The 113,923-nt window shown below is 44.6% G+C and carries 121 protein-coding genes and 2 pseudogenes (1 of these 123 cut by a window edge); 110 read left to right on the forward strand and 13 right to left on the reverse strand.

Going from position 1 to position 113,923, the window contains the following annotated elements:
• Positions 1–73 precede the first annotated feature (73 nt).
• On the reverse strand, positions 74–1,258 hold the full coding sequence (locus tag QVP40_RS04750) for an MFS transporter (protein WP_022067340.1): 1,185 nt from the start codon (positions 1,256–1,258) through the stop codon (positions 74–76).
• A 144-nt stretch (positions 1,259–1,402) separates the two neighbouring features.
• Between QVP40_RS04750 and QVP40_RS04755 the strand changes: the two genes are divergently transcribed.
• The 4 genes from QVP40_RS04755 (at position 1,403) to QVP40_RS04770 (ending at position 4,591) form a co-directional block, all read left to right on the forward strand.
• Positions 1,403–2,305 (forward strand): AraC family transcriptional regulator, encoded by a 903-nt coding sequence (locus tag QVP40_RS04755; RefSeq protein WP_022067341.1) that lies wholly within the window; start codon positions 1,403–1,405, stop codon positions 2,303–2,305.
• Positions 2,306–2,359: 54 nt separating this feature from the next.
• Positions 2,360–3,271, forward strand: coding sequence for a helix-turn-helix transcriptional regulator (locus tag QVP40_RS04760; protein ID WP_022067342.1), 912 nt, complete (start codon positions 2,360–2,362; stop codon positions 3,269–3,271).
• Between the two features lie 2 nt (positions 3,272–3,273).
• On the forward strand, positions 3,274–3,918 hold the full coding sequence (locus QVP40_RS04765) for a GyrI-like domain-containing protein (protein ID WP_022067343.1): 645 nt from the start codon (positions 3,274–3,276) through the stop codon (positions 3,916–3,918).
• A 211-nt stretch (positions 3,919–4,129) separates the two neighbouring features.
• Positions 4,130–4,591, forward strand: a complete 462-nt coding sequence (locus QVP40_RS04770; RefSeq protein WP_022067344.1) for a helix-turn-helix transcriptional regulator — start codon at positions 4,130–4,132, stop codon at positions 4,589–4,591.
• A gap of 308 nt (positions 4,592–4,899) precedes the next feature.
• Here QVP40_RS04770 and QVP40_RS04775 read toward each other — a convergent pair.
• Positions 4,900–6,059, reverse strand: a pseudogene (locus tag QVP40_RS04775) (IS91 family transposase).
• Complete coding sequence (locus QVP40_RS04780; RefSeq protein ID WP_022067347.1) at positions 6,052–6,927, reverse strand: tyrosine-type recombinase/integrase; 876 nt, start codon at positions 6,925–6,927, stop codon at positions 6,052–6,054. Before QVP40_RS04780 ends, QVP40_RS04775 begins: the two are co-directional and overlap by 8 nt.
• A 339-nt stretch (positions 6,928–7,266) precedes the next feature.
• Here QVP40_RS04780 and QVP40_RS04785 point away from each other — a divergent pair, with 339 nt between their 5' ends.
• From QVP40_RS04785 to QVP40_RS04810, 6 genes are all read left to right on the forward strand, one after another.
• Positions 7,267–7,560, forward strand: a complete 294-nt coding sequence (locus QVP40_RS04785) for a nucleotidyltransferase family protein (protein WP_022067348.1) — start codon at positions 7,267–7,269, stop codon at positions 7,558–7,560.
• Entirely contained in the window at positions 7,547–7,951 is a 405-nt protein-coding gene (locus QVP40_RS04790) for an HI0074 family nucleotidyltransferase substrate-binding subunit (protein WP_022067349.1), read from the forward strand. Before QVP40_RS04785 ends, QVP40_RS04790 begins: the two co-directional genes overlap by 14 nt.
• A gap of 35 nt (positions 7,952–7,986) precedes the next feature.
• Positions 7,987–8,568, forward strand: coding sequence for a GNAT family N-acetyltransferase (locus QVP40_RS04795; protein ID WP_022067350.1), 582 nt, complete (start codon positions 7,987–7,989; stop codon positions 8,566–8,568).
• A 54-nt stretch (positions 8,569–8,622) separates the two neighbouring features.
• Positions 8,623–11,850 (forward strand): UvrD-helicase domain-containing protein, encoded by a 3,228-nt coding sequence (locus QVP40_RS04800; protein WP_022067351.1) that lies wholly within the window; start codon positions 8,623–8,625, stop codon positions 11,848–11,850.
• Positions 11,851–11,898: 48 nt separating this feature from the next.
• A complete protein-coding gene (gene larE / locus QVP40_RS04805; RefSeq protein ID WP_022067352.1) occupies positions 11,899–12,651 on the forward strand; it encodes an ATP-dependent sacrificial sulfur transferase LarE in 753 nt (250 codons plus the stop codon).
• A gap of 121 nt (positions 12,652–12,772) precedes the next feature.
• A complete protein-coding gene (locus QVP40_RS04810) occupies positions 12,773–13,303 on the forward strand; it encodes a nitroreductase (protein ID WP_022067353.1) in 531 nt (176 codons plus the stop codon).
• 34 nt (positions 13,304–13,337) lie between these two features.
• Here the strand turns inward: QVP40_RS04810 and QVP40_RS04815 are convergent, their stop codons facing one another.
• Positions 13,338–13,643 (reverse strand): hypothetical protein, encoded by a 306-nt coding sequence (locus QVP40_RS04815; RefSeq protein ID WP_022067354.1) that lies wholly within the window; start codon positions 13,641–13,643, stop codon positions 13,338–13,340.
• A 358-nt stretch (positions 13,644–14,001) separates the two neighbouring features.
• Between QVP40_RS04815 and QVP40_RS04820 the strand changes: the two genes are divergently transcribed.
• Positions 14,002–14,970, forward strand: coding sequence for an AraC family transcriptional regulator (locus QVP40_RS04820; RefSeq protein WP_022067355.1), 969 nt, complete (start codon positions 14,002–14,004; stop codon positions 14,968–14,970).
• Between the two features lie 54 nt (positions 14,971–15,024).
• Here QVP40_RS04820 and QVP40_RS04825 read toward each other — a convergent pair whose 3' ends face one another.
• The gene (locus QVP40_RS04825) at positions 15,025–16,779 is read right to left on the reverse strand and encodes an Rqc2 family fibronectin-binding protein (protein WP_022067356.1); all 1,755 of its coding nucleotides are present in this window, start codon (positions 16,777–16,779) and stop codon (positions 15,025–15,027) included.
• 315 nt (positions 16,780–17,094) lie between these two features.
• On the opposite strand from QVP40_RS04825, the gene QVP40_RS04830 reads away from it, so the two are divergent.
• The 7 genes from QVP40_RS04830 to QVP40_RS04860 all read left to right on the forward strand — a co-directional run bounded on the left by QVP40_RS04830 (position 17,095) and on the right by QVP40_RS04860 (position 22,489).
• A complete protein-coding gene (locus QVP40_RS04830; protein WP_022067357.1) occupies positions 17,095–17,973 on the forward strand; it encodes a YicC/YloC family endoribonuclease in 879 nt (292 codons plus the stop codon).
• A gap of 15 nt (positions 17,974–17,988) precedes the next feature.
• Positions 17,989–18,261: a DUF370 domain-containing protein gene (locus QVP40_RS04835; RefSeq protein ID WP_022067358.1), complete on the forward strand. Its 273-nt coding sequence runs from the start codon at positions 17,989–17,991 to the stop codon at positions 18,259–18,261.
• Positions 18,254–18,886, forward strand: a complete 633-nt coding sequence (gene gmk, locus QVP40_RS04840) for a guanylate kinase (RefSeq protein WP_022067359.1) — start codon at positions 18,254–18,256, stop codon at positions 18,884–18,886. Before QVP40_RS04835 ends, gmk begins: the two co-directional genes overlap by 8 nt.
• Before the next feature lies 1 nt (position 18,887).
• On the forward strand, positions 18,888–19,211 hold the full coding sequence (gene rpoZ / locus QVP40_RS04845) for a DNA-directed RNA polymerase subunit omega (RefSeq protein ID WP_022067360.1): 324 nt from the start codon (positions 18,888–18,890) through the stop codon (positions 19,209–19,211).
• 101 nt (positions 19,212–19,312) lie between these two features.
• Positions 19,313–20,650, forward strand: a complete 1,338-nt coding sequence (gene rimO, locus QVP40_RS04850) for a 30S ribosomal protein S12 methylthiotransferase RimO (protein WP_022067361.1) — start codon at positions 19,313–19,315, stop codon at positions 20,648–20,650.
• Positions 20,634–21,173, forward strand: coding sequence for a CDP-diacylglycerol--glycerol-3-phosphate 3-phosphatidyltransferase (gene pgsA / locus QVP40_RS04855; protein ID WP_022067362.1), 540 nt, complete (start codon positions 20,634–20,636; stop codon positions 21,171–21,173). The genes rimO and pgsA overlap by 17 nt, the downstream gene beginning before the upstream one ends.
• Before the next feature lie 47 nt (positions 21,174–21,220).
• Positions 21,221–22,489: a competence/damage-inducible protein A gene (locus QVP40_RS04860; RefSeq protein ID WP_022067363.1), complete on the forward strand. Its 1,269-nt coding sequence runs from the start codon at positions 21,221–21,223 to the stop codon at positions 22,487–22,489.
• 4 nt (positions 22,490–22,493) lie between these two features.
• Here the strand turns inward: QVP40_RS04860 and QVP40_RS04865 are convergent, their stop codons facing one another.
• Positions 22,494–22,766 carry a hypothetical protein gene (locus tag QVP40_RS04865; RefSeq protein WP_022067364.1) on the reverse strand — a complete coding sequence of 91 codons (273 nt, stop codon included), beginning with the start codon at positions 22,764–22,766 and terminating at the stop codon, positions 22,494–22,496.
• An 18-nt stretch (positions 22,767–22,784) separates the two neighbouring features.
• On the reverse strand, positions 22,785–23,111 hold the full coding sequence (locus QVP40_RS04870; protein WP_022067365.1) for a hypothetical protein: 327 nt from the start codon (positions 23,109–23,111) through the stop codon (positions 22,785–22,787).
• Between the two features lie 134 nt (positions 23,112–23,245).
• On the opposite strand from QVP40_RS04870, the gene QVP40_RS04875 reads away from it, so the two are divergent.
• Entirely contained in the window at positions 23,246–23,383 is a 138-nt protein-coding gene (locus QVP40_RS04875; protein ID WP_171026597.1) for a hypothetical protein, read from the forward strand.
• Positions 23,384–23,409: 26 nt separating this feature from the next.
• On the opposite strand, the gene QVP40_RS04880 is transcribed toward QVP40_RS04875, so the two are convergent.
• On the reverse strand, positions 23,410–23,709 hold the full coding sequence (locus QVP40_RS04880) for a hypothetical protein (RefSeq protein ID WP_022067366.1): 300 nt from the start codon (positions 23,707–23,709) through the stop codon (positions 23,410–23,412).
• A gap of 130 nt (positions 23,710–23,839) precedes the next feature.
• Here QVP40_RS04880 and QVP40_RS04885 point away from each other — a divergent pair, with 130 nt between their 5' ends.
• The 23 genes from QVP40_RS04885 to rpsA all read left to right on the forward strand — a co-directional run bounded on the left by QVP40_RS04885 (position 23,840) and on the right by rpsA (position 49,332).
• Positions 23,840–25,579 carry a MutS-related protein gene (locus QVP40_RS04885; RefSeq protein WP_022067367.1) on the forward strand — a complete coding sequence of 580 codons (1,740 nt, stop codon included), beginning with the start codon at positions 23,840–23,842 and terminating at the stop codon, positions 25,577–25,579.
• Between the two features lie 16 nt (positions 25,580–25,595).
• The gene (locus tag QVP40_RS04890; protein ID WP_022067368.1) at positions 25,596–26,354 is read left to right on the forward strand and encodes a CpsB/CapC family capsule biosynthesis tyrosine phosphatase; all 759 of its coding nucleotides are present in this window, start codon (positions 25,596–25,598) and stop codon (positions 26,352–26,354) included.
• A gap of 15 nt (positions 26,355–26,369) precedes the next feature.
• Positions 26,370–26,849: a ribonuclease HI gene (rnhA, locus tag QVP40_RS04895; RefSeq protein ID WP_022067369.1), complete on the forward strand. Its 480-nt coding sequence runs from the start codon at positions 26,370–26,372 to the stop codon at positions 26,847–26,849.
• 382 nt (positions 26,850–27,231) lie between these two features.
• Positions 27,232–28,458 carry a tyrosine--tRNA ligase gene (tyrS, locus tag QVP40_RS04900; RefSeq protein WP_022067370.1) on the forward strand — a complete coding sequence of 409 codons (1,227 nt, stop codon included), beginning with the start codon at positions 27,232–27,234 and terminating at the stop codon, positions 28,456–28,458.
• Between the two features lie 14 nt (positions 28,459–28,472).
• The gene (gene alaS, locus QVP40_RS04905; protein WP_022067371.1) at positions 28,473–31,112 is read left to right on the forward strand and encodes an alanine--tRNA ligase; all 2,640 of its coding nucleotides are present in this window, start codon (positions 28,473–28,475) and stop codon (positions 31,110–31,112) included.
• Positions 31,113–31,293: 181 nt separating this feature from the next.
• Positions 31,294–31,470, forward strand: a complete 177-nt coding sequence (rpsU, locus tag QVP40_RS04910; RefSeq protein WP_004222305.1) for a 30S ribosomal protein S21 — start codon at positions 31,294–31,296, stop codon at positions 31,468–31,470.
• Positions 31,471–31,565: 95 nt separating this feature from the next.
• The gene (gene cls, locus QVP40_RS04915; protein WP_022067372.1) at positions 31,566–33,128 is read left to right on the forward strand and encodes a cardiolipin synthase; all 1,563 of its coding nucleotides are present in this window, start codon (positions 31,566–31,568) and stop codon (positions 33,126–33,128) included.
• 74 nt (positions 33,129–33,202) lie between these two features.
• A complete protein-coding gene (locus QVP40_RS04920) occupies positions 33,203–34,384 on the forward strand; it encodes a D-alanyl-D-alanine carboxypeptidase family protein (protein ID WP_022067373.1) in 1,182 nt (393 codons plus the stop codon).
• 103 nt (positions 34,385–34,487) lie between these two features.
• Positions 34,488–35,516, forward strand: coding sequence for a molybdopterin-binding protein (locus tag QVP40_RS04925; RefSeq protein WP_022067374.1), 1,029 nt, complete (start codon positions 34,488–34,490; stop codon positions 35,514–35,516).
• Between the two features lie 19 nt (positions 35,517–35,535).
• Positions 35,536–36,378: a metallophosphoesterase gene (locus QVP40_RS04930; RefSeq protein WP_022067375.1), complete on the forward strand. Its 843-nt coding sequence runs from the start codon at positions 35,536–35,538 to the stop codon at positions 36,376–36,378.
• Position 36,379: 1 nt separating this feature from the next.
• Positions 36,380–37,165, forward strand: a complete 786-nt coding sequence (locus QVP40_RS04935) for a segregation and condensation protein A (RefSeq protein WP_022067376.1) — start codon at positions 36,380–36,382, stop codon at positions 37,163–37,165.
• A gap of 16 nt (positions 37,166–37,181) precedes the next feature.
• Positions 37,182–37,751: an SMC-Scp complex subunit ScpB gene (gene scpB, locus QVP40_RS04940; RefSeq protein ID WP_022067377.1), complete on the forward strand. Its 570-nt coding sequence runs from the start codon at positions 37,182–37,184 to the stop codon at positions 37,749–37,751.
• 14 nt (positions 37,752–37,765) lie between these two features.
• On the forward strand, positions 37,766–38,560 hold the full coding sequence (locus QVP40_RS04945; RefSeq protein WP_022067378.1) for a zinc dependent phospholipase C family protein: 795 nt from the start codon (positions 37,766–37,768) through the stop codon (positions 38,558–38,560).
• 116 nt (positions 38,561–38,676) lie between these two features.
• Positions 38,677–39,906 (forward strand): D-alanyl-D-alanine carboxypeptidase family protein, encoded by a 1,230-nt coding sequence (locus tag QVP40_RS04950; RefSeq protein ID WP_022067379.1) that lies wholly within the window; start codon positions 38,677–38,679, stop codon positions 39,904–39,906.
• A 217-nt stretch (positions 39,907–40,123) separates the two neighbouring features.
• Positions 40,124–41,560: an acyl-CoA carboxylase subunit beta gene (locus QVP40_RS04955; RefSeq protein ID WP_022067380.1), complete on the forward strand. Its 1,437-nt coding sequence runs from the start codon at positions 40,124–40,126 to the stop codon at positions 41,558–41,560.
• Positions 41,561–41,573: 13 nt separating this feature from the next.
• On the forward strand, positions 41,574–42,320 hold the full coding sequence (locus QVP40_RS04960) for an OadG family protein (protein WP_022067381.1): 747 nt from the start codon (positions 41,574–41,576) through the stop codon (positions 42,318–42,320).
• Positions 42,321–42,343: 23 nt separating this feature from the next.
• Entirely contained in the window at positions 42,344–42,724 is a 381-nt protein-coding gene (locus QVP40_RS04965) for a biotin/lipoyl-binding carrier protein (protein ID WP_022067382.1), read from the forward strand.
• Positions 42,725–42,740: 16 nt separating this feature from the next.
• A complete protein-coding gene (locus QVP40_RS04970) occupies positions 42,741–43,889 on the forward strand; it encodes a sodium ion-translocating decarboxylase subunit beta (protein ID WP_022067383.1) in 1,149 nt (382 codons plus the stop codon).
• A gap of 79 nt (positions 43,890–43,968) precedes the next feature.
• Positions 43,969–45,381 carry an oxaloacetate decarboxylase subunit alpha gene (locus QVP40_RS04975; RefSeq protein WP_022067384.1) on the forward strand — a complete coding sequence of 471 codons (1,413 nt, stop codon included), beginning with the start codon at positions 43,969–43,971 and terminating at the stop codon, positions 45,379–45,381.
• A gap of 74 nt (positions 45,382–45,455) precedes the next feature.
• Positions 45,456–46,697, forward strand: a complete 1,242-nt coding sequence (locus QVP40_RS04980) for an NAD(P)/FAD-dependent oxidoreductase (protein WP_288200330.1) — start codon at positions 45,456–45,458, stop codon at positions 46,695–46,697.
• Positions 46,698–46,711: 14 nt separating this feature from the next.
• On the forward strand, positions 46,712–47,395 hold the full coding sequence (gene cmk / locus QVP40_RS04985; RefSeq protein ID WP_022067386.1) for a (d)CMP kinase: 684 nt from the start codon (positions 46,712–46,714) through the stop codon (positions 47,393–47,395).
• A gap of 4 nt (positions 47,396–47,399) precedes the next feature.
• Entirely contained in the window at positions 47,400–48,266 is an 867-nt protein-coding gene (gene ispH, locus QVP40_RS04990; RefSeq protein ID WP_022067387.1) for a 4-hydroxy-3-methylbut-2-enyl diphosphate reductase, read from the forward strand.
• Positions 48,247–49,332, forward strand: a complete 1,086-nt coding sequence (rpsA, locus tag QVP40_RS04995) for a 30S ribosomal protein S1 (RefSeq protein ID WP_022067388.1) — start codon at positions 48,247–48,249, stop codon at positions 49,330–49,332. The genes ispH and rpsA overlap by 20 nt, the downstream gene beginning before the upstream one ends.
• 106 nt (positions 49,333–49,438) lie before the next feature.
• On the opposite strand, the gene QVP40_RS05000 is transcribed toward rpsA, so the two are convergent.
• On the reverse strand, positions 49,439–50,452 hold the full coding sequence (locus QVP40_RS05000) for a ribonuclease H-like domain-containing protein (protein ID WP_022067389.1): 1,014 nt from the start codon (positions 50,450–50,452) through the stop codon (positions 49,439–49,441).
• 258 nt (positions 50,453–50,710) lie between these two features.
• Between QVP40_RS05000 and QVP40_RS05005 the strand changes: the two genes are divergently transcribed.
• From QVP40_RS05005 to QVP40_RS05090, 18 genes are all read left to right on the forward strand, one after another.
• Positions 50,711–51,565, forward strand: a complete 855-nt coding sequence (locus QVP40_RS05005) for a putative ABC transporter permease (RefSeq protein ID WP_288200331.1) — start codon at positions 50,711–50,713, stop codon at positions 51,563–51,565.
• A 22-nt stretch (positions 51,566–51,587) separates the two neighbouring features.
• Positions 51,588–52,910: an electron transport complex subunit RsxC gene (gene rsxC / locus QVP40_RS05010; RefSeq protein ID WP_022067391.1), complete on the forward strand. Its 1,323-nt coding sequence runs from the start codon at positions 51,588–51,590 to the stop codon at positions 52,908–52,910.
• 13 nt (positions 52,911–52,923) lie between these two features.
• Positions 52,924–53,904: an RnfABCDGE type electron transport complex subunit D gene (locus QVP40_RS05015; RefSeq protein WP_022067392.1), complete on the forward strand. Its 981-nt coding sequence runs from the start codon at positions 52,924–52,926 to the stop codon at positions 53,902–53,904.
• Positions 53,901–54,509: an RnfABCDGE type electron transport complex subunit G gene (locus tag QVP40_RS05020; RefSeq protein ID WP_022067393.1), complete on the forward strand. Its 609-nt coding sequence runs from the start codon at positions 53,901–53,903 to the stop codon at positions 54,507–54,509. The genes QVP40_RS05015 and QVP40_RS05020 overlap by 4 nt, the downstream gene beginning before the upstream one ends.
• A complete protein-coding gene (rsxE, locus tag QVP40_RS05025) occupies positions 54,506–55,219 on the forward strand; it encodes an electron transport complex subunit RsxE (protein WP_022067394.1) in 714 nt (237 codons plus the stop codon). Before QVP40_RS05020 ends, rsxE begins: the two co-directional genes overlap by 4 nt.
• Positions 55,219–55,794 (forward strand): electron transport complex subunit RsxA, encoded by a 576-nt coding sequence (rsxA, locus tag QVP40_RS05030; protein ID WP_022067395.1) that lies wholly within the window; start codon positions 55,219–55,221, stop codon positions 55,792–55,794. Before rsxE ends, rsxA begins: the two co-directional genes overlap by 1 nt.
• 12 nt (positions 55,795–55,806) lie before the next feature.
• Positions 55,807–56,598 (forward strand): RnfABCDGE type electron transport complex subunit B, encoded by a 792-nt coding sequence (locus QVP40_RS05035; protein WP_022067396.1) that lies wholly within the window; start codon positions 55,807–55,809, stop codon positions 56,596–56,598.
• A gap of 214 nt (positions 56,599–56,812) precedes the next feature.
• The gene (gene ruvA / locus QVP40_RS05040) at positions 56,813–57,424 is read left to right on the forward strand and encodes a Holliday junction branch migration protein RuvA (protein WP_022067397.1); all 612 of its coding nucleotides are present in this window, start codon (positions 56,813–56,815) and stop codon (positions 57,422–57,424) included.
• An 8-nt stretch (positions 57,425–57,432) separates the two neighbouring features.
• Entirely contained in the window at positions 57,433–58,431 is a 999-nt protein-coding gene (ruvB, locus tag QVP40_RS05045; protein WP_022067398.1) for a Holliday junction branch migration DNA helicase RuvB, read from the forward strand.
• Positions 58,432–58,576: 145 nt separating this feature from the next.
• Entirely contained in the window at positions 58,577–58,984 is a 408-nt protein-coding gene (locus QVP40_RS05050; RefSeq protein ID WP_022067399.1) for a cell division protein ZapA, read from the forward strand.
• A 94-nt stretch (positions 58,985–59,078) separates the two neighbouring features.
• Positions 59,079–61,250: a U32 family peptidase gene (locus QVP40_RS05055; RefSeq protein WP_022067400.1), complete on the forward strand. Its 2,172-nt coding sequence runs from the start codon at positions 59,079–59,081 to the stop codon at positions 61,248–61,250.
• Positions 61,251–61,255: 5 nt separating this feature from the next.
• A complete protein-coding gene (locus QVP40_RS05060) occupies positions 61,256–62,626 on the forward strand; it encodes an FtsW/RodA/SpoVE family cell cycle protein (protein WP_022067401.1) in 1,371 nt (456 codons plus the stop codon).
• Positions 62,553–64,031 (forward strand): peptidoglycan D,D-transpeptidase FtsI family protein, encoded by a 1,479-nt coding sequence (locus tag QVP40_RS05065; RefSeq protein WP_173752104.1) that lies wholly within the window; start codon positions 62,553–62,555, stop codon positions 64,029–64,031. Before QVP40_RS05060 ends, QVP40_RS05065 begins: the two co-directional genes overlap by 74 nt.
• Positions 64,032–64,122: 91 nt before the next feature.
• Positions 64,123–64,566 (forward strand): NUDIX hydrolase, encoded by a 444-nt coding sequence (locus tag QVP40_RS05070; RefSeq protein ID WP_022067403.1) that lies wholly within the window; start codon positions 64,123–64,125, stop codon positions 64,564–64,566.
• A 58-nt stretch (positions 64,567–64,624) separates the two neighbouring features.
• Positions 64,625–64,936, forward strand: a complete 312-nt coding sequence (locus QVP40_RS05075; RefSeq protein WP_022067404.1) for a hypothetical protein — start codon at positions 64,625–64,627, stop codon at positions 64,934–64,936.
• A 4-nt stretch (positions 64,937–64,940) separates the two neighbouring features.
• Positions 64,941–65,813 carry a DUF2953 domain-containing protein gene (locus tag QVP40_RS05080; RefSeq protein ID WP_022067405.1) on the forward strand — a complete coding sequence of 291 codons (873 nt, stop codon included), beginning with the start codon at positions 64,941–64,943 and terminating at the stop codon, positions 65,811–65,813.
• A gap of 2 nt (positions 65,814–65,815) precedes the next feature.
• Complete coding sequence (locus QVP40_RS05085) at positions 65,816–66,184, forward strand: GerW family sporulation protein (protein WP_022067406.1); 369 nt, start codon at positions 65,816–65,818, stop codon at positions 66,182–66,184.
• 77 nt (positions 66,185–66,261) lie between these two features.
• The gene (locus QVP40_RS05090; protein ID WP_022067407.1) at positions 66,262–66,399 is read left to right on the forward strand and encodes a hypothetical protein; all 138 of its coding nucleotides are present in this window, start codon (positions 66,262–66,264) and stop codon (positions 66,397–66,399) included.
• Positions 66,400–66,443: 44 nt separating this feature from the next.
• On the opposite strand, the gene rpmB is transcribed toward QVP40_RS05090, so the two are convergent.
• Complete coding sequence (rpmB, locus tag QVP40_RS05095; RefSeq protein ID WP_022067408.1) at positions 66,444–66,632, reverse strand: 50S ribosomal protein L28; 189 nt, start codon at positions 66,630–66,632, stop codon at positions 66,444–66,446.
• 155 nt (positions 66,633–66,787) lie between these two features.
• Here rpmB and QVP40_RS05100 point away from each other — a divergent pair, with 155 nt between their 5' ends.
• From QVP40_RS05100 to QVP40_RS05115, 4 genes are all read left to right on the forward strand, one after another.
• Complete coding sequence (locus QVP40_RS05100) at positions 66,788–67,147, forward strand: Asp23/Gls24 family envelope stress response protein (RefSeq protein WP_022067409.1); 360 nt, start codon at positions 66,788–66,790, stop codon at positions 67,145–67,147.
• Positions 67,148–67,207: 60 nt separating this feature from the next.
• Positions 67,208–68,821, forward strand: coding sequence for a DAK2 domain-containing protein (locus tag QVP40_RS05105; protein ID WP_207732827.1), 1,614 nt, complete (start codon positions 67,208–67,210; stop codon positions 68,819–68,821).
• A gap of 1 nt (position 68,822) precedes the next feature.
• Positions 68,823–70,874: an ATP-dependent DNA helicase RecG gene (recG, locus tag QVP40_RS05110; protein WP_022067411.1), complete on the forward strand. Its 2,052-nt coding sequence runs from the start codon at positions 68,823–68,825 to the stop codon at positions 70,872–70,874.
• 112 nt (positions 70,875–70,986) lie between these two features.
• On the forward strand, positions 70,987–71,439 hold the full coding sequence (locus QVP40_RS05115; protein ID WP_022067412.1) for a DUF6465 family protein: 453 nt from the start codon (positions 70,987–70,989) through the stop codon (positions 71,437–71,439).
• A 58-nt stretch (positions 71,440–71,497) separates the two neighbouring features.
• Here the strand turns inward: QVP40_RS05115 and QVP40_RS05120 are convergent, their stop codons facing one another.
• A complete protein-coding gene (locus QVP40_RS05120) occupies positions 71,498–71,725 on the reverse strand; it encodes an alpha/beta-type small acid-soluble spore protein (RefSeq protein ID WP_022067413.1) in 228 nt (75 codons plus the stop codon).
• Between the two features lie 250 nt (positions 71,726–71,975).
• On the opposite strand from QVP40_RS05120, the gene QVP40_RS05125 reads away from it, so the two are divergent.
• From QVP40_RS05125 to QVP40_RS05140, 4 genes are read left to right on the forward strand one after another with little or no spacing between them, the layout of a single operon-like run.
• Positions 71,976–72,371 (forward strand): methylglyoxal synthase, encoded by a 396-nt coding sequence (locus tag QVP40_RS05125; RefSeq protein ID WP_022067414.1) that lies wholly within the window; start codon positions 71,976–71,978, stop codon positions 72,369–72,371.
• Positions 72,368–72,922, forward strand: a complete 555-nt coding sequence (rsmD, locus tag QVP40_RS05130) for a 16S rRNA (guanine(966)-N(2))-methyltransferase RsmD (protein ID WP_022067415.1) — start codon at positions 72,368–72,370, stop codon at positions 72,920–72,922. Before QVP40_RS05125 ends, rsmD begins: the two co-directional genes overlap by 4 nt.
• 8 nt (positions 72,923–72,930) lie before the next feature.
• The gene (gene coaD / locus QVP40_RS05135; protein WP_022067416.1) at positions 72,931–73,425 is read left to right on the forward strand and encodes a pantetheine-phosphate adenylyltransferase; all 495 of its coding nucleotides are present in this window, start codon (positions 72,931–72,933) and stop codon (positions 73,423–73,425) included.
• A gap of 12 nt (positions 73,426–73,437) precedes the next feature.
• Positions 73,438–74,067: a hypothetical protein gene (locus tag QVP40_RS05140; protein WP_022067417.1), complete on the forward strand. Its 630-nt coding sequence runs from the start codon at positions 73,438–73,440 to the stop codon at positions 74,065–74,067.
• On the opposite strand, the gene QVP40_RS05145 is transcribed toward QVP40_RS05140, so the two are convergent.
• A complete protein-coding gene (locus QVP40_RS05145) occupies positions 74,044–74,985 on the reverse strand; it encodes a nucleoside recognition domain-containing protein (protein ID WP_022067418.1) in 942 nt (313 codons plus the stop codon). The two genes, QVP40_RS05140 and QVP40_RS05145, sit on opposite strands and share 24 nt — an antisense overlap.
• 88 nt (positions 74,986–75,073) lie before the next feature.
• Here QVP40_RS05145 and QVP40_RS05150 point away from each other — a divergent pair, with 88 nt between their 5' ends.
• The 39 genes and pseudogenes from QVP40_RS05150 (at position 75,074) to rsfS (ending at position 110,581) form a co-directional block, all read left to right on the forward strand.
• Entirely contained in the window at positions 75,074–76,519 is a 1,446-nt protein-coding gene (locus QVP40_RS05150; protein ID WP_022067419.1) for an aminoacyl-histidine dipeptidase, read from the forward strand.
• Complete coding sequence (locus tag QVP40_RS05155; RefSeq protein WP_022067420.1) at positions 76,516–76,845, forward strand: TIGR04076 family protein; 330 nt, start codon at positions 76,516–76,518, stop codon at positions 76,843–76,845. The genes QVP40_RS05150 and QVP40_RS05155 overlap by 4 nt, the downstream gene beginning before the upstream one ends.
• Before the next feature lie 104 nt (positions 76,846–76,949).
• A complete protein-coding gene (locus tag QVP40_RS05160) occupies positions 76,950–77,762 on the forward strand; it encodes a M23 family metallopeptidase (RefSeq protein ID WP_022067421.1) in 813 nt (270 codons plus the stop codon).
• A gap of 83 nt (positions 77,763–77,845) precedes the next feature.
• On the forward strand, positions 77,846–78,652 hold the full coding sequence (locus QVP40_RS05165) for a GTP pyrophosphokinase (protein WP_022067422.1): 807 nt from the start codon (positions 77,846–77,848) through the stop codon (positions 78,650–78,652).
• A 10-nt stretch (positions 78,653–78,662) separates the two neighbouring features.
• Positions 78,663–80,657: a YgiQ family radical SAM protein gene (locus QVP40_RS05170; RefSeq protein ID WP_022067423.1), complete on the forward strand. Its 1,995-nt coding sequence runs from the start codon at positions 78,663–78,665 to the stop codon at positions 80,655–80,657.
• 16 nt (positions 80,658–80,673) lie between these two features.
• Positions 80,674–81,297 (forward strand): hypothetical protein, encoded by a 624-nt coding sequence (locus QVP40_RS05175; protein ID WP_022067424.1) that lies wholly within the window; start codon positions 80,674–80,676, stop codon positions 81,295–81,297.
• A gap of 7 nt (positions 81,298–81,304) precedes the next feature.
• Entirely contained in the window at positions 81,305–82,297 is a 993-nt protein-coding gene (locus QVP40_RS05180) for an RluA family pseudouridine synthase (RefSeq protein ID WP_022067425.1), read from the forward strand.
• On the forward strand, positions 82,281–82,838 hold the full coding sequence (gene lepB, locus QVP40_RS05185) for a signal peptidase I (RefSeq protein ID WP_022067426.1): 558 nt from the start codon (positions 82,281–82,283) through the stop codon (positions 82,836–82,838). The genes QVP40_RS05180 and lepB overlap by 17 nt, the downstream gene beginning before the upstream one ends.
• Before the next feature lie 7 nt (positions 82,839–82,845).
• On the forward strand, positions 82,846–83,379 hold the full coding sequence (locus QVP40_RS05190) for a Holliday junction resolvase RecU (protein WP_138270235.1): 534 nt from the start codon (positions 82,846–82,848) through the stop codon (positions 83,377–83,379).
• An 85-nt stretch (positions 83,380–83,464) separates the two neighbouring features.
• Positions 83,465–84,583: an ATP phosphoribosyltransferase regulatory subunit gene (gene hisZ, locus QVP40_RS05195; protein ID WP_022067428.1), complete on the forward strand. Its 1,119-nt coding sequence runs from the start codon at positions 83,465–83,467 to the stop codon at positions 84,581–84,583.
• A 1-nt stretch (position 84,584) separates the two neighbouring features.
• Positions 84,585–85,226 (forward strand): ATP phosphoribosyltransferase, encoded by a 642-nt coding sequence (gene hisG / locus QVP40_RS05200; protein WP_022067429.1) that lies wholly within the window; start codon positions 84,585–84,587, stop codon positions 85,224–85,226.
• Positions 85,227–85,265: 39 nt separating this feature from the next.
• Positions 85,266–86,564: a histidinol dehydrogenase gene (hisD, locus tag QVP40_RS05205; protein ID WP_022067430.1), complete on the forward strand. Its 1,299-nt coding sequence runs from the start codon at positions 85,266–85,268 to the stop codon at positions 86,562–86,564.
• 9 nt (positions 86,565–86,573) lie between these two features.
• Positions 86,574–87,161 (forward strand): imidazoleglycerol-phosphate dehydratase HisB, encoded by a 588-nt coding sequence (gene hisB, locus QVP40_RS05210; RefSeq protein ID WP_022067431.1) that lies wholly within the window; start codon positions 86,574–86,576, stop codon positions 87,159–87,161.
• 24 nt (positions 87,162–87,185) lie between these two features.
• A complete protein-coding gene (hisIE, locus tag QVP40_RS05215) occupies positions 87,186–88,469 on the forward strand; it encodes a bifunctional phosphoribosyl-AMP cyclohydrolase/phosphoribosyl-ATP diphosphatase HisIE (protein WP_022067432.1) in 1,284 nt (427 codons plus the stop codon).
• A 55-nt stretch (positions 88,470–88,524) separates the two neighbouring features.
• Positions 88,525–90,486, forward strand: coding sequence for an outer membrane protein assembly factor BamB family protein (locus QVP40_RS05220; protein WP_022067433.1), 1,962 nt, complete (start codon positions 88,525–88,527; stop codon positions 90,484–90,486).
• Positions 90,487–90,812: 326 nt separating this feature from the next.
• Positions 90,813–91,592 carry a hypothetical protein gene (locus tag QVP40_RS05225; protein WP_022067434.1) on the forward strand — a complete coding sequence of 260 codons (780 nt, stop codon included), beginning with the start codon at positions 90,813–90,815 and terminating at the stop codon, positions 91,590–91,592.
• Positions 91,593–91,720: 128 nt separating this feature from the next.
• Positions 91,721–92,065, forward strand: coding sequence for a hypothetical protein (locus QVP40_RS05230; RefSeq protein WP_138270240.1), 345 nt, complete (start codon positions 91,721–91,723; stop codon positions 92,063–92,065).
• Positions 92,066–92,229: 164 nt separating this feature from the next.
• Positions 92,230–92,829 (forward strand): alpha/beta hydrolase, encoded by a 600-nt coding sequence (locus QVP40_RS05235; RefSeq protein ID WP_022067436.1) that lies wholly within the window; start codon positions 92,230–92,232, stop codon positions 92,827–92,829.
• Between the two features lie 78 nt (positions 92,830–92,907).
• Complete coding sequence (locus tag QVP40_RS05240) at positions 92,908–93,459, forward strand: hypothetical protein (RefSeq protein ID WP_022067437.1); 552 nt, start codon at positions 92,908–92,910, stop codon at positions 93,457–93,459.
• Positions 93,460–93,540: 81 nt separating this feature from the next.
• Positions 93,541–93,690: pseudogene (locus QVP40_RS13860) on the forward strand (ABC transporter permease); the annotation flags it as partial.
• A 565-nt stretch (positions 93,691–94,255) separates the two neighbouring features.
• Positions 94,256–95,722, forward strand: coding sequence for an anthranilate synthase component I (gene trpE / locus QVP40_RS05250; protein ID WP_022067439.1), 1,467 nt, complete (start codon positions 94,256–94,258; stop codon positions 95,720–95,722).
• A complete protein-coding gene (locus QVP40_RS05255) occupies positions 95,719–96,294 on the forward strand; it encodes an anthranilate synthase component II (protein ID WP_022067440.1) in 576 nt (191 codons plus the stop codon). The genes trpE and QVP40_RS05255 overlap by 4 nt, the downstream gene beginning before the upstream one ends.
• Positions 96,291–97,322, forward strand: a complete 1,032-nt coding sequence (trpD, locus tag QVP40_RS05260) for an anthranilate phosphoribosyltransferase (RefSeq protein ID WP_022067441.1) — start codon at positions 96,291–96,293, stop codon at positions 97,320–97,322. The genes QVP40_RS05255 and trpD overlap by 4 nt, the downstream gene beginning before the upstream one ends.
• Positions 97,319–98,101 (forward strand): indole-3-glycerol phosphate synthase TrpC, encoded by a 783-nt coding sequence (gene trpC / locus QVP40_RS05265; RefSeq protein ID WP_022067442.1) that lies wholly within the window; start codon positions 97,319–97,321, stop codon positions 98,099–98,101. The genes trpD and trpC overlap by 4 nt, the downstream gene beginning before the upstream one ends.
• Positions 98,098–98,703 carry a phosphoribosylanthranilate isomerase gene (locus tag QVP40_RS05270; RefSeq protein WP_022067443.1) on the forward strand — a complete coding sequence of 202 codons (606 nt, stop codon included), beginning with the start codon at positions 98,098–98,100 and terminating at the stop codon, positions 98,701–98,703. Before trpC ends, QVP40_RS05270 begins: the two co-directional genes overlap by 4 nt.
• Before the next feature lie 6 nt (positions 98,704–98,709).
• Positions 98,710–99,900 carry a tryptophan synthase subunit beta gene (gene trpB / locus QVP40_RS05275; RefSeq protein WP_022067444.1) on the forward strand — a complete coding sequence of 397 codons (1,191 nt, stop codon included), beginning with the start codon at positions 98,710–98,712 and terminating at the stop codon, positions 99,898–99,900.
• Positions 99,893–100,660: a tryptophan synthase subunit alpha gene (gene trpA, locus QVP40_RS05280; RefSeq protein ID WP_022067445.1), complete on the forward strand. Its 768-nt coding sequence runs from the start codon at positions 99,893–99,895 to the stop codon at positions 100,658–100,660. The genes trpB and trpA overlap by 8 nt, the downstream gene beginning before the upstream one ends.
• Positions 100,661–101,263: 603 nt before the next feature.
• The gene (locus QVP40_RS05285) at positions 101,264–103,132 is read left to right on the forward strand and encodes a TIGR03960 family B12-binding radical SAM protein (protein WP_022067446.1); all 1,869 of its coding nucleotides are present in this window, start codon (positions 101,264–101,266) and stop codon (positions 103,130–103,132) included.
• Complete coding sequence (locus QVP40_RS05290; protein ID WP_022067447.1) at positions 103,116–103,823, forward strand: TIGR03936 family radical SAM-associated protein; 708 nt, start codon at positions 103,116–103,118, stop codon at positions 103,821–103,823. The genes QVP40_RS05285 and QVP40_RS05290 overlap by 17 nt, the downstream gene beginning before the upstream one ends.
• Positions 103,816–105,042: a ribonuclease E/G gene (locus QVP40_RS05295; protein WP_022067448.1), complete on the forward strand. Its 1,227-nt coding sequence runs from the start codon at positions 103,816–103,818 to the stop codon at positions 105,040–105,042. Before QVP40_RS05290 ends, QVP40_RS05295 begins: the two co-directional genes overlap by 8 nt.
• Before the next feature lie 58 nt (positions 105,043–105,100).
• Complete coding sequence (locus QVP40_RS05300; RefSeq protein ID WP_022067449.1) at positions 105,101–106,165, forward strand: hypothetical protein; 1,065 nt, start codon at positions 105,101–105,103, stop codon at positions 106,163–106,165.
• 163 nt (positions 106,166–106,328) lie between these two features.
• A complete protein-coding gene (gene rplU, locus QVP40_RS05305) occupies positions 106,329–106,634 on the forward strand; it encodes a 50S ribosomal protein L21 (RefSeq protein WP_022067450.1) in 306 nt (101 codons plus the stop codon).
• A 12-nt stretch (positions 106,635–106,646) separates the two neighbouring features.
• Positions 106,647–106,967, forward strand: coding sequence for a ribosomal-processing cysteine protease Prp (locus QVP40_RS05310; protein ID WP_022067451.1), 321 nt, complete (start codon positions 106,647–106,649; stop codon positions 106,965–106,967).
• Between the two features lie 4 nt (positions 106,968–106,971).
• Positions 106,972–107,259 carry a 50S ribosomal protein L27 gene (gene rpmA, locus QVP40_RS05315; RefSeq protein ID WP_022067452.1) on the forward strand — a complete coding sequence of 96 codons (288 nt, stop codon included), beginning with the start codon at positions 106,972–106,974 and terminating at the stop codon, positions 107,257–107,259.
• Positions 107,260–107,330: 71 nt separating this feature from the next.
• Complete coding sequence (gene obgE / locus QVP40_RS05320) at positions 107,331–108,623, forward strand: GTPase ObgE (RefSeq protein WP_022067453.1); 1,293 nt, start codon at positions 107,331–107,333, stop codon at positions 108,621–108,623.
• Positions 108,624–108,652: 29 nt separating this feature from the next.
• Positions 108,653–108,943: a ribosome assembly RNA-binding protein YhbY gene (gene yhbY / locus QVP40_RS05325; RefSeq protein WP_022067454.1), complete on the forward strand. Its 291-nt coding sequence runs from the start codon at positions 108,653–108,655 to the stop codon at positions 108,941–108,943.
• A gap of 16 nt (positions 108,944–108,959) precedes the next feature.
• Positions 108,960–109,607 (forward strand): nicotinate-nucleotide adenylyltransferase, encoded by a 648-nt coding sequence (gene nadD, locus QVP40_RS05330; RefSeq protein WP_022067455.1) that lies wholly within the window; start codon positions 108,960–108,962, stop codon positions 109,605–109,607.
• Positions 109,600–110,193, forward strand: a complete 594-nt coding sequence (yqeK, locus tag QVP40_RS05335) for a bis(5'-nucleosyl)-tetraphosphatase (symmetrical) YqeK (RefSeq protein ID WP_022067456.1) — start codon at positions 109,600–109,602, stop codon at positions 110,191–110,193. Before nadD ends, yqeK begins: the two co-directional genes overlap by 8 nt.
• A gap of 28 nt (positions 110,194–110,221) precedes the next feature.
• A complete protein-coding gene (rsfS, locus tag QVP40_RS05340; protein WP_022067457.1) occupies positions 110,222–110,581 on the forward strand; it encodes a ribosome silencing factor in 360 nt (119 codons plus the stop codon).
• Positions 110,582–110,781: 200 nt separating this feature from the next.
• Here rsfS and lexA read toward each other — a convergent pair whose 3' ends face one another.
• Complete coding sequence (lexA, locus tag QVP40_RS05345; RefSeq protein WP_022067458.1) at positions 110,782–111,402, reverse strand: transcriptional repressor LexA; 621 nt, start codon at positions 111,400–111,402, stop codon at positions 110,782–110,784.
• A 226-nt stretch (positions 111,403–111,628) separates the two neighbouring features.
• Between lexA and QVP40_RS05350 the strand changes: the two genes are divergently transcribed.
• The 3 genes in view from QVP40_RS05350 to QVP40_RS05360 are tightly spaced (at most 29 nt apart) and all read left to right on the forward strand, a layout consistent with a single transcriptional unit that may run on beyond the window.
• Entirely contained in the window at positions 111,629–113,029 is a 1,401-nt protein-coding gene (locus tag QVP40_RS05350) for an HlyD family efflux transporter periplasmic adaptor subunit (RefSeq protein WP_022067459.1), read from the forward strand.
• A gap of 17 nt (positions 113,030–113,046) precedes the next feature.
• Positions 113,047–113,739 carry a YggS family pyridoxal phosphate-dependent enzyme gene (locus QVP40_RS05355; RefSeq protein WP_022067460.1) on the forward strand — a complete coding sequence of 231 codons (693 nt, stop codon included), beginning with the start codon at positions 113,047–113,049 and terminating at the stop codon, positions 113,737–113,739.
• Between the two features lie 29 nt (positions 113,740–113,768).
• Positions 113,769–113,923, forward strand: the 5' portion of a protein-coding gene (locus QVP40_RS05360; RefSeq protein WP_022067461.1) for a cell division protein SepF. 484 nt of this gene lie beyond the right edge of the window; 155 of the gene's 639 nt are visible here — the first part of the coding sequence; its start codon is at positions 113,769–113,771; the stop codon falls past the right edge of the window.

A 113,923-nucleotide genomic window follows, 5' to 3' on the forward strand; every position in this document is an offset into this window, starting at 1 on the left:
AGCCTCTGCAATTGCTTCAATCGGCACCTGCTCTTCAAGAACAGAAACATTTTCAACGCTTTTATAGAATTTTTTAATGCAATTTCTGTTTTTTTGTCCTGCTGAAGATAAAGAGCATGATCAATAAGGCTGTTGGAAAAATAAGACCAATACCCATGCCTGCGCGGATATTGTTTCCTGTATTTTGTGTTACACGCCCCACGATTGCCGGTCCGATGCTGCCGCCCAGATCGCCTGCCATGGCAAGCAGCGCAAACATGGCAGTTCCTCCCGTGGGGAATTTTTGTGAGGAAATGCTGATGGTTCCGGGCCACATAATTCCAACAGAAAAACCACAGATAATGCAGCCCACAAGTCCTGTAAATGGTGAGGAGGACATGGAAGTGAGAAGGTAGCAGATCACGCACAGAATACCAGATCCTATCATAAATTTCATAAGATCTATCTTATCTCCATATTTTCCAAAAATGATACGGCTGATGCCCATTGTAACCGCAAACATGCAGGGACCTGCCAGATCTCCGGCTGCTTTTGACAATCCCAAAGCAGCTTCTGCGTAAGCGGAAGCCCACTGTGCCATGGCAAGTTCTGAAGCGCCGGAGCAGATCATCAGACAAACTGCAATCCAGAATATAGGCTTTTGGAACAGTTTTTTTATTCCCATTCCTCCCCCTTCCTCTACCAGATGTTCGATAGGGCAGGTGGCAAAATTATAGATATTGACAGCAGGGATAAGGGCCCATAATACGGCCAGCCATTTCCAGTTATCCATTCCAAATACCATAAAAAACAAGGTGGAAATTAATATTGTCCCAACAGACCCCCAGCAATAAAAGGAGTGCAGCAGGCTCATGGTAGCTTCTTTGTTTTCAAAGGGACAGGCTTCCACAATAGGACTGCAGAGCACTTCGATAAGACCGCTTCCAATTGCGTATATGATCACGCTGCACATGATTCCAATAAAGGGATTGGGCAGGAGGTCCGGCAGAAATGCCAGCCCTACAAGTCCGGCAGCAGCGCATATTTCAGAGGTTACAATACAGGTACGATATCCGATTCTGTCTACATATTTTGCGCAGAATGCATCTACCAGAAGCTGAGTAAAGAAAAAGCATGTAGAGATCAGGGCGATATTTCCAAGAGAAATATCATAGTCATGGTGGAATTTTAAGAACAACAACGGAGCAAAATTAGCAGTAATTGCCTGTGTGATAAAGCCCAGATAACAGGCAAGCTTTGTCTTTTGATAGTTTGGCATAGCAGCTTCCTTCCTTTTCCTGAATGTTGCATCAAATTTTTCTGCATTTTGGATTATATAATACAAAAGCAGGGGTTTCATTGATTTATATCTGATATTTATTGTATAATATCGTAAAACAGATCATGGAGGAATGATGATAGTATGGCATCTGATCAGCCTTTCAGCAAGATTGTCACAGATGAAAATTTAATGGAAACTGCTCAGCATGGCAGCAGAAATTATCCCTTTGCTTTTTATTATGAGGATTTATCTTTATTTGACTTTAACTGCGTGGAATGGCACTGGCACATGGAATTAGAATTTGTGTATATGGAGTCCGGGACCATGACTTTCTGGATTGGAGAAAAACAGTTTATTTTGTCCCAAGGAGACGGATTATTTATTAACTCCAAAATCCTGCACCGCTTTTATTCATCTGACGGCGCAGTGATTCCGAATTTTTTGTGTATGCCTTCTTTTATTGCTGTGCAGGACAGTCTTATTTATAATAAATATATTTTGCCTGTGATTTCATCTTCTCTGGAATTTCAGATTTTTAAAAGAGAGATTGACTGGCAGGCCAAAGCTCTAGAGATCATAAAACAGATCACTGCAGTTCAGGAAGATAAAGCCTTCTGTGAGCTTGCAACATCGTCCCTGGTTCAAAAGCTCTGGCTGGAGATATATGAAAATGCAGATATGAATAATGAAAAAGACAAGGTAAACGCTGCCGTTTCTTTTCAGGCGAGACTGCAGATCATGATGCAGTATATCCATGAAAATTATACTCATGATATCTCACTGGATGATATTGCCTGTTATGCAGGAATCAGTAAAAGCACAGTATTAAATCTTTTTCGTAAATATCTGCATATTACCCCCATTGATTATCTGATTCATTACCGGCTGAAGGAGGCTGCGCTTCTGCTTGTGAAAACCGAGAAAAAAATCGCTACGATATCAGATGAAGCAGGATTCCATAACGTGGATTATTTTTGCAGATTATTTAAAAAGCATTACTGTCTGACGCCGACACAATACCGGAAAAAGAAAGCCTTATTTTAAATATGACATACCGGTGTCATGTTTGGAGTGCTATATTAAAGGAGAGGGCAGAATATGAAGATTGAACGGCTCATTGGAATTTTGTCTGTTTTACTGCAGAAGGACATGGTGACTGCGGCTGATCTGGCTGATATGTTTGAGGTATCCAGGCGGACGATCCAAAGGGATATTGAAGATCTGTGCAGGGCAGGAATTCCCTTAATGACCAGACAGGGAACAGGCGGCGGTATTTCTATTATGGAAAATTACCGAATGGATCGGACTGTTTTTACAGCAAAAGAGTTGAAGGATATTCTGACTGGTATTCACAGTCTTGACAGCATTCACAGAACAAACAAATACGGACAATTGATGGAAAAAGTCTGTGCAGGTTCTTCGGATTTTGTGACAGGAGATCAGAATATCCTTATTGATTTGTCTTCCTGGCATAAAAAGTCTTTGATCCCTAAAATTGAAATTTTACGTACAGCAATTGAACAATGCAGAATCGTGAAATTCTTGTATTTTTCTCCGGAAAAAAGAACCAGAAGAAGGATTGAACCTTATTATCTGATTTTTCGCTGGTCCAGCTGGTATGTGTGGGGCTGGTGCTGTAAATGTAATGAAAGCCGGCTTTTTAAGCTGAACAGAATGGAAGAACTGGAATTAACAGAAAATATTTTTGAAAAGCGTAAGGTATCTTTACCTGATTTTGATTATGAAAACATGTTCCCCGGAAAATTTCCAATAAAGGCAGTTTTTTCAGGGAAATGCAGATGGAGACTGGCAGAAGAGTATGGAAAGGACAGTTTTCAGGAGCAGAAGGATGGAACGCTTTTGTTTTACTGGACATTTTCAGATAAAAATCATCTGATCAGCTGGCTTCTGACCTTTGGAGCCGATGTAAAAGTTCTGGAACCCTCAGAAATCAAAGAAGAGATTAAAACAGTAGTGGAACAAATAAGGAGAAATTATCAGGAGGAATAGAAATGGCATTTGATTATAAAAAAGAGTATAAAGAGTTTTATCTTCCACCAAAAAATCCGGGAATCGTTGAAATACCGGAAATGAATTATGTGGCAGTTCGGGGAACCGGGGATCCTAATGAGGAAAATGGAGAATACAAAAAAGCAATAGGACTTCTTTATGGAATTTCTTTTACGATTAAGATGAGTTACAAAGGTCCTTACAGCATTGAAGGATATTTTTCCTATGTTGTACCGCCACTGGAAGGACTCTGGTGGCAGGAGGGCAGCCGGGAATGTATTGACTATGGGCACAAGGATGCCTTTCAGTGGATTGCCATGATACGTCTCCCGGATTTTGTAAAAAAAGGTGATTTTGAGTGGGCAGTAAAGGAGGCATCTGCTAAAAAGAAAATGGATTTTTCCAAAGTGGAATTTTTTACTTATGAAGAGGGAATCTGTGTACAGTGTATGCACACGGGCAGCTACGATAGTGAAATGGAAACCATTCAGAAAATGAAAAAATATGCCAGTGATCAGGGGTATGAACCAGATTATTCCCACCGTTTCCATCATGAAATTTACCTGAGCGATCCCCGCCGGACAGCAGTGGAAAAACTGCGTACAGTTATCCGAAATCCGGTCAGAAAAATAAATGACAGAAGATAAAAATAATCGTTTCAGAATGGTACAACAGGCTACAGGAGAAAGAGGAATGGATCAGCCAAAAAAAGAATGTAATATTTACCACCAGGGTAATGATATATACTGGATGGGAAAATTACAGCCTGTTACCAGATTGGAAACATGAAAAATCCATACAAATACTTTCCTTTTTCTGGCTAATGCTATAGTATACAGAAAAAAAGAGGAGTACAGCATGGCATTAAGTGAAAATATTAAGAAATTACGGGAAGAGAAGAAATTTACGCAGCAGCAGCTTGCAGACAGGCTTTACGTGTCGAGGCAGACAGTTTGCAGATGGGAAAATGGTTCCAGATGTCCGGATCTGATTACTGCAAAGCAGCTGGCTACGGAACTGGATGTAAGTCTGGATGAACTGATTTCTGATGAAGAGGTAAAGGATTACCAGAAAAATTATGGAATATGGAAATCGGAGAAAGTAAAATCCAGGAGGAAGCTTCAGGAGCTTCGGAAGAAAACATTATCTTTTATAGAAATTATGGGGGCGTTATTTCTGACAGCGACAATATTTTTTCGTGTTCAGATGCATCAAAAAGTACCGGCATGGTGTACGATTGTTTGTTTTTGTGTTGTACTGGGGGCTGTTGTGTTGAATGTTGTGATTTCTCGGAAACTGAGAAAGATAGAAGACCTTTGAGGATTGTAATTCCTGAGACAGATGATATAATTCATTAGGAAAGTATCAGATTCAGAGTTGACAAAAAGAGCAGTTCTGCAATAAATCGGAACTGCTCTGAATGTGATTCTTTCATATTGTACCCAGTCGCGGTATTTTAGCCAGTTCTTATATGGGGATTGTATTGTTCCCAGATGGCCAAAATCGTCGAAGATGATGAGAAATCAGCTGAAAACACGCTGATTTTTGTGATGTAAAACATTGCAGGACATACTTTCAAAGCCTCCCGTTGGCAGGCTTTTTCAAAACAATATAAGAAGTCAGGATAATCAGGATGGTGCATAACACCTTCCCAGCTGTTTCATGGAACTATGTCCACAATCCGGGCAGATAGAAATATCAAAGTCCCACACAGCCTTTAAAAGCTCAGACATGGACATCTCTGTAAACCGTCTTTTAAAACGCTGGTGTCCCTGCAGAGTAAAAATGAGTTTCAGATTTTTTCTCTTCATCCGGTTGGGTTGTTCAGGAAACCATAATAACGGATCTTCTGAAAACCGGATGGAAGCACATGCATCAGGTATCTCCGAATGAATTCTGTATGCTCCAGAGTGATCTGGCGCCTGGACTCGCCGGGCTTTTTTCCCCTGGCGGAGAATGTGACTTCCTTTTCCGTGACGGAAAGGATACGGTTGTTGGAGATGGCGATTTTATGGGTATACCGTCCAAGGTATTCGAGCGCATTGCCAAATCCGTTAAAAGTTTCTTTTATGTAAGGGCACCAGTCTTTGCCGTAAAGATTATTTTTGAACTCCTTCCACTCATAGGAATTCCGGAGTTTTTCACAGGAAGAAGAGAGAACGATCTGTCCTTTCCGGTACATGGAATCAAGCTGGGAAAGATATTTCCCTTTAAATTTATCCCGGAGTACCCCGACAGGAATGAAAAACTTGTTTTTTGACCTGCGTATCTTCTTGTCATATGTGAGGCCGCCACCAGAAACAATACAGTGCATATGTACATGGTAGCCGATCTCCTGGTTCCATGTATGGAGCACCTGTATGATGCCAGGTGTCGCACCGAGATACTTCTTATCGTAAGATAATTCAAGAAGTGTTTCGGCACAGCATCTGTGAAAAAGCCCGTACAGAAGCTTCTGGTTACAATAAATAAGCGGGTTTAACTCATGGGGCAGGGTGAAGACCACATGAAAATACGGTGCATCAATGACTTCCTCCCGGCGTTTATCCACCCATATTTCTTTTAAGACAGCCTGGCAGTTTGGGCAGTTCCGGTTACGGCAGGAATTATTGTGGAATTCCGTATGGCCGCACTCGGTACATTGGCAGGCATTGGCTCCGAGAGCGCCGGATTTACAACGCATGACAGCGTGGGAGACTTTTTTCTGGATGTCAGAAACAGGGTGCCCAGAAGAAAGAAAAGAGTCAAAAGAACACTGCCAGATCTTCTGGATTTTGAGATCACTCATAAAACCCACCTGCCATTCTGTCAAAAGGATTGGAAGAAGCCATCAGAGCATTTGATGCCAGATGTACGTATATAACCGTGGAAGAAACAGACCGGTGTCCCATGAGCGCTTTCAAAGTGAGCAGGTCGGTTCCGTCTTCATAATGGTAGGTGGCAAAAGCATGGCGGAATGTGTGACAGGTAAAACGGTGCTCCCATCCGAGTTCTTTTTCGTGTGCAAGGATAAAGCTGGGGATACGCTGGTGATCGATGGGTCTGTCCGGTTTTTTCTTCTGTGGAAAGAGCCAGTCTTTCGGCCGGGAACCAGCCGGAAATGAATACCAGTACCGGAGGATGAGTTCCCAGACGTTATCAGAAAGAGGCACGTAACGGTCAGAGCGGTTCTTGGAAGCACGTATATGAATACGTTTTCTGGAATGTTCAATGTCAGAGCATTTCAGATGACGTACCTCGCCCACCCGCAGCCCGGAAGAAAACATAAGGCAGAGTATGGCCTTAAACTTTATGTCAGAAATGGAAAACAGGAATGTTTTCATTTCTTCACGTGAAGGGATAAAAGGGGTATAAGAGTCAAATTTTCTGAAAGGGAGCTGATAGGGGTCCCAGGGCTTATGGAGGACATAAAGTGTAAAAAATCTCAGCTGTGAGATGCAGGCATTTATCGTACGGTCAGAAAGATTTCTTGTGTTCTGGACCCAAAAGATAAAGTCCCGCATCTGCTGCCATGATGCATCTTCCGGTGCAGTGGGGCCGTTGTCGGAAAGGTACTGCAGATAAGCGGAGATATAGGTAGAATACGAAGCAATGGTGTGGTCAGTAAGACCGCGCAGGGAGACCATCTCCCTGAAAGAAGATAAATATTTGTCCATAAGGAACCTCCTGTAAATGAAATAAGATTGATTTAGAGTCAGGATATTTCAAAACAGGCGGTGGACGGATAAAAAAGTAAAATATGTACTTGTTGAGTTTAAAAATCCATGATAACATAAGCATAGCAGTTTTTTTGTATTGTTTTAGGTTGTCTTGTGGTGATTCAACAATAAAACATATATAAAAAAACTGCTACTTTTATTTTGAGGAAAACTGATTTCTTTGAAAAAAGTAATAGAACCACGTACTTAGGACTAGCCGTCGCGCTAGCGACTTGGTACAATAAAAAAAGAAAGTTTCAGGGAAGAGATAGAGAAATAATTGATATGGAGAATTATATGCAGACAACGGGAATTAAACAGACAGTGATACAGGAAATCCAGGAGTTAGCAGTGAAACATGGTGTTTCCAGAGTGATTTTGTTTGGTTCAAGAGCAAGAGGTACTTTTAGAGAGAAAAGCGACATTGATCTTGCTGTGGAAGGTGGAGATTTTATAAGGTTTTCACTGGATGTAGATGAAAATACCTCAACTTTATTGAAATATGATTTCATCAATCTGGATGAGCCTATCCAGGAGGAACTTCGCGCATCGATTCAAAAAGAGGGGAAGCTGTTGTATGAAAAAATTTGATCATTTTAAATCAAATCTTAAAATATTGGAGAAGGCAGATAAAGAAGATTTGACAAATGAATTTATTTTAGGTGGAATTATTGATAAATTTTTTATTCAGTTTGAATTGGGATGGAAAGTTTTAAAAGAATTATTAACGTATGAGGGACAAGCTGTTGCTGCAAGTGGCTCTCCAAGAATGATTCTAAAAGCAGCCTTTACAATTTATGATTTTTTGGAGGAAGAGCTTTGGTTGAATATGTTAAAAGCGAGAAATGATATGACACATATTTACGATTTTTCAGCAGCAAAAAGAATGGTAGAAATTATATTAAAAGATTATATTCCAGCTTTTCAGAGGATGAAAGAAGAAATAGAAGATATTTATGGAAATGAGCTTGATAAAATGTAAAAATATTGTCATATAGCTGCAAAAAGGAGAAATCTATGATTATTGATATCATTGAATATCAGCTTAAGGATGGAAGAACCGCACGAATCCGCAGTCCAAAAGATGAAGATATTCAGGAGATGCTGGATTTTCTGTATGTTTCAGCTGGAGAGACAGACTTTCTTATGCGTTGTCCGGAGGAATGCGGCAGATACACACCAGAAAGTGAAAAACAGCGTTTTGACAGGGTAAATAAAGCGGACAATGAAACCATGCTCCTTTGTTTTGTGGAGGGTAAGCTTGCCGGAAGCGGACAGACTATGTGGAGCAAACGGGTAAAAATCAGGCATCGGGCCAGTATAGCTGTTACCGTGCTGCGTCAATTCTGGAGTCAGGGAATTGCAGCAAGGCTGATGCAGGAACTGATAAAAATTGCAGAGAAAAATCCGGATATTCTGCAGACAGAACTGGAATTTGTAGAGGGGAATACCCGGGCCAGAGCCTTATATGAAAAAATGGGATTTCGAATTACCGGGGTCAAGCCGGATGCAATCCGGCTGAAAGATGGAGCTTTATTAAATGAATATTCAATGGTGCGGAAAATAAAAAGGCAGCCTTCTGCTTTATCGAAAACCTGATTTTTTGAAGAGAACTGTGCTGTAATTAAAATAAAAAAGAAAGCAGGTGGGGTTTTGAAGGGAATTGCAGATCTGCACATCCATTCCCGGTATTCCCGGGCGACAAGTAAGCAGGGAACGCCGGAGTATCTGGATCTGTGGGCAAGAAAGAAAGGAATCTCCATAGTTGGAACAGGAGACTTTACCCATCCGGAATGGCGGAAAGAGCTGGAAGAAAAGCTTGTTCCGGCAGAGGATGGGTTCTATTGTTTAAAAGAGGATTCTGTTCTGGAAGAGAGCAGAGAGTATGAAGGAGAGGCTCCCAGATTTGTACTTTCCGGTGAGATCAGCTCTATTTATAAAAAGAACGGAAAAGTCCGAAAAGTACATAATGTAATTCTTCTGCCGGGTCTTGAGGACGCAGAAAAGCTTTCGAAAAAGCTGGAAACCATAGGAAATATCCATTCGGACGGCAGACCGATCCTGGGCCTTGACAGCCATGATCTTCTGGAAATTATGCTGGAAATCTGTCCGGATGGAATTCTGATCCCGGCTCATATCTGGACGCCTCACTTTTCGCTTTTTGGCGCATTTTCCGGATTTGATACGATGGAAGAATGTTTTGAGGATCTGACCCCTTATATACATGCGGTGGAAACCGGTCTGTCCTCTGACCCGCCGATGAACTGGCGGCTTTCGGCGCTGGATCGCTTTCAGCTTATTTCCAATTCAGATGCTCATTCTCCGTCAAAGCTTGGAAGAGAGGCGAATCTTCTTGATATTGAAATGAGCTATCAGGGACTTTATAAAGCGATTCAGAAGGGCGAAGGCCTGGAAGGAACCATTGAATTTTTTCCTGAGGAAGGAAAGTATCATTTTGACGGGCACAGGAAATGCCATCTCTGCCTTACTCCGAAGGAGGCTGAGGCTTATGGTGGAATCTGCCCTGTCTGTGGAAAAAAGATCACCATTGGAGTGGATCACAGAGTGATGCAGCTTTCAGACAGGGAAGATGGAGAAGCCCGGAAAAATAAAAAGCCTTATGAAAATCTTGTGCCTTTGCCGGAAGTGATCGCAGCATCCACAGGCAAATCCTCCGGCAGCAAAAGGGTGCAGGAACAGTATGAAAATATGCTGAAAAAGCTTGGATCTGAGTTTGATATTCTGAGGAAGATTCCGGTGGAAGAAATCAGGAAAGAGGAGGGCTATCTTGTCTCTGAGGGTATCCGGAGATTAAGAACCGGACAGGTGAAAAGAAGCCCCGGATTTGACGGGGAATATGGTACCATCAGTCTTTTTGATCCGGAAGAAATCGAAAATCCCAATGGACAGATGTCGTTTTTTAATGAGTGGGAAAGAGAAAAGGAACCAGGCATTCAGGCAGTGGATTCCTGTATCTCAGGAGGATTGACTCAGAAAAAAACGGAAGAGCTTTCCGGGCTGTCTGTGGAAGACAGAGAAGAGAGCGTTGCTGAGAAACAGAAGGAAACCATTCAGCAGTTAAATGAAAAGCAGAAACAGGCGGTCGAAACAATCGCTCGCAGAATTGCTGTTGCAGCAGGCCCGGGAACCGGAAAAACAAAGACGCTGATTTCGCGGATTCTGTATTTACTGGAAGAGAGAAAGGTAAGTCCGGGAGAGATTACAGCAGTAACTTTTACCAATCAGGCGGCAAGAGAACTGAAGGAACGACTGGAAAAACAGCTTGGTTCCAGACGGAGTGTAAATCGCATGCATATCGGAACATTTCATTCTCTTTGTCTGGATTTTCTGAAAAAACAGGGAAAAGAATTCTTTATAGCGGACCCTTCTGTGCTTTCAGAAACAGCCCGGGAGATATGTAAAGAGTATGGACTTTCCATAACGCCGTCGCAGTTTTTGAACAAAGTTTCTGTACACAAGACAGGAGCATTTTTTAATGAAGATCCGGAATTATGGGAAGAACTTCTGGAAGTATATCAGAAAAGATTAAAAGAAGAAAACTGCTGTGATTTCGATGATCTTCTGTTGGAAACGCTGAAGGCTTTTCGGGAAATACACAGTCCCGGAAACAGAAAAAAACAGCCCTGTGAGCGATGTTTTTCCTATCTGATGGTAGACGAATTTCAGGATATTAATCCTGTTCAGTATGACCTGATCCGTGAGTGGAATAAAAAGGGAAAAGAGCTTTTTGTGATCGGAGATCCGGATCAGTCTATTTACGGATTCCGTGGTTCCGATTCCGGATGTTTTCTTAAAATGAAAGAGGAATTTCCGGAAACCTGTATGATCTCTCTGGAAAATAATTATCGCAGTACCGGAAATATTCTCAATGGCGCCCTGGCTGTGATCCGGAATAATCCCGGCATGGAGCGCTGTCTGAAACCGTGGAAAGAGACCGGCTTACCTGTACAGATTGCAGAGGCTTCATCCAAAAGATCAGAAGCCATTTTTGTGGCAAAAGAGGTGAGTCGTCTGGTTGGCGGTATGGATATGCTGGAGGCTCAGGAGCATTTTTTAAAAGAAGGTATGACCGGAAAAAGAAGCTTTCGGGATATTGCGGTTTTATACCGGACCCATCATCAGGCGCGGATTCTGGAAAAATGTTTCCAACAGGAGGGCATTCCCTATATTGTCAGTGGCAGGGGAGAGTTTCTGGAGGATCCGCTGGTACAGGGCAGTATCAGTTTTTTCTGTTCTCTGGCAGAACCGGATAATCCTTATTATAAAAAGGATGCCTTGAAAAAGCTGTGGGATCTGGAAGAAAATGAGATCAGCGGAAGTATTTATGAAGAGTTAAAAGCCAAATATCAGGACAGATGGAAAAGGGAAAAGCCCAAAAAATTCATGCAGAGCTGGATAAAAGACCTGGAACAGGAGGGAAATCCAAAGCTTCAGAATCTGGCAGATATGGCTGTTTTTTATCCGGATATCAGAGCGTTTCTGGATGCGGTTCTTCTGGGAGAAGAGGGGGATCTGAAGCGCTGCGGAGGAAGAAGTATTTCAGGAGATGCGGTATCTTTGATGACCTTACACGCATCTAAGGGCCTTGAATTTCCTGTGGTGTTTATGTTTGGAATGGAAAAGGGAGAAATTCCTCTGGAAAGGGAGGAAAATCCCGCAGATATCCAGGAGGAACGGCGGCTGTTTTATGTTGGAATGACCCGTGCCAGAGAAGAACTGTTTCTTACCTGCGCTCAGGAACCGTCCTCATTTCTGGATGAAATTCCTGAAACATACACGCAGCGGAAAACAGTTGGAAAGCAGAAAAAGGCGCAGACCTATGAACAGCTCAGTCTGTTTGATATGGCGCCTGAGAAATAATATTTTTCAGAAAACAGATATGAGATTTTAGCTGAAAGGGAAAACAGAATGGATTTAAAAGAATTTTTTCAGCAGAATCCAAGGGCTGCTCTTGGGTTTTCCGGTGGAGTGGATTCTGCTTTTCTGCTTGCCATGGCAGTAAAATACAAAGCTCAGGTACAGCCTTATTTTATTAAAACAGCTTTTCAGCCGGAGTTTGAGCTGCATGATGCCAGAGAGCTTACCCGGCGTCTTGGTGTGGAGCTTACAGTGATTGAACACGATATTCTGAGCAGCCGGCAGGTGGCGGAAAACCCGGAGAACAGATGCTATTACTGCAAAAAAACACTGTTTGGACTTTTAAAGGAAAAAGCTTTGAAGGATGGTTATACCATGCTTCTGGATGGAACAAATGCTTCCGATGATTCTTCGGACCGGCCGGGAATGCAGGCGATCCGTGAGCTTGAGGTTCGTTCACCTCTTCGGGAATGCGGACTGACAAAAACAGAGATACGAAGGCTTTCCAGAGAGGAAGGGCTTTTTACCTGGAACAAGCCTTCCTATGCCTGCCTGGCAACAAGAATACCTGCGGGCACTGTGCTTACAGAACCGGGGCTTCAAAAAATCGAAAAGGCTGAAGATAAGCTGTTCTGCCTTGGATTTACGGATTTTCGCATCCGGCTTTTTCATGGGGCAGCGCGTATTCAGCTTCCGGCAGAGCAGATGGCAAAAATGACAGAAATGCGGGAAGAGATCTACAGGAAACTGAAGCCATACTTTAAGGCAGTTCTTCTGGATCTGGAAACACGGAAGTCGGTTTGAGAAAATAGATAAGGATCTATAAATGAGCAAATAAAAAATCGAGTAAAACAGTTTTTTATTTGCCGCTGCGTAATGTACATACACAGGGAAGAAATTAAACAGGATTAAGGAGGAGCAGAAAATGAGTCAGTTAAATGAAACGCTGGAGCTGATGCAGACAAGAAGAAGTGTTCGTGATTTTAAACCGGATATGGTTCCGGAGGACATTCTGGATAAAATTATAGAAGCGGGGCTTTGGGCAGCCAATGGAAGGAACCGCCAGTCTCCGATTATTATCAAGGTTACAGATAAGAGTGTCCGTGACAGATTGTCCCGGTTAAATGCGGAAATTATGGGAACGGATTCCGATCCCTTTTATGGCGCGCCGGCAGTGCTGATCGTCCTTGCAGATAAAAACGCCCCCACATATCTTTATGACGGAAGCCTTGTAATGGGCAACCTTATGCTGGCTGCCCATTCTCTTGGAATCGGAAGCTGCTGGATCCACCGGGCAAAAGAAGAATTCGATGGTCCGGTGGGAAAGGAGCTCCTCAAAGAACTGGGAATTGAGGGGGACTATGAGGGAATCGGTCATTGTGTGCTGGGATATGTAAATGGAGAATATCCGGAAACAAAAGCCCGGAAGGAGAACCGAGTGTATTTCATAGACTGAAATGACTGGTCCGGCTGACCGGTTTTGTGAGATTTTATTCAGTCCTCAGCTGATCTGCATAGGTATGCTCAGTCAGTTCAGAAAGTACTGCGATTTTTTTATTAATGATCGGGCGCATACAGTTTGGCACATGCTCCTGGTGCGCCCGGTGTATGGCAACGCATTCCTTGCAGTTGCCGTGATATCTGCAGGCTTTTGTGCAGGAGCAGTGATCCTTGTGGGCATACTCTGTGCGAAAAGCAGAGGCAAATTCTTCCTGGATTTTAAGGCCTTCTTTTCGATTGCCCAGATGAAATTCTTTCATAGCTCTTTTTTCTGTTTCATTATTGTCGATAATCATGATTTTCCTCCGTTTTTGTGAAGTTTTGTTTTACAGGCTTGAGATGAGTGTCAGGAAACGAATATTTTTGACCGGATGCTGTTTGCAGTGATATCGCAACTTGGTCAAAATCTGTTTCAAATCATCTTTGGTGACGGCGTTTTGCTCTGTATGTCCCGGGATTTGGACATTTCCGTGAGAACACCTTACAGGACGGTACTGTGTAAACAGTAACCCCCTGGCTGTTACAATGTCATAATATCACGATGTTTTATTGAAACATACCATAATAAAAGGTAAAATATATATGAAAATCACCAAACAATGAGAATATTGCCAGTGGAAATCGTAATATATTTTTTCTGTAAGGAGAAACGCCATGGAGACAATTAAGGATAATACCCCAATATATTCCCATAACCCCTATCACAGTACCAAATTCCCCCTTCTTGTACTTGACGTCAGCAAAAAAGTCTGCAAACCTTTTAACGAGGGATTTCAGATGCTGCACTGGCATGAGGAAATACAGTTTGTGGCAGTGCAAAAAGGCGTGGTACATTTTAAGATATGGGAAAAGGAATATGAGCTTTCAGAGGGAAGCTGTATGTTTATTAACTGCAATGTTCTGCATCATATTTCAGAAAAACAGGATTGCAGCTATCACAGCTTTCTTATCCCGCCTAAAATGCTGGGATTTTTTAAGGGAAGTGCCATGGAAGAGCAGGAGGTTGATACAATTATCAAAAATCCTGCGGTCACAAATATGATTTTTCTGGCACGGGAACAAAAAGACAAAAAGGTTCTTAAAGCCATGAATCAGCTGGATGACCTTTATTTTTGTAAAACCAGGCCTGCTCATTGGGAATATGCGCTATCTCTTTGTATCTGCAGGCTGTGGCTGGAAGCAACAGAGAGAATCATGGAGTTTTATGGCTGCGGAAAAGCCTTCGGATATGGTGACGGCGGAAACCCAAACAGAATACTTCCGGCAGTCCTTCAAAAAGATCATGAGCGTGTCCAGAAGCTTCTGAATTTTGTCCATGAAAATTACAGAAACGGGATTAATCTGGAAGAGATTTCCAGGGCGGGAAATGTCAGCATCACAGAATGTCTCAGATGCTTTAAAAGGTATACGGGAGAGTCTCCTTATCAGTATCTTCAGAAATACAGGCTTCAGGCGGGAGCTTCCCTTTTGGAAACAACCGGGGACAGTGTAACTGAAATTGCTCTTCGGGTGCATTTTCCATCGGCCAGCGCATTTATAGCTGCTTTTCGGAAAGCCTACGGCATTACGCCAAAAAAATTCAGGGAGAGTAAGCAGATAAAATCTCCTTCCCTCCCTGGCTGATAAAAATTTCCGGGCTTTTATGGTGTCCCGTAACGGTCTGGAATTGTTCTCAGCTTATTGCTGTGAAGCTTCTTTTATTTCCGAGATATCCGGCTGGGCCATAAGGGAATAGTTGGTGTAATAAACCACAAATCCCGGTTTGGCTCCTGCCGGTTTTTTTACATGCTTTTTCTGGATATAATCAATTTCCACCTTAGGGGCAGTGCGGCCTTTGGAGTAATAGGCAGCCAGACGTCCGGCTTCTTCAAACGTGCGGTCAGGCAGTTCTCCGTCAGGGGTTTTAACAATCACATGGGAGCCTGCCATTTTTTTTGCGTGGAACCACCAGTCATTTCCGGATGCCTGTTTAAAGGTCAGCTCATCATTCTGGAAATTGTTTTTTCCTACAAAGATATCAAAGCCGTCACTGGAAACATAGTGGAAGGGCTTTGATTTTTCCTGCATTTTTTTGCCTTTTTTGGAAGAATAATGTTTTTTGATAAAACCGTATTCTGTCAGCTCCTCCTTGATCTGACTGAGATCGCTTTCGGCCCGGGCAATGTCCAGGGCATTGGAGATGGACTCCAGATGTTCGATTTCAGATTCTGTTTCTGCAATCTGACCGGTAAGAGCTTCTTCCGTACGTTTCAGCTTGGTGTACCGGTCGAAGTATTTTTTTGCATTTTCTCCCGGAGTAAGGGTGGGATCAAGAGGGATGGTAACCTCTTCGTTTGTATAATAATTCAGGGCCTTAAAGGACTTGCAGCCTTCCTCCAGACCGTATCCGTAGGTATTGATCAGCTCGCCGTAGATCCTGTATTTTTCCTTTTTGGCAGTATCCTTCATCTGTTTTGTCTGAAGGGCATACTTCTTTCGGTTTCTTTCAAGGGCAGTCTGAACGATCCGGCGAAGGTCAGAAGATTTCTGGCGGATACGGTTCAGGGTATCTCTGGAAGAATAGTAGGTGGACAGCATGGAAGATACGGTTTCAAATTCCACGCTGTGATATTCCGGTCCGAACTGGGTCAGAGGAAGAACGGCATATTCTACCGGTTCATTTCCGCGATAAATGATATTTGGAGTAAAATCCCCTTCCTGTATCTGCTCCATCAGTCTTTTGAATGTATGATACAGATGGACGCAGGCGGTTTCATCCAGAGAGAGGGCAGGGTCATTGCCGTCAATGGATGCGCGATAACAGATTTCCTCTGCAATAAGAGGACTTAAACCCGTAAGGGAAGAATAGAGCGCCCTGGAAATATTGCAGGGTTTTTTGCATACTGCACTGATAAATTCTTCCTCGTTAATAGTAAGGGGATCTGTCTTTTCCTGAGTCTGGGGAAGAAAATACTGCCGGCCCGGAAGAACCTCTCTCACAGAGCTCATGTGAGAGGACACATGCTTGATGCTGTCAAGGACCATTCTGTTTTCATCGCAGAAAATAATGTTGCTGTGTTTGCCCATAAGCTCCATGATAAGAATTTTTTTACAGGGATCTCCCATTTCATTTAGATGCTCCAGCTCAAATTCCACCACTCGCTCCATTCCCGGCTGTTTTATAGAAGCGATTTTTGCGCTGCCGATATGTTTGCGCAGAAGCATGCAGAAATTGGGCGCAGTAAGGGGGCTGGGCTTGTTTTTATCAATAAAATAAATCAGCGGAAGAGAGGCGTTTGCAGATAAAAGCAGTCTGCACTGTCCCTGGCCGCCTTTTGCCGTGATCAGAAGCGCGTCTGATTCCGGCTGGGCGATCTTATTAAAACGTCCGCCGTCAAGATATTTATGTAATTCCTGAACCATTGCTGCAATGGTAATTCCGTCAAAAGCCATAATGAGTACTCCTTTTTTCTTTCTGGCTACAGTATAGCATGTCTGTGAGAATTCCGCAAAAGAATATGTATGGTAATTTGCCGGGCTGACAGTCGCAGAAGTTATTTTGTTACCGTTTACACGGTACTGTTCCGTAACCGGAATGAACAGGAACTTTTTGATCAGATACAGAAAAAACAGTTTGACTACCCTCTTTAGATGCTCTATAATAAATCTGTATGTAAACATATATTATGTCTACGTACATCATGCAGACATATATCATGCCTGCGTACATCATGCAAAAAGAAGTAACCTGCAAAGTGAGACAACATTATGATAAAAAGTATGACAGGCTTTGGCCGTGCCGAGGCCGTGACAAAAGAGTGGAAGATCACAGTTGAGCTGAAGTCGGTAAATCACAGATATCTGGATCTGAATATCAAGATGCCCAGAAAACTGAACCTTTTTGAGGGACAGGTCCGTAATCTGATGAAGACTTACATGCAGCGGGGCAAGGTAGATGTTTTTATTACCTATGAGGATTATACTGCCGGAAGTGTGGCTCTTAAGTACAATCGTGATCTTGCAGCAGAATATCTGGGATATTTTAAAGAGATGGAAGAGGAGTTCCGGTTGAAAAATGATATCGGTGTATCTGCACTTTCCAGATATCCTGAGGTTCTGACCATGGAAGAGCAGCCGGTCAATGAGGAAAAACTGTGGACCTGTCTTGAGGGGCCTCTTCATGAAGCGTGCAGACGCTTTGTAGATACAAGAGAGACTGAGGGCAGAAATTTAAAAAATGATCTTCTGACCAAGCTGGATGCGCTGGATGAAAAGGTCAGTGCAGTGGAAGCCCGTTCCCCTGAAGTGGTCCAGGCATACAGAGAAAAGCTGGAAGCAAAGGTTCATGAGCTTCTGGAGGATTCTCAGATTGACGATAACCGTATTGCCGCAGAGGTTGTAATCTATTCAGACAAGATCTGCAATGATGAGGAAACAGTACGGCTTCACAGCCATATCCGGGGCATGAAAAAAATTCTTACAGAAAAAGAAGGAATCGGCCGTAAGCTGGATTTTATGGCACAGGAAATGAACAGGGAAGCCAACACGATTCTGTCCAAGTCCAATGATATTGAAATTTCTGATATTGCCATTGATCTGAAGACTGAAATCGAAAAGATCCGTGAGCAGATTCAGAACATAGAGTAACGGAGGCGGAAATCGGTGGCAAAGCTGATCAATGTAGGTTTTGGAAATGTAGTAAATTCTCAGAAAATAGTTGCTGTGGTAAGCCCGGATGCGGCTCCTGTCAAGCGTATGGTTCAGAGTATCAAAGGAACCAGAGCGCTGGTAGACGCCACACAGGGGCGTAAGACAAAGGCAGTGATCGTTACTTCAGACGATTATGTGGTACTGTCGGCGCTGCAGCCGGAAACGATCGCAAGACGTTTTGCGGAAGCATACGATTATGAGGAGCGAGGAGAGGAACATGAGTAAAGGTGTTTTGGCAGTGGTATCCGGATTTTCCGGAGCCGGAAAAGGAACAGTCATGAAAAAGCTTCTGGAGAGCTTTGATGACTATGCGTTGTCGGTTTCTGTAACAACCAGAAAACCAAGACCGGGAGAGGTGGACGGAAAGGATTACTTTTTCCGCACAAAAGAAGAAGTGGAAGAAATGATCGCTCAGGATCAGCTTCTGGAATATGCCCGGTATGTAGACAATTATTACGGAACTCCCCGTTCTTATGTGGAGGAAAAGCTTTCTGAGGGCAAAAATGTGATCCTGGAAATTGAGATCCAGGGCGCGATGAAAATAAAAGAAAAGATACCGGAAGCGGTTCTTATTTTTGTAACGCCTCCTTCTGTGGACGAGCTGAGAAGACGCTTGGAAGGACGGGGTACTGAGACACAGGAAGTGATCGAATCCCGTCTCAGCCGCGCTGCTGAGGAAGCAGAAGGAATGGAAGATTATGATTATCTTCTGGTAAATGATGACCTGGAGGAGTGTGTAAATGAACTTCACCGGATCATTTCAAGTGAACGCTGCAAAACACAGCGGAATACAGAGTTTATTAACAGAATCCAGGAGGAATCCCGGGGATTAATGAAAGGAGATTTATAATATGATACATCCGTCATATTCAGAACTGATTCAGGCGATCAACAACAATGCAGAGGAAGACGACAACACTATGATGCTGAACAGCCGCTACTCTCTGGTACTGGCTACCAGCAAACGTGCCCGTCAGCTGATCGCAGGCGCTGAGCCTATGGTAAGAGGAGCAGCAGGGAAGAAACCTCTTTCCGTGGCCATTGATGAATTTTACCAGGGACAGGTGAAAATCGTGGCTGACAACACAGAGGAAGAAGAAACTTCAGAGCCGGCAGTGGAAACCGCAGAGGCTGAAGCAGAAAGCACTGTACAGACAGCAGAAACAGAAGAATAAAAATAAAAGGGGCGGTGTAAATCGAACTCCCGGCGGCATTTTTTGAGGATTCCGGCGGAAAGATGATTCTGCAGCGCTCCTTATATATATCAGGAGAACATATGAAAGTATTATTTATTTCACTTGGCTGCGACAAGAACCTGGCAGACTCTGAGGAAATGCTGGGGCTGCTTACGGGAAAGGGCCATGAGATCGTGGACTCTGAGGAAGAGGCAGAGGTAATTGTCATCAATACCTGCTGTTTTATCCATGATGCAAAAGAAGAGAGTGTTGAAAACATTCTGGAAATGGCAGAGTATAAAAAAGCAGGAACCTGTAAAGTCCTGATCGTAACAGGCTGTATGGCGCAGCGTTATAAAGAAGAGATCATTCAGGAGATCCCTGAGGTAGACGCAGTTCTGGGAACAACCTCTTATATGGATATTCTGAAAGCGATCGACGAGGCCTGCGAGGGAAGACATTTTCAGGAGTTTCGGGATATCAATGAACTTCCGGAAGATTCCGGAAGAAGAGTTCTGACTACAGGCGGCCATTATGGTTATCTGAAGATTGCCGAAGGCTGCGACAAACACTGTACTTACTGCATTATTCCTTCTCTCAGGGGAAGATTCCGCAGTGTTCCTCAGGAGCGGCTGATCGCTCAGGCAGAGCATATGGCGGAACAGGGGGTAAAAGAACTGATTCTCGTTGCTCAGGAAACTACCATGTACGGCACGGATCTTTACGGAAAAAAGACGCTTCATCTTCTTATGAAAGAGCTTTGTAAGATTAAGGGAATTCGCTGGATCCGTGTTCTTTACTGCTATCCGGAAGAAATTTATGATGAACTGATTCAGGTTATGAAGGAAGAAAAGAAAATCTGTCATTATCTTGACCTTCCCATTCAGCATGCCAGCGACCGGATCCTGAAAAGAATGGGCCGCCGCACAACCAGAGCCCAGCTGACTGCCATCATAGAAAAGCTCAGAAAAGAGATTCCGGATATTGTTTTAAGAACAACGCTGATCACAGGCTTTCCGGGAGAGACAGAAGCAGATCACCAGGAAGTGATGGAATTTGTGGACGAAATGGAATTTGACCGTCTGGGCGCCTTTACCTATTCTCCTGAAGAGGGAACGCCGGCAGAGACCATGGAAGGGCAGATTCCCGAGGAAGTAAAAGAAGAGAGACGGGATGAGATCATGGAGCTTCAGCAGGAGATCTCTCTGGAAAAAGGAAATGACCGGATCGGTCAGGAACTGCTGGTTATGATCGAGGGCAAGGTTTCCGGAGAAAGCGCTTATATTGCGAGAACCTATGGAGATGCCCCGAAGGTGGACGGATATATTTTTGTCCAGACAGGAGAACTGCTTATGACCGGAGATTTTGCAAAGGTCCGAGTGACAGGAGCTCTGGAATATGATTTGATAGGAGAATTGGCTGATGAATACACCGAATAAATTGACTGTTGGAAGAATGATACTTGTGCCCTTTATGGTTCTGTTTTTGCTGACGGATCTGGGCGGAGAGGCAAACCGTTATATTTCCCTTGTTATTTTTGCCGGAGCCAGCATTACAGACTGGTTCGACGGTTATCTGGCAAGAAAACATCATCTTGTGACCAATTTCGGGAAATTTATGGATCCGCTGGCAGATAAGCTTCTTGTGTGCTCTGCCATGATCTGTATGATCGAGCTTGGAAGACTTCCGGCATGGATCGTTATCATTATTATTGCAAGAGAATTTATTATCAGTGGATTCCGTCTGATCGCAGCAGAAAACGGAGTGGTGATCGCTGCAAATTACTGGGGAAAATTTAAAACAGTTTCCCAGATGATCATGATCATTCTTCTGATCCTTCATTTCGGAGGGATCTTTGCAGTACTGGAGCAGATCTTTATCTGGCTGTCTCTGGCGCTTACCGTTATTTCACTGATCACTTATATATGGCAGAACCGTTCTGTCCTGTCCATGCAGGAATAAAACGGCTGTTTCAGGATATCAGGGATACAAAAAGGAGGCTGTAAAAGATGATTACAGAACTGGTAGCAGTAGGAACTGAAATTTTACTTGGCAATATCGTAAATACAAACAGCGCATATCTGGCAGAAAAATGCGCTCAGCTTGGACTTTCCTTATATTATCAGACCGTTGTGGGAGATAATGAGCAGAGAATGAAGGACACCATCAAAACGGCTCTTGACCGTTCTGATGTTGTAATCCTTACCGGAGGTCTGGGACCTACTGAGGATGATCTGACTAAGGAGATCACAGCAGAGGTTATGGGGCTTCCTCTTGTAGAAGATGCGCACAGCAGAGAGCTTCTGGACGCGTATCTGAAGCAGTACGAAAAAAATGATGCCCAGCGCAGGATCACTTCCAATAATTATAAACAGGCAATGGTTCCTCAGGGGGCGCTTGTTCTGGATAACCATAATGGAACTGCTCCGGGTCTTATTATTGAAAAGAACGGAAAAACAGCAATCCTTCTTCCGGGACCTCCAAACGAACTGAAGCCTATGTTTGAGGAAGAGGTTTTTCCATATCTCCGTAAAAAACAGCCGGAGATCATTTATTCTCAGATGGTTAAAATCTGTTCCATTGGAGAAAGCCAGGTGGCAGAGGAGATCCAGGATCTGATCAGTCAGCAGTCCAATCCCACCATTGCTCCATATGCAAAGACCGGGGAAGTACATCTGAGGGTAACAGCCAAGGCGGAAAATGAAAAAGAGTGTAAAAAGCTGATCAAGCCGGTTGTGCGGGAACTGAAGAGCCGGTTTGGCAAAAATATTTTTGCAACAGAAGAAAAAAAGACTCTGGAAGAGGCAGTAGTGGATATGCTGAAGGATCAGAAGCTTACTCTTTCTCTTGCAGAGTCCTGCACAGGCGGCGCCATCGCCTCCAGAATTGTAAACGTTCCCGGCGCATCTGACGTATTTCTTCAGGGAATGGTAACTTACAGCAACCGTGCAAAGCGCAAAAGCCTTGGTGTGAAAAAAAACACATTAAAGACTTATGGAGCTGTCTCTGAGAAGTGCGCCAAAGAAATGGCAAAAGGCGGCTGCTTTGTTACGAAAACAGACATCTGTCTTTCTGTCACAGGAATTGCGGGACCGGACGGCGGTACAAAGGAAAAGCCGGTAGGTACTGTGTTTATGGGATGCTGTTATAATGGAAAGACGGTTGTCCGTGAATATCATTTTACAGGTAACCGTGCAAAAATCCGGGAACAGTCAACTGCCCACGCGCTTGCCTTTCTGAGAGAATGTATCATGGAAGGGGTCAGCAAAAAAGACTGATATCCTACCGGATCATCTGCATAAGATTTACGATGCGGTCAATTTTAGCAGCCTCCTGAGGTGATTTTCCCATTTTGAGAACTTCCAGAACAGCGGAGATTTCACCGGAGGAAAAATTAAGTCCATTACTTTTTCCGCGGGAGGCTGCATTCATCAGAAAAGGAAGCATATCTGAGGCATTTTTGCCGGTTCCCTGTTCTGCAAGATTCTGAAGCATTTCCAGTTTACTTTTATCCATATCTGCAAGTCTGGGGTCATTCTGCCAGTTTTTGTCCATAGGATCTCCTTTTTTAAATTATTCGTTTAAAATCTGAAGCATTTGTACCAGAATCAGCATGTTGGTAAGCTGATCTACTTTTTCCCGGCTTTTGCCATAACTGAATCTGCGGATATCCTGAAGCATTTCCACAGGATCGGCAGCAGTGTTTTCGCAGATCTGCATGTCAGCGCGTCCTGGAGAGAACAGCGCCATTGTGTTGGATAATTCCTCCAATTTCGTATAAAGAGAAATGATCTGCCGTGCAGAAGGCGGGAGATAAGGAACGGCTGCCTTGATAAGCTGTGTCTGGTCACTGCTTACCATCTGGTCAAGAGCGGTCTGAGAAATAAGTTCCTGATCCATAGTCAAGACTCCTTTTTTATTAATATATGATTCTTCTTAAAGAATATGTGACTGAATTTTCAGGCGGAAGGTGTGTACCTGAAAAATATCTGCTACATATAATATATAGAAAGCAGATCAGGAAGTGACAGAAATTGAATGAAAAAAAGCAGAAGCTGATTCTGGACGGCAATGCCTTTTATGAGATAGATCTGGAGTGTCTGAAACAGAAAAAAGAAAAAGAGCACAGAGAAAAACAAAGGGCTGAGCATCAGAAAAGGCAGAGGAAATAACCTCTGCCTTAAAAAGACCAGATAGATCAGCAGCAGCCGTTATTGCCGCCGCATCCGCCGCAAAGCAGAAGCAGGATAACGATGATCCAGCAGCAGTCGCCATTATTACCGCCGCATCCGCCTCCATTGCCGCCCCAGCTGTTGTTGCCGCAGAGGCACATGAGAATGATGATCCAGAGAATACAACTGCAGGAGCTGCCGCCCCACATATTGTTTATGGAAGAATTTCCACATCCGCAGCTGTTGCCGCAGCCACAACTGTTTTCGCATCCGCAGCCACATCTTTCTTCTCCGCATCCGCAGTTCGTAGCAGCTAAATCACTCATTATAAAATCCTCCGAAATTTGTTTTACACTTCATCTTATGTGAAGGGGATGTCCATTGTGACACTGTTTATTGACATAAAAAAATATTTTCAGTATACTCAATTTAAAATATCATGGAGATACAAACGAGATGTTTTTGAAGAAAGGGGAGTTTATGCATCCATATGTAACTGTGATTCTGCTCACTGTGGCAGCGATTCTGCTGCTGGTGACCTGGATCTTATATGAAAACAGAAAGCAGAAAAAAAGAGTGCTGAGAAAGATTCAGAGGATTTACGGTAAAGTACCGGAAAGAGAATATTCTGCCGGAGATCTGAAAAATATTTCTCATTACTTCCTCAGAAAAAAAGGGGATGATTTCTGGATTGATGACATTACCTGGAATGACCTTGATATGGACAGAATTTATATGCTGATCAATCAGACGGTTTCTTCGCCGGGAGAGGATGTCCTTTACGATATGCTGAGACGACCGGTTTTTTGCCAGGAGGATATTGACCGAAGGGAAAAACTGATCCGTTTTTTTGCTGAAAATAAGGAAAAACGGGAGCAGATGCAGATCCTTCTGTCAAATGTGGGAAAAACCTGGCATGGTTCACTGTCAGATACTATACTGGCTCTGGAGGATGCGCCTCAGGTAAAGACAGGTCTTCACTGGGTTATGTTTGCCCTGCTTATTGTAACGCTTGTGGGTGTTCTGCCCTTTTATCCGGCGCCTGGTTTTCTGCTCTTTGTGCTTTTAAGTACAGTGAATGTGATCTATTATTATGCAGGAAAAGACAGGCAGAGGATAGGTGCTTTTCTGGACTGTTTTTCCAGCTTTCTCTGTATGCTGGAATCCGCAGAGAGGATGGAGACTGCGGACTGGCCTGAGATCAGTGAACAGATGGAATATATCCGCAAAGGGAAAAAGGCTCTTTCTGGATTGAAAAAACGTGTATTTTTTCTCACAGGAAGAAACGATGCCTCAGGAAATCCGGCTCAGCTTTTTCTGGATTATATCAGAATGCTTTTTCATGTAGATATACTTATCTATAACGGAACTCTGAAAACTGTACAGGGAAAAACACAGGAGATCATGCTTCTTCTTGATAATATGGGAGAACTGGATGCAGTCATATCCATTGCTTCGTTTCGAGAGCTTCTTCCTCTCTGGTGCAGTCCCTGCTTCTGTGAAGAAAAAGGAAAGCATATCCGTCTTCTGGCAGAGGATCTTTATCATCCTCTTATACAGGAACCGGTAGCCAATACCATTGAGACAGAGGGGAGCGTTCTTGTGACAGGCTCCAATGCATCCGGTAAATCTACGTTTCTGAAGAATATTGCCATTAACAGTATTCTTGCCCAGACAGTTCTTACCTGTACCTGTTCTCATTATGAAGCGCCTTTTTTGAAGGTGATGACTTCCATGGCTCTTCGGGATGATCTTTCCGGAGGGGAAAGCTATTTTATTGTGGAGATCCGGTCACTGAAAAGGATCCTTGATGAAAGCAGAAAACAGGAACCGCTTCTGTGTATTATCGACGAGGTTTTAAGAGGAACCAATACCATTGAGCGTATTGCCGCTTCCTCCAGGATACTCAGCGCTCTGAACCGGGATTGGGTTCTTCCTTTTGCAGCCACGCATGACATTGAGCTGTCATATATTCTGGACAGGCAGTACCGGAACTATCATTTTGAGGAGGAGGTACAGGAGCATGAGGTTCTGTTCCATTATCTTCTGAAAAAAGGCAGGGCTACCAGCAGAAATGCCATAAAGCTGCTTTCCATGCTGGAGTACGATCCGGCCATTGTAAAAGGAGCAGAAGAGGCGGCGGCAGATTTTGAGCAGACAGGAGTATGGAAACCCTGTGTGAAAGAAGGAAGATAAAGGGGATGACAGTTTTATGCAAGAGCTGGGATTGTATGATATACATTGCCACATAGTTCCCGGTGTGGATGATGGGGCGGTAAACCTGGAGGAAGCTGTAAAAATGGTAGAAGCCCAGTATAAACAGGGGATTCGTACAATTATTGCAACGCCTCATTTTCGTAAGGGAATGTTTGAACCTTCTGCTTCAGAAGTAAAAAAACAGTTTCAGATTTTAAGAAAAACCGTATGGGAGATCAATAAGGATATGCGGCTTTATCTGGGAAGTGAATTGTATGCCAGTGAAAATATGATCTCTCAGATAAAGGATAAACGTGCGATGCCTATGGCCGGCTCTAATTATGTGCTGACAGAATTGTATGAAGCTATCACTGCTTCTCAGGTGCGGGCATATCTGGGAATACTGATTTCTAAAGGATATCGTCCTGTGATCGCTCATGCAGAACGATATGGATGTATGAGAAATGATATTAATTTTATAGAAGATATGATTGAAATGGGAGCATATATCCAGCTGAATGCTGACAGTGTGATCGGGAAAGAGGGATTTGCCTTAAAAAGATTTTGCAAAAAACTTTTGAAAAGCGGAAATGTCCATTTTGTAGGTTCAGACTGTCATGGAATAAAAAGAAGGCCGTCCAGAATCGGAGAGGCTTATGCTTATATCTGCAGGAAATTCGGACAAGAGTACGCAGATGAAATTTTTATTTATAATCCCCGCAGGATACTGGAGGACGCACGGCAAAAACGAGCGGGTACAAAGAAAATCGTATAGGATCAGGAGGCAGATATGCAGGTAAAAATTTATACAGACGGAGCGGCAAGAGGAAACCCGGACGGACCGGGAGGCTATGGAGCAATTCTCCATTATGTGGATACAAAAGGGCAGCTTCATGAAAGAGAGCTGTCCAGAGGCTATAAAAAAACAACAAACAACCGAATGGAGCTGATGGCGGCCATTGCGGCGCTGGAGGCTTTGACAAGGCCCTGTCAGGTGGAGCTTTATTCAGACTCCAAATATCTGGTGGATGCGTTTAATCAGCACTGGATCGACTCCTGGCTGAAAAAGAACTGGAAGCGGGGGAAAAACGAGGATGTAAAAAATGTGGATCTGTGGAAGCGTCTTCTGAAGGCAAAAGAGCTCCATCAGGTTACCTTTCACTGGGTAAAGGGACATGCGGATCATCCTCAGAATGAACGCTGCGATCAGCTTGCCACCTCTGCGGCAGACGGTACGGAGCTGTATGAAGATGAGGGACTGAAGGGGTGAAGCGGTAAGTTTTTTGCTTCCTTTATTACTTTAAGTTGATAAACTGGTCTCAATCCCTCTTGACAAATAAAAATGTGCTTTGTATACTTTTAGAAGTATATGAAACGGCTTGGAAGAGAACAAGTAGCTTCAGGGAAGCACACAGAGAGCTGCCGGAGGGTGAGAGGCGCGTGCGGAACTTTTGTGAATACATCTCGGAGCTCTGCACCGAACCGGACTGTTTGCGAACAGGCAAGTAGGCTGCAGCGGAGCGGCACACGTTATCGTGCTCAATGAGGCAGGAAAAATGCAATTTCCTGTGAATTTAGGTGGTAACACGGGACCCGGTTCTCGTCCTAAAAGGACAGGAACCGGGCTTTTTTATAACAGGAGGAAAAGAAATATGACAGTTTGGGAAGAACTGCAGGCAAGAGGACTGATTGCCCAGGTAACAAACGAAGATGAGATCAAAGAAATGGTAAATAATGGAAAAGCCACTTTTTATATTGGCTTTGACCCCACTGCAGACAGTCTTCATGTAGGACACTTTATGGCGCTTTGCCTGATGAAGCGTCTTCAGATGGCAGGAAACCGTCCCATCGCACTTCTTGGCGGCGGAACCGGAATGATCGGCGATCCTTCCGGAAGAACCGATATGCGTCAGATGATGACAAAGGAAACAATTCAGCATAATATCGACTGCTTCAAAAAACAGATGGAGCGTTTTATTGATTTTTCTGATGGAAAAGCTCTTATGGTCAATAATGCAGACTGGCTGATGGATCTGAACTACGTGGAACTTCTCCGTGAAGTGGGAGCTCATTTTTCCGTAAACCGCATGCTTACGGCAGAGTGCTATAAGCAGCGTATGGAAAGAGGCTTAAGCTTCCTGGAGTTTAACTACATGATCATGCAGAGCTATGACTTCTACATGCTGTTCCAGAAATACGGCTGCAACATGCAGTTTGGCGGAGACGATCAGTGGAGTAATATGCTTGGCGGAACAGAACTGATCAGAAGAAAGCTTGGCAAGGATGCACATGCTATGACCATTACTCTTCTTCTGAATTCAGAGGGCAAAAAAATGGGCAAGACTCAGTCCGGCGCTGTATGGCTTGATCCGAACAAGACTTCTCCTTTTGATTTTTATCAGTACTGGAGAAATGTGGATGATGCGGATGTGATCAAATGTATGCGCCTTCTTACCTTCCTTCCCATCGAGCAGATCGAGGAGATGGCAGCCTGGGAAGGAAGCCAGCTGAATCAGGCAAAAGAAATTCTTGCTTACGAGCTTACTAATCTGGTTCATGGCGAGGAAGAGGCGAAGAAAGCCCAGGAAGGCGCCAGAGCTCTTTTTGCAGGCGGAGCCAATACAGATAATATGCCGTCCACAGAGCTTACCGATGAAGATTTCCAGGAAGGAAGCATTGATCTGATCACCATGCTGGTAAAGACAGGTCTGGTTCCCACCCGTTCAGAGGGACGCCGTGCCATTGAGCAGGGAGGAGTATCTCTTGACGGTGAAAAAATTACAGATATCAAACACACAGTTTCCAAAGATGCTTTTGGAGAGGAAGGCCTTGTGCTGAAACGAGGCAAAAAGAAATTCCATAAGGTGTGTGTGAAATAGAGGAGGAAACGACAATGAAAAAATACGGAGTAAATGAACTTCGCCAGATGTTCCTGGATTTTATGGAAAGCAAGGGACATCTGGTTATGAAGAGCTTTTCTCTGGTTCCCCAGGGAGATAAGAGCCTTCTTCTGATCAATGCAGGTATGGCTCCTTTAAAGCCATATTTTACCGGAGCAGAGATTCCGCCCAGAACAAGAGTGGCAACCTGCCAGAAATGCATCCGTACCGGTGATATTGAAAACGTGGGAAAAACTGCCCGCCACGGCACTTTCTTTGAGATGCTCGGAAACTTTTCCTTTGGCGATTATTTTAAACATGAAGCCATTGCATGGTCCTGGGAGTTCCTGACAAAGGTTGTGGGACTTGATCCGGAGCGTCTGTATCCGTCTGTATATCTGGAGGATGACGAGGCTTTTGAGATCTGGAACAAAGAGATCGGTATTCCGGCTGAGCGTATTTTCCGTTTTGGCAAAGAGGATAACTTCTGGGAGCACGGCGCAGGCCCCTGCGGTCCATGCTCTGAGATTTATTATGACCGCGGTGAAAAATACGGCTGCGGCAAACCGGACTGTACCGTAGGCTGCGAGTGCGACCGTTATATTGAAGTGTGGAACAATGTATTTACCCAGTTTGAAAATGACGGAAACGGCAATTATGAAACACTTCAGAATAAAAATATTGATACAGGAATGGGACTTGAACGACTGGCGGTTGTTGTTCAGGATGTGGATTCCATTTTTGACGTAGATACCATCTGTTCTCTTCGTAATCTTGTATGCCAGATTGCCGGTAAGGAATATGGAAAAGATTATCAGACAGACGTTTCCATCCGTCTGATCACAGACCATATCCGTTCCGCTACTTTTATGATCTCTGACGGTATCATGCCTACCAATGAAGGCCGGGGCTACGTGCTTCGCCGTCTGATCCGCCGTGCAGCCCGCCACGGACGTCTTCTGGGTATTGAGGGAACCTTCCTTGCAAAATTAAGCGCAGAAGTGATTTCCGGTTCCAAAGACGGTTATCCGGAGCTTGAGGATAAAAAAGAATTTATCTTCAAGGTACTGACAAATGAAGAAAACCAGTTTAACAAAACCATCGACCAGGGACTTCGCATCCTTGCTGATATGGAAGAGGAGATGAAGGCAGCAGGAGCCAGAGAGCTTTCCGGCGAAAATGCATTCAAGCTTTATGATACTTACGGATTCCCTCTTGATCTGACAAAAGAGATTCTGGAAGAAAAGGGATACGGAATCGACGAGGATGGCTTCCAGGCGGCAATGGAAGAGCAGAGAGTCAAGGCTCGTACTGCCCGCGAAGTAACCAACTACATGGGTGCGGACGCTACGGTTTATGATGAGATCGATCCTTCTGTGACAACAGAATTTGTAGGCTATGAGCATCTGACTTTTGAATCTCAGGTTACTGTCCTGGCGGGAGAAAGCGAGATTGCCTCTTCTCTGGTAGAGGGACAGAAGGGAACTGTTTTTGTAAAAGAGACTCCGTTTTATGCTACCATGGGAGGCCAGGAAGGCGATACCGGTGTGATCGAGACTGCAAACGGTAAATTTGTGGTAGAAGATACCATCAAGCTCCGCGGAGGAAAATTCGGTCATGTGGGACATATGGAATCCGGTATGATCTCAGAGGGAGAGACTGTTTCTCTGAAGGTTGCAGAAAGCAGACGCCGCGATACAGAGAAGAACCACAGCGCAACCCATCTTCTGCAGAAAGCTTTAAAAACAGTACTGGGCTCTCATGTAGAACAGAAAGGTTCTCTTGTGACTCCGGACAGACTTCGTTTTGACTTTGCTCATTTCCAGGCAATGACAGAGGAAGAGCTTGAAAAAACAGAAGCTCTTGTAAATCAGGAGATTCAGGCAGCTCTTCCGGTAGAAACTGCTGTCATGGACATTGAGAAAGCAAAAAAATCAGGAGCTATGGCTCTGTTCGGCGAAAAGTACGATCAGAAGGTCCGTGTAGTTTCCATGGGAGATTTTTCAAAAGAACTCTGCGGCGGTACTCATGTAAAAAATACTTCCTCTATCATGCTCTTTAAGATTGTTTCTGAGGCAGGTGTTGCTGCAGGCGTACGCCGTATTGAGGCTCTTACCGGAAATGCAGTTGTGGATTATTATAAGAAGCAGGAAAATATGCTGAAGGAAGCTGCAAAAGCATTAAAAACACAGCCGGCTGAGGTGACAGAAAAGATCACTCATATGCAGGCGGAAATAAAAGCGCTTCACAGTGAAAATGAATCTCTGAAGAGCAAGCTTGCACAGGGATCACTTGGCGATGTTATGGATCAGGTTGCGGAAGTAAAAGGTGTGAAGCTTCTGGCAGCCAAAGTGGAGGGCGTTGACATGAACGGTCTCCGTGATCTGGGAGATCAGCTGAAAGAGAAGCTGGGCGAGGGTGTTGTTGTCCTGGCGGCAGTAAACGGCGCGAAGGTAAACTTCCTTGCCATGGCTACAGATGCAGCTCAGAAGGCAGGCGCTCATGCAGGAAATCTGATCAAGGGCGTTGCAGCTATCGCAGGCGGTGGCGGCGGCGGTCGTCCGAATATGGCTCAGGCCGGCGGAAAGAACCCGGAAAAGGCTCAGGAAGCCATTGACGCAGCTGCCGGAATCCTGGAGCAGCAGCTGGCTTAAGCTTCTGCGGTAAATCCCTGCAAAAATATTGCAAAATATTTGCAAAATATTTTGCAAAAATATCCAAAAGCTGTTGACGAACCTTAAGGCTATGATATATAATATAACTCGTGCAAGAAAAATACCCAGACAGTTGTATTTTAGCACAATCTACAACTGGAGGGAGGTTAGGTGTGAGTCTATGTCAAACGTTATCGTAAAAGAAAACGAGACTTTAGATAGCGCTCTTCGCAGATTCAAGAGAAGCTGTGCAAAAGCAGGTATCCAGCAGGAAATCCGCAAAAGAGAGCATTACGAGAAACCAAGCGTTCGTCGTAAGAAAAAATCTGAAGCCGCAAGAAAACGTAAATATAATTAATTGTGCGCAAAAATCCCTGGCTGTATAGTCAGGGATTTTTAAAAACTCTAATTGTTACTTTATTAACAACATTACAGAAAAAGTGAAGTGAAGCTATGAACCTGATTATCATGCCCCTGAAAAAAATTGCAAAGCTTTTATTTAACAGGATTTTTTATGTGGCGGTAGCCCTGCTTCTTCAGCTTGTATGGGTGTTTCTTTTTGTGTGGGAACTGGCAGGTTATTCTCAGTATATTTCCCTTGCCATTACAGTACTCAGTATTGTGATGGTGCTGTGGATCCTGAATAAAAGAATCAATCCTTCTTATAAGCTGGGCTGGACAATGCTGATCATGGCGTTTCCTGTTTTCGGACTGCTTTTATACCTGCTGTTCGGACATTCCAGGATCGCGGAGGAAATGCAGAAACGTTATACCCGGGTCCAGGAGGACAGTATTCCTTATCTTCAGTCAGATCCCCGGGTCTGCAGGAAAATACAGGAGGAGGATCCGTCTGCGGCAGTCCAGTCGGAATATATCTGCCGTCATTCCGTGTATCCTGTGTATGAACATACAAAGGCGGAATATTTTCAGGTAGGCGATGACATGTTTCCTGTGCTGGTGAAAGAACTGGAACAGGCAGAGCACTATATTTATATTGAATATTTTATTATTAATGACGGCGTTATGTGGAGGACGATTCTGGATATTCTGGAACAGAAAGCCGCTCAGGGAGTGGATGTACGCCTGATCTATGACGGATTTGGCTGTCTTACTACGCTGCCCTACAAATACGATAAATTCCTGCGGGAAAAAGGAATCCAGTGCAAAGTATTTAACCCTTTCCGCCCGGTGTTAAATATTATCCAGAATAACAGAGATCACAGAAAAATCTGTGTCATTGACGGAAAGACAGGCTTTACAGGAGGAATCAATCTGGCAGATGAATATATTAACCAGAAGGAACGCTTCGGCCACTGGAAGGATACGGCGGTAATGCTGAAAGGTGATGCCGTGTGGAGTATGACCATGATGTTTCTTCATATGTGGAATGTGGTAAACGGCATTCAGACACCTATTGATTACGCTGCCCATTCACCCCACGCCTATCATCCGGAAGAGTTTGAGGGAAGCGGATTTGTACAGCCCTTTACAGATACTCCTCTTGACGGGGAGACACTGGGAGAAAATGTTTATCTGAATATTATCAACCGGGCAAAGCGTTATGTGTATATCTGTACGCCTTATCTGATCATTGACAATGAAATGATGACAGCTCTCTGCCTTGCTGCAAAAAGCGGAGTAGATGTGCGTATCATGACTCCGGGAGTGCCGGATAAAAAAATGGTATTCCTTCTTACCCAGTCTTATTATGCGCAGCTGATAGAAGCCGGTGTAAAAATTTATGAATACCAGCCCGGATTCCTTCATGCCAAGTCTTTTGTCTGTGATGATGAAATTGCAGTGGTGGGAACCATTAATCTGGATTACCGAAGCCTTTATCTGCATTTTGAAGATGGTGTATGGATCTACAAAAACGATGTGATCCGGGATATTCTTGAGGATTTTCTGGAAACCATGCATTACTGTGATCCTATCAGTCTTGAATTCTGCAAAAACAGAAATATATTTGTGCGGGGATTTCAGAGTATTCTCCGTGTATTCGCGCCTCTTCTGTGATTTTTGAAGAAGCAGTCATATTTTCGGGTTTCTCCTTTTAGAATAGAATAAAACACCCAAACGGGAGGTTTTCTATGACTAAAAAACGGAGGAACCTTTTTTGTGCCCGGATACTTTGCGCAAGTATCCTTTTTTCGTTGGCAGCGCCGGTATCTGCGGAAGAAACTGCCTCTGCAGTTTCTGTGGAGGCTCCGGAATATGTGCTGATGGAGCCGGAAACAGGGACGGTGATCCTGGAAAAAGACAAAGACGTTCCAAGAAGTCCCGCCAGTGTTACAAAGGTTATGACTCTTCTTCTTATTTTTGAAGAAATAGAAAAAGGAAATCTGAAACTGGATGATACGGTTACAACAAGCGCTCATGCCAAATCTATGGGAGGCTCCCAGGTTTTTCTGGAGGAAGGAGAAACCCAGACGGTGGAGACCATGATCAAATGTATTGTGATCGCTTCCGGAAACGATGCCAGCGTGGCTATGGCAGAACATATTGCAGGCAGCGAACCGGAGTTTGTAAATGCAATGAATAAAAAGGCGCAGGCTCTGGGCATGAAAAACACGCATTTTGTGGACTGCTGCGGGCTGACAGATTCTGACGATCATTATACCACTGCCTACGATATTGCGCTGATGAGCAGAGAACTGATCCGTAAGTATCCGGAAATCCTGAACTATTCTTCCGTGTGGATGGATACGATCACACACAATACAAGGCAGGGCTCCAAGGAGTTCGGGCTGTCTAATACCAACAGGCTGATCCGTACATATGAAGGCTGTGTGGGACTGAAAACAGGCAGCACAAGCAAAGCAAAATTCTGTGTTTCTGCTGTGGCAAAAAGAAAAGGGATCACTCTGATCGCTGTAGTTATGGCTGCTCCGGATTCCAGGACAAGAGTGAAGGATGCCTCAATGCTTTTTGATTACGGATTTGCAAAATGCAGTCTTTATACAGACGAAAATCCGGGGAAGCTTCCAGATCTGAAAGTGATAAAAGGCATAAAAGAAAAAACAACTCTGACTTTTGGAAAAACCTTCCGCTGTCTGAGTACAGACGGAACAACTTTTGATAAAATAAAAAAGAAGCTGATTCTTCCAAATGAAGTAAAGGCGCCTGTAAAAAAGGGACAAAAAGCAGGAGAGCTTGTCTATTATCAGGAGAACAGAGAGCTTGGAAGGATTCCTGTGATCTATGCAGAAAACGTGAAAAAGGCCGGATATCTGGACCGGCTGAAACAGACGGCAAAGGAATTTTGTTTGTAAAAAGGCATCCGACAATTCTTTTGACAAGAAGGATGGCTGAGGGGTATAATAAATTCCAAATAGGTTACAGACTGAACAGAAATATGAGAGGAATAAAGATAAAATGAAAGAGATCAGGACTGAGGAAGCAGTAGGGCATGTGCTTTGCCATGATATTACCCAGATTATCAAAGACGAAAAAAAAGGCGTGCTATTTAAAAAGGGCCATGTAGTAAAAGAAGAGGATATACCGGCGCTTCTGTCAGTGGGAAAAGAGCATCTTTTTGTATGGGAAAAACAGGAGGGAATCCTTCACGAAAACGAAGGGGCTGAGATTCTGTATGAAATCTGCGCCGGCAGACATATGCACGGAACAGAGGTAAAAGAAGGCAAAATAGAAGTGATCGCTGACTGCGACGGGCTTCTGAAGATCAACAGAGCTGCTCTTCTTGGCGTAAACAGTCTCGGAGAGATGATGATCGCTTCCAGACACGGGGATTTTCCGGTAAAAAAGGGAGATAAAATCGCAGGAACAAGAATCATTCCTCTTGTGATCGAAAAGGAAAAAATGGACAGAGCCCGGGAGACTGCAGGCCGGGAACCGATTTTTAATATCCTGCCTTTCCGGGAAAAAAAGGTGGGAATCGTAACGACAGGAAGTGAAGTGAAAAAGGGACTGATCCAGGATACCTTTACTCCTGTTCTGAGAGAAAAGCTTGCAGAATATTCCTGCCAGGTTATGGGGCAGACAACGCCGGGAGATGAAAAGGATCAGATTACAGGGGATATCCTGAAGTTTATTGAAAATGGAGCGGATATGGTGATCTGCAGCGGCGGAATGAGCGTGGATCCGGATGACAGAACTCCGGGAGCCATCCGCGCTACCGGTGCGGAGGTCGTAACCTATGGAGCTCCGGTTCTTCCGGGAGCCATGCTTCTTCTTGCCTACTACAGAAAAGGGGAAAAAACTATCCCAATCCTGGGTCTTCCGGGCTGCGTGATGTATGCAAAAAGAACTGTGTTCGATCTGGTTCTGCCGAGAATCGTGGCAGACGATCCTGTCCGCAGAGAAGAAATTGCAGCCTATGGGGAGGGCGGACTTTGCCTGAACTGCAGCGTATGTACTTTCCCTAACTGTGGATTCGGAAAATAAAAGCAGTCAGAGGAGCAGAATGAAAACATTCATAACAAAAACCTATCAGATAAAAACAGAAAAGCTGAAAGGCGGTCATCCGGTACGTTTTGCTGTCCTGGCAGATCTTCACGGGCTTGTATTTGGAAATGAGAATCAGGATCTGTTTCATGCAATTGAAAAAAGCGGAGCCGATGCAGCGCTTGTTGTGGGAGACATGGTTGTGAGAGCGGATGTGTCTACGGTTTCGGCAGTTACCGGATTTTTGTGCAGACTGGCAAACAGAATCCCTGTTTTTTATGCTCTTGGAAACCATGAGTATAAAATGCTGCTGAATCCGGATACATCCACAGAATATCTTACTTATGAGCATGTGCTTACCAATGCCGGCGTGTGCTTTCTTCATAATGAGCATGTGTGCATGAATATCAGAGGAACAGAGTTTACCTTTTATGGACTGGAGCTTCCGGAAGAATATTATCGGAAGCCCTTTTCTCCATATCCTGACAGACAGGATCTGAAAGAATTGGTTGGAAAGCCTTCAGGAGACGGGATTTCTGTGCTTCTTGCCCATAATCCGAAATATGGAGATGTATATTTTGAGTGGGGAGCAGACTTTATTTTTTCCGGGCATTATCACGGGGGGATCTTGAGATTTAATGAACATCACGGACTTACCTGTCCCCAGTATCTTTTGTTTCCTCCATATTGCTGCGGGGATTTTCACAGACAGGAGCAGCATATGATCGTCAGTGCCGGTCTGGGAGAGCATACCATTCCTGTGCGTATTCATAATCCCAGAGAACTGATCCTTGCAGAGCTTGTTCCGGACGAAGGCGGGCCAGGCAGAAATACTGCGCAGAAAACAGGAGGGGACAGCTGAAATGGCCATACCCATAAAGATAAATGTATTTGAAGGACCGCTGGATCTTCTTCTTCATCTGATCGAAAAGAATAAAATTGATATTTATGATATTCCTATTGTGGAGATCACGGATCAGTACATGGAGTACATTCATGGAATGGAAACAGAGGATCTGGGCACTATGAGCGAATTCCTTGTAATGGCAGCTACGCTTCTGGATATCAAGTGTAAAATGCTGCTGCCCCGTCAGGTTAATGAAGAAGGGGAAGAGGAGGATCCCAGAGAGGAGCTTGTTCAGAAGCTTCTGGAATACAAGATGTACAAATATATGTCCTATGAACTGAAGGACAAAATGGATGGAGCGGCAGGCGTGTTTTTTAAAAAGCCCACCATACCGGATGAAGTGATGAAATACAGAGAACCGGTGGATCCTCAGGCGCTTCTGGCATCTCTGACGCTGGAAAAGCTGAATCAGATCTACAAATCCATTCTGAAAAAACAGGAATCGAAAATCGACCCCATCCGAAGTAAATTCGGTACCATTGAAAAAGAAGAGGTCAGCCTTTCTGATAAAATGCTGGAAATGAAAGCATATGCGGCAGAAAACAGACGTTTCAGCTTTCGGGGGCTTCTGGAAGGCCAGACCTCCAAAATCCAGGTGATCGTTACATTTCTGTCTATCCTGGAGCTGATGAAAATGGGATACGTTCATGTAAAACAGGAAGAGCTGTTTGACGACATCCAGGTGGAGGTAAAAGAGGATCCTGATACCTGGAAGAACCTGACAGAATTTGCGGACGAATAGGGGAATAAGGAGAAATATGGAAATAAAAAGAACAGAGGCAGCCATTGAGGCTATCCTTTTTGCCATGGGGGAATCTGTGGAGCTTTCCCGGATTGCCGCTGCGGTAGGGCAGGACAAGGATACTACCCGCAGGCTGCTGCATCACATGATGGACCGGTATCAGGAGGAGGACAGGGGGATCCAGATCATAGAGCTGGAACAGTCCTATCAGATGTGCACGAAAAAAGAGTATTATGAGAACCTGATCCAGATCGCCCTGCATCCCCAAAAGCCGGTTCTTACGGATGTTATGCTGGAAACACTTTCGATCATTGCCTATAAACAGCCTGTGACAAAGGCGGAAATAGAAAAGATCCGCGGAGTGAAATGCGACCATGCCATTAATAAGCTGATGGAATATGAGCTTGTCAGAGAGCTTGGAAGGCTGGACGCGCCGGGACGCCCGATTCTTCTTGGCACAACAGAAGAGTTTCTGCGTTCTTTCGGGGTGCAGGCTCTTGATGAGCTTCCGGTTATGGATCCGGTACAGCTGGAAGATTTCAAGGCGGAAGCAGAAGAGGAAATCCAGTTAAAGCTGGACGTATAAGGAGGAAGGGTGAAATGCCAACCACATACACACACGATTTATTTGGAAAAAAGGTTTACAGACAGCTTCCCAGGGAAATTCGAAAAGTGATACGGGAAAACGGAAATCTTTTTCGGATCGGCCTTCATGGACCGGACATTCTGTTTTATGACCTGTTCAATCAAAAGGTCTGCGGTCTGGGAACGGAAATGCACAAGATACCTGCAGCCTCGTTTTTTTTAAGAGGGATGAGCATTGTAAGAAGAACAGGAGACGAGAGGTTTCTGGCTTATCTTCTGGGATTTGCCTGTCACTATCTTCTGGACAGCTCCTGTCATCCTTTTGTGGATGAAACGGCTGAAAAGAAGATTCTTTCTCACACGCTTCTGGAAAAAGAATTTGACAGAACGCTGATGGTGGAAACAAACAGGAATCCTCATCATTATTATCCGTCAGACTGTATTGTGCCCAGGATGGATTATGCAAAAGTTATACACTGCATGTTTCCTGAGATTACAGCAAAGAATATTTTCTTTTCTCTGAAGATGATGAAATTTCTTACCAATGCAATGGTTTACAATAATTCCGGAAAACGGAGGCTTTTGGCGGCCATTGTCACAAGGATCGCAGGACGGAAGCGGTCTGCGGCTGTCCTTGAATATTTTATGGAAAAGGATCCGGTTCCGGGGTCAGAAGCTCCTGTAAAGGAACTGCATCAGTATTTTGACCAGGAGGTACGGGAAGCGCCTGCGTACATTGAGGAACTGTTCCGTTTATCCAGAGAGAAGAGAATGCTTTCAGAGAGATGGAACCGCACCTACAACGGATAGATGAAGGGGAAACACAGCCTGCTGGATAAACAGGGAGCTGAGACAGAGGAAATGCAGAATAAAGCGGACATGTATGCATAAACTTATCCTATAAGCATAAAAAGGCGGGGATGAATATGAGACATGCTGCAATACTTCTGCTGACATCTGTCTTTCTTTTTGGGGAGTTTGCTTTTGGTTCTCAGGCTGTTGCGGCTGAGACAGTCTGTGAAAATACAGAAAAGGAAGCGGCAGATTCTCCGGGCAGTCTTTACGCTCTTTCAGCTGTTCTGATGGATGGAGAGTCCGGGCGTATTCTTTATGAAAAAGACGGGGAAACACCCAGGCCCAATGCCAGTACAACAAAAGTAATGACCTGTATTCTGGCTCTGGAAAACGGGGCAGGCGACGATTACGTCATGGTGTCAGATAAGGCGGCGGCGCAGCCGGATGTACAGCTTGGCATGAGGGAGGGAGAGCAGTATTATCTGGAAGACCTTCTGTATTCTCTTATGCTGATGAGCCACAACGATACAGCGGTAGCCATAGCGGAACATATCGGGGGAAGCACGGAAGGTTTTGCCGGGATGATGAATGAAAAAGCAAAAGAGATCGGATGTACGGATACGTATTTTATTACGCCCAACGGTCTGGATGCAGAAGATGAAAAGGGAGTGCATCATACAACTGCCAGAGATCTGGCTTTGATCATGCGCTATGCCATCAGAAGCGAAACCTTTTTAAAGATCACCCAGACCCGGGAATATTCGTTTACAGATCTCGATGAAAAAAGAGAATTTTCTGTTCACAATACAAACGCTCTGCTGACTATGACTGACGGGGTTCTTTCCGGAAAAACAGGATTTACAGGGGATGCGGGATATTGTTATGTGTGCGCCTGCGAAAAAGATGAAAAGACTTTTGTGGTGTCCCTTCTGGGATGTGGCTGGCCAAACAACAAAGGATATAAGTGGAAGGATTCTGTGAAGCTTCTGGATTACGGGGAAGATAATTTTGATTATGAGAAGTTCTGGAAAGAACTGAAGTTTCCGGAAGTACCGGTGAAAGACGGAGTGGAAAAAAACAGTACCTTTGGGGACACGGCTGTTGTAAGCGGGATTCCGTCTGTTTCCGAAAAGGAAAAGAATAAAAAAATACTTATGAAAAAAGGTGAAAAGATCAGCTGCCGCCTGGAGATGCCGGAAAAGCTTCAGGCGCCGGTAAAAAAAGGAAACAGGATCGGAACTCTTATTTACAGCCTGGGAGAAGAGAAACTGGCTTCTTATCCGGTGCTGGCTGACCGGAATGTGGAAAAGGTTTCTTACGGCTGGTGTGTGGACCAGGTGTTTCATGATTTTTTTCACTGAATATCAGTTATAGGAATATCCGGAATTTTGCTGAAGGGGAAATTCCCGGCTTTGGTGCACCATGTACCACAGGCCGGGAGTTTTTTTGAGAGAAGAGGTTAAAATTTTAACAAAAACGTATTACCCTATTGAAAAATTTAGAAAAAAAGGTTACAATTATAATCGGCTGAAATTTTGGTTATACTTAAAATTCTTATAAAATGGAGGGCAAACGAGAATGAGTAACGCAACACCAAGTTTAGCAGGCACAAGAATCACTTCTTTGCTTGACGCGAACAGTTTTGTTGAAATCGGAAAAAGTGTTACAGCAAGATCCACAGATTTTAACATGACTGAAACAAAAGCACCTTCAGACGGTGTGATCACCGGCTCTGGTGTGATCGACGGAAATCTTGTATATGTTTACAGCCAGGACGCTTCTGTTCTGAACGGAACCGTTGGAGAAATGCATGCAAAGAAAATTTCCGCTCTGTATGACCTTGCAATGAAAACAGGAGCACCGGTGATCGGTCTTGTTGACTGTGCAGGTCTGAGACTCCAGGAGGCTACAGACGCTCTGGAAGCTTTTGGTTCCATTTACCTGAAGCAGACACTGGCATCCGGAATGATCCCGCAGATCACAGCGATTTTCGGCACCTGCGGCGGCGGTATGGCCGTTGTTCCGGCACTGACGGATTTTACTTTTATGGAAGCAAAAAAAGGTAAAATGTTTGTAAATACTCCAAATGCTCTGGAAGGCAATCATGTGGACAAATGCGATACAGCATCTGCTGATTTCCAGAGCCAGGAGACAGGTCTTATTGACGGTACAGGCACAGAGGAAGAGATCCTTGGTCAGATCCGTCAGCTTGTAAGCCTGCTTCCTTCCAACTTTGAGGACAATGATTCCTTTGTAGAATGTGCAGATGATCTGAACCGTACCTGTGATGATCTGGCTGCATGTGCAGGAGATACTTCCCTTGCACTTTCCAGAATCGCAGATGAGGGACTTTTCTTTGAAACAAAGAAAAATTACGGAAAAGATGTTGTTACAGGCTTCCTTCGTCTGAACGGAGCAACTGTAGGTGCTGTGGCAAACAGAACAGAGATCTACAACGAAGAAGGCGAAAAAACAGAAGAATTTGACGGCACCATTTCTGCAAGAGGCGCAAGAAAGGCAGCAGCCTTTGTAAAATTCTGCGACGCTTTTGATATCCCGGTTCTGACACTTACCAATGTGACCGGATTTAAGGCAACTCTCTGCAACGAAAAAATGATGGCAGCATCCATCGGTGAGATGGTTCATGCCTTTGCAGATGCAACTGTACCGAAGGTAAACGTAGTGATCGGTAAAGCTTACGGAACCGCATATGTTGCCATGAACAGCAAATCTGTAGGCGCAGATCTTGTGTATGCATGGGACAGCGCAGAAATCGGTATGATGGACGCTTCTCTGGCAGCTAAGATCATGTATCCGGGCGCAGATGCTGCTTCTCTTAATGAAAAGGCAGCAGAGTACAGAAACCTTCAGTCAGGTGTGGAATCTGCAGCGGCAAGAGGCTATGTAGATACTGTGATCGCTCCGGCTGATACCAGAAAATATGTGATCGGAGCTTTTGAAATGCTGTTCACAAAAAGAGAAGACCGTCCGGCTAAAAAGCACAGCGCAGTCTAAGTGAGGTGAGCATATGAATCAGATGTTAAAAAAAGCATCCTCTGTCTGCGCAGCAGCAGTGTGCGCCGCATCACTTATGTTTTCCGGCGCTTCCGTTGTAATGGCTGGCAGTGAGATCGACGAGGAAATCATGACTCAGATCACCATGACTGCAGAGGGACTGACTCAGACGATCATTCCGCTCAGTGATGAAGAGATTGAGGCATATCTGGAATCCGGTGACGAATTTACCGAGGGAGCCATGACCGCATGGGATGACGCCAGGGATGAAGTAGGTGAACTGAAAGAGGCCGGAAAGGCCGAGGTGGAGTTTTCCAATCATCAGTATACTGCCACAGTTCCGGTGGATTTTGAAAAGCTGGATGCAAAATTTGTATATGTATTTGAGGACGTGGAAGGTGTGCTGACACCTGTTTCTGCTTCTGTAGACGTTCAGTACCCGTTATCCACAACCATGAAAAATGCCGGATTGAATACAGTTATGGGACTTGGAACCGTATTTGTGATCCTGGTTCTTCTGATCTTTATTATTTCTCTTTTCAAATTTATTCCGGGTTCACCGGCAGCTGCAAAAAAAGAGAAAAAAGAAGAAGCTCCGGTACCGGCACCTGCCGCTGTTCCGGTTCAGGAAACAGTGCAGGCAGCTGATGATACAGAACTGATCGCAGTTATCGCAGCAGCGATCGCGGCCGCAGAGGGAACCACAACAGACGGATTTGTCGTGCGTTCTATCCGCAAAATCAACCGCCCAAGAAGATAATTGACAATTAGGAGGATTATAAAATGAAAAGTTATACAATTACTGTAAACGGAACTGCATATGAAGTAACTGTAGAGGAAACTGGAAGTGTTGCTGCACCGGCTCCGGCAGCAAGAGCAGCAGCTCCTGCAGCACCTAAGGCTGCACCGGCTCCGGCTCCGAAAGCAGCAGCTCCTGCAGCTGGCGCAGGCGCTGTAAAAGTGACAGCATCTGTACCGGGAAAAGTTCTTAAGATCGTTGCATCTGCTGGACAGGCAGTAAAAGCAGGCGACAGCATCGTGATCCTGGAGTCCATGAAAATGGAAATTCCTGTAGTTGCACCTCAGGACGGTACAGTTGCAAGCATTGATACAACAGAAGGTGCTTCCGTAGAGAACGGAGATACCCTGGCTACTATGAACTAAGACGGGAGGTATTCAGATGTCTTATGTAACAGAAACCCTGTCTAACCTGATTCATCAGACAGCCTTCTTTAATCTCACCTGGGGCAACTATCTGATGATCGCGGTGGCATGCGTATTCTTATTCCTTGCTATCAAGAAGGGATTTGAACCGCTTCTTCTTGTTCCTATCGCTTTTGGTATGCTTCTGGTAAATATTTATCCGGATATTATGGCTCGTCCGGAGGATATGTCAAACGGAGTAGGCGGACTTCTTCACTATTTCTACCTGCTTGATGAATGGAGTATTCTTCCGTCCCTGATCTTCATGGGCGTAGGAGCCATGACAGACTTCGGTCCGCTGATCGCAAACCCGAAGAGCTTCCTTCTCGGCGCTGCGGCTCAGCTTGGTATTTATGTTGCATACTTCCTTGCAATCTTCATGGGATTCAATGGAAAGGCAGCAGCAGCAATCTCCATTATCGGCGGTGCTGACGGCCCGACTTCTATCTTCCTTGCAGGAAAGCTTGGACAGACTGCCCTGATGGGACCGATTGCGGTGGCGGCATATTCCTATATGTCTCTTGTTCCCATCATTCAGCCTCCGATTATGAAGCTCTGTACAACAGAGAAAGAGCGTAAGATCAAAATGGATCAGCTTCGTCCGGTCAGCAAGCTGGAGAAAATCCTCTTCCCGATCGTGATCACTATCGTAGTATGCCTGATCCTTCCTACAACAGCTCCGCTGGTAGGTATGCTGATGCTTGGTAACCTGTTCCGTGAGTCCGGCGTTGTAAAACAGCTGACAGAGACAGCTTCCAATGCACTGATGTACATCGTAGTTATTCTTCTGGGTACTTCCGTAGGTGCTTCCACAAGCGCTGAGGCATTCCTGAACCTGGATACTCTGAAGATCGTAGCTCTTGGTCTTGTTGCCTTTGCTTTCGGTACCTTTGGCGGTGTTATGCTTGGAAAACTGATGTGCAAGCTTTCCGGCGGAAAGATCAATCCTCTGATCGGATCCGCAGGTGTATCCGCAGTTCCGATGGCAGCCCGTGTATCTCAGAAGGTTGGCGCTGAGGCAGATCCCACCAACTTCCTTCTGATGCATGCGATGGGACCAAACGTTGCCGGTGTTATCGGTACAGCCGTGGCAGCCGGAACCTTTATGGCTATTTTCGGTGTCTGATCTGTGGTGACAGACAGACGCCTGTAATCGTCAGATATATTGAATTTCCTTGCAAAAATTGATTAAAGGAGAATAAATAATGGCAGAATTAGAAAAAAAACCTGTTAAAATCGTGGAAACTGTTCTGCGTGATGCGCATCAGTCTCTGATCGCAACAAGACTCAGCACAGAGCAGATGCTTCCTATTGTTGATAAAATGGACAAAGTCGGCTACCATGCAGTAGAGTGCTGGGGCGGCGCTACTTTTGACGCTTCTCTTCGTTTCCTGAAGGAAGATCCATGGGAAAGACTTCGTAAATTCCGTGACGGCTTCAAAAACACAAAGCTTCAGATGCTGTTCCGCGGACAGAATATCCTTGGATACCGTCCTTACGCAGATGATGTGGTAGAGTATTTTGTACAGAAATCTGCAGCAAACGGAATTGATATCATCCGTATTTTTGACTGCCTCAACGACATGCGTAACCTGAAAACCGCAGTTAAGGCTGCAAACAAAGAAAAAGCTCATGCTCAGGTTGCTCTTTCCTATACTCTTGGCGATGCTTATACTCTGGAATACTGGACAAACATTGCAAAAGAGATCGAGGAAATGGGTGCAGATTCTATCTGCATCAAGGATATGGCAGGACTTCTTCTTCCGTATCAGGCTACAGAGCTTGTAGGCGCTCTGAAAGACGCAGTTAAGATTCCGATCGACCTGCATACACACTACACCTCCGGTGTTGCTTCCATGACTTATATGAAGGCAGTAGAGGCCGGCGTAGATATCATTGATACTGCAATCTCTCCGTTTGCTCTGGGTACTTCTCAGCCGGCAACAGAGGTTATGGTTGAGACCTTTAAGGGTACTCCTTATGATACAGGCTTTGATCAGCAGCTTCTTGCTGAGATCGCTGACTACTTCCGTCCGATCCGTGACGAGGCTCTGGACAGCGGCCTTCTGAATCCGAAGAACCTTGGCGTAAACATCAAGACTCTTCTGTATCAGGTACCGGGCGGTATGCTTTCCAACCTGACTTCCCAGCTGAAAGAGCAGCATGCGGAAGACAAGTTCTATGATGTTCTTGAAGAGGTTCCGAGAGTTCGTAAAGACCTTGGCGAGCCGCCTCTGGTTACTCCGTCTTCACAGATCGTTGGTACACAGGCTGTATTCAACGTTCTTATGGGCGAGAGATATAAGATGGTTACAAAAGAAACAAAGGATATCTTAAGCGGTAAATACGGCGCTACTGTAAAACCGTTTAACCCGGATGTTCAGAAAAAATGCATCGGAGATACTCAGCCGATCACCTGCCGTCCGGCAGATCTTCTGGACAATGAGCTTGATAAGCTGGAAGGCGAGATGGCACAGTACAAGAAACAGGATGAGGATGTACTTTCCTACGCACTGTTCCCGCAGGTTGCTACTGAGTTCTTCAAGTACCGTCAGGCACAGGAGACAAAGGTGGACGAGACAGCAGCGGACACCAAAAACGGAGCTTATCCGGTATAAAGTTTTTATAAAAGAAAAGTCAGGGGGCTGTGCAGGAAAAACTGTACAGCCCTTTGCCGCATGAAAGGATAAGTATGAAAAACAGAGTCATAATCGTTGGCGGAGGTGCAGCCGGAATGCTGGCATCGGTTTTTGCCGCAAAAAAAGGCTGTGAAGTCACACTTTTTGAAAAAAATGAAAAACTTGGCAAAAAGCTGTATATTACAGGGAAAGGGCGCTGCAATGTGACCAATAACTGTGAGCCGGAAGAGCTTTTAAACAGTGTTGTAACAAACGCCAAGTTCCTGTACAGCGCCTTTTATACCTTTACCAGTCAGGATATGATGGACTTTCTGGAGGAAGCCGGAGCCCCCCTTAAAACAGAGCGGGGGAACCGCGTGTTTCCCTGCTCCGATCACTCGTCTGACATTATCCGGGCGTTGGAACGTCAGATGAAAAAATATGGTGTGAGGATCCATCTGAAAAGCCAGGTGCAGAAGCTGATTCTGGAAGAGGGAAGGATCACAGGGATTTCTCTCACAGACGGCAGTGTTCACAGAGCCGAAGCGGTTATCGTGGCTACAGGAGGCCTTTCCTATCCTACAACCGGCTCTACAGGAGACGGATATCGCTTTGCCCGGGAGGCCGGACATACGGTGACTGATTTATCGCCCTCATTGGTTCCCCTTCACACAAAAGAAGATTATATTCCGGAAATGGCAGGTCTTTCTCTGAAAAACGTAGAGCTTACAGTGAAAAACGGAAAAAAAGTCCTTTACCGGGATTTTGGGGAAATGATGTTTACCCATTCCGGCATTACAGGCCCCCTGGTTCTTTCTGCAAGCGCCAGACTGGGCACAGCCCTCAGAAAATCAGGGGAGCTTTCGGCTTTTCTGGATCTGAAGCCTGCTCTTACACCGGAACAGCTGGATGCCAGAATCCTGCGGGAATTTGAATCAGGAAAAAACAGACAGTTTAAAAATGTGATCAGCGTTCTGTTTCCTTCATCTCTGACACCGGTAATGCTGAAAATCGGCGGGATTTCTCCGGAAAAGCCCATCCATGAGATTTCAAGAGAGGAACGCCTCCGGTTTGGCGCCCTTGTAAAAGCCTTTCCTTTTACCATCAATGGTTTCGGAGAATTTAAAGAGGCTGTGATCACCAGAGGAGGCGTTTCTGTAAAAGAGATCAATCCTGCAACCATGGAGTCAAAGAAAATACAGGATCTTTATTTTGTGGGAGAGGTGCTTGATCTGGATGCGGTGACAGGAGGCTATAATCTTCAGATCGCATGGTCAACAGCCTATCTTGCGGCCATGGCTGTGTGCGGAGAATAAAGGAGGATAATCACATGATCTATAATATTGCCATTGACGGTCCGGCAGGAGCCGGAAAAAGTACCATTGCAAAAAAAGTTGCCAGAGAGCTTTCCTGCGTGTATGTAGACACAGGCGCCATGTACAGGGCAATGGCCCTTTATCTTCTCCGCCGGGATGTGAACAGAGAAAACCCGGAGGAGATCGGAGAAGTCTGCCAGGGAGCAGAAATATCCATAGAGTATAAAAACGGAGAACAGATCGTTCTTTTAAACGGGGAGAACGTGAATCCGTTTCTCAGGAAAGAAGAGGTAGGCAATATGGCTTCTGTAAGCTCTGCAAATCCAAGGGTGAGGGAAAAGCTTCTTGACCTTCAGAGGAAGCTTGCCGCTTCCATGAACGTGGTTATGGATGGAAGAGATATCGGTACTACGATCCTTCCCAATGCAGAGGTGAAGATCTATCTGACTGCCAGCTCTTTTACAAGAGCAAAGCGCCGTTATCTGGAGCTCCAGGAAAAAGGCCTGTGCTGTGACCTGGAAGAGATCAGAAAAGATATTGAAGAGCGTGACAGTCGTGATATGAACAGGGAAATTTCTCCCCTTAAGCAGGCTGAGGATGCGGTTCTGGTAGATTCCTCTGAAATGACCATTGAGGAAGTGGTAAAACGTATTTTACAGATTTTTCATGAAAAAGTGATATTATCAGACGAGGTTTGAAAAAATGAAAGTTAAGACCGCAAAAACAGCCGGCTTCTGCTTTGGTGTAAAAAGAGCGGTGGACAAGGTGTACGAGCTTATTGAGAACGGAGTTTCGCCTATTTATACGCTGGGTCCGATCATCCATAATGAAGAGGTTGTCTCGGATTTTGAAAAAAAGGGCGTTACGGTGATCTCAGAAGAGGATATTCCGAAGCTTCGAGAAGGGACAGTTGTGATCCGTTCCCACGGTGTGGGCCGAAGGATCTATGATATGCTGAAAGATGCGGGGATTTCCTTCGTAGATGTAACCTGTCCCTTTGTTCTGAAGATTCACAGGATCGTGGAGCGGGAGAGCAAAGCCGGAAAACAGATTATCATATTCGGCGATCCGGATCATCCGGAGGTAAAAGGAATCTGCGGATGGTGCGAGGGGGCCTGTACAGTGCTCAGAAACAGAGAGGATGCGGAGAATTTTATCCCGGATCCGGAAAAGTCCCCCTGTATTGTTTCGCAGACGACATTTAATTACAACAAATTTAAAGAATTAGTTGAAATTCTCTGCAAAAAGAGGTATGATAATAATGTTTTAAATATTGACAATATTTTAAACACTATTTGTAATGCTACCGAAGAACGGCAGAAAGAAGCACAGTCCATAGCCGGAGAGGTAGACACTATGCTTGTCATTGGAGGCAGACATAGTTCCAATACTCAAAAGCTGTTTGAAATATGCAAAGAGGAATGTGGAAATACTTACTATATACAAACACCTGTAGACTTGGATTCTGAAATGTTCCATCACAGTAGTTATGTAGGTATTACAGCAGGGGCGTCCACCCCAAAGAAAATTATTGAGGAGGTTCAAGAACATGTCAGAATTAAGTTTTGAACAGATGCTGGAAGATTCCGTAAAAACTATCAGAAATGGAGAGATCGTGCAGGGTACCGTCATCGACGTAAAAGAGGATGAGATTATCCTGAATATCGGCTATAAAGCAGACGGTATTATCACCAGGAGCGAGTATTCCAACGACAGCTCCCTTGTACTTACAGACGCTGTACATGTAGGTGACACAATGGAAGCCAAGGTTCTTAAAGTGAACGACGGCGAAGGTCAGGTTATCCTGACATACAAGAGACTTGCCGCTGAAAAAGGCAACAAACGTCTGGAAGCTGCATTCGAGTCTCAGGAAGTCCTGAAAGCACCTGTAACTCAGGTACTGGACGGAGGACTTTGCGTAAACGTTGAGGAAGCAAGAGTATTTATTCCTGCAAGCCTTGTATCTGATACTTACGAAAGAGATCTGTCCAAATATGCAGATCAGGAGATTGAATTCGTTATTACAGAGTTCAACCCGAGAAGACGCCGCATTATCGGTAACCGCAAACAGCTTCTTCTTGCAGAAAAAGCTGAGAAGCAGAAAGAGCTTATGGAGAGAATCCATGCAGGCGATACTGTAACAGGCGTTGTTAAGAATGTAACAGATTTTGGTGCATTCATTGACCTTGGCGGAGCTGACGGCCTTCTTCATATTTCCGAGATGTCCTGGGGCAGAGTAGAAAATCCGAAGAAGGTATTTACTGTTGGTGAGGAAATTAAGGTTCTCATCAAAGAAATCAACGGAGATAAGATTGCTCTTTCTCTGAAATTCCCGGAAGAAAATCCGTGGCTGACTGCTGCTGAGAAATTTGCAGTAGGCAATGTAGTAGAAGGAAAAGTTGCACGTATGACAGATTTCGGCGCTTTCGTAGAGCTTGCGCCTGGAATTGATGCTCTGCTTCATGTTTCTCAGATTTCCAGAGAGCATGTTGCAAAACCGTCTGATGTACTTTCTATCGGCCAGGAAATTCAGGCGAAAGTTGTTGATTTCAACGGCGAAGACAAGAAGATCAGCCTCAGCATGAAAGCTCTGGAAGCTCCGGCTGCAGAGGAAGCAGAAGACGAAGAGGCATAAGAAGAACTGCTTTGTCAGTCTGAATACAGAAGATAAACTGAATTAACAAAAAGGATCATTACAGTTATGCGTATATGGCAGACTGAAATGATCCTTTTTTCTTTCTTTAAAAGCTGAGAAGGCATGGAAGGGTACTTTTTAGATACTGCGCCTGTTTTTCCGGATTGTTCAGGAAAGCTTCGCTGCAGGGAAACCAGGTATAACAGGTTTCCGGAGTGGCGGTAATCCTCAGACTTTTGTCCATGTACTGACTTAACTGTCTGGGCATGGCGGTATCTTCTCCGGGAATATAATCATAGGCTTTGTAATCTCTGTAGTACTGGCGTATTTTCTGATCTGTGGAAGTGACCAGAAGAGCTCCTTCCTGATCCCGGACAGTAATATAAAAATCTGTTCCCTTTTTGGAGACGGGTTTTGGCACAGGAGCCGGAAGCCGGAAAGAAAGGATCATCCGGTCTTCATCTGTTTCCGCTTTCAGAGGCTGATAATTGCCTTCCATCAGAACCCGGTATCCGAGCATGGAAAAAATGCTGCCAAGTCCCAGGAGATCCTCCTGATTGTGACCGAGGATGGTCTGTTCAGGCTCGGCCTTTGGATTTTTTATGTAGGATTTATAAAGACGAATGCACTGTCCGCCATCGCAGTGGAGGCGGGAGTCCAGTCCCAGGAATTCTTCCAGATCCGGCTGTTTCATTCGTTCCAGCTTCAGGAGATCTTTACAGGGCTTCAGTTCCTGATACAGATCCAGGGCAGGGAGATTTCCGAAGGGAGAGGGCAGATTGTGTTTTTTGTAACGCGCTTCCAGATACGGCTGATCGAATCGTCTGCCATTATATTGGATTGTGGAGCTTGCAGAAGTCAGAAAATTAAAAAATTCACAAAGAATTTCGGGTTCCTCATCCTCTTTTTCCGCCATCCACTGATAGAGAAACCATTTGTTATTTTCCTGCATTACCGCGCCAATCAAATATAAAAAAGTGGAATATCGTGATAGTCCGGTGGTTTCGATATCATAAAAAACAGGGGCGTTTCCACAGTCGAAAGAGACGGAATTCGACAATTTTTTAACAGTCTCGAAGTCCGGAAACCCTTGTAAAATAGGCATTTTTTTAACAATCATATTTTTTCATTCCTTTCGTGATTGTACTTAATTATACACAAAAAAATAAAAAAATAATAGTGAATTTTTTCATAAATTGAGTTATAGTATAAACATCGTTACTGTTCAGATAGGCATGCTTCCTCCGGGCATTTTGGCATATATATGCAAAGCTCCCGGGACATTCAGGGCAAAATGCCATCACCGAAGGTCAGATGGATTGTAACGGAACATCAGCAGATGTTTGTCTGAAACAGGAATTTAAAACAGAAAGACGGGATGATTATGTGGAATCTGACAATTAACGGAACAGATCTTTACCATATTTTAAACTGGTTTTTTATTTACAGCTTTTTGGGCTGGGTATGGGAAACCTTTTATGTTTCTACAAAGCATGGAGAGTTTGTGAACCGAGGCTTTGTCAGCGGGCCTTTTTGTACAATCTATGGCTTTGGGGCAATATCTGTTTATCTGATTCTGAAGCCGATAGAAAATCATGTGCTGCTTTTGTTCTTAGGGGGCATTGTGGTTGCCACAGTGCTGGAATATATTACGGCGGTTCTGATGGAGAGTATTTTTCATACCTCCTGGTGGGATTACAGCGACCAGAAGTTTAATTTTCAGGGACGTATCTGCCTGGGAGTTTCTCTGGGATGGGGAGTTCTGACAGTTCTTCTGTTCAGGGTTCTGCATCCGCTTGTAGAGAAACTGGTTGCTCTTTATCCGGTGTATGTCGGAAAAATCTCAGTATGCGTAATAGCAACGGGGTATCTGTGTGATTTCTGCCGTTCCGCATCTGCAGCCTTCCATTTGAAGGAGAGAATTCCTTACTGGGAGCAGGATCTGGAAAAGAAGCGGGTGGAGCTTATGCTGAGGCTAAATGTGAAACTGGAATCGCTGGAGCTTCCCAAAGGTGCTTCTCCTGAACTTCTCAGAGAAAAGCTGGAAGATTCAGAAGCTCTCAGGATTTTAAGCGAAAAGCGTCTTGCATTCCAGAAAGAATTCACAGAAGAGCTCCGGGCTTACAGAAAAACGCTGGTAAACAGAACAAAGGGAAATACCAGACGCTTCCTGAAGGCTTATCCTCATCTGAATCGTGGATACCGTATGCGCCATAAGAAAGATAAAAAATAACTTGCAAAAGGAGGAAATAGATATGGGAAAACTTACCTTTAAGGGTGGGATTCATCCCTATGAGGGCAAGGAACTGTCCAAAAACAGTCCGATTGAAAAGTATCTTCCAAAAGGAGAGATGGTTTATCCGCTGTCTCAGCATATTGGAGCTCCGTCTGTTCCCTGTGTGAACAAAGGTGACCGGGTCCTGGCAGGACAGAAGATCGCAGAAGCCAACGGATTTGTATCCGTACCTCTGCACGCTTCTGTTTCAGGAACCGTAAAGGGCTTTGAAAAAAGACTGACTGCTGCGGGAAGTATGGCGGATTCCATTATCATAGAAAACGACCAGCAGTATGAAGAGACAGCATTCCAGGCAGCAGAGCTTTCTGAATTGTCAAAAGAGGAGATCATAGCAAGGATCCGTGAAGGCGGCGTTGTAGGAATGGGAGGAGCCGGTTTCCCTACTCATGTGAAGCTGTCTCCGAAGGAGCCGGATAAGATTGAATATGTTCTGGTAAACGGGGCGGAGTGCGAACCTTATCTGACCAGTGATTACCGGAGAATGCTGGAAGAACCGGACAAGATCGTTGCGGGTCTTGAGGTAATGCTGAAGCTTTTTGATCATGCAAAAGGCTATATCTGCATTGAAGATAATAAGCCGGACTGTATTGCAAAGCTCCGTGAACTGGTAAAGGGACATTCCAGAATTGAAGTGAAAGAGGTTATGACAAAATATCCTCAGGGCGGCGAGCGGACTCTGATCTATGCCACCACCGGAAGAGAGATCAATTCCTCCATGCTTCCGGCAGATGCAGGCTGCGTGGTGGATAATGTAGATACAGTTGTGGCTGTTTATAAAGCGGTTATTCTGGGACGTCCGGTTATGAACAGGATTGTGACAGTGACAGGAGATGCCATTGCCAGTCCAAAAAACTTTACGGTTCTTACAGGAACAAATATGGAGGAGCTGATCGAAGCCGCAGGCGGACTGAAAACAGGCGCTGCAAAAGTAATCTCAGGCGGTCCTATGATGGGATTTGCCATGTTTGACCTTCATGTTCCATGTGTAAAAACAACATCTGCGTTCCTCTGTCTGGAAAAGGATGCTGTTTCAGAGGCACAGAAACAGATGACAGCCTGCATTAACTGCGGACGCTGTGTGCGCGTCTGTCCGGGACGTGTTCTCCCTGCCCGTCTTGCCACACTGGCAGAAAGAGGGGATATGGCAGGATTTGAAAAATTAAACGGAATGGAATGCTGTGAATGCGGCTGCTGCAGCTATGTATGCCCTGCAAAGAGACCGCTGACTCAGAGCATCAAATCCATGCGGAAAATGGTTCTTGCCAGCCGCAGAAAGAAATAGGGGAGGTAAACCAATGGAACAAAAGTATAATGTGTCATCCAATCCTCACGTAAGAGATGGTATGACAACAAGCAGAATCATGCAGCTGGTAGTGATCGCGCTTCTTCCTGCAACACTGTTCGGAATCTGGAATTTTGGTTTTCGTGCATTCCTTGTTGTTGCGGTAACAGTGGCATCCAGCGTTATTTTTGAATGGCTCTATGATCATTTTATGCACAAACCAAATACAGTAAAGGATTTCAGCGCAGTTGTTACAGGACTTCTTCTTGCTATGAACATGCCGGCGCAGATCCCGCTGTGGATGCCGGTTCTGGGAAGCGCATTTTCTATTATTGTAGTAAAACAGCTTTTTGGCGGACTGGGACAGAACTTTATGAACCCGGCTCTTGCAGGAAGGTGTTTCCTGATGATTTCCTTTGCAGGAAGAATGACAGACTTTGCAGTGTCAGATCATTTCCGGGGAGTTGTGGATACTGTCACAGGAGCCACTCCTCTGGCAGCTCTGAAAACCCAGGGATTTGTAGAAGGTACCTCTGTACCGGTACAGAATCTGTTTTTTGGAAATATCCAGGGAACCATCGGAGAGACTTCCGCTCTTGCGATCCTTATCGGCGCAGTGATCCTTCTTGTATTTAAGGTGATCGACCTGAAGATCCCGCTTACATATATCGGCAGTTTTTCTGTGTTTGTGATCATCTATATGCTGTGCACAGGAATGGGATTTGATGTAAATTATCTGTTAAGTCATCTGTTCGGCGGCGGTCTGATGCTTGGAGCATGGTTTATGGCAACCGATTATGTGACAACGCCCATTACCTTTAAGGGACAGCTTGTATACGGCTGCTGCCTTGGCGTGGTAACTGCAGTGTTCCGTCTGTTTGGCGGTTCTGCAGAAGGTGTTTCCTATGCGATCATTTTCTGCAACCTTCTGGTTCCGCTTATTGAAAAAGCAACCTATCCTGCTGCATTTGGAAAAGGAGGGAAAAAATCATGAGTATTGTAAAAGACACGATTTCCATTACTGTCATCACCCTCGTTGCAGGTCTGGCTCTGGGAGTGGTTCAGGATATTACTGCGGATCCTATTGCAGAGCAGAAGATGAAGGCAAAACAGGAAGCCTATAAATCTGTTTTTCCGGATGCAGACAGCTTTGGGGAAGTTGAACTGGGAGATAAGACACAGGAGCTGGCCGGCGTACTCAGTGACAGCGGCTACGGCGCGCAGACCATTGATGAAGTAATGACAGCCTTTGACGCTTCTGACAATGAGATCGGATATGCGTTTACTGTGACAACCTCAGAGGGCTATGGCGGAGACATTCAGTTCGCCATGGGCGTACAGAAAGACGGTACACTGAATGGAATCTCTATTTTGTCGATCAGTGAAACTGCAGGTCTTGGAATGAAGGCAGACACAGATGATTTTAAAAATCAATTCCGGGATAAAAAGGTGGAAAAATTCCAATACACCAAAACAGGAGCAGCATCAGAAGATGAAATTGATGCCATCAGCGGCGCGACAATCACCACCAATGCTGTAACCAACGGAGTAAACGCAGGCCTTGCCGCATTTCAGTACATGGAAGGAGGAGAACAATGAAAGCAAATACACCATCAGAACGTCTGATCAACGGTATTATTAAAGAAAATCCTACTTTTGTGCTGATGCTTGGTATGTGCCCTACACTGGCAGTTACCACTTCAGCAGTGAACGGCATCGGAATGGGACTGACCACCACAGCCGTTCTTGCAGCATCCAATCTACTGATTTCCCTGCTGCGCAAATTTATTCCGGACGGTGTGCGTATGCCCGCATTTATTGTTGTTGTGGCATCCTTTGTAACTATTGTACAGATGCTTCTGGAAGGCTTCCTTCCGGGTCTTTATGCATCTCTGGGATTATATATTCCTCTGATCGTTGTAAACTGTATCATTCTTGGCCGTGCGGAAGCATATGCATCCAAAAATCCTCCGATCCCATCGCTTTTTGACGGTATCGGAATGGGGCTTGGATTTACGTTAAGTATTACCTGTATCGGCGCAGTCAGAGAGCTGATCGGCGCAGGACAGCTTTTCGGTCAGCAGATTCTGCCGCTGGCAGATGCTGCAGCCGGAAAAATGGGATATGAGCCGGTTACGATCTTTATTCTGGCTCCGGGAGCATTTTTTGTTCTGGCTCTTCTGGCAGCTCTTCAGAACAAATTCAAGATCGGCGCGGCAAAGCGCGGGATTGATCCGAGTAATCCGGACAAGTGCGGCGGAGCCTGTGCTTCCTGCGGAAATACCATGTGCAAAGGAGGTAAACATTAATGAAAGAATTAATGCTTATCATTGTAGGTTCTGCACTTGTAAATAACGTGGTCCTCAGCCAGTTCCTGGGACTGTGTCCGTTCCTGGGCGTTTCCAAAAAAACAGAAACCGCAGCAGGCATGGGAGGAGCCGTAATCTTTGTTATTACGCTTTCTTCCTTTGTTACAAGTGTGATCTATCAGTTTATTCTGGTTCCCACTCATATGGAGTACCTGCAGACCATTGTGTTCATTCTGATTATTGCAGCCCTTGTTCAGTTTGTGGAAATGTTCCTGAAAAAGGCAATGCCTTCTCTTTATCAGGCTCTGGGAGTTTATCTTCCTCTGATCACTACAAACTGCGCTGTTCTGGGTGTGGCCCTTATCAATGTACAGAAGGACTACAATATCCTTCAGGGCACTGTAAACGGTTTTGCCACAGCAGTGGGCTTTACTCTGTCCATTATCGTAATGGCAGGTATCCGTGAAAAAATCGAGTACAATGACATTCCGGAATCCTTCCGCGGCTTTCCTATTGTTCTTATTACAGCAGGACTGATGGCAATCGCGTTTTTCGGATTTTCAGGACTGATCTAAGGAGGCGTAAATATGAATATCGGAGCAATTATCGTAGCAACTGTTGTAGTTGCGGCAGTGGGCCTCTTTATCGGCATTTTTCTTGGAGTTGCCGGAAAGAAATTTGCAGTGGAAACAGATGAAAAAGAGGTGGCTGTCCGTGAGGCCCTTCCGGGAAATAACTGTGGCGGATGCGGCTTCCCCGGCTGCGACGGCCTGGCTGCTGCGATCGCCAAAGGAGAGGCGCCGGTTAACGGCTGTCCGGTAGGCGGAGATGCAGTAGGAAAAGTGATCGCAGGGATCATGGGACAGGAGGTTGTGGAAACGGTCCGTCAGACTGCGTTTGTAAAATGTACCGGAACCTGTGAAAAAACAAAAAGCGATTTTGTATACACCGGTGTTGAGGACTGTGAGATGATGGCCTTTATCCCGGGCGGCGGTGCAAAAAGCTGTTCCTATGGCTGTATGGGATTCGGAAGCTGCGTAAAGGCCTGTCCCTTTGATGCCATCCACATTATCAACGGTGTGGCTGTGGCAGATAAGGAGAAGTGCAAGGCCTGCGGCAAATGTGTTGCCAAATGTCCGAATCATCTGATCGAGCTGGTTCCCTATACCCAGACCACCTTTGTGGGCTGCAGTTCTCATGATAAAGGAAAAGCTGTTACTTCTGCCTGTGAGGTGGGATGTATCGGCTGTAAAAAATGTGAGAAAACCTGTCCGAACGGCGCTATTACCGTAACAGATTTCTGTGCTCATATTGATTACGAAAAATGCACCAACTGCGGCGCATGTAAGGAAGTCTGCCCCAGAGGCGTGATCCTGTAAAAAATATAAGACTGTTGTACATACAGTAAGATCCCGGTTTACAGATAAAACTCTGCACCGGGATTTTGTATTACCGGGAGAGCAGCGCATTCTGTATGAACCTTTACGGACGCCGGAGGATGAGGGAGATTTCTCGAATAGATGTTTGCTTTTTTGCGATAACTGTGATATCATAAATCGATACAGGAAAAATCAAGCACAGGAGCGGCAGCTTATGATTTCATTTATATATGGCACAGTAGTGGATTCCACAGAAACCTCAGTGATCGTAGAGGCAGGCGGGATCGGCTATGAGATTTTTATGACAGGCTCTGCCATTGAACAGGCAGTCCGAAAAGAAGGACAGGTAAAGATACATACGCATTTCCATGTGAGAGAGGATGCCATGCAGCTTTTTGGCTTTTTAAGCAAGGATGATCTTCAGATGTTCCGGCTTCTTCTGGGCGTCAACGGAATCGGCCCAAAGGCGGCGCTTGGGGTTCTCGCAGGGCTTACGGCAGATGAACTGAGATTTGCTGTTTTATCGGATGATGCAAAAACCATTTCCAAAGCTCCGGGCATTGGAAAGAAGACGGCTCAGAAGCTGATCCTGGAACTGAAAGACAAGCTGAAGCTGGAGGATGCTTTTGAGAAGAAGCTTGCCCATGAGCAGGAGGCGGCAGCCATTTCAGGGACAAATATCCTGGATGGAAGCAAAGAGGCGGTGGAAGCACTGGTTGCGCTGGGCTACAGCAGTACGGATGCCCTGCGGGCAGTACGTAAAGTAACAGATGTGCCGCCGGATGATGTGGAAGCCATTCTGAAAGCAGCCCTCAAAAATCTGTAGGAGTTTATATGGAAAAAAGAATGATCACCACCGATGTAACAGAAGAGGACTTTCCTCTGGAGGGAAATTTAAGGCCTCAGACACTGGAAGAGTACATTGGTCAGGAAAAAACAAAAAAAACACTGAAAATTTATATAGAAGCAGCAAAACAGCGAAAGGATGCGCTGGATCACGTGCTTTTTTACGGCCCTCCCGGACTGGGAAAAACAACTTTGTCCGGAATCATTGCAAATGAGATGGGAGTGCATATGAAGGTTACTTCAGGACCTGCCATAGAAAAGCCGGGTGAAATGGCGGCGATCCTTAATAATCTTCAGGAGGGAGATATTCTTTTTGTGGATGAGATCCACAGACTGAACCGGCAGGTAGAGGAGGTTCTTTATCCTGCCATGGAGGATTTTGCCATTGACATTATGATCGGAAAGGGAGCGTCTGCCCGCTCTATCCGTCTGGATCTGCCCAAGTTCACACTGGTGGGAGCGACCACAAGAGCAGGGCTTTTATCTGCGCCTCTCCGTGACCGTTTCGGCGTGATGCATCATCTGGAATTTTATAATCATAAAGAGCTGGAAACGATTATTCTCCGTTCCGCGCAGGTGCTGGAAGTGGAGATCGACCAGAAGGGGGCGGCGGAGATCGCCAAAAGGTCAAGGGGAACGCCAAGACTTGCCAATCGGCTTTTAAAGCGTGTCCGGGATTTTGCTCAGGTAAAATATGACGGGAAGATCACCTATGAGGTGGCTGTTTTTGCCCTGGATCTTCTGGAAGTGGATCAGTACGGGCTTGACAAGATCGACAGACGGATCCTTAAAACTCTGATCGTAAACTTCAAAGGAGGCCCGGTGGGGCTGGAAACACTGGCTGCAGCTATTGGAGAAGATTCCGGTACACTGGAGGATGTCTATGAGCCATATCTTCTTCAGAACGGCTTTTTAAACCGCACGCCAAGAGGGCGTATGGCCTCGCCTCTTGCCTACAGTCATCTGGGCTATGAGAAGATTTCATAAAAAATTCTATACTTTTCGACAGGTTTCGGGTATAATAAAATATGAATGATTTTTTCTGTCTCCGGGAAACCGTGATTCTGAAGGAAAATGAGACAGGAACTTTAATGGAAAATCAGGGAAATTTTATATACACAGGAGGCTTTGTATGGCAGTCAAGAATACGGCACAGGTAGTGATCGGGGGAAAGATCATCACTCTGGGAGGCTATGAATCAGAGGAGTATTTTCAGAAGGTAGCGTCTTACATAAATAATAAAATTGCGGAGCTCAGTGAAATGCCGGGTTATTCCAGGCAGCCAATGGAGACAAAGCATACTTTGCTCAGCCTGAATATTACAGACGATTATTTTAAGGCAAAAAAGCAGGCGGAAATTTTTGAACAGGATCTTCAGCAGAAGGATCAGGAAATGTATGAGTTAAAGCATGAACTGATCGCCCTCCGTATGAAAATGGAGGAAACAGAAAAACACCAGCAGGAGTCAGAGCACCAGCGTATCCTGATGGAAGGGAAGATCAAAGAGCTGGAAGGCGAAATTGAGTCATTACTAAAGTAAAAGTCAGAGGGGGATTGCTTCGGTAGTCCCCTTTGTCTGTTTTCAGGGATTCTGAAAACAGTTTCTGTACAGCAGAAAAGAGAAGTGAGGGATTATGACAGATATGAATAAAACAGAGCTTCTGGCGCCTGCAGGTTCCTATGAAGCCTTTGAGGCAGCCCTGGGAGCAGGGGCAGACGCGGTGTATGTAGGCGGTCCCGATTTCGGCGCCAGGGCTTATGCGAAGAATTTTACCCAGGAGGAGCTGATCCGCGCTGTGCGTACAGCCCATCTTCATGGGAAAAAATTATATCTTACAGTAAACACATTGCTGAAAAACAGAGAGCTGAAGGAGCGGCTTTATGATTCCCTTCTTCCATCTTATCTGGAGGGACTGGATGCGGTGATCGTTCAGGATATGGGAGTTCTGCGCTTTATCAGGAGAAACTTTCCGGATCTGCCCATTCATGCAAGTACGCAGATGGCTGTTACCGGACCGAAGGGGATGCGGTTTCTGGAGCAGCAGGGAGTAACCCGTGTGGTTCCTGCCCGTGAACTGACGCTTGAGGAGCTTGCTTCCATGCACAGGGAAAGCCCTATTGAGATTGAGGCGTTTATACATGGGGCGCTCTGCTACAGTATATCCGGTCAGTGCCTTATGAGCAGTATGATCGGAGGAAGAAGCGGAAACAGGGGAAGATGTGCCCAGCCCTGCCGTCTTGCTTATCAGGTAAGGGAGCAGCAGGGAGGATTTAAAGGGAAAGAAACCTGTCCTCTGAGCCTGAAAGACATCTGTACCCTTGATATTCTTCCGGAAATCCTGGGTGCAGGAGTGATGTCCCTTAAAATCGAAGGAAGAATGAAGCAGCCGGAATATACGGCTGCAGTTACGGGAATTTACCGGAAGTATCTGGATATACTAAAGAAAAACCCGGATTCCTATCAGGTGGATGCTCAGGATCGGAAATATCTTCTGGAGGTATTTAACAGAGGCGGTTCCTGCTCCGGATATTATAAACAGCAGAACGGTCCTTCCATGGTGGCTTTTTCCAATCATAAAAAAACAGGAGATATCTCTGTGCCTCTGAAGCAGAAAAAGGAAAAAATAAACGGAACACTGATGCTGTATCCGGAAAGCCCTGCAGTGCTTCAGGTTTCTCTGAAGGATACAGAGACTGTTGTATCAGCGGGGGAGGTTCAGTATGCCAGAGAGCATCCCATGGAAGAAGCGCGGATCCGCCAGCAAATGGAAAAACTGGGAAACACAGAATTTGTCTGGGACAGTCTTGATATTCAGTCCGACGGAAATATTTTTGTGCCTGTAAAGGTTTTAAATGAACTGAGAAGAACTGCTCTTGCACAGCTGGAGCAGGAGTTTCTTGAAAAATACAAAAGAGAAGCTCCGGAAAAGATTCTCCGGGGGGAAGAAGCGAAGATACAGCCCGGAGTCAGATCAGAGGATCCACTGGGTATCTATGCCTCCTGCGAGAAACCGGAACAGGCAGAGGTCCTTATGAACAGTCCGGAGATCACAGGCCTTTATCTGCCTTTTGATGTGATGGAAACCTGTATGGAACAGGGACTTCAGAAGGAAAAAGAACTGTACCTTTCTCTTCCGCGGATCACCCGTGGGAAAATGCCGGAAGAGTATCGAAAAAAGGCTCTGACCTGGCTTTCCATGGGAATGAAAGGCTTTCTGGTGAGAAATCTGGAAGCCTATGGAATGCTGAGAGAAGAGGGGCTTCAGAAATATTGTGTGGCAGATGCGTCTCTTTATACCTGGAATGATGAAGCCTGCGCGTTCTGGAAAGACGAGGGGATTCTGAGAAATACTGTTCCTCTGGAATTAAATGAAAAGGAGCTGCGCCACAGAACAAACCGGGACAGTGAGTTTATTATTTATGGGTATATTCCTCTGATGCTGTCTGCCCAGTGTGTGCGCAAGAACACTTTTCAGTGTGACAGAAAAGAAGCGCATATGGTGTTAAAGGACAGATATGATAAGGAATTTCCATGCGCCTGCGTCTGCTATCCCTGGAAAACCGGAACTACAGACCAAAAAGAGTTCTGTTATAATATTATTTATAACAGCATCCCTTATGGACTTTTAAATGAAAGCCAAAAGGTAAAGGAACTTAAAACAGCATCTCTCAGACTTTCCTTTACTCTGGAATCTGCAAAGGAGACAAAGGAAATCGTCAGAGAGTTTCTGGACGTATATGTTTACGGAAAAAAAGCTTCTGCCCGTGAGTTTACAAAGGGACATTTTAAAAGAGGAGCCGAATAAGGCATATGATTAATGTAATTGTTGAATTATCAAAGTATCTGATCCTGACGCTGATGATCATTTATACCTTTCACTGTTTTTACACAGTGCGCCAGCAGGATGAGATTGAGAGAAACGAACTTCTGCGCCAGCAGATGGTACTGATCTTTTTTATGGATTTCACTGCATTTCTGGTGATCTATCTGAAAACCTTTAATTTTCAGGTGATTGTTTTTTATGTTGAAATGATGGTGTTTTTTGCAGCGGTGCAGATCCTGTACAGGATTTTTTACAAAAAGGCATCTCTGCTTCTTCTGAACAATATGTGTATGCTTTTAAGCGTGGGATTTATCATGCTTTGCAGACTGGATATCGCCACAGCCACGAAGCAGCTTGTGATCGCGGCGGCAGCCAGCGGAATCGCGCTGATCATTCCGGTTATGATCCGGAAAATGAAATTTCTCCGAAGGCTTACCTGGCTTTACGCAGGAGTGGGCATCATCCTGCTTGCGGCAGTTTTTCTTCTTGCAAGAACAAGCTACGGAGCAAAGCTGTCTCTGATGGGAATTCAGCCCTCTGAGGTTATTAAAATTACCTTTGTGTTTTTTACAGCCTCTCTGTTTTCCAGGGCAAACGATTTTCGCACGGTTGTGCAGGCAACTGTAGTAGCGGCTCTTCATGTGGGCATCCTGGTGCTTTCCAGAGATCTTGGAAGCGCGGTGATCTTTTTTGCCGCCTATCTTGTAATGCTCTATGTTTCCACAAAAAAGCCTCAGTATCTGGGACTTGGACTGGCAGGGGGAAGCCTTGGGGCAGTGGTGGCATACTTCCTTTTCGGTCATGTGCGCCAGAGAGTCAGCGCATGGAGAGATCCGATGGCTGTTTATCAGAACGAAGGCTATCAGATCGTCCAGTCACTGTTTGCCATCGGAACAGGCGGCTGGTTCGGCATGGGACTTTGCCAGGGTTCGCCGGAGTCTATCCCTGTTGTAAAAAATGACTTTATTTTCAGTGCTATCTGTGAGGAACTGGGCGGAATTTTTGCAATCTGTCTGATCCTGGTATGTATGAGCTTTTTCCTGATGATCGTAAATATTGCTCTCAGGATCAAAAATCCGTTTTACAAGCTGATTGCTCTGGGACTGGGAACAGAATATGCATTTCAGGTCATCCTCACTATTGGCGGAGCTACCAAGTTTATTCCTATGACAGGCGTTACCCTGCCGCTGGTAAGTTACGGAGGAAGCTCTGTAATGAGTACGATCCTGATGCTTGCCATTATCCAGGGACTGTATATTTTAAGAGAAGACGAGGACGAGGAATTTGAGAGACGCAGAAAAGAAGCAGCGCAGAGAATTCGAGCAAGAGAGGAAGCGCGCAGAGCGAGAGATATCTAAAAAAAGACGTGCCAGAAACAGAGAATATACATTTGTATCCTGGTTTTTTGTGGCTGTTTTTATGGCAATGATCGGATATCTTGTATATTTTAATGTGGTAAAAAGCGAAGACTTTATCAACAGTCCGTACAACACCAGACAGGACACCTTTTCGGACCGGGTGGTAAGAGGCCAGATTCTTTCTTCTGAGGGAGAAATTCTTGCCAGGACAGATGTTTATGATGACGGTACTGAGGACAGGATCTATCCCTATGCAAATGTGTTTGCCCATGTGATCGGATATGATTCCAACGGAAAAAGCGGCCTGGAGTCAGAGGCAAACTTTCAGCTTCTGACCTCTCATGAGTTTTTCCTGAACCAGATGAAAAATGAATTTCTGGGAAGAAAAAATATGGGAGATACCGTGATCTCCACTTTGAGCGCAAACCTGCAGACAACCGCCTATAATGCTCTGGGGGACAGAAGAGGGGCTGTGGTTGCCATGGAGCCTTCTACAGGAAAGATACTTGCCATGGTCAGCAAACCGGATTTTGATCCCAACTCCATTGAAGAAAACTGGGAATGGCTGGTCAGTGATGAGACAAACTCCAGTCTTTTAAATAGAGCCACCCAGGGACAGTATCCGCCGGGATCTACCTTCAAAGTGGTGACAGCTCTTGACTATTTCAGAAAACATGGAAGCTTTAACGGATATTCCTATGTCTGTGAGGGAAGTATTACAAAAGAAGATCATACCATTCAGTGCTATAACGGGACAGTCCACGGACAGGAGGATTTTTACTCGGCCTTTGCCAGCTCCTGCAACTGTGCATTTGCGCAGATGGGGCTGGATCTGGGAGGAGGATCTCTGCTGGAAACAAGCGAGGATCTGCTTTTTAATAAAAAGCTTCCCCTTGCCTCCTACAAAAAAAGTACCTTCAGCCTGAACGGAAAGTCAGGAATCCCTCTTACCATGCAGACCTCCATCGGTCAGGGAAACACCCTTGTTTCCCCTGCCCATATGGCAATGATCACCTGCGCTATTGCAAACAACGGAGTGCTTATGAAGCCGTATCTGATTGACAGAGTAGTAAACAATACAGGAGATCAGGTAGATGAAACTGCTCCGGAGGTGTATAAACGTCTCATGACAAAAAATGAGGCAGTGATGCTGGGAGAGCTGATGAAAGATGTTGTAGAATACGGAACCGCCTCTGCTCTTTCCGGACAGGGCTATACGGCGGCAGGAAAGACCGGTTCCGCCGAATATGATGAAAACGGCTCCAGTCATTCCTGGTTTATCGGATATTCCAATGTGGATGATCCGGATCTTGCGGTTGCAGTGATCGTTGAAGGAGGAGGTACCGGAAGCGAGGCTGCTGTGCCGATCGCCTCTCAGCTTTTTAACGCTTATTACTACAACTGACCGGAACAAACAGTTGCCAGCAGAGGCAAAAAGAGTTATACTATATCCAGTTTGAAATATCATTCACACGCATTACAGGAGGGACTTGCAGATGATAGAAGCAACGAGCTGTGGCGGTGTGGTAATTTATCGTGGAAAAATACTGGCTTTATACAAATCTTACAGAAACAGATATGAAGGCTGGGTATTGCCAAAGGGAACCGTTGAAAAGGGAGAGACCCATATCCAGACGGCGCTTAGGGAGGTCAAGGAGGAAGCAGATGTAAACGCTTCTATTGTAAAATATGTAGGCAAAAGTCATTACAATTTTACAGTTCCCGAGGATATGGTCACCAAGGAAGTTCACTGGTATCTGATGACGGCTGATAATTATCATAGCAGACCTCAGAGAGAGGAATTTTTTGTGGACTCCGGGTATTACAAGTTTCATGAAATTTATCATCTTCTCCGTTTTTCCAATGAAAAACAGATTGTGGAGAAGGCGTATCAGGAATATCTGGGAATGAGGAGTCAGGGACTCTGGGGCAAAAAATAAACAGGGTTGTGTTTTACGCAGCCCTGTTTAGATTTATCAAAAAGGGGGAATCCTTTAAATGCTGAAATGGCATGACCATTATTACGTAGGAGAAAGTGTACGTGATGAAAGCGCAGTCCGTGAGAAGCTGGATGCAGGAAAACCTGTGCCCGGAATTTATCTGGTGACTTTTTCGGACAACCCTCATAACATTCTGGAGATCATTCCGGCTGTGACCCTGTTCCAGAAAACTGCTGCCAGACTGTGCCCTGAGATCGTAGGCATGGCAAAGGGCATGGATGAAGCCATGGAACTGGTGCAGATGATCGTACAGACTGTGTATGAGGAGACAGGGGATGTCCTGGTGGAAAAATATTTAAAAAACAGGTGAAGGCATGTTACATATCTTATGGATGCTGATAAAATTGATATTGATCCTTCTGGGAACGGTTTTGGGACTGGCAGTGCTTGTTTTGCTGCTGCTTTTGTTCTGTCCTGTCAGATACAGCGCCGAGGCTTTAAAAGAAACGTCCTCTTTTAAGGAAACCGAAGCCGCAGTTCGTGTAAGCTGGCTGTTCGGAGGCATTTCCTTTACTTTCAGAAGAATACAGGGAAAAAATACTCAGAAACTTTGCGTTTTTGGGATTCCGGTTCTGAGCCTTCTCCAAAAACGGAAACAGAAAAAGAAACCGGATATTCCCTATGGTTCTGCCGAAGCAAAACAGAAAAAAGATCCGGAAACAGGCACTTCTGATCTCAGTGAATCAGACGAGAAGATCCGGACTGAAAACAAGAATAAAATATCAGCACTTCCGGACAAACTAAAAGAAATCATGGACAGGCTTGCGCAGCTTCCTTCCATGCTCAGCAAAATTCCGTTAACAATCCGGAGGATTTATGATAAGATAGACTGGTACAGACAGTTTTTTGAGTATCCTAGGACAAAGGAGGCAGTGAGTCTGGTTCTTGACCGGAGCAAAAAACTGATGCATCATATTTTCCCAAAAAAGATAAAGGGGAAGGTGACTTTTGGAAGCGAAGATCCTTCCATAACCGGAACCGCTCTTGCAGTTCTGGGAATGACAATGCCGTTCCACAAAAACAGAGTGGAGGTCGTTCCTGTTTTTGACAATCAGAACATTCTGGAGGGAAATATAAAAATAAAAGGCAGGATCTACGGCTTTGTACCGGTAAAAATACTGGTAGAGCTTTATTTCAATAAAAACATCAAATATATTATCAGCCGATGGAAGCATAAGGAGGTCTGAAAATGGCAAACGAAAATAATTTTAAGGATACGGTAAATTCCCTTTTTAAAGGACTGGACACATTTATTTCAGCAAAAACCGTTGTGGGTGAGGCAGTCCATGTAGGCGATACCATCATCCTTCCGCTGGTAGACGTTACCTTCGGCGTAGGCGCGGGAGCCTTTGAGGGGGATAAAAAAAGCAACGGCGGCGGTGGAATGACCGGAAAGATGACGCCGAGCGCTGTGCTGGTGATCCAGAACGGAACTACGAAGCTGGTAAATATTAAAAATCAGGACGGACTGACCAAGGTTCTTGATATGGTTCCGGATTTTGTGGACAGATTTGCCGCAGGAAAAAACAGCAGTGAAACAACCGGCACAGAAATCTGATTTTATCTTTTTATTTGTGTTCCCGGAAGTATTTGCCGCATAAGATAGTATAGACCAAAGAGAAGAGGTTGTGCGATGTGGGAAGACTTCTGGGACTGATGCTTTTTTGTATAGGGATTGGAATGGTGATCGGAATGCTGATCGCTGAAAGTGTGATTATTGTGATCGCAGCAGGTCTGTGTCTGCTTTGCGGATATCATATGTTTTGCCGATAAAAAATTCCCCACGCTTTTGCGAGGGGAATTTTTAAGTTTGAGTTTTATGCTCTTTCAACTTTTCCGGATCTCAGACAAGAAGTACATACATACATCTTTTTAGCTCCGCCTGTAGCAGTTTTAACTTTTACAGACTTTACGTTGGATTTCCACATTTTATTGGATCTTCTATGGGAATGACTTACATTATTTCCGAAGTGAGCACCTTTTTCACAGATTGCACATTTAGCCATGATAGCACCTCCTTGACGCTTTTTTTCAACAGATTTTATTTTAACAGATGAAAAAGGCTTTTGCAAGCAAAAAAAGGAAAAATATAAAAATAATATTCCTTTTTCCGGGAAAAAAGGTTATAATACATACATATTAAAAAAATGGAGGTACCTATATGAATGGACGTATAGATTCCGGACTCGGACAGATAGTGATTGACACCGATGTAATTGCAACCTATGCAGGCAGTGTGGCGGTGGAATGCTTCGGTATTATCGGAATGGCTGCAGTCAGCATGAAGGATGGTCTTGTCAAGCTGCTCCACAGGGACAGTCTGAAACATGGTATCAGTGTGATCATTACAGAAGATAACAAAATCCGTCTGAATTTCCACGTGATTGTGGCTTACGGTATCAATATCAGCACGATTGCGGACAACCTTGTCAGCAATGTCAAATATAAGGTAGAAGCTTTTACCGGCATGGAAATTGAAAAGATCAACATCTATGTGGAAGGCGTACGTGCAATAGACTAAGGTTATGAGGAGGAACTTGTGGTGAGTATAAAAACCATAGATGCAAAAACACTGGCCAGAATGTTTCTGGCAGGAGCCAGAAATCTGGAAGCAAAAAAAGAATGGATCAATGAACTGAATGTTTTCCCTGTACCGGATGGAGATACAGGAACCAATATGACCATGACGATCATGTCCGCAGCTTCTGAAGTAAGCTCTCTTGAAGAATTTGACATGGAAACTCTGGCAAAGGCTATTTCTTCCGGCTCCCTTCGCGGCGCAAGAGGAAACTCAGGCGTTATTCTTTCCCAGCTTTTAAGAGGATTTACAAAAAGTGTAAAAAAAGCGGAGCGTCTGGATGCCCTTGCACTTGCCGCAGCCATGGAGCGGGCAGTGGAAACTGCATACAAGGCTGTTATGAAGCCCAAGGAAGGAACCATTCTTACAGTGGCAAAGGAGGCAGCTCTGAAAGCTGCGGAGATCGCTCCTGAGGCAGACGAGCTTCAGCCGTTTTTTGAGGAGGTATTTGCCCATGCGGAGGCAACTCTTGCCAGAACGCCGGAAATGCTTCCTGTTCTGAAAGAGGCGGGGGTAGTGGATTCCGGCGGACAGGGGCTTCTGGAAGTTCTCAGAGGCGCCATGGACGGCTTTCTGGGCAAAGAGATTGACTATTCTGTTTTTGAAAAGAGCAGTTCTCCTTCTGTAACAAAGATCTCTCCTCAGGCAGAGGCAGATATTAAATTCGGCTATTGTACAGAGTTTATCATTCTTCTGGATAAAGCTGTTTCAGAGGAAGAGGAACATAAATTTAAAGAATTCCTTACTTCTATTGGCGATTCCATTGTTCTGGTTGCAGACGATGAGATCATTAAAGTACATGTGCATACCAATCATCCGGGACAGGCTATTGAACGTGCTCTGACCTACGGCGCTCTTTCCAGAATGAAGATTGACAATATGAGAGAAGAGCATCAGGAAAGACTGATCAAGGATGCGGAAAAGCTTGCAAAAGAGCAGGCAGAGGCAGAGCCGCCAAAGGAAAACGGCTTTATTGCAGTTTCTGCAGGCAGCGGACTTACAGAGATTTTCCGTGAGCTGGGTGTCGATTATCTTATTGAGGGCGGACAGACTATGAATCCAAGTACAGAGGACATACTGAATGCCATTGCAAAGGTAAATGCAGAAACCATTTATATTTTCCCGAATAATAAAAATATTATCCTTGCAGCAAACCAGGCCCGTGATCTTACAAAGGATAAAAAGATCATCGTTGTTCCCACCAAGACAGTTCCTCAGGGAATCACTGCCATGATCAGTTTTGTTCCGGAAAAATCAGCAGAGGAAAACGCTCAGGAAATGGAAGAGGCAGTTTCCAAGGTTCAGACAGGTCAGATCACTTATGCGGTCCGCGATACACGTCTGGATGACAAAGAGATCCATGAGGGAGACATCATGGGAATCGGAGATAAGGGAATTCTTGCTGTAGGTAAGGATAAGGAGCAGGTTGCTCAGGATACCATTGAAGCCATGATGACAGAGAATGCGGAAGTGATCAGTATTTATTACGGAGAAGACGCATCAGAGGAAAAGGCAGAAGAACTTGCTGCTGCTGTTGAAGAGCTTTATCCTGACTGTGAAGTAGAGCTTAACAGAGGCGGACAGCCGATTTATTATTACATTATTTCTGTAGAATAAAATGGGAGAAAGTTTAAGAACTCTGAAAGGAGTGGGAGAAAAAACGGAGAAGCTGTTTCAGAAAATAGGTATTTCTGACACGGAATCCCTTCTCCGGTATTATCCCAGGAATTATGATGAGTATGAAACGCCGGCAGATATTGCAGATCTTAAAGAGGGGACGGTAAAAGCCGTCTCTGCTGCAGTATGTTCCGGCGTTTATGTAAATCCGGTACGAGGAAAACAGGTCGTTTCTATTACTGCATGCGACAGTACAGGAAGGATCTCCATTACCTGGTTTAATGCTTCCTATCTGAAAAATACTCTGAAAAAGGGAAGTGTTTTTGTATTCAGAGGAAGAGTGATGAGACGGCAGGGCAAGCTTCAGATGGAGCATCCTGAAATTTTTACCCCTGCAGCCTACGAGGAGATTCTTCACAGCCTTCAGCCGGTCTACGGGCTTACGGCAGGACTTTCCAATAAAACCATTGTAAAGGTGCTTCACCAGCTTCTGAAACAGCAGTCACTGAAAAGTGAATATCTTCCGGAAGAGATCAGGGAAAAATATCAGCTTTCAGATATCAACTATGCGCTCCGCACCATCCATTTTCCCAAAAATATGGATGAGCTTCTTGTATCAAGAAAGCGCCTGGTATTTGATGAATTTCTGTTTTTTATTCTTTCTGTCCAGCTTCTGAAAGAAAAGACAGAAGAGGCGGTGAATCTGTTTCCCATGAAAAAAACATGGACAACAGAGCAGGTGATTGAAAATCTTCCCTACAGGCTTACCAGTGCCCAGCTGAATACCTGGCATGAAATTGAGCGGGATCTTTCCGGACAGTCTCTGATGTCCAGGCTGGTGCAGGGAGATGTGGGAAGCGGAAAGACGATCCTTGCCTTTCTTGCCATGATCCTGACCTTTGAAAACGGATACCAGTCTGCGCTTATGGTACCCACAGAGGTTCTTGCCCGCCAGCACTTTGAGGCGTTTCAGACACTTGTCCGGGAACAGGGGCTGGATATTCCGGCTGTTCTTCTTACCGGTTCTAATACGGCAAAGGAAAAAAGACTGATTTATGAAAAAATCAGGGAGGGAAAGACCTCTGTGATCATAGGAACCCATGCGCTGATCCAGGAGGCCGTGCAGTATCGGGATCTTGCCCTTGTGATCACAGATGAGCAGCATCGTTTTGGGGTAAAACAAAGAGAGGCTCTGGCAACCAGGGGAAATCCTCCGAATATTCTTGTTATGAGCGCAACCCCTATTCCGAGAACTCTTGCCATTATTCTGTACGGCGATCTGGATATTTCTGTGATCGACGAACTGCCGGCAAGAAGACTTCCTATAAAAAACTGTGTTGTAGATACTTCCTACCGCCCAAAAGCCTATCGTTTCATTGAACGTCAGATCCGGGAGGGCCGTCAGGCATATGTGATCTGTCCCATGGTAGAAGAAAGCGAGGGTATGGAAGCTGAAAATGTCCTGGATTATACAAAAAAATTAAAAGATGCTCTGCCGGAGGATATTTCCGTGGAGTTTCTTCATGGAAAAATGAAACCAAAGGAAAAAAACAGGATCATGGAAGAATTTGCAGCCGGAAGCATCCAGGTTCTTGTTTCCACAACTGTTGTGGAGGTAGGCGTCAATGTCCCGAATGCAACTGTGATGATGATCGAAAATGCGGAGCGCTTCGGCCTTGCCCAGCTTCATCAGCTCCGGGGACGGGTGGGCCGCGGAGAACATCAGTCTTACTGTATTTTTATTCAGGGCAGTCAGGAAAGCACCACCTCCAAACGTCTGGAGATCCTTGGGAAATCAAACGATGGTTTTTATATTGCGGCAGAAGATCTGAAGCTCCGGGGACCGGGAGATCTGTTCGGCATCCGTCAGAGCGGCCTGATGGAATTTCGTATTGGAGACATCTACAATGACGCAAATATTCTGAAAACAGCCAGTGAGGCTGCTGCACAGCTTCTTGCCCTTGATCCGGATCTTTCTCTGGAACAGAACCGGCTTCTTAAGGAACAGCTTGATTTCTGCAGGGAGGACGGGCCGGAAAATTTTGGACTTTAGGAGATACAATCCGCAATATCAGGACTTTAGTGAAATAAATTGTTGCAAAAAAACAAAAAACGTAGTATTCTAGTACCGTAATAATTTTATTTCACCTTGTAAGGAGGCTATTATGGCTACAAGAACAACAACAAAGAAAGCAGAACCTAAGACAACAACTGCAAAAACGGCTATCGAAAAAGAGGCTCCTGCAAAGACAGCTGCAGAAACTGAAAAAGCAGACGCAGCTACAGTTAAAAAAACCACAGAGAAAACAACTGCCAGAAAAACAGCAGCTGCAAAGAAAACTGCAGAAAAGCCTGCTGAGAAGAAGGCTGCTGTGAAAAAAACGGCTGTAAAAAGAACTGCAGCAAAGACAGCATCAGTAAATACAGAAGTATATGTACAGTTCTGGGGCAAAGAAGTATATGCGAAGGATGTAGTAGAAAGCGTTAAGAAGATATGGACTGACGAGATGGGCAAAAAAGAATCAGAGCTGAAAGACCTGAAGGTATACATTAAGCCGGAAGACAACGGAGCACATTATGTCATTAACGGTGACATCACAGGCTTCCTTGGTTTATAAGAAACAGAAAAAAGCTCAGGGGACAGTTGTCACCTGAGCTTTTCTTCTGGCTGTCTTGTTAGAACTGGCTGTTCTGAGCACCGCCGGACATCTGACGTTCCTGTTCAGCGATCATTTTACGGACCATTTCACCGCCTACAGATCCGTTCTGCTTGGATGTCAGGTTTCCGTTGTAACCATCAGTAAGCGGTACGCCAAGCTCATTGGCAACCTCAAATTTGAAACGGTTAAGAGCACCTTTTGCTTCTGGTACAGTTGCTTTGTTAGAAGAACTTGTGTTTGACATGATTCATTTCCTCCTTGGTTGTTTTTGTTATTTGGATGTTACACTGGTAGTATGTGAAATTTACGGAATAATACACTAGAATATACTGTCTGCGCTTCCAGAATTTTGAAATCATTAATTTTCTGTGAATTTTGTATATTCTATAAGATTTAATTGCGTTTTTTTTGGATATTTGTTATAATATCAAGGGAAATAAAGAAGAGAAGTAAAGAAACTATAAAATGTATTGGTGAGAATGGAGAGATGATCAATGAATTTAGGAATCATTGCACACAACAGTAAAAAAGTACTTATTGAAGATTTTTGTATTGCCTACAAGAATATTCTCGCTAAGCATGAAGTTTATGCTACGGGAACCACCGGAAGAAGAATCGAGGAGGCCACAAACCTGCATGTGCATAAATTTCTTGCAGGCAGCATAGGCGGTGACAAACAGTTTATGGAAATGATCGAGCGTCAGGATCTTGATATGGTGATCCTGTTTTACAATCCGGCAATGCTTGATCCCAAGGAGCCGGATATTGCGGCCATTACCATGCGCTGCGATCAGTATAATATACCGGTAGCTACCAATATAGCTACAGCAGAACTTCTGATCCTCGGACTTGCGCGAGGGGATCTGGATTGGAGACTTAATCTTAAATGAGAGTAATTGCAGGAAAAGCCCGCCGCCTTCCTCTGAAGACGCTGCCGGGATCAGATACAAGGCCCACAACGGACCGGATAAAAGAAACTTTATTTAACATACTTCAGCAGGAAATACCGGACTGCTCCTTCCTGGATCTTTTCAGCGGAAGTGGCGCCATTGGTATTGAGGCTTTAAGCAGAGGTGCTGCATCTGCTGTGTTTGTAGAAAAAAATCCAAAAGCCTGCTCCTGCATCAGAGAAAATCTGACATTTACAAAACTTGCGGAAAATGGTAAACTGTTAGCCATGGATGCATTGCAGGCGCTGCGTTCTCTGGAAGGACACCAGGCGTTTGACTGCATTTTTATGGATCCGCCCTATGAAAAAGGCCTGGAACGTCAGGTTCTGGAATATCTGGCGGACAGTACACTGGCAGATGAACATACGCTGATCATCACAGAGGCAGATCTTCATACGGATTTTTCCTATGCGGAGGAAATGGGATATCAGATCAGCCGCTCAAAGGAATATAAGACGAACAAGCATGTTTTTCTGTACAAAAGAAAGTGAGAACATACATGGTAACAGCAGTTTATCCGGGAAGCTTTGACCCGGCCACCTACGGTCATCTGGATGTGATCCGCAGGGCCAGCGTTTCCTTTGACAGAGTGGTAGTGGGAGTTTTGCATAATTCTGCAAAAAGTCCGTTGTTTTCTGTGGAAGAACGTGTTAATATATTAGAAAAGGCAACAAAGGACATCCCAAATGTTATTATAAAGCCATTTAACGGGCTTTCTGTTAATTTTGCAAAAGAAAATGAAGCCCAGGTTATTGTGCGCGGACTTCGTGCGGTTACAGATTTTGAATATGAGCTGCAGATGGCACAGACAAACCGCGTTCTGGCACCGGATGTAGATACCGTGTTCCTGACTACCAGTTTGGAATATGCATATGTCAGCTCTACGATCATGAAGGAAGTTGCCCGCTTTGGCGGTGATTTATCGAAATTCGCACCGCCTGAGATTATTCAGGCTCTGCATTCCAAGATGCAGGAACAAAATGAAGAGAAATAAGGAGAATGTACAATGAGCAGCAGAATTGAACAGATTATTGACGACATTGAGGAATTTATAGACAGCTGTAAATACCAGCCTTTGTCTAATACAAAGATTATTGTAAACAGAGATGAGATTGATGAACTTATAAAAGAGCTTCGCCTGAAAACTCCGGATGAGATCAGACGCTATCAGAAGATCATCAGCAATAAGGATGCGATTCTGGAGGATGCTCAGTCCAAGGCAGACGCGATCATTGCAGATGCTCAGGCAAAGGCTCAGGAGCTTGTTACTCAGCATGAGATCATGCAGAAAGCATACGCACAGGCAAATGATACCATTAATGCAGCCAACAAGCAGGCGCAGGAAATTCTTGATTCTGCCACACAGGATGCAAACAGCATTCGTCTCAGTGCGATCACTTATACAGACGATATGATGGCAAGCATCGGTTCTGTATTGAATCAGACACTTGAGGATGCAGGCGGCAAATATAAGAGCTTTATTGAAGCCCTTCAGACCTGCCTGGATGTTGTAAATCAGAACCGTCAGGAACTTGCTCCTCAGACTGCGCAGGCAGCAGCCATTACCGGAACCTATCACGACAGCGAGCCGGTCCCGGAGGATGATGAGCTGTTAGACGACCTTGAGGAAAACTAAAGCAGAGATTGCAGTAATTGCTGCGTTGAGGCATTTTGCAGAAATATATGGCAGTACAGAAAGCTCCTTATGAAGAAGGCTTTTTGTCTGCGCGAGAATACAGACTCCGCCAAAAGCAGCCATGGGCATGGAACAGAGATATCTGAGAACAGGAGAAAAGCCTGATCTTGCAAGCTGATGAAGTCCGGTTGTAAGTTCCAGGGCACCCAGAAACAGATATTCTGTCATTTCTCCTGCGTTCCAGTAATGCCTGACAAAGGCAGACAGGATAGAAAACAGGAGAATATAACCACCCAGCCGGGTGATTGTTTCAAAACCATTCATAATGGAGGCATCCAGCAGAGTTCCGGTTACGCCGGGCGCGGATGGCTCCTTGTTTTTTTCAGAAAAAAATGTATCAGGAGTTCTTGTTCGATTTCTGTAAACAAAAAAACGGAAAAAGATCATGGTGAGGCAGCTTGATAAAAGCAGAGGGCCGTATATAAGCCATGGATGAAACCTGTCATTAAGACAGATATGTATCAGGTATGTATAAATAAAAACAGGACTGGCATGATTGGTAAAGGTCAGCAGATATTCTGCTTCTCTCTTGCTGATCCTGCCGCAGCCATACAGATCCGAGGTGATTTTGGCCCCCATGGGATAGCCGCACAGAAGGCCCAGAAGCAGGGCATAGGCTCCTGACGGTGAAATGCCGAATATATGGCTCCAAACCGGTGACAAAGGCTTCAATAATTTTTCGACCATTCCTGTATGAATAAGGATTCCTGTAAGGATAATAAAGGGAAGAAGCGTGGGCAGCAGGGTATTCAGCCACAGATTCAGACCGTCCCTTGAAGCGCATAATGCCTCTTCCGGAAAACGCAGCAAAAACACAAGCAGCAGGAGGGTTCCTGCTGTATAAAAGATTCGCTTCATATACAACCATCGTTTTTTCTTTAATATATGGTTTGTATCAAATAAATATGAAGAATTTTCATAATCACATGAAATGGAGGAACAGAACATGAGAGCATTGGAAAACTGTGAACCAAAACGGGTATTTTATTATTTTGAGGAGCTTTGCAAGATTCCTCATGGTTCCGGAAACACAAAGCAGATCAGTGATTATCTGGTTAGCTTTGCAAAGGAACACGGACTTGAATATGTTCAGGACGAGATGAATAACGTTGTGATCTATAAACCTGCAACAGAAGGCTATGAGGATGCGCCGGCAGTGATCCTTCAGGGACATATGGACATGGTATGTGAAAAAAGACCGGATGTAGATCATGATTTTACAAAGGATCCTTTAAATATTTCTGTAAAGGACGGATATGTAACTGCAAACGGAACAACCTTAGGCGGTGACGACGGCATTGCTGTAGCTTACGGTCTTGCCCTTCTGGAAAGCACAGAGCTTGCACATCCGGCTCTGGAGGTTCTGATCACTGTGGATGAGGAAATCGGCCTTCTTGGAGCAGAAGGTTTTGACTGCAGCGCTTTAAAAGGAAAACGACTGATCAATCTGGATTCTGAGGCAGAAGGAAGTCTGTGGATCAGCTGTGCAGGCGGCCTTTCCGGTATCAGCACCATTCCTGTACAGAGAGTGGAGGCAGAAGGTCAGAAAGCAGCAGTAAAGATCACAGGACTTATGGGCGGACATTCCGGAGCGGAGATTGACAAAAAGCGCGCCAATGCCAATGTTCTGATGGGAAGATTTCTCTACACACTTCAGAAAGAAGCTGCTTATGAGATTATTTCTCTTGCAGGCGGACAGAAGGACAATGCTATTACAAGAGAGGCAGATGCAGAGCTTCTTGTTGAGGATGTAAATGCAGTAAAAGCCTGTGCGGAAAAAGTTCAGAAAGGATTCCGTGAAGAGTATGCAGGAACAGACGAAGGAATAACAATTGAGATTACAGATCTGGGAGCTTCCTCTGCAAGAGTTCTTCATCCTACAAGCAGAGAGAAAGTTCTGTTTTTCCTGATGGAAGTTCCTTTTGGTATCCAGAAGATGAGCGGAAGCATTGACGGTCTGGTGGAAACCTCTACCAATATCGGAATTGTGAAGCTTGGGGAGGACGAATTCCTGGGAAGCTCCAGTGTCAGAAGCTCTGTGGAGGCAGCTGGCGCAGCTCTTTCCGATAAGATCTGCTATCTGACAGAATTCCTCGGAGGAGACTACACGGTTCAGGGAGCTTATCCTGCATGGGAATACCGGAAGGATTCTCCGCTGAGAGATCAGATGGTTGAAGTGTATGAGGAAATGTATGGAGAAAAACCAAATGTTGTGGCAATCCATGCAGGACTTGAGTGTGGTCTGTTCTACAAAAAAATCGAAGGACTGGACTGCGTTTCCCTTGGACCGAACATGAAAGATATTCATACCTCTGAGGAAGTTCTTGACATTGCTTCCACAGAGCGCGTATGGAAGTACCTTGTAAAAGTTCTGGAATCCCTGAAAAAATGAAAAGAGTAAAAATTACCGTTCTGCGTAAAGAGTTTTATCCGGAGTACGCAGATGAATATCTGACACAGGGACAGTCTGTGGGGCCGTGTCCTTTACTTGAAGTTGGGGATGAATTTATTTTTGAGGGCAGTGCGAAAATGCCTGAAGGATTTTGCCCGTGGGCCTGGATTGATATTTACAGAAGTGTCAGTGCTATGTCATCCGGTTCCAGCAATAAACCGTGGGCGAAAAAGGATGGACAGACAATTGTATGCTGTACAGATGGCGTACGCCCGGTAGTGTTTTGCGTGGAAGCGTTCGGGGAAAACGATGAATCTGTGGAGTAAAATATAATACGGTATAAAAAGCGCCGCTGTGGAATGTATTTCTGCAGCGGCATTTTCATTTCTCTTCTGCATATATTAAACTGCAGGTTTAAGCTGGAGGATTTATGAAAAGAAAAAAGATATTGCTGATGATTGCAGGATTTTTTTACCTTGTGTTTCTTGCAGATTTGGAAGGTATGATACGGGGGCGAAGCCGCGCTTCGGTTTTATCCGGAGATGTTCTGAAAAGCGAAGAGTTCCGGGAGCAAAAACTGTCCGCTGATCTTTATAAGCAGCTGCACAAAGTTTCCGGTGATACCGAAGACTGGATTCCGTTACTGGCTGCTTCCATGGCAGAAGAAGACTTTTATCCTGAAAAAATTTCCAACAATCAGGAGCTTTACAGAAAATATAAACCGGAGGAATTTCAGCTTCTTGTGAACACTTACCGGGCAGTGTGGGAAGATGTAAAATATTTCCCGGTTGCATCCTCAGAAATTGCTTTTGAAAACACCTGGCAGGCACAGAGAGCTTATGGAGGAAAACGAACCCATGAAGGAACAGATCTGTTTGGAAAGGTTACGGAGTCCGGCTATTATCCTGTGATCAGCATGACTGACGGCATTGTGGAACAAAAAGGCTGGCTTCCTCTGGGCGGCTATCGGATTGGTATACGTTCTCCCCATGGAGGATATTTTTATTATGCGCATCTTTCCGGATATGAGACAGGTATCGAAAAAGGCCAGTCGGTTGCAGCCGGCGATATTCTGGGTTATATGGGAAACACCGGATACGGACCTGAGGGCACCAGAGGAAGGTTCCCGGTACATCTTCATCTGGGAATTTATATCGAGGTTCCCTTTCAGAAAGAGATGAGTGTAAATCCTTACTGGCTTCTGAAGATTTTTGAGAAAAAAATCAGAAACTATACATATTAAATTACATAATCTTTTAAAAGTATGCTATAATAGGCAGGAGTATCAAAGGATACTCCGGTATTTTCCTGCAAGGAGTGATTTATATGGAAATACAGTTATGGAGAAGTATTTTATGCCCCTATCAGCTTGCTGTCAGAGAGCTGACGGTTAAGTTTGAGCATATGATAGAGGAGCATAAAAAAAATGATCTTTACTCGCCTATTGAGCAGGTTCGCGGGCGTGTAAAAAGTGTTACCAGCATTCTGGAAAAAATGCAGCGCAAGCATATCCCCATGGAACGGATGGAAGAGGAAGTGGAGGACATTGCGGGAATCCGCATCATCTGTCAGTTTGAAGAGGATATTGACACAGTGGCAGCTCTGATCCAGAAGCGCAGTGACATGCAGATAAAAAGTGAAAAAAACTATCTGAAGCATATTAAGCAGAGCGGCTACCGCAGCTATCATCTGATTATTTATTATACAGTGGAAACCATTGAGGGACCCAAAACCATTCAGGCGGAAATCCAGATCCGTACTATGGCAATGAACTTCTGGGCAACCATTGAGCATTCTCTTCAGTACAAATATAAGGGGGAAATGCCCATGCATGTTGCAGAACGCCTCAGCAAGGCAGCAGACGCCATTATTGCGCTGGATCAGGAAATGTCTTCTGTGCGAAATGAGATTATGGATGCCCAGAACTCTTCCAGGATGCAGTCCAATCTTGTAAAGGATATTCTTTTAAGCATTGAGAATCTTTACAAGATTTCCAATAAACGCGAGGTGGAAAAGATCCAGGACGAATTTCTGAGAGTATTTCAGACAAAGGATCTTCAGCAGCTTGAACGTTTTCACAGACAGCTTGATATTATCGCAGAGGGCTATCGCGCCCAGTCAGTAGCAAATTAGGAGCAGATACATGCATAAATTTTTACCAGTAACAGCACAGGAAATGAAGGACCGGGGATGGGATCAGGTGGATTTTGTCTATCTGACAGGAGACGCCTATGTAGACCATTCTTCTTTTGGTAGCGCCATTATCAGCAGACTTCTGGAAAGTCATGGATACCGGGTGGGAATCATTCCTCAGCCTGACTGGCGGAAAAAAGAGAGTATCCAGGTGTTCGGAGAACCGCGCCTGGGTTTTCTTGTGACCGCCGGAAATATGGATTCCATGGTGAATCATTACACAGTGTCAAAAAAGCATCGTCAGAAGGATTCGTATTCTCCCGGAGGCAAAATGGGCCTAAGGCCGGACATGCCTACAGTGGTTTACAGCAACCTGATCCGTCAGACCTATAAGCACACGCCGATCATTCTGGGCGGTATCGAGGCAAGCTTAAGACGGCTGGCTCACTATGATTACTGGGAGGACCGGGTAAAAAGAAGTGTGCTTCTTGATTCCGGGGCGGATCTGATCTCTTACGGAATGGGAGAACATTCTATTATTGAAATCGCGGATGCGCTGAACAGCGGCATCCCGGTGGAAGAGATCACCTACATACCGGGAACTGTTTATAAAAGCAAAACCTGTGATACTGCCTACGATCCTGTATTTCTTCCGTCTTTTGAACAGGTCAGGGACAGTAAAACAGCCTATGGGGACAGCTTTGCCATCCAGTACAGAAATACAGATCCCTTTACGGCGAAACCTCTGGTGGAGGATTACGGCACAAGGGGATATGTGATCCAGAATCCGCCGGCCCTTCCTCTTGGCACCCAGGAAATGGATGACGTGTATGATCTTCCTTATATGGGAACCTGGCATCCCATGTACGACAGTCAGGGAGGGATTCCGGCTCTGGATGAGATCCGGTTCAGCCTTACCAGCAACCGGGGATGCTTTGGCGGCTGCAGCTTCTGCGCCCTTACCTTTCACCAGGGAAGGATTCTTCAGACAAGAAGCCATGAATCTATTTTAAAAGAAGCAGAAAAAATGACAGAGGATCCTGCATTTAAGGGATATATCCATGATGTAGGAGGCCCTACGGCAGATTTCCGGCAGCCTTCCTGTCAGAAACAGCTGACAAAGGGCGTATGCCAGAACCGGCAGTGCCTTTTTCCCACGCCCTGCAAAAATCTTACGGCAGATCACAGCGACTATGTGACGCTTCTTGGGAAGCTCCGGAAGCTTCCGGGTGTCAAAAAAGTATTTATCCGTTCAGGAGTACGGTTTGATTATGTAATGGCAGATAAAAATCCTGCGTTTCTTCAGGAACTGGTCCGCCATCACATCAGCGGTCAGCTTCGTGTAGCGCCGGAGCATGTGTCAGATCAGGTACTCTATTATATGGGAAAGCCTTCTCATAAGGTTTATCAGGATTTTCTGAAAGCCTATGAAAGGGAAAACAGAAAAACAGGGCAAAAGCAGTATGCAGTGCCGTATTTTATGTCCTCCCATCCGGGATGTACCATGAAGGAGGCGGTAAAGCTTGCGGAATACGTAAGGGATCTGGGCTTTACCCCGGAACAGGTGCAGGATTTTTACCCTACGCCGTCCACTCTTTCCACCTGTATGTATTATACGGGAATCCATCCTCTTACAAAGGAAAAGGTGTATGTTCCGAAAAATCCTCATGAAAAAGCTATTCAGAGAGCTCTGATGCAGTATAAAAATCCGGCAAACAGGTCATTGGTGCTAGAAGGACTGAAAATAGCAGACCGAATGGATCTTGTAGGCTTCGGACCGAAATGCCTGATCCGTCCGGAACGGAAAAACAATGACAGGTTGAAGGAAGGCAGAAAGGGAAGTCCGGGGGAGAAGAATCCTGCCGGCGTCAGAAAAGGAAGCTTCGGAGAAAAGGGCTTTAGCAGCAACAAAAAAGGAAACCCGCGGGAAGCATCCACAAAAAATCCTGCAAAAAGATCTGTGAAAAAAACAATCCGTAATACTCATAAGAAAAAAAACAGATAGAATAAAGGAGAATCACATGAGCAAAAAAAATGCCGGGAAACATGCCAAAAAGGGTGAATTCGGTTACGTTGCAGCAGAGAAAAAACGAAAATTTCTGATCACGGCAATTCTGTTTGCAGTGCCGCTTCTGATCTTTTTTACGGCAATGATGTATTTTAAAACAAGACTGACTATCTGGACTGTGATCGCTGTTGTGGGCTGTCTTCCTGCCTGTAAAATGCTGGTAAATCTTATTATGCTGTTCCGCTGTCCGTCCATGGATCCGGAAATCTACAGCCAGATCCAGAAGCATTGCAAAAGCCTGGTCATGTCCTATGAAATGTATATGACTTTTTATGAAAAAAGCGCGTTTATTGACGCCTTTGCCATCTGCGGAAATCTGGTGGTGGGGTACAGCAGCGATCCCAAAATAGACGCAGCCTTTATGGAAACAGAAGCTCAGAAGATCCTGAAAGGCAACGGATACCGGGCAAATGTAAAAATATTTAAGGATCTCAAGCCGTTTCTGGATCGTCTGGATTCCATGAACGAGCATAAAGAGTCTCTGGAGGAGGGAATCAAATTCCGGCCGGATGAGCGGTATCCGGAACTTTCCAGAAATGAACTGATCCGCCACACCATTCTGGCGATCTGTCTGTAGGTGACGTATGAAGCAGTTTACAATCAATGGAAACGAGGCGGGGCAGCGTTTTGACAAGTATCTTGCAAAGCTTTTAAGAGAGGCGCCCAAAAGTTTTGTATACAAAATGCTCCGCAAAAAAAATATTACCCTGAACGGAAAAAAGGCAACAGGAAATGAAAAGCTGAACCAGGGGGATGAGATCAGACTTTTTTTCAGTGATGAAACTTACCTGAAGTTCAGCGGAAAAGAGGCTGCGCCTAGGGCAAGCACAGAGCTGTCTGTTGTTTATGAAAACAGGGATATCCTTCTTATCAACAAGCCGGCAGGAATGCTTTCCCAGCCGGATGAAACAAAGGAGCCTTCCCTTGTGGAGTATGTGACGGGCTATCTTTTAGATACCGGTGCTGTGACAGAGGAAGAGCTTGTTACCTTCCGGCCTTCTGTGTGCAACCGTCTGGACAAAAATACCAGCGGTCTTGTGGCAGCAGGAAAAAGTCTGGCAGGGCTTCAGGCTCTCTCAGAGCTGTTCCATGACAGAACCATCCATAAGGATTATCTTTGCATTGTAAAAGGGGTATTAAAGGGACAGACACATATCCGGGGATATTTAAAAAAGGATTCCCGGTGCAACAAGGTCACTGTATATAAAAATAAAGTCCAGGATGCCCAGCCTGTGGAGACTGTATACACGCCTTTTGGCAGCAATGGAAGAACAACACTTCTGAAGGTACGGCTGGTAACAGGAAGAACCCATCAGATCAGGGCTCATCTTGCCTCCGAGGGATATCCGCTTATGGGAGACAGCAAGTACGGAGACAGAGCGTTTAATAAAAAATGCCGGGAGCATTACGGGCTGAAGCATCAGCTTCTTCACGCATTCAGCCTGACTTTCCCCCATCTGGAGGGATGCCTTGGGGAGGTTTCGGAAAAAACCTTCCGCGCAGAGCTGCCGGAGCTTTTTCAGCACATTATAAAAGAAGAACATTTAGAGGAGAGTTATCATGAAAATCTGGAATGAAATCTGGGATTATGTAAAAATGATCATAATCGTAGTGGTTGTGGTACTTTTTGTCAATAATTTTATTCTTATTAATGCAAAAATCCCTTCTGAGTCCATGGAAAATACCATTATGACCGGGGATCGCGTATTTGGATTTCGTCTTGCATATGGACTGAACGTGGATCTTTTCGGAAAGCATATTTCCAAAAAAGTAAAGGATCCGGAGCGTTTTGATATCATTATTTTTAAATATCCGGATGATGAAAGCCAGCTGTTTATCAAGCGTCTGATCGGTCTTCCGGGAGAAACCGTGGAGATCAGAGACGGAAAGGTTTATATTGACGGAGCCCAGGAGCCGCTGGATGACAGCTTTGTGCCTGAGGTGCCTACCGGAGACTACGGCCCCTATAAGGTTCCTGAAAACTCTTACTTTATGCTTGGAGACAACCGGGAAAATTCAAGAGATTCCAGATTCTGGGATAATACCTTTGTCACTTTTGACCAGATTGTGGGAAAGGCAGTGATCCGCTATTTCCCGTCCATCAAAATCCTGAAATAAGGAGAAGATTATGGCATGGGTAAGCAGAGGCCTCCGGGGTTCCACCCTGGAGGAGCTTGTCAATCGTACAAATGAACAATATGCAGAAAAAAAACTGGCACTGATACAGAAGATCCCTACTCCCATTACGCCTGTTCGTATGGACAAAGATCATCACCAGATCACTCTGGCGTATTTTGAGCAGCGCAGTACCGTAGATTATATCGGCGCTGTGCAGGGGATCCCTGTGTGCTTTGATGCAAAGGAATGCAGCACCGATACCTTTCCTTTAAGCAACATCCACTCACATCAGGTAGCCTTTATGAAAGCATTTGAAGAGCAGGGAGGAGTGGCATTCTTTTTGCTCTTTTTCAGCAGTGAGAACATTTTTTATTATCTGCCTTTGCGTCAGCTTCTTATATTCTGGGAGCGTATGGAAAAGGGCGGCAGAAAAAGCTTTCGAAGGGAGGAGCTGGAACAGCAGTTTTATCTTCCCAGACAGAGCGGATTTTTTGTTCCTTATCTGGAGGGGCTGAAAACAGATCTGAATTTACGGGATTGACAAGTGATTTTTCTTTGATTATAATTTTGTTGTTTAATATAGTATTATGGTAGCGAGATAAAGTGAAGGCAAGGAGGAAAGGATCATGCAGAGGATTTTTCATACACCGGAAGGCGTCCGGGATATATACGGCAGAGAATGCAGACAAAAGCATGAACTGAAGCAGAGGATCCGAAGTGTATTTCAGAAATATGGCTATGAAGAAATTGAGACGCCTACGTTTGAATATTTTGAAGTGTTTGGCCAGGAGGTGGGAACTGTTCCCTCCAGAGAGCTATATAAGTTTTTTGACAGAGACGGGAATACGCTTGTACTGAGACCGGATTTTACGCCCTCTGTTTCAAGAGCCTGCGCTTCTTATTTTTCCCCGGACAAAGAGCCGGTGACTTTGTTTTATACAGGGCAGACCTTTGTAAACAGCTCCAGTTATCAGGGCAGGCTGAAGGAGATCACTCAGATGGGAGTGGAACGAATCGGAGACGATTCTTCTGAGGCGGACGCAGAGCTTCTGGCAATGACGGTGGAGGCGCTTCTTTCTTCCGGCTTAAGAGAATTTCAGGTCAGTGTGGGACAGGTAGATTATTTTAAATCTCTTTTGAAGGAGGCAGGACTTGAAAAGGAAGCAGAAGAACATCTCAGGGCGCTTATTTCCGAAAAAAATTATTTTGGCGTGGAGGAGTTGGTAGAGGAACAGAAGCTTTCTCCCGGACTTGCAGCAGTATTTCAGGAGCTTCCTCATCTTTTTGGCTCTGTGGAGGTACTGAAAAAAGCCAGAGATCTTACAGATAATCAGTCAGCAGTTCAGGCAGTGGAGCGCCTGGAACGGATCTATGAGCTTATGAAGGTTTACGGATATGAAAAATATATCAGTTTTGATTTTGGTATGGTAAGCAGGATCCAGTATTATACAGGTATTATTTTTCAGGCCTATACCTATGGTACCGGAGAACCGCTGGTAAAGGGCGGACGCTACAATGAGCTTTTGAAGCATTTTGGCACACCTGCCGCTTCTGTGGGTTTTGTGATCATGGCAGACAGCCTCCTTACTGCGCTTTCCAGACAAAAAATAGAGATTCTTTCCCATGAAGATCCCTATGTTCTTACTTACACAGATGAAACACTGGAGGAAGCTGTGGTAAAGGCTCAGCGTTTAAGAAAAGAGGGACGCTTCGTGTCTCTGAGAAAAAAGAAGGAGGGCCTGTAATATGAGATATCTTACCATTGCACTGACAAAGGGCCGTCTTGCTCAGAAAACCCTGGATATTTTTGAAAAGGTGGGAATTACCTGTGAAGAGATCAGGGATAAAAACTCCCGGAAACTGATTTTTGTCAATGAAGAGCTGAAGCTTAAATTTTTTCTGGCAAAAGGCCCGGATGTACCTACATATGTAGAATATGGGGCGGCAGATATCGGCATCACAGGAAAAGACACCATTATGGAGGAAGGGCGTAAGCTTTACGAGGTTATGGATCTGGGATTCGGAGCCTGCCGCATGTGCGTGTGCGGACCGGAAAGCGCAAAGGAGCTTCTCCATACCAACCAGCTGATCCGGGTGGCAACCAAATATCCCAATATTGCCAAGGATTATTTTTATAATAAAAAGCATCAGACAGTTGAGATCATCAAGCTGAACGGCTCTATTGAGCTGGCTCCCATTGTAGGGCTTTCTGAGGTGATCGTGGACATTGTGGAAACCGGAAGCACTTTAAAAGAGAACGGGCTGAAGGTGCTGGAGCAGGTATGTCCTCTGTCAGCCAGAATGATCGTAAATCAGGTCAGCATGAAAATGGAGGATGAGAGAATCCGAAAGCTGATCATGGAGCTCCGTGATGTTGTCAGACAGTAATGCATTTATGACACAGGAAGATAAAAGGGGGAATCTGTTATGCGTATGGTAACGCTTACAAAACAAACAACAAAGGATATTCTGGAAAATCTTCTGAAAAGAAGTCCCGGCCAATACGGCAGCTATGAGGCGGCTGTAAAGGAAATTCTTGAAAAGGTAAGGGAAGAGGGAGACCGGGCTCTTTTTGCATACACAAAAAAATTTGACCGGGCGGAGATCACAGAACAGAATGTCCAGGTCACTGAGGAAGAAATCCGGGAAGCCTATGAGGCTGTGGATCCGGATCTTGTGGATGTGATCCGGAAGTCTCTGGTAAATATCAGAAGCTATCACGAAAAACAGAAGCAGAACAGCTGGTTTACTTCCTCGGAGGATGGAACCATGCTGGGTCAGAAGGTAACGCCTCTTGAAAAGGTGGGAGTTTATGTGCCGGGAGGAAAGGCAGTTTATCCCTCTTCCGTGCTTATGAACATTGTTCCTGCCAAAGTCGCAGGTGTGGACAGAATCATTATGACAACCCCTCCGGGACCGGATGGAAAGGTAAACCCTTCTACTCTTGTTGCGGCAAAGGAAGCCGGGGCAGATGAAATCTATAAGGCAGGAGGCGCTCAGGCAGTGGCAGCTCTTGCCTATGGAACTGAGAGTATTCCAAAGGTTGACAAGATTGTAGGGCCGGGAAATATTTTTGTTGCTCTTGCAAAAAAAGCAGTTTACGGACATGTGAGTATTGATTCCATTGCAGGCCCAAGCGAGATCCTTGTTCTTGCAGATGACAGTGCAAACCCGCGCTTTGTGGCAGCAGATCTTCTTTCCCAGGCAGAGCATGACGAGCTGGCATCCGCCATTCTGATCACCACAAGCAGAGAGCTGGCAGAAAAGGTCAGCAGTGAGGTGGATGAATTTGTAAAGAAACTTTCCAGAAAGGATATCATTCAGAAATCCCTGGATCAGTTCGGCTACATCCTTCTGGCAGAAACTATGGATCAGGCTGTGGAGGCTGCCAATGCCATTGCTTCTGAGCATATGGAAATCGTTACCAGAAATCCTTTTGAGGTTATGATGAAGGTCAGAAATGCCGGAGCCATTTTTATTGGGGAATACAGCTCAGAGCCTCTGGGAGATTATTTTGCAGGTCCCAACCATGTGCTTCCCACCAATGGAACTGCCAAGTTTTTTTCACCGCTGTCTGTGGATGACTTTATTAAAAAATCAAGTATTGTCTATTATTCCAGAAAAGCGCTGAAAAAGATCCATAAAGACGTGGAGCAGTTTGCAGCCTCTGAACAGCTTACTGCCCATGCCAATTCCATAGCGGTAAGATTTGAGGATGAGGAATAAGGAGGAGCTATGGCACGAGAAGCATCTATTGAACGAAATACAAAGGAAACGGAGATCAAACTGAAGCTGAATCTTGACGGAACCGGATATTCGGACATTATTACCGGCGTGGGATTTTTTGACCATATGCTGGAGGGCTTTACCAGACATGGTTTTTTTGACCTGTGTATTCGCGTTCACGGAGATCTGCAGGTGGACGACCATCATACCATAGAAGATACAGGAATTGTTCTGGGAACTGCCATTAAAGAGGCTGCAGCAGATAAAAAGGGAATACGCAGATTCGGAAGCTGTATTCTTCCCATGGATGAAGTGCTGGTTCTCTGCGCTGTGGATCTGTCCGGACGGGCTTATTATTCTTCAGACGCAGAATTTTCCTGCGAAAAGATCGGAGACATGTCTTCTGAGATGGTGAGAGAATTCTTTTATGCCGTTTCCATAAACAGTGGCATGAACCTTCATTTTAAGGTTCTTACAAACGGAAACAGTCATCATCTTGCAGAGGCTATGTTCAAAAGCTTTGCAAAAGCCCTTGATCAGGCGCTTTCCTGTGACGAGAGAATCACGGATGTGCTTTCTACAAAGGGAAGTTTGTAAACATCTGATAAAAGGAGAAAATCTATGACAAATAAACGATTGATTCCCTGCCTTTATCTGGAATCCGGCAGGGCGGTAACAGGATTCGGCCAGAGAAATCTTTTTGGAGACGGAGACGTAGAAGCTCTGGCAGGCTTTTACAGCGATAATGGCGCAGATGAACTTCTTGTTTTTGACTTTTCTTCCGGGGATGAGGAGCATGAAAAGGCCATTGCCCGGATCCGGGAGATCTGCGCCGTCTCAGAAATACCGGTTATGGCAGCAGGTAATATTAACCGGATGGAAGATGTAAAAAAACTGATCTATGCAGGCTGCGCCAAGGTTGCTCTGAATTTTTCCAAGCAGAGTAATATAGAACTCCTGGAAGAAATGTCCAAACGGTTTGGTCAGGAAAAAATGTATGTATGTATTTCTTCTCCTGAGGAATTTACAGAGAATAAAGAGCTGATCGAAAATTATGCAGGAGGTATCCTGGCTCTGGATGCGGTACAGAACGAGGTGGAAAAGGTTTCGTCCATGCAGGTGATCCTCCACACGGAGGAAAATCATAAAGAGACTCTGATGGAGCTTATGAAGCAAAAGGCTGTGGGCGGTTTAAGCGGAGCCTTTGTAAGCGCTTCTGACACAGATCTTACTGCATTTAAGGAGCTGTGCAGAAAAAACGGGATTCCCGTGAATATTTCTGAAAGCGCGATCTCATGGTCGGAATTTAAGCTGAACAGCGATGGTCTGATTCCGGTAGTGGTCCAGGATTATAAAACAGACGAGGTGCTGATGCTGGCTTATATGAACGAAGAAGCCTTTCAGACCACTCTTGACAGCGGAAAAATGACCTACTGGAGCAGAAGCCGTCAGGAACTGTGGACAAAGGGGCTGACTTCAGGGCATGTACAGTATGTAAAATCCCTTACTCTGGACTGCGATAATGATACGATTCTTGCAAAAGTAGCTCAGGTGGGCGCTGCCTGCCATACAGGAAACAAAACCTGTTTTTTTAAGCCGCTTATGAAAAAGGAATATGACGATACCAATCCTCTCAGGGTCTTTCAGGAGGTATATGATGTGATCCTTGACAGAAAGGAGCATCCAAAGGAAGGCTCTTATACCAATTATCTTTTTGATAAAGGCATTGATAAAATCCTGAAAAAAGTAGGAGAGGAATGCACAGAGATCGTCATTGCCGCCAAGAATCCGGACAAGGATGAAATGAAATACGAAATTTCAGATTTTCTTTATCATGTCATGGTACTGATGGCAGAAAGGGGCGTGACCTGGGAGGAGATCACCAGAGAGCTGGCAAGAAGATAAAGACATAGGAAAGGCCGGGCTTCTGGCCTTTTGTCATGTATAAAGGAGCAAACGTATGAAACAGAAAAAATATTCTCATGTAAGAAAAAGTAACTACCGTCCGCCTAAAAATCATTCCCCGCAAAAACATCCGGAAAAAAGAGTGCGGGAGGAGCGTGAGTATGTAAGGAGCGTATCCCGTTCCAGATCAGCTGCTGACAGAAAAACAGCCTCACGGAAACATGCCTCGTCTTATGGAAGTGTGCCGGAACGCAGAGATCCCCGGAAGCATTCCTCGCCTTCAAGACTGATCTTGTGGAAAAAAGCCGGAAAAATAAAAGCAGGTCTTCTGCTGCTGGTAATCTGTATCATAGGATGTTCAGCTATTTTTCTGGTGCGCAGTCTGGGAACCGGGGAAGCCGGAGATCATAAAAAGTCCGTGCAGACTGCAGCCAAAAAGAATGATGCCCAGGATCAGCCCCTTGATATGCAGAAAACAGAAGAGATCGCTTTTGCCCCCCGAAGTACGGAGGCGACCAGACCGGAGAAGCTGATCGAGTACACAGAGCTGGAAGTAGACGGAACTCTGATAGAGAATGTGGATGGCTACGCTGCGGATCAGGAAATTGCTTTTGGAATGGGAGACAAGTACACAAAAGCAGATGGGATTGTTACTTTCCGCGGAAATAATTTCCGGGATACGGCTGCGTTTGGAACAGCAGATATAAAAGAAAATACTCTGTCTAAAATCTGGTCAAAGGATACGGGCTCTCTTTCTTCAGGAGATACGGTGTGGACCGGAAGCGGATGGACCGGTCAGCCTCTGATGCAGAAGTGGCCAAAGGAGATCCGGTCCCATATGAATATGTACGACTGGGCGAAAGAAAAAGAAAATCTTGTGGAAGTGATCTACGCCTGCATGGACGGATATGTTTACTTTCTTGATCTGGAAACCGGAAAAGAAACAAGAGACGCTCTGTATCTTGGCTATACCTTCAAAGGTTCCGGAGCGCTGGATCCCAGAGGCTATCCGATCCTCTATGTGGGAGCAGGATACAACAGCGATGAGGGAACTGCCCGGGTCTTTGTGGTGAATCTTCTGGACTGCAGCACCATGTATACCTTTGGGGACAATGATGAATTTTCTCTGAGGGGAAGTCTGAGCTTTTTTGATTCCTCACCTTTAGTGGATACAGAAACAGATACTTTGATCTATCCCGGCGAAAACGGCATTCTTTATCTTATTAAGCTGAATACCCAATACGATCCGGAAGCGGGAAGTCTTTCGATATCTCCGGGAAAAACTGTGAAATGGCATTACTACGGCACCAGATCTTCAGAAGAAACCTTCTGGGTGGGAATGGAAGACAGCGCCGCCATATATAAAAATTATATTTTTATGGCAGATAACGGCGGAAATATGATGTGTCTTGATCTGAATACCATGAAGCTTGTATGGGTTCAGGACATTCTGGATGATTCCAATTCAACGCCGGTGCTTTCTGTAGAGAACGGGCATCTGTATCTTTATGTAAGCACCTCCTTCCGACTGGGATGGAGAAGCTATGATTCTGCCACCATTCCTGTCTGGAAGCTGGATGCGGAAACAGGTGAGATCGTCTGGCAGACGGATTATCAGTGCTATACCGATGACGGCGTTTCCGGCGGTGTCCAGTCCACCATTGCCTCAGGCAAAAATAATCTTTCGGATTATATTTATGTGACTGTATCCAAAACAGAGGACAATGCCTCCGGCGTGCTTCACTGCCTGGACAAAAAAACAGGAGAACTTGTGTGGGAGCATAAGTCAGGCTATGCCTGGTCCTCCCCGGTGTGCGTGTATGATAAAGAGGGAAACGGCAAAGTTCTCTACTGCAGCAGCGATGGAAATATGTATTTCCTTGACGGCAGGACCGGACAGGTATACGACACTCTTTCTCTCAGCGAAGGTGTGATTGAATCCTCCCCGGCCGTCTATGGAAGCACAGCGGTTGTGGGAACAAGAGACTGCAAGATCTGGGGTGTGGAGCTTCAGTAAAAAGTATATTCTGGTGATTTAAAAGGATGGTTTTCCGGAAAACGGAACGCTGTCCTTTTTTTGAGTTTTTCATCCCTGAGAAATCTTCAGACAAACAGAATAGGAGTTTTATCTGAAAATAAAACATATACAAAAAACATCTGGTAATATATAATGCTATTATAAATTACAGACAAAGAAAAGGATGCATAATAGGAAAAGAATCTGAACGGTAAATGAATCCCTGAAATGCTGTATTTTATTTCTGATATCATGCTGTAGGATATGGATAGCGATTGGAATGTTGATGATTCAGTATATGTAAAAAATGAGAAGGAGACAGGTTTATGGAACTGAAAAAGGTTTGGATGTCCCCGGAGACCGGGAAGAAAAGCCAATATGGGTATCGGACGGTTGGCGGTATTCTTGGAATTGTGTTGCTGATGACAGCGTTGCTTTTTACAGGAACGTTTCTGTCTCTTTCTTTTGGATTGCCTCAGCAAAGTTTTTCTATGATTCTGGTACTTTTTGCCACTGCCCTGAGTATTGCGCTGGCGGTACGTATGGGATATCGGGGAATGCAGGATGCCACAATTTTTTTTCTGACAGAAAATGACCGTTTATGGGTTATGGATGCCCGCGGGCTCTCCAGTCATGGAGATGGATTTCTGGGATTTGCTATCAGTTCCATGGAAACGCAGGCATTTTTACGCAGGCAGGGGAAACAGCCTTTTCTCCCAAAAGGAGCAGATGAAATCCTGAAGGTATTAAGTATTAAAGAAAACCGCAGTCATTATGCTTTCCGATGCCAGGCATGTCATTCTGCCAGACATGTGGTGCGGCGCACATATTTTCTGGTTAAGGGAATCCAGGACGAACAAATGCTGTTACAGGAGCTGGAGCGGAGAAAAACCTGGGAGAATGTGCTGGAGCCGGCTGAGAACAGAAATCCTCTGTATATTCTTCTCAGCGGAGCTGCCTTCATCTTCTGTGTTATCCTGTGTATTCTGAGCCATCCGTCTGTTGCCAGGATGTCCGGTGAGATTTATTTTCCCTGTATGGGAGCTTCTATGGTAACATTTTGTTTTTTGCTTTACTTTATTATCCGCCAGCACCGTGGCGAATAAGCAGGCCTGGTTCTGCAGATACACATTAATTTTACAGGAGATTCTGAAACAATGGATTTTCTGTCGGCTTTGGCGTGACAGACCTATGAGCGGCAGACAGCAGATGAGAATCATTGAGGTGATCTGAAATGAAAAAATGCAGATATTGTGGAAAAGATTTAAGAGGCAGTTATGATTTTTGCTGCAGTGAATGTGAACAGCATTACAGAAAGAGCAGTGAGAAGGATCAACATCAAATCAAATATTTTATTATGGGTATGATCATGGGATTTCTGATTATGTTTTATGGCGTCCTACGGAATCATACTTTCGCAGCAGGCACCGGAATCATACTAATGGGTATGGATGTTGTCATACTACCATTTACAACTCCTGAAACAGTTTCTTTCTTAGGTTATCAAAAATCTAAAATCGCTGGGAGAATCTTAGGAATAATGCTTGTAATAGTAGGGATATGGTTTGAATTTCTTTAATGATAAGCATCAGCCGCATTGTGAAAAAAGAGGATACAGAAAAAGAAAATTCTGAAAATTACTGTTGAGTTTGTGAAATTCCATAGTTACAGCTTCTTGAAGCATTGCATGGCAAAATCCAAAAGGACTATGAAATTTGAAATAACAAAAGAGAGGAAAAGGACTTGAAAAAAGCAATTATATATATCCATGGAAAAGGCGGGAATCATCGGGAAGCTGAACAATACAGGCAAAACTGTCCGGAGTGCAATATTTACGGGGTGGATTATGAAGATGATTTCCCCTGGCTTGTACGGGAAAAAATCCTGGATGTTTATATCCGGTTAAACAAAAAATATGACTGTATTTATGTGCTGGCAAACAGTATTGGCGCTTATTTTTCCATGCATACCCTGCAAAAAACTGATATTAAAAAAGCTTTTTTTATATCACCGATCCTTGATATGGAACGTCTGATTCTGGATATGATGAGATGGGCAGAGGTATCAGAGGATGAACTGGCTGAAAAAGAAGAGATTCCTACAGATTTTGGAGAAACCCTGTCATGGAAATATCTCTGTTATGTCAGAGAGCATCCTATATCATGGGAAATACCTACAGAGATTCTATATGGGGAAAATGATTCTATGACAACACTTCAGACAGTGAAAAAGTTTATGGATTCACATGAGGCACACCTTACGGTTATGAAAGGCGGAGAGCATTGGTTTCATACGAAGGAGCAACTTGCCTTTCTTAATGACTGGATGAGAAGTGTTATCTGACAGTCTGAGAAAAAAGATGTGATGGATACCAGACTGGCCAAAAAGGCTTTGAGATAGTAACATATGGGAGAAAAAATAATGAAAAGCGGCAGAAATAAAGAAAAAACAATTTATGATTTTTCTCTGACCGGGATATTTTTTTGGTCCGGAATTACAGTATTTGTTATTTTATTGATTGCCTGTATAGCCATAGGCGCTTTCGTGTTATGTTACAGGCATTCCGATTCTGAAGGAATTAAAATTATATTTTTTTGTTTTGCGATGGTTGTGCCGTGTTCCTACGGCATCCCTCTGATCAGTCTGGTTAAGGTATGGAAGCAGGAGCGCAGGCTCGGTATTTCCTGGAAGGAGAGAACAGATTATGACCGTTCGGAATGGGAACGAGACTGGTACCTGGACTGTGACCGGGGAGGATTTATTCTTTGTCACAGAGCTTATATCAAACGTATTATTGGTTCACGGGTGGAGACTGAGAATGGAGAGTATGCCAGGGGAAAAGTTTATTCTGTGCTGTATGAAGATATAGACGGGAAAAGACATAAACTGAAATTTTCCTGTGATACCTGGGCACAGAGATTCCGGATGTGGTTTGAAAAAAAGGCTTATGTGGAATCCGATGAAATCGACTGACGGCGTAGAAAGGAAATAATACATATGAAAATTCTCCTGATTGAAGATGATAAAGAAATAAGCAAAATGTTACGCAGCTATCTGTCCGCCTGCATTGTAAACGCTTACAAAAATAAAACCATGAATCTTATGTTTTTGTTTCCTATTAAGCGGCAGAAAATTCTTATTTCTCAAATGCTTGCGGTGTGGATTTTGGGCTTATGGTACTCTCCCTGCTTTTTGCATTCCTGTCGGTTTATCATGTGGAGACCAGGGATTTAAACTGAAAGCAGTAATTATAATGTCATATAAGGCTGATAAAAGATGTTAAAATATCTTTTATTTTAGACTACTACAAAAATCCCGAAAAAATATAAAAATTATCTTGACAGACAGAAACAGCAATGTTATACTGTGAAAAAATTTAATATATTAAACCGTTGAAGCGGAGATAACGTCAATGATGCCTTTACAGAGAGTCCGGGAAGCTGAGAGCCGGATGAGAAACAAATTGTCAAATGGACCGCTGAGGGTGCAGTCAAATGGGGATATTCCCAGAGTATTCTGCAACGTGTGGGCATACGTCAGTTGCCGGGGATATGCTGGTATCCTGCTAAGTGCACAGGTCATTCTGTGAATTCAAGGTGGCACCGCGGATAGTGTCGTACTTTTACTGATGTACGTAATTCGTCCTTGACAGAGATTTATTTCTGTCAGGGGCGTTTTTATTTTCCGGAATATCAGATAAATCCCGGACTGCTCTGGGCAGATTGCAGCGCTGAAAACATAATGAATTTTTAAAGTGGAGGTACAGATCATGAATATTTTACCGACTTTGGCAGATGTAAGGAAAATTGCTTCAGATGGAGCATACAAGGTAATACCGGTCAGCTGTGAGATTCTATCTGATTTTATAACGCCTGTGGAAGCAATAAAAATTTTGAAAAATGTATCTATGCATTGTTATATGCTGGAATCTGCGCGGGAAAATGAAAACTGGGGGCGGTACACATTTTTAGGTTTTGATCCAAAGCTGGAAATTACCTGCGCCCATGGGGAAATGAAAATCGGAGATATAAAACTGAAAACGGAACATCCCTCCGATTATCTCAGAAAAATTCTTGCAGAGTATAAAAGCCCCGGATTTGAATACCTTCCAGCCTTTACGGGAGGTCTTGTCGGATATTTTTCCTACGACTATATGGGATACTGTGAACCGACAGCAAAATGTACTGTGGAAGACACTGAAAATTTTCAGGATATGGATTTGATGCTGTTTGATAAAGTAATAGCATTTGATCATGTCAGACAAAAAATTATTCTTATTGTCAATATGTCTCTTCGGGATGTGGAGACCGGATATCACAAAGCAGTTATGGAGCTGAGGCAGCTTGCCGATCTGCTCAGAAATGGCAAAAAGACAAGGGAAACAGGTGGAAAGCTGCAGGGTGAAGTTACTGAACTGTTCAGTAAAGAACAGTTCTGCACTATGGTAGAACGGGCAAAGGAACACATCCATGAAGGAAATATTTTTCAGATTGTATTGTCAAACCGTTTATCTGTTCCTTTTGAAGGAAGCCTTCTGAATACGTATCGTATTCTCAGAACAATCAATCCTTCTCCGTATATGTTCTATTTTTCCGGAACAGATGTTGAAGTTGCAGGAGCTTCTCCGGAAACACTTGTAAAACTGGAAAATGGCACACTATATACCTTTCCTCTTGCAGGAACCCGTCCAAGAGGAAAAAACGGGGAGGAAGACAAAGCTCTGGAAAAAGAATTACTGGCAGATGAAAAAGAACTGGCAGAACATAATATGCTGGTGGATCTCGGAAGAAATGATCTTGGGAAAATCAGTCAGTTTGGTACTGTAAAGGTAGAAAAACTTCATTCCATAGAAAGATTCTCTCATGTTATGCATATCGGTTCTACCGTAAGTGGAAAAATCAGGGCAGAATGTGATGCGCTGGATGCCATTGAGGCAGTATTACCGGCCGGGACGCTGTCTGGTGCGCCAAAGATCAGGGCCTGCCAGATTATTGGACAGCTGGAAAATAATAGACGGGGAATTTACGGAGGCGCTGTTGGTTATATTGATTTTACCGGGAATATGGATACCTGCATAGCCATCCGTATTGTTTATAAGAAAAACGGAAAAGTGTTTGTTCGCAGCGGAGCAGGGATTGTGGCAGATTCTATACCTGAAAAAGAGTACGAAGAATGTTTGAATAAGGCAAAAGCTTCTCTGAAAGCTCTGCAGCTTGCACAGGAGGTGAAGGCATGATATTGATTATTGATAATTATGACAGTTTTTCTTACAACCTCTATCAGATGATTGGCGAAACAGGAACAGATCTGAAAGTGATCCGTAATGATGAAATGACGGTAGAGGAAATCAGGCAACTTATGCCGGAGTGCATAATTCTGTCACCTGGTCCCGGCAGACCGGAAGATGCAGGTGTTCTTATAGATCTTATAAAAACAATGGGAAAGAGAACCCCGATTCTTGGCGTATGCCTTGGACATCAGGCAATATGTGCGGCATATGGTTCAAAAATAACGTATGCAAAAGAGCAGATGCATGGGAAGCAGTCGAATGTAACTTTTGACCTGGATTGCCCGTTATTTACCGGCTGTCCCCGGACTGCTCCTGTTGCCCGGTATCATTCTCTTATAGCAGATAAGGATACGCTTGCTCATTGTCTGAAAATTACTGCTCTTACAGAAAAGGGAGAAGTAATGGCTGTTCAGCATAAAGAATATCCGGTTTATGGAGTACAATTTCATCCGGAATCTATTATGACACCCAATGGAAAGCAAATACTTGGAAATTTTATAAAGGAGGCCGGCTTATGATTAAAGAATCTATTGTAAAGCTCGTAAATAAAGAGGATCTTACATATGACGAGGCTTATGCTGTTATGAATGAGATCATGAGCGGTCAGACAACCGCTACGCAGAATGCGGCCTTTCTTGCAGCTTTGTCAACAAAAAGTACAAGAGCGGAAACGATTGATGAAATTGCCGGATGTGCGGCGGCAATGAGAGCGCATGCTACACAGGTGGAAACCGGAATGGATATTTTTGAAATCGTAGGAACCGGCGGCGATAATGCACACAGCTTTAATATATCTACAACATCAGCGCTGGTTGCCGCTGCCGGAGGTATGAAGGTTGCCAAACACGGAAATCGTGCTGCATCTTCACAATGCGGTACAGCAGACTGCCTGGAGGCTCTTGGCGTCAATATCCGTCAGAGTCCGAAAAGATGTCTGGAACTGCTGAACGAGGTGGGAATGTGTTTTTTCTTTGCACAGGAATACCATACCTCAATGAAATATGTGGGTGCAATACGTAAAGAACTGGGGTTCCGTACGGTATTTAATATTCTCGGACCACTTACGAATCCGGGAACGCCCTCCCTGCAGCTTCTTGGCGTATATGACGAGTATCTTGTAGAGCCATTGGCGCAGGTACTGATCAGCCTTGGAATCCGGCGTGGCATGGTGGTATATGGGCAGGACAGGCTGGATGAAATTTCCATGAGCGCTCCCACAACCGTGTGTGAGATTCGGGACGGATGGTTCCGGACTTCTGTGATCACGCCGGAGGAATTTGGTTTTACCCGTTGTACGAAAGAAGATATGAAAGGTGGTACACCAGAAGAAAACGCAGAAATTACACTTTCTGTTTTAAATGGAGAAAAGGGAGCAAAAAGAGACGCCGTATTATTGAATGCCGGCGCGGCACTTTATATCGGCGGAAAAGCGGAGAGCATAAAAGAAGGTATTATACTGGCTGCAGAAATAATTGACTCAGGGAAAGCATTAACTACATTACGCCGGCTGATTGAAGTCAGTAACCGTACGGAGGTATGTATATGACAATCTTAGAACAACTTGCGGATTATGCCAGAGAGCGTACAGAACAGGGAAAAAGGAAACGATCGCTGGAAGAACTGAAGAAGCAGGCACTCTCATTGCCAGATAAAAAATTTGAATTTGAAAATGCAATAAAAAGGCCGGGTCTTTCTTTTATTTGCGAGTGTAAAAAAGCTTCCCCTTCCAGAGGAATTATCGTTCACGACTTTCCGTACGTTCAGATTGCAAAAGAATACGAGGCGGCTGGTGCAGAATGTATCTCGGTGCTTACGGAACCGAAATGGTTTCTTGGAAGCAATGAATACCTGAAAAGGATTGCCGGCGCAGTTTCAGTTCCATGTTTGCGGAAGGATTTTACAGTGGATGAATACATGATCTATGAGGCAAGAGTGCTGGGGGCATCGGCAGTGCTTTTAATCTGTTCCATATTAAGTGAGAGACAGATTAATGAGTATATCAGCATATGTGATGAGATGGGGCTTTCTGCCTTGGTGGAGGCTCATGACGAACGGGAAGTGACAATGGCAGTACAGGCGGGGGCGCGTCTTATCGGGATCAATAATCGTAATCTGAAAGATTTTACTGTGGATACACACAATAGCTTCCGGTTCCGGGAGATGATTCCCGGAGATATTCTGTTTGTTTCGGAAAGTGGTATATCTACCGGTCATGATGTAAAAAAATTGCGGGAAATTGGCGCAGATGCCGTGCTGATCGGAGAAACTCTGATGAGAGCAGAGCATAAAGGAGCAAAACTTGCCGGGTTAAGAGGGGTTATATGACAAAAATAAAACTTTGTGGATTGTCTCGCCTGTGTGATATCGAGGCAGTAAATGAACTAAGACCGGAATATGTAGGGTTTGTGTTTGTAAATACAAGTAAAAGATATATTTCTCAGGAAAAAGCAAAAGAATTAAAAAAGCGGTTGGCCCCGGAGATTAAAACAGTTGGAGTTTTTGCAGATAAACATCCTGAACAGATTGCAGAGATCTGCAGAAAAGGGATCGTAGATATGGTTCAGCTTCATGGCGGGGAGGATGAGGCGTATATCAGACGATTAAAGTCTCTTATGGCACAGCCGGTTATCAGGGCTTTCTGTATAAGAACAGCCGAAGATGCTGATAAAGCGGAAAAGTGCTCTGCAGACTATATCTTGTTAGATTCCGGAGCCGGATCGGGAACGACCTTTGACTGGAAGCTGGTACAGAATGTAGAGAGACCGTATTTTCTTGCCGGAGGGCTTCATATCGGAAATATAAAAAAGGCAGTGGAGCAATTAAATCCATATGGGGTAGATGTCAGTTCCGGCGTTGAAACAGATGGATGGAAAGACAAAAGAAAAATGCAGGCATTGATTGCAGCAGTCAGAAAGAAAGAGGGATGAAAGATCATGACAAATAAAAAAGGCCGTTTTGGCATTCACGGCGGACAGTATATACCGGAAACATTGATGAATGCAGTGACTGAACTGGAAGAGGCGTATGACTATTATAAAAACGATCCGAAATTTAATCAGGAGCTTACAGAGCTTCTTAACGAATATGCCGGAAGACCGTCCAGACTGTATTATGCAGAAAAGATGACCAGAGATTTGGGTGGGGCAAAAATATATCTGAAACGTGAAGATCTTAATCATACAGGTGCCCATAAAATCAATAACGTACTGGGGCAGGCTCTGCTTGCAAAAAAAATGGGAAAGACGAGACTGATCGCTGAAACAGGAGCAGGTCAGCATGGAGTTGCAACAGCAACAGCAGCAGCTCTTATGGGAATGGAATGTGAGGTGTTTATGGGTGAAGAAGATACGATCCGTCAGGCGCTTAATGTGTATCGGATGCGATTGCTGGGAGCAGAGGTAATTCCGGTAAAAACAGGTACTGCAACGTTAAAGGATGCTGTTTCAGAGGCCATGCGTGAATGGACTTCACGTATGTCAGACACTCATTACTGTCTTGGATCCGTTATGGGGCCTCATCCGTTTCCGGTGATTGTTCGTGATTTTCAGTCAGTGATTTCCAGGGAGATCAAAGAGCAGATGATTCAGAAAGAAGGAAGACTGCCGGATGCGGTGGTAGCCTGCGTGGGGGGAGGTTCCAATGCAATCGGAAGTTTTTATCATTTTATTGAAGATAAACAGGTACGTCTGATTGGCTGTGAAGCCGCAGGAAGAGGAATTGATACTGCGGAAACAGCGGCTACGATCGCAACCGGAAAACCCGGGATTTTTCACGGAATGAAATCCTATTTCTGTCAGGATCAATACGGACAGATTGCTCCTGTTTACTCTATTTCTGCCGGACTTGATTATCCAGGAGTAGGACCGGAGCATTCTTATCTGCATGATATCGGGAGAGCTGAATATGTGCCGGTAACAGATGAGGAGGCAGTAGGCGCATTTGAATATCTTGCCAGGACAGAAGGAATTATTCCTGCAATCGAATCCGCACATGCAGTTGCTCACGGAATGAAAATTGCACCTGCAATGGAAACAGATAAAATTGTTGTGATTACCATTTCCGGCAGAGGCGACAAGGACTGCGCATCGATTGCCCGTTACAGAGGAGAGAATATTTATGAGTAAAATAAGTAAAGTATTTGAAAAAGGAAAGGTGTTTATTCCGTTTGTTACATGTGGTGATCCGGATCTGGAAACAACGGCAGAAGTTGTGCGTGCTGCTGTTGAAAACGGAGCAGATCTGGTTGAACTTGGAATTCCGTTTTCTGATCCCACTGCAGAAGGACCTGTTATTCAGGGAGCCAACTTAAGAGCATTAAATGCCGGAATCACTACAGACAAAATTTTTACATTTGTAAAAGAACTGCGAAAAGATGTAAAAGTACCATTGGTGTTTATGACCTATGCGAATGTCGTATTTTCATATGGTGTGGAAAGATTTGTATCTGAATGCCGGGAGTCTGAAATCGACGGACTGATCCTTCCGGATCTTCCCTTTGAGGAAAAAGAAGAATTTCATCCACTGTGTAAACAATATGGCATAGAATTGATTTCCATGGTGGCCCCTACTTCTGAAAAACGTATTGCCATGATTGCCAGAGAGGCAGAGGGCTTTATTTATATTGTGTCCAGTCTTGGCGTAACAGGAATGAGGCAGGAGATTAAGACAGATCTGGCTTCTATAGTCAAGGCTGTTCGTGAGAATACGAAAATTCCCTGTGCTGTTGGATTTGGCATCTCTACACCGCAGCAGGCAAAGAAAATGGCAGAGTATGCAGATGGCGTAATTGTAGGCTCTGCAATTATAAAGCTTTTAGAACAGTATGGGGAAAATGCTCCACAGCATATTGGCGCTTATGTCAGAGAAATAAAAAGCGCCCTTTAAAAACACAGAGAACACATGGTTTTTGTCCGGCAACTGGGAGGATGGTCAATTCAGTGATGAAGGATAGGGTTTTCCATTCTTGCCTGATTATTTGTGACGGGCATTTCTTCTTTATCTGCGCCCTATCATCAATGGAACCGGAAACTACTATGTGGAAGTTTGTGAAACAGAATACAGAGAACCGCCGGCAAAGGCGGTTTTCTTCTTTTAAAACAGCGGGGGAACATAATATAGAAAAACTGTTAAAACTATTTTGCGATTGTACCGATAGAATAAACCCTCTGGATATTTGCATCTGTCCAAAAGATTTGCTTGAACTCTCTTTATAATAAGGATATAATATTTTGGGTTTATGTGCCATTCCATCATCTGTTCTTCTGTTTCATAGCAAAAAGTATCAGATAGGTCAAAAGAGTTTCAGGTAGTTCAGAAAATGGAAGAACGCTGTAGATAATAATGCATAAAAATCCATGCTGTATGCTGTCAGATACTATAAGTTACAGGATGTATAATTATACATTGTGTTATGTAATGGAAAAAAGTAAACTACGAAAAAAAGAGTGACGTATTTTGTTGGCATTACACAAAAACGAAAGGAGATATATGAGAAAACTTGCATTAGATGATGAAATTTTAATGAGCATTGACAAGGCCGCCCGCTATATCGGAGGTGAGGTCAACTCAGTGATGAAGGATAAGGGTAAGGTGGACCTGAGATTCTGCATGGCGTTCCCAGATGTTTATGAGATCGGCATGTCCAATCTTGGAATGGCCATCCTTTATGATATGTTTAATAAAAGAGAGGACGTATGGTGTGAGCGTCTGTTTTCCCCGTGGACGGATCTGGATAAGATCATGCGGGAGAAGAAGATACCTCTTTTTGCTCTGGAATCCCAGGAACCGGTGCGTGACTTTGATTTTCTGGGCATTACTCTGGGCTATGAAATGTGTTACACCAATGTTCTGCAGCTTCTGGATCTTTCTCAGATTCCGTTTCTGGCCAAAGAACGCGGGGAGGAATTTCCTCTTGTGATCGGAGGAGGCGCCTGCGCCTATAATCCGGAGCCGCTGGCAGAGTTCTTTGATCTTTTCTATATCGGAGAGGGAGAAACTGCCTATGATGCGCTTTTTGATGCTTATATTGCAAACAAAAAGGCAGGGGGAACAAAAAAAGATTTTCTTTTAAAGGCAGCGCAGATTCCGGGAATTTATGTGCCTGCTTTTTATGATGTAACCTATCAGGAGGACGGCACCATTGCGTCCTTTACGCCAAATCAGCCGGAAGCTCCTTCTAAGGTAGAAAAGCAGCTGGTTATGGATATGGACAGGGACTATAATTTTCTGGAAGCGCCTGTGGTTCCTTTTATTAAAGCAACCCAGGACCGTGTGACTCTGGAGATTCAGAGAGGCTGCATCCGGGGCTGTCGTTTCTGCCAGGCCGGGATGATATACCGTCCTACAAGGGAAAGGGATATTGAGGATCTGAAGGAAGCTGCCCGGATCATGTTAAAAAATACCGGACATGAGGAAATTTCTTTAAGCTCCTTAAGCTCCAGTGATTACAGTGAACTGAAGGAACTTGTAAACTTTCTGATCGATGAGTTCCGGGATAAGGCAGTAAATATTTCCCTTCCGTCTCTGCGTATTGACGCCTTTGCGCTGGACGTTATGAGCAAGGTACAGGATGTAAAGAAAAGCAGCCTTACCTTTGCGCCGGAGGCCGGTTCTCAGCGCCTCCGCAATGTGATCAACAAGGGACTTACAGAGGAAGATATCCTTCACGGAGCCGGACAGGCCTTTGAAGGTGGATGGAACCGTGTAAAGCTCTACTTTATGCTGGGACTTCCCACAGAAACCGAAGAGGATATGAAGGGGATCGCCCACCTTGCGGAAAAAATTGCAGAACGTTACTATGAGATTCCAAAGGATAAGCGAAACGGTAAAGTGCAGATCAATGTGAGCACCTCCTTCTTTGTGCCAAAGCCCTTTACACCGTTCCAGTGGGCGCCTATGTTCAGGGAAGAGGAATTTATTGAAAAAGCAAAAATCGTAAAAAATGAAATCCGTTCTCAGTTAAATCAGCGCAGCATCAGGTACAGCTGGCATGAACCGGATGTTACGGTTCTTGAAGGTTTCCTGGCAAGAGGCGACAGAAGAAGCTCCAAAGTAATCCTGAAAGCCTATGAAAAAGGAGCTCTCTATGATGCCTGGTCTGAAAGCTTCCGATATGACATCTGGAAGGAAGCTTTTGCAGAAACCGGCGTTGACATGGAGTTTTATACTCTTCGTGAACGGGACACAGATGAGATCCTTCCCTGGGATTTTATTGACGCAGGCGTAAGCAAAGAATTTCTGATCCGCGAATGGAAACAGGCAAAGGCGGAGACAGTGACCCCTAACTGCCGTCAGAGATGTTCCGGCTGCGGGGCGAAAAGATATGGAGGAGGTGTGTGCCATGAAGGTCAGAATTAAATTTACAAAAACAGGAGCAATGAAGTTTGTGGGCCATCTGGATACCATGCGCTACTTCCAGAAAGCCATCCGCAGAGCAGAGCTTCCGGTGGCATTTTCCGGAGGCTACAGTCCTCATATGATCATGTCCTTTGCAGCTCCTCTTGGCGTGGGAACCACAAGTCTGGGAGAATACTTTGATATGGAGCTTACGGAAAAAGTTCCTACAGCAGAAATTGAAGATCGTCTCAATGCAGTTATGGTGGAGGGCGTTACAATCAGCTCAGCAAGACAGGTAGAGGACGGCAAGGCAAGCACTGCTATGGCTCTTGTGGCTGCCGCAGATTATTTTGTTGCTTTCCGGCCGGGAAAAGAACCCTGCGGGAACTGGCAGGAGAAGCTGGCGGATTTTCTTGCACAGAAGGAGATCACAGTAACCAAAAAGACAAAGCGCAGCGAAAAAACTGTGGACATCCGTCCGTTAATTTATCAGATGGAGGCCTGTGACAGCGGCGTATTTATGCAGCTGGCTTCTGCAAGCTCCAATTACACCAAGCCGGAGCTTGTAATGGATACCTTTGTGCGCTGGCTGGATCAAGAACCGCAGGAGTTTGCCTATATGATTGAACGGAGAGAGGTTTACGCGGATGCAGGCGAGGATAAAAATCCCCGTTTCCTTCCGTTGGAAGCCCTGGGAGAAAAAGTTGAGTAAGCTGATCATCACAGAACTGAAGCTTTGGGGCTGCTCCTCCATTGTGTGCGCTGTCGCAGAAAATCAGAAGATCATGGAGCTGAGGCTTGAAGCAGCAGGGAAAAAAAGTATTCTGAATAACATTTATGTGGGACAGATTGAAAAGATCGCCCAGAATATCCAGGCGGCTTTTGTGCGCTTTGGGGACGGACTTACCGGATATCTGCCTCTTGTTCCGCCGGAACAGGTGATTTTTACTGCCGGAAGGAAAGGAACTGCCCCACTAAGGGCAGGAGACGAGCTTCTGGTTCAGGTAAGCAGGGACGCTATGAAGGGAAAGCTTCCTGCTCTTACCACAAACCTGAACTTTCCGGGAAAATACCTGGTGCTTACAACAGGAAACCGGAAGCTTGGTTTTTCCGGAAAGCTTACAAAGGAAGAAAGCAGCCTTCTGAATAAATGGCTGGAACCGGAAAGGGAGCTTAAGGACAGAGGCTATGGACTGATCGCCCGCACCAATGCAGCAGAGGCTTCCAAAGAGGAATTTCTCCATGAGCTTTTCTGCCTGAAAAAAACTTACGAAAAGGTGGCGGTCAACGGGCAGAACCGTACCTGCTTCAGCCTTCTCTATGAGGCGGAACCTTTTTATGTGGCAGCAGTCCGTGATGTGTACAGCCGAAATCTGGAGGAAATTATTACGGACATTCCGGAAATTCATGAGAAACTGCAGAAATATCTGGAGGATTTTATACCGGATGAGCTTGAGAAGCTGAGTTTTTATGAGGATAAGCTTCTGCCTGTTTATAAGCTGTACCGGTTGGAACATGCTCTGGAAGAGGTGCAGCAGGAAAAAATATGGCTGAAAAGCGGCGGTTTTCTTGTGATCCAGCAGACTGAGGCCTTTGCTTCCATTGACGTAAACAGCGGCAAATATACGGGAAAGAAAAAGGCAGAGGAAACCTACCGGAAGATCAATCTTGAAGCTTCTGAGGAAATTGCCCGCCAGATACGGCTTCGCAATCTTTCCGGGATCATCCTGATTGATTTTATTAATATGCAGAATCCGGATCATCAGGACGAACTGTTCCATGTGCTTCAGAAATATCTTCGAAAAGATCCTGTAAAGGCCAGGGCAGTGGATATTACGCCTCTGCATATTCTGGAAATGACCCGAAAAAAGGTAAGAAAGCCTGTGAGGGAAGAAATCTTAGAGATACGGAAGCAGAACGAAGAAAAATAAATTTGCTGTAAAAACAGGAGAGAAGGCAGACAGAGGTTCTGAGGAGGGGGAAAGAATTATGCATTCAGGCCCTGCTTTAAAAAAACTGGCCCGGGAGCTGGGACTGGAGATCCGTGACGGCATTGCCTGCGGTATCTGCAAAGGATACGCAGTCAGTATGTGGGAGGGTTTTAATCACAAAACCTTTTGTATTTCTGCAAAGTTGGATGATGAGCTATGTAAAGAGCTGGAAAAGGATCTGGAAAAAGCAGATTACAGAAGCGACCGGCTGAAGGATGGTACCCATGCGGAACTTATATATCTGATTGCATCTTTCAGAAAAGGTCCGGGTACTATGCGCCAGTTTCGGAATCATCTAAAACGAGTAATTCATATTTTAGATCAATATAAGCTTCCTGACGCAGATATCTGTCCAAAATGCGGACTTCCCATGTATGGACAGGGTGTCTGGTCCTTTATAGAAGACGGGCTTACTCAGGTATGCGTTTATACACATGAACATTGTGCTCTTGCTTTGGAACAGGAAATAAAAAAAGAACTGGACGAGTTTGAAGAGGAATTAAAAGTAAAGAGAGTTGCTGAAGAACAGGAACCGGCGCAGAAGTACATTGGTCAGAAGTATATCGAGCCAGAAGAGCCGTGGGGCGGAGAAAGATATTTTCCCGGGTGGCTGGGAGCACTGGGCGGTTGTATTTTGGGAGCTGTTATCCTGGCAGCTGCATTTGCGATAAATGCTCTCTTTGGGCTGCTGGCAATTTTTTTTGCAGGCCGTCTGATAAAAAAAGGATATGATATATCAAAAGATGTTCCCGGAAAGAAAAGAGCCTTCCTTGTAGTTGTCATGACGATGCTTTGTGTTTTGATCGGAATGGTTTTTGGTTCTGTTTTGGAACAGGGAGTGGTAATGAATCAGTTTTATATGGTTCCCCAGGGACTTTCCTTTGCGGAAAGATGCCGCTTATATATAGAGTCAGGAATCAATATGATCATGCTGAATAAAAAGGACTTTTTTATTGAATTGATTAGAAACTGGGTTTTTTCAATATTTATAACATCAGATGTTGCTAAGGACTTTTTTATAAACAGTAAAACAGAACTCCGCCGCAGACGCCTGGGAAAATAAAATAAGCTTATTGCCTAAAAAATTAAAAAAATTTCATTACATATCTTGACGAATGAAAATAACCGTGCTATCATACAAAGGATGCCGCACAAAGAGGTTGAAGCGGCGGGTTTTATGCCCGCCCACCATATTTGGCGAGTAAATTTTACAGGAGGTGCCACAGATGTACGCAATTATTGCAACAGGTGGTAAACAGTACAAAGTTGCCGAGGGCGACGTAATCAGAGTTGAAAAACTCGGTGTTGAAGCTGGTGAAACCGTAACTTTCGATAACGTGATCGCAGTCAGCAATGACGGATTAAAAGTTGGAGAAGACGTAAAAGATGCCAGTGTTACCGCTTCTGTAGTTGAGAACGGAAAGGCTAAAAAAGTCATCGTTTACAAGTACAAGAGAAAAACTGGATATCACAAGAAAAACGGTCACAGACAGCAGTTCACTAAAGTGAAAATCGAAAAGATCAACGCTTAATCTGGTGTTTGTATGATTACAGTGACAGTCACGAAGAAGAACAATTCCTATACAGAGTTTACATCAAAGGGACATGCCGGTTACGCCGAGGAAGGTCAGGACATTATCTGTGCTGCGGTTTCCGTTCTGGTGATCAATACCGTAAATTCTCTTGAAACTCTGACTCATGATCAGATTTCCGTAAAAGAAAAGGACGGTTACGTTTCTTTTGTTTTTACAGAGCCTGTATCAGAGGGAGGGACACTCCTTATGGATTCCCTTGTTCTCGGACTGACAGAAATTGAGCATAGCTATTCAAAACGTTATTTAAAAGTAAAAGTCAGGGAGGTGTAACGACATGATGAAAATGAACCTTCAGTTATTCGCACATAAAAAAGGTGTTGGTTCTACAAAGAACGGCCGTGATTCTGAGTCCAAGAGACTTGGTGCCAAAAGAGCAGACGGACAGTTTGTAAAAGCTGGCAACATCCTTTACAGACAGCGTGGAACTAAGATTCACCCAGGCGTGAACGTAGGCTGCGGTAAAGACTATACATTATTTGCACTGACAGATGGTGTTGTAAGATTCACCAGAAAAGGACGCGATAAGAAACAGGTTTCTATCGTTCCGGTAGAGGCAGAATAATCAGTTTGGCGTAAGGGCTTCAAATCGTTCATGGTTTGAAGCCTTTTGTTTACAGTATAAGGAGCGACTTTATGTTTGCAGACAGAGCAAAAATCATTATCCGTTCTGGTAAGGGCGGAGACGGCCATGTAAGCTTCCGCAGAGAGCTGTACGTACCCAACGGCGGTCCGGATGGCGGGGACGGCGGAAGAGGCGGAGACGTTATCTTTGAAGTGGACGAGGGACAGAACACTCTGGGAGATTACAGGCATAAAAGAAAATTTAAAGCAGAGGACGGAGAAGAAGGCGGCAAAAGACGCTGCCACGGCGGAGATGGCAGGGATATTGTTCTTAAGGTTCCGGAAGGAACGGTTATTATGGAAGCAGAATCCCGCAAGGTCATTGCCGACATGTCCGGTGATAATAAAAGACAGGTTGTGTTAAAGGGCGGAAGAGGCGGAAAAGGCAATCAGCATTATGCAACTGCCACCATGCAGGTGCCGAAATATGCCCAGCCGGGACAGCCTGCTCAGGAACTTGAGGTTCTTCTGGAACTGAAGGTGATCGCAGATGTGGGGCTGGTTGGCTTCCCAAATGTTGGAAAATCTACTTTCCTTTCCAGAGTTACCAATGCCCAGCCAAAGATTGCCAATTATCATTTTACAACATTAAGCCCTAACCTGGGCGTTGTGGATACAGAGAACGGCGGATTTGTAATTGCAGATATTCCCGGACTGATCGAGGGCGCGTCTGAGGGCGTAGGCCTTGGTCATGAATTTCTCCGCCACATTGAGAGAACCAGGGTCCTGGTTCACATTGTAGATGCGGCTTCTACAGAAGGCCGTGATCCGGTGGATGATATTTATAAGATCAACAAGGAGCTGGAAGCTTATAATCCGGAAATCGCAGCAAGACCTCAGCTGATCGCTGCCAACAAGATCGACTGTATCTTTGAGGACGGTGAGGAAAATCCGGTGGATCGCCTGAGAGCTGAATTTGAGCCAAAGGGAATTAAGGTATATCCTGTTTCTGCGGCAACAGGTCAGGGAATCCGTGAACTGCTTTTCGGTATCCGGCAGCTCCTTGATGAGAGCCCTGCGGAGCGTATTGTATTTGAACAGGAATTCTTCCCGGAGGATGTTCTTATTACAGAAAATCTTCCTTATACTGTCACAAAGGCGGAGGATGATCCTCATGTCTTTGTTGTGGAAGGACCGAAGATTGAAAAAATGCTGGGTTATACCAATCTGGATTCTGAAAAAGGCTTTGCCTTCTTCCAGCGTTTCCTTAAGGATGGAGGTATCCTTGATGAACTGGAAAATGCTGGCATAGAAGAAGGCGATACCGTGCGCATGTACGGATTTGACTTTGATTATTATAAATAAGTGATATTTTAGAAAGGCTGGTTACAGTTATGACAAGTAAACAGAGAGCTTATCTGAAAAGCCTGGCAATGAAAATGGATCCGGTCCTTCAGCTTGGCAAGGGAAGTGTCACACCGGAGAATACAGCTTCTGTGGATGAGGCGCTGGCAGCCAGGGAGCTGATCAAGATCAGCGTTCTTCAGAACTGTCTGGATGATCCCCGCCAGATGGCGGAGGTTCTTGCAGAAAGAACACATTCCCAGGTTGTCCAGGTGATCGGACGTAAGATCGTACTTTACCGGGAAGGAAAAAAAGACAAGAAAAAAATCATTCTGCCATAATACAGGAGGAATGAATATGGCTTCACATCGAAAAAAAATAGGAATCATGGGAGGAACCTTTGATCCTGTTCACGTAGGCCATCTGATTCTCGGAGAAAAAGCATATGAGCAGCTGAGTCTTGACCGTGTATGGTTCATGCCAAGCGGAAACCCTCCGCACAAAAGAAACCGTCAGGGCAGAGCAAGCAATGAAGAGAGGATTTCCATGGTGCAGAAAGCCATTGAGGGAAATCCTCATTTTGAACTTTCACTGATAGAAATGAACGAAGACGGGTATACTTATACCTATCGTACTCTGGAGCGGCTGAAACAGGAAAATCCGGACACAGATTATTATTTTATTATCGGAGCAGACTCACTTTATGATTTTGCCACCTGGAAGGAGCCTGCCCGGATCTGCCGGGCCTGTACCATTGTGGTCGCTGCCAGAAACCATGTTCCCACTCTCAGTCTGGATCAGGAGATGACATATCTTTCTCATCAGTACGGGGGATGCTTTATCCGGCTGGATACGCTGAATATTGATATTTCCAGTCAGCTGATCCGGCAGTGGATCCAGGAAGGAAAAAGTCTTCGCTATTATGTTCCGGATCCGGTGGTTTCTTATATCCGTGAACATCATATTTATCTTGCGCCGGAAGGAGAACCTGAATACAATGGCTGAATACGATTTTATTAAAATACAGAAAAAACTTTCAAAATATCTGGATGAGAACAGGTTTCATCATACCCTTGGCGTTATGTATACCTGTGCAGCTCTGGCAATGGCTCATGACTGCCCCATAGCGGATGCGCAGCTGGCAGGACTTCTTCATGACTGCGCCAAATGTATTCCCAACAAAAAGAAACTGAAAATGTGCGGGGAAAACAAGATTCCGGTAACAGAATTTGAAAAGGAACATCCCTTTCTTCTCCATGCAAAGCTGGGCGCTTTTGTGGCAAAGGATAAATATGGGATCAGAAAAAAAGAAATTCTTTCTGCCATTGCTTTCCATACAACAGGAAAGCCGGATATGAGTCTTCTGGAAAAGATTGTTTATATTGCAGATTATATTGAGCCGGGCAGGGACAGGGCGCAGAATCTTCCTGAGATCCGAAAAATTGCCTTTCAGGATCTGGATGAGTGCATGTATGTGATCCTGAAAGATACCCTGGATTATCTGGAGGAGACTCCGGGGGAAATTGATTCTGCAACAGAAGATGCGTTTGCTTACTACAAAGATTTACATACAAAAAGGCAGGGAAGCTGATTCTCCTGCCGGAAAGGGGCTTTGATCTATGAACAGAGAAAAGGAAATGACAAAGATTGCTTTAAGAGCTCTTGATGACAAAAAAGCCATGGATGTAAAAGTAATTGATATTCATGAGGTTTCTGTTCTGGCAGATTATTTTGTAATTGCCAGCGGAAGCAACCAGAATCAGGTTCAGGCTATGGTTGACAATGTAGAAGAGATGCTTACAAAAGCAGGATATGAGCCAAAACAGATTGAAGGTACCAGAAATTCAAGCTGGATCCTTATGGATTACGGCGATCTGATCATTCATGTATTTGATGAGGAGAACCGTCTCTTCTATGACCTGGAAAGAATCTGGCGTGATGGAAAGGTTCTGGAAATGGAAGAATTTCTGGCTGAATAAGACAGTCTGCATAAGATTGCTTATCAGATACAAGTTTACAGTAAAAACATTATGTAAACTTAAAGGCGGAAATATTCAGCAGGAGGAGATTTTTGAGAATCCTGCGGTTTGTAAAAATATTTTCTGATAAGAAAGACGGATCCCCGGAAGCTGTTGTTTTTCATCCACAGCATCCGGGGATCCTTTTCTGTCTGATCTGATTAATTATAAAAACGAAATACGCCAAATACTTTGCCAAGGATCTGAAGATTTCCATGAACGAGAATCGGGTCCATCTCATCATTTTCCGGCTGAAGACGATAGTAGCCGTCTTCTTTATAAAAGGTTTTGACTGTGGCTGCATCCTCCACAAGAGCCACTACCATATCTCCGTTTTCAGCAGAGGACTGCTGTTTTACCAGAACCTGGTCGCCGTCAAAAATCCCTGCATTGATCATACTGTCTCCCTTTACTTTCAGAAGAAAGCTCTGGGCATTTGGCATAAACTCTGCCGGCACAGGGAAGTATCCCTCAATGTTTTCCACTGCAAAAATAGGCTGCCCTGCGGCTACGGTTCCGATTAAAGGAACATTTACAACCTCTCTGCGCACAAGATTAAACTGATCGTCAAGGATCTCAATCGCTCTTGGCTTTGTTGCGTCTCTGCGGATATAACCGTTCTTTTCCAGGGCTTCCAGATGAGAATGAACAGAGGATGTAGATTTCAGATGGACTGCCTCGCAGATCTCACGTACTGCCGGAGGAAATCCTCTGTTCAGAATCTCATTTTTAATATAATCCAGTATTTCCTGCTGTTTTTTACTGATTCTGCCGTATGCCATATTTTTACCTCCAAAATTTCCGCTTCATTCCGTTTCCGCTATTATACCATACTTTTTTCTGGATAGCAAACAAATATTCGGAAAATATGTTCGCAAAATGCAAAAAATTTATATTCTGGTTTATGGACCACAGAGAAAAAACTGTCTCTTTTTCTTGTCAGACAGGGCTTAAAATGTTACAATGGGTTCGTATATCTGAAAAAAGTTATTTAAAGGAGGCATTTTTTTGCCTGATCACAATAAATCACCAAGAAGCCCGGGGCTTCTTTCAAAAATAAAAAATATTTTCGGCCTGAATATCGGAACCATTATTTTTGGGGTGCTGCTGCTTTATATGATATTCAGTATGATCGTATATCTGGCATCTGATACAGTAGAATCCTATCAGGTCATTTCCGGACCTCTTTCCCGAAATGAAACATACACAGGGCTCGCCATACGTGAAGAGTCCATTTATAAAGCAGATTCTGACGGATTTATCACCTATTATGCGAGAGAGGGCAATAAGATCAATGCCAATGGACCTGTTTACGGGATCAGCAGCTCTAAGGCAACAGAAAACAGCGCCGAGCTGACTCCTGAAGAACTGACCAGCATCCGCAATGATATGATGAGTTTTTCCAAGGGCTTTAATCCAAGCAAATTTAATAATACGTACAGCTTTAAATATACTCTGGAGGGAAATATCCTTCAGTATGCAGGAACCTCCGAAGGAGGCGCGGTATCTCTGGGAGGTCAGGCGGTTACAAAAGCAGACAGTGACGGAATCGTTCTCTATTCCATGGACGGCTATGAAAATAAAAGCGTATCCACTTTATCCGCAGTGGATTTTGATCAGAATGCTTACCACGAAACTGATCTGAAAACAGGCGGTTCCATAAAAGCGGGAGATCCTGTTTATACTCTTATCACTGATGAACGCTGGAGTCTGCTGATCCCTCTCAGTGAAAAACAGGAGGCAAAGCTTGCTGACAGAACGGCTGTCCGGGTGAAATTTTTGAAAGACGATAAAACTCAGAACGGAGATTTTTCTATTATAGAGATCGACGGCCAGAAATATGGTCAGATTGATTTTAACAAAGGACTGATCCGCTATGCTTCTGACCGTTTTGTAGAGATTGAGCTTGTGACCAACACTGTTACCGGGCTGAAGATTCCTCTGTCTTCCATTGTGACCAAGGAATTTTATACCATTCCGTCCAAATATGCCACAACGGATAAAGAAACTCAGCAGACTGGATTTATGGTGGAGGGTGCGGACAAAAATGGAAATAGCACTTCTGCTTTTGTTGCGGCTGATATTTATGCACAGATCGAGGACGAGAGTACTGAAACAGAAGAAGGAAAGGAACCGGACTACATTTATTATGTAGATAAAAAGAAATTCAAAGAAGGCGATGTGGTCGTCTGCCAGGAGGATCAGAGCCGGTATGTAATCAAAGACGTAGGAGTTCTGGAAGGCGTTTACTGTACCAATCAGGGATATGCTGTTTTCCGCAGGATAGAGGTTCTTGACCAGAATGAAGAATACGCTATTGTATCCAAAAATACTTCTTATGGACTCTCACGGTACGATCACATTGTACGTAATGCAGACAAAGTAAATGAAGAAGAGATTTTATATTAGTCTGGAGGCAGGAATTTATGATAACAGAAAATCTGGAACAGGTAAGAAAAAACATTGACGAGGCATGCAGAATGGCAGGGCGTGACCCGAAAGAGGTTACTTTGATCGCTGTAAGCAAAACAAAGCCGGTATCCATGCTGAAGGAAGCCTATGATGCAGGCGCCAGATGCTTTGGTGAAAATAAGGTACAGGAGATCATGGACAAGCATCCGCAGCTTCCTGAGGATATTCAGTGGCACATGATCGGTCACCTGCAGAGAAATAAGGTCAAATACATTGTTGATAAGGTTTCCATGATCCATTCTGTGGATTCTCTGCGCCTTGCGCAGACTATTGAGCAGGAGGCAGCAAAGCATAATGTCTGCGTTCCTGTTCTTCTGGAAGTGAATGTTGCTCAGGAAGAAAGTAAATTCGGACTGAAAATGGACGAGGTTCTTCCCCTTATTGAAACTATTGCAGATTTTCCTCATATAAAGGTACAGGGGCTTATGACCATTGCTCCTTATGTGGAAAATGCAGAGGATAACCGTGATTTTTTCCGACAATTAAAAAAATTAAGTGTTGACATTGAGGCAAAAAACATTAATAATGTTAGTATGAGCGTTTTGAGTATGGGGATGACCGGAGACTATCAGGTGGCTGTCCAGGAGGGCGCAACAATGGTTCGTGTGGGCACGGGGATTTTCGGAGAAAGAAATTACGTGCGATAGCGAAACAAAGAATAAGATTGGAGATTAAAATGAGCGTTTTAGATAAGCTTTTAGATGCAGTGAAACTGAATGACGATTACGATGAGGACGATTTTCTGGATGATGATATCCTGGATGAATCCGATGATGATTTTCTGGATGATGACGAGGAAGAAAAGCCGGTAAAGAAATTTTTCCAGAAATT

This window comes from Blautia sp. CAG:257 (assembly GCF_000433815.1).
Classification (GTDB): domain Bacteria; phylum Bacillota; class Clostridia; order Lachnospirales; family Lachnospiraceae; genus Blautia_A; species Blautia_A caecimuris.

Excerpts from the sequence above, each read along its gene's own strand:
- QVP40_RS05005 (WP_288200331.1), top strand. The coding sequence starts at position 50,711 with ATGATTATGTGGAATCTGACAATTAACGGAACAGATCTTTACCATATT.
- obgE (WP_022067453.1), top strand. The coding sequence starts at position 107,331 with ATGTTTGCAGACAGAGCAAAAATCATTATCCGTTCTGGTAAGGGCGGA.
- rsmD (WP_022067415.1), top strand. The coding sequence starts at position 72,368 with ATGAGAGTAATTGCAGGAAAAGCCCGCCGCCTTCCTCTGAAGACGCTG.
- QVP40_RS05140 (WP_022067417.1), top strand. The coding sequence starts at position 73,438 with ATGAGCAGCAGAATTGAACAGATTATTGACGACATTGAGGAATTTATA.
- hisIE (WP_022067432.1), top strand. The coding sequence starts at position 87,186 with ATGACAAATAAACGATTGATTCCCTGCCTTTATCTGGAATCCGGCAGG.
- QVP40_RS05255 (WP_022067440.1), top strand. The coding sequence starts at position 95,719 with ATGATATTGATTATTGATAATTATGACAGTTTTTCTTACAACCTCTAT.
- QVP40_RS04885 (WP_022067367.1), top strand. The coding sequence starts at position 23,840 with ATGTTTTTGAAGAAAGGGGAGTTTATGCATCCATATGTAACTGTGATT.
- QVP40_RS05015 (WP_022067392.1), top strand. The coding sequence starts at position 52,924 with ATGGAACAAAAGTATAATGTGTCATCCAATCCTCACGTAAGAGATGGT.
- cls (WP_022067372.1), top strand. The coding sequence starts at position 31,566 with ATGAACCTGATTATCATGCCCCTGAAAAAAATTGCAAAGCTTTTATTT.
- recG (WP_022067411.1), top strand. The coding sequence starts at position 68,823 with ATGGGAGAAAGTTTAAGAACTCTGAAAGGAGTGGGAGAAAAAACGGAG.
- QVP40_RS04750 (WP_022067340.1), bottom strand. The coding sequence starts at position 1,258 with ATGCCAAACTATCAAAAGACAAAGCTTGCCTGTTATCTGGGCTTTATC.
- QVP40_RS04950 (WP_022067379.1), top strand. The coding sequence starts at position 38,677 with ATGAGACATGCTGCAATACTTCTGCTGACATCTGTCTTTCTTTTTGGG.
- QVP40_RS04975 (WP_022067384.1), top strand. The coding sequence starts at position 43,969 with ATGGCAGAATTAGAAAAAAAACCTGTTAAAATCGTGGAAACTGTTCTG.
- lepB (WP_022067426.1), top strand. The coding sequence starts at position 82,281 with ATGAAAATCTGGAATGAAATCTGGGATTATGTAAAAATGATCATAATC.
- QVP40_RS05075 (WP_022067404.1), top strand. The coding sequence starts at position 64,625 with ATGCTGAAATGGCATGACCATTATTACGTAGGAGAAAGTGTACGTGAT.
- QVP40_RS05165 (WP_022067422.1), top strand. The coding sequence starts at position 77,846 with ATGGAAATACAGTTATGGAGAAGTATTTTATGCCCCTATCAGCTTGCT.
- QVP40_RS04780 (WP_022067347.1), bottom strand. The coding sequence starts at position 6,927 with ATGGACAAATATTTATCTTCTTTCAGGGAGATGGTCTCCCTGCGCGGT.
- QVP40_RS05020 (WP_022067393.1), top strand. The coding sequence starts at position 53,901 with ATGAGTATTGTAAAAGACACGATTTCCATTACTGTCATCACCCTCGTT.
- scpB (WP_022067377.1), top strand. The coding sequence starts at position 37,182 with ATGGAAATAAAAAGAACAGAGGCAGCCATTGAGGCTATCCTTTTTGCC.
- coaD (WP_022067416.1), top strand. The coding sequence starts at position 72,931 with ATGGTAACAGCAGTTTATCCGGGAAGCTTTGACCCGGCCACCTACGGT.
- rpmB (WP_022067408.1), bottom strand. The coding sequence starts at position 66,632 with ATGGCTAAATGTGCAATCTGTGAAAAAGGTGCTCACTTCGGAAATAAT.
- QVP40_RS04830 (WP_022067357.1), top strand. The coding sequence starts at position 17,095 with ATGATAAAAAGTATGACAGGCTTTGGCCGTGCCGAGGCCGTGACAAAA.
- QVP40_RS05230 (WP_138270240.1), top strand. The coding sequence starts at position 91,721 with ATGAAAAAATGCAGATATTGTGGAAAAGATTTAAGAGGCAGTTATGAT.
- hisG (WP_022067429.1), top strand. The coding sequence starts at position 84,585 with ATGAGATATCTTACCATTGCACTGACAAAGGGCCGTCTTGCTCAGAAA.
- QVP40_RS04865 (WP_022067364.1), bottom strand. The coding sequence starts at position 22,766 with ATGGACAAAAACTGGCAGAATGACCCCAGACTTGCAGATATGGATAAA.
- nadD (WP_022067455.1), top strand. The coding sequence starts at position 108,960 with ATGGCTTCACATCGAAAAAAAATAGGAATCATGGGAGGAACCTTTGAT.
- QVP40_RS05270 (WP_022067443.1), top strand. The coding sequence starts at position 98,098 with ATGACAAAAATAAAACTTTGTGGATTGTCTCGCCTGTGTGATATCGAG.
- QVP40_RS05285 (WP_022067446.1), top strand. The coding sequence starts at position 101,264 with ATGAGAAAACTTGCATTAGATGATGAAATTTTAATGAGCATTGACAAG.
- gmk (WP_022067359.1), top strand. The coding sequence starts at position 18,254 with ATGAGTAAAGGTGTTTTGGCAGTGGTATCCGGATTTTCCGGAGCCGGA.
- QVP40_RS04880 (WP_022067366.1), bottom strand. The coding sequence starts at position 23,709 with ATGAGTGATTTAGCTGCTACGAACTGCGGATGCGGAGAAGAAAGATGT.
- QVP40_RS05115 (WP_022067412.1), top strand. The coding sequence starts at position 70,987 with ATGGCTACAAGAACAACAACAAAGAAAGCAGAACCTAAGACAACAACT.
- pgsA (WP_022067362.1), top strand. The coding sequence starts at position 20,634 with ATGAATACACCGAATAAATTGACTGTTGGAAGAATGATACTTGTGCCC.
- QVP40_RS05035 (WP_022067396.1), top strand. The coding sequence starts at position 55,807 with ATGAATATCGGAGCAATTATCGTAGCAACTGTTGTAGTTGCGGCAGTG.
- rpoZ (WP_022067360.1), top strand. The coding sequence starts at position 18,888 with ATGATACATCCGTCATATTCAGAACTGATTCAGGCGATCAACAACAAT.
- QVP40_RS05060 (WP_022067401.1), top strand. The coding sequence starts at position 61,256 with ATGATTAATGTAATTGTTGAATTATCAAAGTATCTGATCCTGACGCTG.
- cmk (WP_022067386.1), top strand. The coding sequence starts at position 46,712 with ATGATCTATAATATTGCCATTGACGGTCCGGCAGGAGCCGGAAAAAGT.
- QVP40_RS04820 (WP_022067355.1), top strand. The coding sequence starts at position 14,002 with ATGGAGACAATTAAGGATAATACCCCAATATATTCCCATAACCCCTAT.
- QVP40_RS04980 (WP_288200330.1), top strand. The coding sequence starts at position 45,456 with ATGAAAAACAGAGTCATAATCGTTGGCGGAGGTGCAGCCGGAATGCTG.
- QVP40_RS04790 (WP_022067349.1), top strand. The coding sequence starts at position 7,547 with ATGAAAAAATTTGATCATTTTAAATCAAATCTTAAAATATTGGAGAAG.
- QVP40_RS04825 (WP_022067356.1), bottom strand. The coding sequence starts at position 16,779 with ATGGCTTTTGACGGAATTACCATTGCAGCAATGGTTCAGGAATTACAT.
- rsfS (WP_022067457.1), top strand. The coding sequence starts at position 110,222 with ATGAACAGAGAAAAGGAAATGACAAAGATTGCTTTAAGAGCTCTTGAT.
- QVP40_RS05085 (WP_022067406.1), top strand. The coding sequence starts at position 65,816 with ATGGCAAACGAAAATAATTTTAAGGATACGGTAAATTCCCTTTTTAAA.
- rpsU (WP_004222305.1), top strand. The coding sequence starts at position 31,294 with ATGTCAAACGTTATCGTAAAAGAAAACGAGACTTTAGATAGCGCTCTT.
- QVP40_RS04935 (WP_022067376.1), top strand. The coding sequence starts at position 36,380 with ATGGCCATACCCATAAAGATAAATGTATTTGAAGGACCGCTGGATCTT.
- QVP40_RS05055 (WP_022067400.1), top strand. The coding sequence starts at position 59,079 with ATGACAGATATGAATAAAACAGAGCTTCTGGCGCCTGCAGGTTCCTAT.
- larE (WP_022067352.1), top strand. The coding sequence starts at position 11,899 with ATGGATTTAAAAGAATTTTTTCAGCAGAATCCAAGGGCTGCTCTTGGG.
- rpsA (WP_022067388.1), top strand. The coding sequence starts at position 48,247 with ATGTCAGAATTAAGTTTTGAACAGATGCTGGAAGATTCCGTAAAAACT.
- yhbY (WP_022067454.1), top strand. The coding sequence starts at position 108,653 with ATGACAAGTAAACAGAGAGCTTATCTGAAAAGCCTGGCAATGAAAATG.
- QVP40_RS04970 (WP_022067383.1), top strand. The coding sequence starts at position 42,741 with ATGTCTTATGTAACAGAAACCCTGTCTAACCTGATTCATCAGACAGCC.
- QVP40_RS04785 (WP_022067348.1), top strand. The coding sequence starts at position 7,267 with ATGCAGACAACGGGAATTAAACAGACAGTGATACAGGAAATCCAGGAG.
- QVP40_RS05000 (WP_022067389.1), bottom strand. The coding sequence starts at position 50,452 with ATGATTGTTAAAAAAATGCCTATTTTACAAGGGTTTCCGGACTTCGAG.
- ruvB (WP_022067398.1), top strand. The coding sequence starts at position 57,433 with ATGGAAAAAAGAATGATCACCACCGATGTAACAGAAGAGGACTTTCCT.
- QVP40_RS05225 (WP_022067434.1), top strand. The coding sequence starts at position 90,813 with ATGGAACTGAAAAAGGTTTGGATGTCCCCGGAGACCGGGAAGAAAAGC.
- QVP40_RS05160 (WP_022067421.1), top strand. The coding sequence starts at position 76,950 with ATGAAAAGAAAAAAGATATTGCTGATGATTGCAGGATTTTTTTACCTT.
- QVP40_RS04890 (WP_022067368.1), top strand. The coding sequence starts at position 25,596 with ATGCAAGAGCTGGGATTGTATGATATACATTGCCACATAGTTCCCGGT.
- QVP40_RS04860 (WP_022067363.1), top strand. The coding sequence starts at position 21,221 with ATGATTACAGAACTGGTAGCAGTAGGAACTGAAATTTTACTTGGCAAT.
- QVP40_RS04920 (WP_022067373.1), top strand. The coding sequence starts at position 33,203 with ATGACTAAAAAACGGAGGAACCTTTTTTGTGCCCGGATACTTTGCGCA.
- rimO (WP_022067361.1), top strand. The coding sequence starts at position 19,313 with ATGAAAGTATTATTTATTTCACTTGGCTGCGACAAGAACCTGGCAGAC.
- rnhA (WP_022067369.1), top strand. The coding sequence starts at position 26,370 with ATGCAGGTAAAAATTTATACAGACGGAGCGGCAAGAGGAAACCCGGAC.
- QVP40_RS04945 (WP_022067378.1), top strand. The coding sequence starts at position 37,766 with ATGCCAACCACATACACACACGATTTATTTGGAAAAAAGGTTTACAGA.
- rsxC (WP_022067391.1), top strand. The coding sequence starts at position 51,588 with ATGGGAAAACTTACCTTTAAGGGTGGGATTCATCCCTATGAGGGCAAG.
- yqeK (WP_022067456.1), top strand. The coding sequence starts at position 109,600 with ATGGCTGAATACGATTTTATTAAAATACAGAAAAAACTTTCAAAATAT.
- QVP40_RS04815 (WP_022067354.1), bottom strand. The coding sequence starts at position 13,643 with ATGATTATCGACAATAATGAAACAGAAAAAAGAGCTATGAAAGAATTT.
- trpC (WP_022067442.1), top strand. The coding sequence starts at position 97,319 with ATGACAATCTTAGAACAACTTGCGGATTATGCCAGAGAGCGTACAGAA.
- QVP40_RS04930 (WP_022067375.1), top strand. The coding sequence starts at position 35,536 with ATGAAAACATTCATAACAAAAACCTATCAGATAAAAACAGAAAAGCTG.
- QVP40_RS05300 (WP_022067449.1), top strand. The coding sequence starts at position 105,101 with ATGCATTCAGGCCCTGCTTTAAAAAAACTGGCCCGGGAGCTGGGACTG.
- QVP40_RS05355 (WP_022067460.1), top strand. The coding sequence starts at position 113,047 with ATGATAACAGAAAATCTGGAACAGGTAAGAAAAAACATTGACGAGGCA.
- QVP40_RS05170 (WP_022067423.1), top strand. The coding sequence starts at position 78,663 with ATGCATAAATTTTTACCAGTAACAGCACAGGAAATGAAGGACCGGGGA.
- trpD (WP_022067441.1), top strand. The coding sequence starts at position 96,291 with ATGATTAAAGAATCTATTGTAAAGCTCGTAAATAAAGAGGATCTTACA.
- QVP40_RS05220 (WP_022067433.1), top strand. The coding sequence starts at position 88,525 with ATGAAACAGAAAAAATATTCTCATGTAAGAAAAAGTAACTACCGTCCG.
- trpA (WP_022067445.1), top strand. The coding sequence starts at position 99,893 with ATGAGTAAAATAAGTAAAGTATTTGAAAAAGGAAAGGTGTTTATTCCG.
- QVP40_RS05180 (WP_022067425.1), top strand. The coding sequence starts at position 81,305 with ATGAAGCAGTTTACAATCAATGGAAACGAGGCGGGGCAGCGTTTTGAC.
- alaS (WP_022067371.1), top strand. The coding sequence starts at position 28,473 with ATGAAAAAATACGGAGTAAATGAACTTCGCCAGATGTTCCTGGATTTT.
- QVP40_RS05150 (WP_022067419.1), top strand. The coding sequence starts at position 75,074 with ATGAGAGCATTGGAAAACTGTGAACCAAAACGGGTATTTTATTATTTT.
- ruvA (WP_022067397.1), top strand. The coding sequence starts at position 56,813 with ATGATTTCATTTATATATGGCACAGTAGTGGATTCCACAGAAACCTCA.
- QVP40_RS04810 (WP_022067353.1), top strand. The coding sequence starts at position 12,773 with ATGAGTCAGTTAAATGAAACGCTGGAGCTGATGCAGACAAGAAGAAGT.
- ispH (WP_022067387.1), top strand. The coding sequence starts at position 47,400 with ATGAAAGTTAAGACCGCAAAAACAGCCGGCTTCTGCTTTGGTGTAAAA.
- QVP40_RS05105 (WP_207732827.1), top strand. The coding sequence starts at position 67,208 with ATGTTTCTGGCAGGAGCCAGAAATCTGGAAGCAAAAAAAGAATGGATC.
- QVP40_RS05240 (WP_022067437.1), top strand. The coding sequence starts at position 92,908 with ATGAAAAGCGGCAGAAATAAAGAAAAAACAATTTATGATTTTTCTCTG.
- hisD (WP_022067430.1), top strand. The coding sequence starts at position 85,266 with ATGCGTATGGTAACGCTTACAAAACAAACAACAAAGGATATTCTGGAA.
- tyrS (WP_022067370.1), top strand. The coding sequence starts at position 27,232 with ATGACAGTTTGGGAAGAACTGCAGGCAAGAGGACTGATTGCCCAGGTA.
- rpmA (WP_022067452.1), top strand. The coding sequence starts at position 106,972 with ATGATGAAAATGAACCTTCAGTTATTCGCACATAAAAAAGGTGTTGGT.
- QVP40_RS04765 (WP_022067343.1), top strand. The coding sequence starts at position 3,274 with ATGGCATTTGATTATAAAAAAGAGTATAAAGAGTTTTATCTTCCACCA.
- rsxE (WP_022067394.1), top strand. The coding sequence starts at position 54,506 with ATGAAAGCAAATACACCATCAGAACGTCTGATCAACGGTATTATTAAA.
- lexA (WP_022067458.1), bottom strand. The coding sequence starts at position 111,402 with ATGGCATACGGCAGAATCAGTAAAAAACAGCAGGAAATACTGGATTAT.
- QVP40_RS05080 (WP_022067405.1), top strand. The coding sequence starts at position 64,941 with ATGTTACATATCTTATGGATGCTGATAAAATTGATATTGATCCTTCTG.
- QVP40_RS04960 (WP_022067381.1), top strand. The coding sequence starts at position 41,574 with ATGAATCAGATGTTAAAAAAAGCATCCTCTGTCTGCGCAGCAGCAGTG.
- hisZ (WP_022067428.1), top strand. The coding sequence starts at position 83,465 with ATGCAGAGGATTTTTCATACACCGGAAGGCGTCCGGGATATATACGGC.
- QVP40_RS05310 (WP_022067451.1), top strand. The coding sequence starts at position 106,647 with ATGATTACAGTGACAGTCACGAAGAAGAACAATTCCTATACAGAGTTT.
- rplU (WP_022067450.1), top strand. The coding sequence starts at position 106,329 with ATGTACGCAATTATTGCAACAGGTGGTAAACAGTACAAAGTTGCCGAG.
- QVP40_RS04955 (WP_022067380.1), top strand. The coding sequence starts at position 40,124 with ATGAGTAACGCAACACCAAGTTTAGCAGGCACAAGAATCACTTCTTTG.
- QVP40_RS04795 (WP_022067350.1), top strand. The coding sequence starts at position 7,987 with ATGATTATTGATATCATTGAATATCAGCTTAAGGATGGAAGAACCGCA.
- QVP40_RS05175 (WP_022067424.1), top strand. The coding sequence starts at position 80,674 with ATGAGCAAAAAAAATGCCGGGAAACATGCCAAAAAGGGTGAATTCGGT.
- QVP40_RS04965 (WP_022067382.1), top strand. The coding sequence starts at position 42,344 with ATGAAAAGTTATACAATTACTGTAAACGGAACTGCATATGAAGTAACT.
- trpB (WP_022067444.1), top strand. The coding sequence starts at position 98,710 with ATGACAAATAAAAAAGGCCGTTTTGGCATTCACGGCGGACAGTATATA.
- QVP40_RS04770 (WP_022067344.1), top strand. The coding sequence starts at position 4,130 with ATGGCATTAAGTGAAAATATTAAGAAATTACGGGAAGAGAAGAAATTT.
- QVP40_RS05070 (WP_022067403.1), top strand. The coding sequence starts at position 64,123 with ATGATAGAAGCAACGAGCTGTGGCGGTGTGGTAATTTATCGTGGAAAA.
- QVP40_RS05050 (WP_022067399.1), top strand. The coding sequence starts at position 58,577 with ATGGCAGTCAAGAATACGGCACAGGTAGTGATCGGGGGAAAGATCATC.
- QVP40_RS05145 (WP_022067418.1), bottom strand. The coding sequence starts at position 74,985 with ATGAAGCGAATCTTTTATACAGCAGGAACCCTCCTGCTGCTTGTGTTT.
- rsxA (WP_022067395.1), top strand. The coding sequence starts at position 55,219 with ATGAAAGAATTAATGCTTATCATTGTAGGTTCTGCACTTGTAAATAAC.
- QVP40_RS05290 (WP_022067447.1), top strand. The coding sequence starts at position 103,116 with ATGAAGGTCAGAATTAAATTTACAAAAACAGGAGCAATGAAGTTTGTG.
- QVP40_RS05120 (WP_022067413.1), bottom strand. The coding sequence starts at position 71,725 with ATGTCAAACACAAGTTCTTCTAACAAAGCAACTGTACCAGAAGCAAAA.
- QVP40_RS05155 (WP_022067420.1), top strand. The coding sequence starts at position 76,516 with ATGAAAAGAGTAAAAATTACCGTTCTGCGTAAAGAGTTTTATCCGGAG.
- QVP40_RS04760 (WP_022067342.1), top strand. The coding sequence starts at position 2,360 with ATGAAGATTGAACGGCTCATTGGAATTTTGTCTGTTTTACTGCAGAAG.
- QVP40_RS04870 (WP_022067365.1), bottom strand. The coding sequence starts at position 23,111 with ATGGATCAGGAACTTATTTCTCAGACCGCTCTTGACCAGATGGTAAGC.
- QVP40_RS04755 (WP_022067341.1), top strand. The coding sequence starts at position 1,403 with ATGGCATCTGATCAGCCTTTCAGCAAGATTGTCACAGATGAAAATTTA.
- QVP40_RS04925 (WP_022067374.1), top strand. The coding sequence starts at position 34,488 with ATGAAAGAGATCAGGACTGAGGAAGCAGTAGGGCATGTGCTTTGCCAT.
- QVP40_RS05100 (WP_022067409.1), top strand. The coding sequence starts at position 66,788 with ATGAATGGACGTATAGATTCCGGACTCGGACAGATAGTGATTGACACC.
- trpE (WP_022067439.1), top strand. The coding sequence starts at position 94,256 with ATGAATATTTTACCGACTTTGGCAGATGTAAGGAAAATTGCTTCAGAT.
- QVP40_RS05125 (WP_022067414.1), top strand. The coding sequence starts at position 71,976 with ATGAATTTAGGAATCATTGCACACAACAGTAAAAAAGTACTTATTGAA.
- hisB (WP_022067431.1), top strand. The coding sequence starts at position 86,574 with ATGGCACGAGAAGCATCTATTGAACGAAATACAAAGGAAACGGAGATC.